Origin of the sequence: Herbaspirillum sp. (assembly GCF_017744395.1) — a bacterium.
Classification (GTDB): Bacteria; Pseudomonadota; Gammaproteobacteria; order Burkholderiales; family Burkholderiaceae_D; genus Herbaspirillum.
On sequence record NZ_JAGIBI010000005.1, the window covers coordinates 171,755 to 263,574 of the forward strand.

A 91,820-nucleotide genomic window follows, 5' to 3' on the forward strand; every position below is an offset into this window, starting at 1 on the left:
TTCCTTTCGGGTGACTCAAGGGAAGATCGGACGAAAATGGAAACGTTCAGTGGAGAGTGGCGGCCGGCATCCTGCTGAACGGTCAGCAGGCCCTAGCATAGCGCGGCGTGCTTACAGGGAGATGATGCGGTGGAAGAAAAGGGGGGGGAACGGGCGCACCTCAGGCCAGCGTGCCTTGCCAGAATTCCACCAGCTGGCGCGCCTGGACGCCCATCTCTTCCAGCGCCACCTCATGGCGGTGGTCGTAGATCATCATCGCGTACAGGTCGGCCAGGGCGTTCACCTCGGGCGACAGCGCGCATTCCTCGCCGGTGGCGGGACGCTGCTGGCGCCAGTAATTGATGGCTTGTTCGAGGTCGGTGAGCGTGAGCATGGCGTGTCTTGTCGATAGTGGCGGGCTGGGGCGCGTCGCCACATTCTAGCGCAGTTGCCCGGACTACTGTTTAAAAACACAGGTGATTCGTTGGGCGCGGGGGCTTCAGGCGGCCCCGGGCCGCGGCGTATCCAGCCGGGCGGCGATGGCCGCCTGCAGCGCCGCCGGGTCCAGCGGCTTGTGCAGTACCGGAAAGCCGCTGGCGTTCAACGCATTGATGCCTTGCGGCGAGGTATCGCCGGTGACGATGATGGCCGGCACCGCCGCCCCCATCGCCGCCGACACGGCGCGCACCACGTCGATGCCGGTGACGTCCGCGGCCAGCCGGAAGTCGGTCAGCACCAGTTCCGGCACGCCGCCTTCCAGCGCGGCCACCGCCTGCTCGCGCGAGCGCGCGGCCAGGACGGCATAGCCCCAACTGGCCAGCAGCATGGACATGCCGTCGAGCACCTGCTTGTCGTCGTCGACCACCAGCACCGTGCGCTGTCCGGCGCCAGGCCGGTGCGGCGCGACCGGCACGCTGGCCGGGTTGGCGGCAGCCGGTTCATGCCGGTATGGCAGGCTCACCGAAAAGCTGGAGCCTTTGCCGACCACCGAACGCAGCGCGATACGTGCGCCGATCAGGTCGGCGGTGCGCTGCACGATCGCCAGGCCCAGCCCCAGGCCCTGTTCGCGGTCGCGCGCGATGTTCTCGACCTGGTAGAACTCGCGGAAGATGCGGTCGAAATGGTCGGCGGCGATGCCGATGCCGGTGTCCGTCACGCAGATTTCCAGCATGCCGCGGCGGCGCCGGCAAGCCAGCAGGATGCGGCCCCGCTCGGTATAGCGCACCGCGTTGGAAAGGAGGTTGGACAGGATGTTCTGCAGCAGCACCGGATCGGTGTCGAGCCAGGCGCGGGTCGGGCGCACCTTCAGGCGCAGGCCCTTGGCGGCTGCGGCCTGGACGAACTGGTTTTCCAGCGCTTCGAAGCGCTCCTGCAGGCGGAAGCGGCGCGGCTCGGCCTGGATCACGCCGGCGTCGAGGCGCGAAATGTCCAGCAGCACATTGAGCAGCTGCGACATCCCCTGCAGCGCCGATTGCAGCCGCCCGGCCAGCGTCTCGATGGCGGCGCGCTCGATCTGCGGGGCTTGCGCCGCCATGCGCAAGGCGGCGATATACAGGCCCAGCGCATGGGTGGGCTGGCGCAGGTCGTGGCTGGCGGCGGCCAGGAACTGCGACTTGCTGCGATTGGCCAGTTCGGCGCGTTCCTTTTCCTCGGTCAACTGGCGGATCAGCGCGGTGTTTTCGAAACGCAGCGCGATGGCGTCGCGCACGGTGCGCTGGACCACCCGGCTGTACGCCAGGTTGACCCCCAGCAGGAACAGCGACAGCACCCCCAGCACCGAGAACAGCGGCGTGCCGTGGATGAACGAACGGAGCGCGAACGGCAGCACGGTGGGCAGCGCGTAGACGTAGTAGGCCGGCCAGAACGACGACAGCGAGGCGACCGAGCCGCCGGTCATGCCGGCCAGCACGATGCAGGTATAGACGGTGACGATAGTGTTGTCCGGCGCGAAGAAGAGCGGCCCCATCGCGCCCCACAGGCAACCCGAGACGCCGGCCCAGGCCACGTAGCGCCAGCAGCGCCGCGGCGTGGCCGAGGCCGGATGGGCGCCGCCGCGCAAGTCGCGCCAGACCATGGCGATGCGCAGCGCCGTCACCAGGTAGATCACCGTTGCCCAGCCCAGCAGCAGCGGGTGCGGCACCTGGTTCCACAGCAGGAAGACCGTCAGGCCCGCCACCGCGATGTTGCCCAGGAAGATCGGCGGCGACTGCCGGTACAGGGTGTTGACCAGTTCCAGGTAGACTGCGCGGTCCGAAGTCGGAAGCAGAGTTGTCATTATTCTTACGCCATGTTGGAAACAGCGATGCCGTGGCCATTTGCCAGCAGGCAAGCCATCCGGTTTATTGTAATATCGGCGCACAGAAGGGGATGGCAAGAACCTGTACGCATCGGGGATGGAACAAAAAATGAAAACTATCGTGCTGGCGGAAGACCACGCGATTATTCGTGACGGCTTGAAACTGCTGATTTCCACCCGGCCCGACCTGAAGGTGGTGGCCGATACCGGCCACGGCGACGAAGTCGAACACCTGGTGCGCGAACACCAAGCCGACCTGCTGCTGCTCGATCTCGACCTGCCGGGCTGCCACGGCGTGGAGCTGACCCGCAAGGTCAAGGCCGCGCACGGCAACACGCGGGTGCTGATCCTCACCGCCAGCCCCAGCGCGGCATCGGTCAAGGCCGCATTCGAGGCCGGCGCCGACGGCTACGTGCTCAAGCACGAAAATGCCGAGGAGCTGCTGTATGCGATCGCCCTGGTGCTGTCGGGCATCGTCTATCTCAGCAAGGGCCTGGCGCAACTGTCGGCGTTGCCGGCCAGCGCCGATGAAACGCCGATCACGGCGCGCGAGCAGCAGATCCTGGCGCTGATCGCGCGCGGCGATTCCAGCAGCGATATCGCCGATAAACTCAATCTCTCCGTGCTGACGGTGCGCAAGCATCGCCAGAATCTGATGGGGAAACTGTCCCTGCACAATGTCGCCGAAGTGACGGCCTACGTGTTGCGTTCCAGCGCGTTGCCCTGATAGTACGGTATCGGCAACGCGCGCAAAATACTGCATATGTAGTATTTACTGGCAGAAGACCCGCTCTTAGCATGGGCGCTTCCCAACATTCGCCGAAAGCCTGTTCGGCCTCGCGCCATGCCTGTACGACATCGAGTCCCTTTTCCATGCGCCATGCGCCGCCGGCCGCTTGCCTGCGCGGCCGGCATGCTCACATTGGTAGCCGGCGCCGTCGCACAGGCACAGTCGCTTGACGGAGTGTCGCGGCAAGATATGTACAGCCAGATCGAAGCGTTGCGGCAGCAGTTGGTCCAGGCACAACAGTTCGCTGCTGTTCCAGGACCAACGTCGTTGTCGCCATCGATGTCGCCGCTGTCGACACAGTTGATTCAGCCCATACAGTCGAATGCGCCCCAGCCTGGAACCGAACGCAGCGCTACGGAGTTGCAACAGGAATTGGCCCAGCAGCAGTTGGAGCTGGAGCAGCTGCTGAAACAGGATCCGGGAAAAACCAAACAGGAACTGCTGCAGAAGTTGTTGGAGCAGACCAAACAGCAGCAGCAAGCGCTGACCCAGAAGCAGCAGGAAGAAACCAAGCAGCAACTACAGACCCAGCAACAGCGGGAGTTGGAAAAAACCAAGCTGATAGAGCAAGAAATAGCCAAGAAAAAGCAAGAGTTGATGCAGCAGCTGTTGGAGAAAACCAAGAAGGAGCAGCAAGAGCAGGCTAAAGAGCAGCCGGAACAAGCCAAGCAGCAGCAACCAGAGTCGGTTCAGAAGCAGGCGGAAACAACCAAACAAGAACAGCAAGAGCCGATTCAAGAGCAGTCGAACCCAGGAACCCTGGCGACCTATTTCGGCGCCGGACGGGGCGATCAGCAGGCACAGGCGCAACTCACGGGCATGTCCGATCCGGGGGCGTCAATTGCCGCCGGTACGATAGCGATCACGGATATCGCCACGAATACCCCACCGCTGATTACTGCTGTGATGGCATCGATGCCGGCCAGCACATCTTCCAGTACCGGGGGCAACACCGGTAATCCGACTGCTTCCGTGCAAGACGCATTGCAGCAAACCTTGGCCGCAGCTACTGTGCAATCACAGCAGTTAAGTTATGGCTATGTCACGGCGGGCCTGGTGACGCCGATAGCCAGTTGGCCGACCAGCCTGGTGGCGACCTATACCGGCAACGTCGGCGGCACGCTCAACAACGGCGCGGCAGTCAGCGGAGTATTCCAGGCCACGGTCGATTTCTCCACGATACGCAACATGACGCCCAGCATTCCCGGCAGCATCACGTTCGCCGGTGGCCAGGGCAGCACCAGTTTCACCCTCTCGCAGTTGGGCGGCTACATTGGCGGTTCCATGTCCGGCACATATGGCGGGCAAGCCGTGACCGGCTATGTGATGAATGGCGTGTTTTACGGCCCGGCGGCTGAACAGATGGCGGGCCAGTGGAGCATGCAAAATGCCGGCGCCACGCTGACCGGCAACGGCAACTTCCAGGCGCAGCGATGAACGCGGCTGTCCGGCGCCGCGCTTTGCTTTAATTATCCTCCGCTCCCATCTTGTTTTCCCGGCAATACGGCTCTCTCAACACCCGCAAAATACTACATATGCAGTATTTACCAGGGCATGGCCGGCACTTAGCATGAAGGCACTTCAACATTGGCCGGCGCGTTGTCCGGCATTGCGCCATGCCTGCTCGACATCCTTTCCTTTTGCCGTTGCCCTGTGCCGCCGGCGCAATCGCATTGCTGGCCGGCGCCGCCGCGCAGGCGCAATCGCAACCGCAGTCCCAACCCATCAGCGAGGCATCGCTGCAAAGCACCTATGGCCAGCTCGAAGCCTTGCGCAAGGAACTGGCCCAGCAGAAGGAGTTGCTGCAAAAGCAACGGCAGGAGCAGGACAAACCTGGATCGGGGGAGCCGCAGCAAACCAATCTGAAAGAGCAGGAACAGCTGAAGAAGCAAGAGCAGACCAAGTTGCTGCAACAGGAATTGTTGAGGAAGCAACGGCAGAAGCAGGTCAAACCCGGTCTGGAGGAGCAGAAGCAAACCAAGCTGAAAGAGCAGGAACAACGGAAGAGGCAAGAGCAGACCAAGCTGTTGCAACAGGAACTGCTGCAGACGCAACGGCAAAAGCAGCTCCAGACCCCACAGCTGGAGCAGGTCAGGAAACAGGTTGAGCAGGAGGGCTTCCTGCTGCGGGATATGGCGCACAACTTGCGGGAACCGGAAGCGACCAGGAATGCCCCCCAGCCCTCTAGTCCAGCCGGAAATCCGAGCCTGGCTACCTATCTCGGTGCAGGGAGCGGCAATCCGCAGGCGCAGGCGCAACTTTCGGGCGCACCGGTCCCGGGAGGAGTGGGATCAATAGGGATTTCCCCAATGGATCTTAGCAGTGCCCTCCTCGCTCTCAATAGCGGCAGCACAGCAGTGATAACGCCAGGGACCATCTCAACGGGATCCCTCGCGCCGATCGTCAATGGTGTCCAGGCCATGATGAATTCCATGGCCAACATCAGCAGCTCTTCCAGCAATGGCAACGCCAGTACCAGCACCAACACCAGCAACCCATCTTCTGCCGTCCAGGACGCCTTGCAGCAAAGCCAGCAAACTTCGGCCGTCGCCGCTGTACAGCAATCGCAGCAGTCTCAACAACTGAGCTATGACTATGTCACGGCGGGCCTGGTAACGCCGGTGGCCAGTTGGCCGACCAGCCTGCTGGCGACTTATAACGGCAACATCAGCGGCGCGCTCGGTAGTGGCGCGGCAGTCAGCGGAACCATTCAGGCTACGGTCGATTTCGCCAGGATAAACGGCGCACAGCCCGCTATCTCCGGCAACATTGCCTTTGACGGCGGCCGGGGCGGCACCAATTTCACCATGACGAAAATGGGCACGGTGCTGGTTGGAACCATGACCGGTACGTATAGCGGGCAGTCGGTGACGGGGACGTTGAACAGTCAGTTCTACGGCCCCTCGGCCGAACAACTGGCGGGCCAGTGGTACTTCCAAAATACTTCCTTCTCGGTAAGCGGCATAGGTAATTTCCAGGCGCGGCGATGAATACGACCACCTTGCATCGCCGCCATCCGGCCAGTTTCCATTCCTCTTCAACTCCTATGCCTTCTTCTCGCCAGTCTCTTTTCGCCCGCGCGTTGTCCGTGCTTCCCGTTGCCACGCTGCTGGCGGCATGTCCGCAGGCGCAAGCCCAGGTTGCCGCGTCCTCCGCCGAGCTGGCGGACGTCGCCGCGGCAAGCGACCGCAATATCCACCAGCAGGCGCTGCTGGAAATCGCCTTCGCGCGAAAACTGCTGGCAGAACGACAGCCGGAGATGGCGTGTCGCCTGCTCAAGGGCAGCCTTCCGGACGCCAATACCGAGGCCGAGCGGGTGCGCCTGCTGGCGCGTTGCTCATCGGCCCTGCGCGAACGCGAGGCGGCAGAGGACTACTACCGCCGGGCCATCGCCCTGGCGCCGGACGACCCTTCGGTCAAGGTCGAGCTGGCCGGTCTGTACCTGGCCATGGGGCGCAGCCAGGACTCATCGGCCATGCTGAGCGCTGCGGCCGGGCAAAGCGCCGGTCCCGAGCGCGACCAGCTTGAAAGCGCCGCCGCGCAGCTGCGCGCCAACGACCCGGCGGCGCTGGCCGCCAATGCCGCCAACAAGGCCAAGCCCTGGGCGCTGCAGGTGTACATGGGGCTGACCTGGGACGACAACATCAACGCCGGGCCGGTCTCGCGCAGCGTGCCGGCGGTGATCGGCGGCATCCCGGTTACCTTCGACCTGGTCGCGGACGCCATGCCGCACAAGTCGGCCGGCGCGGCGATGGGCGTCAACGCCAGCTACGGCATCCCGCTGGACGGCCGCTTTTCCCTGCTGTTCCAGGGCGCCTGGTTCGGCACCGGCTATTTCGAGCGGCAGGACTACAACAACGACACCACCACGCTGGCGGCCGCCTTGGTCTACACCGACAAGGCATGGGCGGCCAGCATTCAGCCCAACGTGCGCTATACGCGGCTGGACGGCCATTTGCAAGAGAGTACGCCGGGTGTGACAGGACGCGTGGCGCGCAGCGTGACCGATGCCGTGTCGTTGACCGCGACCGGCGGCTATGCCCGGCGCACCGTGCACACCGACGCCAACCGTAACGCCGACGCCTGGCAAGGCGGGCTGGGCGCGCTGGCGCAGTTGACGCCGCAATTGCAAGTCGGCGGCGAATACCTGTGGCAGCGCGAGCAAGCCGAGGCCGCGGTCTATTCGCGCCGCCTGTCGGGGCCGAGCGCCTATCTGCAATACCGTATCCATCCGGACCTGCTGCTGGGGGCCAACCTCAGCTATACCGACGTGCGCTACGACCAGGCCATGGCGCTGTTCGCCGAGCCGCGTACCGACCGCCAGACGGTGGTTTCGCTGTCGGCGCTGTGGGACGTGAGCCGCTATGTCGGGCGCAACATGGTGGTGCGCGCCCAGTACACCAATATCGACAACCCTTCCAACATCGCCTACAGCGATTTCCGCCGCAACATGTTCAGCCTGGGCGTGCAGATGCAGTTCTGATGGCTTGGGTCGCAGACGTAACAGACGCAACATGAGAAATCCAAGCAAGCACATGCGGAATGCTTAGTTCTGTCCGGCGCCGCGCTTTGCTTTAATGATCCTCCGCCCCGGCTCGCCCATATCGAGGCAGCGCCGGGCATACCAGGAAGGATCATCGTTTCATGTCCGCCGTCATCGACGCCTCGCGCGCGCCAAGCGCGCACCGCATTTCGCCCCCATCCGCCCAGCGTATCGCCAGCGACGAGCATGCGCTGCAGGTGGCGCACGAACTGGCCGGGGAATTCGCCCCAGGCGCCGCCGGGCGCGACCGCGGACGCCGCCTGCCGTTCGAGGAAATCGAGCGTTTCTCGCGCAGCGGGCTGTGGGCGATCTCGGTGCCGCGCGCCTATGGCGGCATCGGCGCCTCGTGGAACACGGTGGCCGAGGTGTTCAAGATCATTTCCGCCGCCGATCCTTCCATCGGCCAGATTCCGCAGAACCACTTCGGCAACCTCAACGTGATCGCCAACGCCGGCAGCGAGGAGCAGAAACGCTTCTTCTTCGACCAGGCGCTGCAAGGCGCGCGCTTCGGCAACGCCGGCCCAGAGCGCAACAGCAAGAACGTGCTCGACGTGCGCACCCGCGCCACGCTGGACCTGCATTCCGGCGACGGCAGCTACTTCCTGACCGGCACCCGCTTCTATTCCACCGGAGCGCTGTACGCGCACTGGATCCCCAGCCGCGCGCTGGACGACAACGACCAGCCGCTGTTCGTCTACAACCGCCACGACGCGCCGGGTTTGCGCGTCATCGACGACTGGTCCAGCTTCGGCCAACGCACCACCGCCAGCGGCAGCGTGGTGTTCGAGCGCGTGCGCGTGCCAGCCGCGCAGGTGCTGCACGTGAAGGATTTCCTGAAACAGCCCAACAACATCGGGCCGGTATCGCAACTGATCCAGGCCGCCATCGACGCCGGCATCGCCCGCGCCGCCGTGGATGACGCCATCGGCTTCGTGAGCACGCGTTCCCGCCCCTATGCCGACAGCGGCCTCGAGCGCGCTTCGGATGACCCTTACATCATCCGCGACATCGGCAACCTCAAGCTGCGCCTGCATGCCGCCGACGCCTTGCTGGAACGCGCCGCCGGCGTGCTGGACGCCTTGCCCGGGAAGATCACGTTCGAACAGATGGCCGAGGCCTCGGTCGCCGTGGCCGAAGCCAAGGTGCTTTCCACCGAGCTGTCGCTGCTGGCTTCGGAAAAACTGTTTGAACTGGCCGGTTCGGCCGCCACGCTGGCTGTCCACAACCTCGACCGCCACTGGCGCAATGCGCGCGTGCACACACTGCACGACCCGGTGCGCTGGAAATACTACGCGGTCGGCAACTACGCCCTGAACGGCACGCCGCCGCCGCGCCATTCCTGGAGCTGAAGCGCTCCGTCTCCGTCCTACTGTACGAAAAACGCCATGACCCAAACCGCCGCCGCTACTTCTGCCACCACACTCGACTCCCTGCCGCCATCCTCGGCTGCCGCCACTTCGCGCATCGTCGCCCGCATCCGCGACGATGCCGAAGCGCTGGCCGTGGCGCGCAAGCTGGCCGAGGATTTCCGGCGCGAATCCGCCTTGCGCGACCGCGAGCGCAAGCTGCCCTGGGACGAGCTGGACCGTTACGTGCGCTCCGGCCTGTGGGGCATCACCGTGCCCAAGCAATACGGCGGCGCCGGCGTCTCCTACGGCACGCTGGCCGAGGTGATCGCCACCATCTCCTCGGGCGATGGCTCCATCGGCCAGATTCCGCAGAACCATTTCTATGCGGTCGAGCTGATTCGCGTCAACGGCAACGAATCGCAGAAACGCTTCTTCTTCGAACGCGTGCTGCAAGGCGACCGCTTCGGCAACGCGCTGGCCGAGTTGGGCACCAAAACCTCGCACGACCGCAAGACCAGCCTCACGCGCGACCCGAACGGCCCCGGCTACCGCATCAACGGCCGCAAGTTCTACGCCACCGGCGCGCTGTATGCCGACTGGGTGCCGACCTCGGTAATCGACGAAGCCGGCGTGCAGCAATTGGCCATCGTGCCGCGCCATGCGCCGGGCCTGACCATCATCGACGACTGGTCCGGCTTCGGCCAGCGCACCACCGGCAGCGGCAGCGCCGTGTTCGAGAACGTGCACGTGCCGGCCGACGCCGTGATCGGCTTTGCCAGCGCCTTCACGCGCCCGACCCAGATCGGCCCGATGGCGCAGATCCAGCATGCCGCCATCGACCTGGGCATCGCCCGCGCGGCCTACCGCGACCTGCTCGAATTCGTGCAGACGCGTTCGCGGCCCTGGGTCGACAGCGGCGTCGAACGCGCCGGCGACGACCCGCTCACCATTCGCGAAGTCGGCGACCTGACCATCCAGTTGCATGCCGCCGAGGCCCTGGTGCAACGCGCCGGCCGCAAGGTCGATGCGGCCGCCGCCGAACCCACCGAAGACAGCGTGGCCATCGCCTCGATCGCCGTTGCCGAAGCGCGCGTGCTGACCACCGAAGTCTCGCTGGCGGCCGGCAGCAAGCTGTTCGAGCTGGCCGGATCGCAATCGACGCTGGCCGAACACAACCTCGACCGCCACTGGCGCAACGCCCGCACCCACACGCTGCACGACCCGGTGCGCTGGAAGTACCACGCCATCGGCAACTTCTACCTCAACGGCAAGAAGCCGCCGCGCCACGGCGCGCTGTAAGGGAGCCGCCGATGAGCAAGAAACAGATCCGGCTCAACGCGTTCAACATGAACTGCGTGAACCACATCAACCACGGCCTGTGGACGCATCCGCGCGACCGTTCGCAGGATTACACCGACATCGCCTACTGGACGCACCTGGCCAAACTGCTGGAGCGCGGCAAGTTCGACGGCCTGTTTTTGGCCGACATCGTCGGCGTCTACGACGTCTACCAGCAGTCGGTCGACATCACGCTACGCGAGTCGATCCAGTTGCCGGTCAACGACCCGCTGTTGCTGGTGTCGGCGATGGCGGCAGTCACCGAACACCTCGGTTTCGGCATCACCGCCAACCTGACCTATGAGGCGCCGTTCCTGTTCGCGCGCCGCATGTCCACGCTCGACCACCTCACCAAGGGCCGCATCGGCTGGAACATCGTCACCGGCTATCTCGACAGCGCCGCCCGCGCCATGGGCCTGACCGAGCAGCTGGAGCACGACCAGCGCTACGACCGCGCCGACGAATTCATGGAAGTGGTCTACAAGCTGTGGGAAGGCAGCTGGGAAGACGGCGCCGTAGTGCGTGACCGCGCCAGCCGCGTCTACGCCGACCCGGCCAAGGTGCACAAGATCCGCCACAACGGCGACTATTACCGTGTCGAGGGCATCCACCTGTCGGAGCCGTCGCGCCAGCGCACGCCGGTGCTGTACCAGGCCGGCTCGTCCGGGCGCGGGCAGGCCTTCGGCGCCCGGCATGCCGAGTGCGTGTTCATCTCCAGCCAGACCCGCGACGCCGCCCGCAAGCTGGTGCAGGGCATCCGCGAAGGCGCAGTGCGCGCCGGACGCAACCCGGACGACATCAAGATCTTCATGGGCCTGACCGTGGTCACCGCCGCCACCGAACAGGCCGCGCGCGACAAGTACCGCGAATACGCCAGCTATGCCAGCCCGGAAGCGGGGCTGGCGCATTTCTCGGCCGGCACCGGCATCGACTTCTCGCAATACGACCTGGACGAACCGATCCGCGCGGCCAAGACCAACTCCATCGAGTCGCTGGCCAAGACCGTGACCAATCCCGAACTCAACTGGACCAAGCGCAAGCTGCTGCAACAGCTTGAACTGGGCGGGCGCTACGCCGCCGTGGTCGGCTCGCCGGTGCAGGTGGCGGAGGAACTGGAGTCATGGGTGGCCGACACCGGCATCGACGGCTTCAACCTCACCCGCACGGTCACGCCGGAGAGCTTCGAAGACTTCGTCGACCTGGTGATCCCGGTGTTGCAGGAGCGCGGCTCCTACAAGCGCGACTATGCCGGTGGTACGCTGCGCGAAAAGCTGTTCGGCGGCGCGCCGGTCTTGCCGCAGAACCATGCCGCCGCGGCGTTCCGTGTGGGCGAAGCGGTTTCGCACGCTTATTGAAGCAGAGACTTTCCCGCCGTGCGCAAATGCGGACGGCATATATTCAAGCCGGAAAAGATTCGTTCCTCCCTGACGGCGCCGTCGCTACATTGGTTGTTTTTCTTGTTAGGGACGAAGGATGAAATACGCTGTGGCGAAATGGATTGGGGCAGTGGCAGCATTGGCGCTCGGGCTGGTCGTGCAGATGCCGGCACAGGCACAAGATCGGGTGCTGAAGGTCGGCGTCACCAGCGGGCCGCATGCGCAGATCTTTGAGGCCGCCAGGCGCGTGTTCGAACGCGACAATCCGGGCTACAAGATCAGGATCGTCGAGTTCAACGACTACATCCAGCCCAATGCCGCGCTCGATGCCGGCGAGTTGGACGCCAACAGCTACCAGCACCGGCCCTTCCTCAATGCGCAGATCAAGGCACGCGGCTACAAGCTGTACGGCACCGGCAAGACCATGATCGGGCCGATGGCGATCTACTCGAAGAAGTATCGCAAGCTGGAGGATATCCCTGCCGGCGCCAAGATCGGCATCCCCAACGATCCGGCCAATGAAAGTCGTGTTCTCCTGCTGTTGCAAAAGCATGGCGCGATCAAGCTGCGCGCCGGCATCGACGCGCTGACCGGGGTCAACGCCACCCCCATCGATATCGTCGAGAATCCGAAGAAGTGGAAGTTCATCGAGATCGACGCGGCGCAGCTGCCGCGCACGCTGGATGATCTCGATGCCTCCGCAGTCAATGCCGACTACGCCGCCAAGGCCGGCTTGAACCCCGCCAAGGACAGCCTGGTGGTGGAGAATGGCGACAGTCCCTATGCCTGCCTGATCGCCGTGCGGGTGAAAGACAAGGAGCAGCCCTGGCTGCCCAGACTGATACAGGCCTATCAATCGGATGAAGTGAAGCGCTTTATCGAAACCGAATTCAAGGACGGTATCCTGGCGGCCTGGTAGCCTTGGTAATGTTTCCCGTTGCGCTGCCGTCGTCACGTGACGGTATGCCAGCGTAGCGGCAGGGGCATTCTCCGCCCCTATCCTTGCTTGTCCAATCCCCGGATACGCCCAGCCAGGACCTGGACGTTCGGCATTCCGGTCGCCGGTTCGTTTCAGATTAAAATGCAGCCTTGCCTGGGCGGCCCGCACTGTCGGCTTTGCCCCAGCGCCACCCCACCAGACAAGGAACCAATGAGCTATACCCCGAGCCGGGCCGTGGGCTACGGCTGCCTGATGCTGAGCATGTCCATGGTCGGCGCTTACGTCGCGCTGACCAAACCGCTGGCAGCGACGCTGCCGGTCTTCCTGCTGGCATGGTTGCGCTTCGGCATCGGCGCCGTCGCCATGTTGCGCTGGCTGAAGAAGCCCGCCACCGAAAAGCCGCTGTCGCCGCAGTCGCGCCGGCTGGTGTTCCTGGAATCCTTCCTCGGCAATTTCCTGTTCACGATCTGCATGATCACCGGCGTGTCGATGACCAGCGCGGTCTCGGCCGGCGTGATCATGTCGGCCATCCCGGCCGTGGTGGCGCTGATGAGCTGGATCTTCCTGAAAGAAAAAATCACCCTGCGCGTGTGGGGCGCGGTGGCTTGCGGCGCGTTGGGCATCGGCATGCTGTCGCTGGCCAAGAACACCCACGGCGCCGGCGAGGCGCACGGCCAATATGCCTGGCTGGGCAACCTGCTGGTGTTCGGCGCGGTGCTGTGCGAGGCTTCGTATGCCGTGATCGGCAAGAAGCTGACCGCCGTGCTCACCCCCAAGCGCATCAGTTCCATCATCAACCTGTGGGGCCTGGCATTGATGACGCCCATGGGTTTTTATACCGCATTGCATTTCGACTTCGGCGCCGTCCCGGCCAATATCTGGGTGCTGCTGGTGTTCTACGCGCTGGCCGCCAGCGTGTGGACCGTGTGGCTGTGGATGACCGGCCTGAAGGTGGTGCCGGCCGGCCGCGCCGGCGTATTCACCGTGATGCTGCCGGTCAGCGCCGCGCTGGTCGGCGTGGCCGCCCTGGGCGAAAGCCTGAGCGCATTGCAGGGCGCGGCCTTCGCCGTGGCGCTGGCCGGCATGCTGCTGGCGACCTTGCCCGGCGGCGCGACCAAGACTGAGGAACAGCCATGAACAAACCGACCCGCCCGCAGGGCAAACCGCAAGCCAAGCCGCAAGCGAAACCGAACGCCAAGGCGGCCGCCAAGCCGCAAGGCCCGGCCAAGGACAAGCCGAAAACCCACGTCGCCACCGACGCCTCGCGCCGCCGCCAGCATAACGCCCACGCCGCGTCGCAAGTGCTGGACGAGGGCGAAGAGCAGGTCTTGCAACTGGCCGCGCTGGCCGCCGCCGTGGCCGCCGGCGAACCGGATGCGGCCGGTCGCCGCGTCGGCCAGGACGAGTTGGAGCGCATGATCCGCAAGTGCCTGCGCCAGCGCGACGACGAAACCCTGTATGAAGCGCTGGAACACCTGCGCTTCGAAGACAGCCGCGGCCATGCCTTGCTGCGCGCGGTGGTGGAAGAGAGCGCCGATGTCGTGCTGATGCGCCGCGGCGACAAGGAAATGGAAATCAACGCCTTCCTGATCCCGTTCCTGGCGCGCACCCGGGGCGGTTTGCAGGCCGAACGCGTGTTCGCCGACGGCGACGCCTTCGACACCCTGCGCGCTAGCCTGCAGGAAGCCGGGCTGGAAAGCGCCAAGGCCCGCGTGGTGCTGGTGCACCACCTGTACCACCCGGACGAGATCGGCGCGCTGACCTACAGCGATGTCGAAGCCATGAACCGCGACGCCTTCGCTTCGCTGACCGACAAGAAGGTGATGAGCGTGCCGGCCATCGAGCGCAGCATGCGCGGCTGGCCGGCGAACGGTTTCGCGGCGGATGATGAAGTGCTGGAACTGCGCTTTTTGCTCGGCTTCGCCCTGAAGGACCTGGACGATCCCTTCTACGCGATCCCGCAGGACGAGGCCGCCGCCGACGCCTATTTCGAACAGCGCGCCGGCCGCTTCCGCGCCTGGGCCGAGCGGCATACGCCGCTGATGCAGCGGTGCCTGACCGGCCAGTCCGGCGAGGCGGCGCAGTGCGAGCTGCACTTCATGTACCAGGACCTGTTCCACGGCGGCAAGCAAACCGGAAATGCCGAATACGGCATGCTGCAGATGATGTCGGAACTGGAGCACGGCCTGGCGCAATCGGGCGCATCCACCGCCGATACTGCCGCGATCTTCGCGGTGGCCGATGAAGACGGCGAGACCGTCCTGCAGGTGCAGTTGCGCGCCGCCGGCAAGGCGCTGGCGCAATCGTCCCTGGTGCTGGACGGCGACCCGCATGCGCAACTGCTGGACGCCGCCGATGCGGTCGGCACGCTGGGCGTGGCGCAGTTCAGGCTGGCCGATGGTTTTGCCGCCGACGGCAGCGTATTGCGCGAGCGCGATTTCCCGGCCTGATTCCCCACCGGCCGGCAGTTCAGTCCAGCAGCGCCTGCAGGCTGAGGCCCTTGGGCTGGCAGCGGAAATACAGGTCGACTTGCATCGGCCGCCAGCCGCGCACCAGTTGGCGCAGGTCGGCATTCATCTGCTGCCTGCCGCAGAAGGCCTCGGCTTTTTCTTTGGCGGCGGCCGTCAGCGCCGGGATCGACATGGTGTAGCTCACCCCGGTGGCGGTGACCATGAACATGTCGCGTTCCTCGGGTTTGACTTCGCTGAAGCTGGCGCAGCCGGCCAGCGCGCCGGCGCCGATGCAGGCCGCCAGCAGATATCGTGATGGTGGATGTAGTGTGCGCATGAGTTCCCCCTCTTGCCGCGGCATTGTTGCCGCAGGGGTCTCAGCGTAAGCGTTGGGGGACGGCGGCAGGGGGCTTCTTACCTTGATTTACGCCGATGCCGTTGCTGTTAAAAAAATGCCGGGATTTGCAAGGACGGCGCGGCGTCGATAGCCATCTCGAAGCCTTGTCCCCAGGTTCAAGCCGAAGTCTGCGAACTCCCCGCCGGCCTGCCGCGACTGGCCAGCAAATGGGCGGCGCCGGCCTCGCTGACCTTCACCTCGGCAACGCCGCCGGGTGAATGGATACGCGTCAGATAACCCCGCGCGTTGGCTTCTTCCCAGACCGGCAGGCGAGGGCACGAGGTGCGCCAGGTTTCGATGACCTCGCTGTAAGGCCGTGCGCCGGGGCCGATCCATTCCAGAAGATCCAGGATCAGGGGTTCGACGGTATCGCGTACCTCCGTCTCTGCATGACCGAACCGGGCTTGGCCAAGCACCTCCGGATTGACGACGTGGATCGGGTGTCCGGCCGCAAAGGACACGATCTGCTCGAAGATGTCGGAGAACTGCAGGTCGAACTCGTCTTCTGTCACGTAGCCGATATGGGGCGTACACACCACGTTGGGCATGTGCAGCAGTGGATGCTGCGGATCCCGCAGCGGCTCCTTATCGTAGACATCCACGGCCGCCATGCCCGGCCGTCCGGCGTGCAATGCCCGCTCCAGCGCACCCGGCGCAATCAAGCCGGAACGACTGGTGTTCACGAGCAGGGCGCTGGGCTGCATCCCATCCAAGTCTTCCGCCGTCACGATGCCGCGGGTTGCCGGCACCAGGCGCATGTGCAGTGAAAGCACGTCGCAAGCCGCGAAGAAAGTCCTCTTGTCGGGCGCGATGTCCCAGCCATCCTGGCGGGCGCGCTGCAGCGAGACCTCGCTGGCCCAGATCAATACCTTCATGCCGAACGCCGCGCCGTAACGCGCCACCTCGGCGCCGATGCGGCCATATCCGTAAATACCCAGCGTTCGCCCGCGCAAGGTCTTGCCCACGCCGATTTGCCAGCGGCCGTCCTGCAGCGCCCGCATTTGTTGCGGAATCTGGCGCATGGCCGCGAGGATCAATCCCCAGGTCAACTCGGCAGCGGCATAGGACGGGGTATCGGCATGCTGGTTCGAGGAAACGATCACGCCCTGCGCGGTACAGGCATCGATATCGATATGCGGAAAGACGCTGCGCTGGCTGATCAACCGCAATTTCGGCAGCCGGGCGATAAGCGGCGCCCGGATCTGCGTACGCTCGCGGATCAGAACAAGCACCTCGGTATCGCGCAGGCGCTCGGCCAGCGCATCGACGTCCTGCACGTGATCGTTCCATATGGTCACGCTATGGCCATCCAGTTTGCGGAAACAAGGCAGGCCGCGCAGGGTGTCGAAATAATCGTCCAGAATGGTGATGTTCATGATCAGGCTCCCTCCTAGCTGGATGCATATCTTGAGCGCATCAGGACAGGCGGTAAAATGAAATTATTTCTGGGATTAATAAGTTTTTCTTATGAAAATCGACATCCTTGGCGTGCAGGCGTTCATCGCCATTGCCGATCACGGCAGCTTCCAGGGCGCCGCCGATGCTTTGCACGTGACTCAAACGGCGATTACGTTGCGCTTGCGCAAGCTTGAAGATTTTCTCGGCGTAACGCTGATCGAACGCACGACACGTTCGATTGCTCTCACGGAAATCGGGCGGGACTTCCTTCCCCAGGCGCGACGGCTGCTCGGCGAACTGGCCGACGCCCTGATCGAAATTCGCGAGACCGGCATCGCCCGGCGCGGCGACGTCTCGATTGCCTGCGTACCGACCGTGGGCGTGCAGTACCTGCCGCGCATCATGCAGGCATATTCCGCGCGTTACCCGCACAACCGCATCAAGATTCTCGATCACGCCTCATCCGCGGTCGCGGAAGCAGTGCTGCGCCGTGAAGCGGAATTCGGCATCAACATCGCCGGGGAACATCACCCGGAACTCGTCAGCCTGCCGTTGACCGAGGACCGGTACGTACTGATTTGCCATGAAGATCATCCCCTGGCCAAACGGCGGCGCATCGCCTGGAGGCAGTTGCAGCCCTATCCGCTGATTTTTGCCGGCGAGGTGAGCGGCAATCGGGCCTTGCTGGATCTTGCCCTGGAAGCCAATAGCCTCGCATTGCGCTCGTTCTACGAAGTGCAGCGTAGTTCGACGGCGGTGGGACTGGTGGCGCAAGGCGTGGGCGTCGCCGTCGTGCCGCGGCTGGCGATACAGAAGGGTGCTTATCCCACCGTGCGGATGGTCGAACTTGCCGATCCTGTCGTTTCCCGAACGCTAGTGCTTGTAACGCGCAAAACTGCCCACCTGTCTCCGGCGGCGCAGGCGCTTTACGACATGATTCGGGAACAGGCGACTGAGCATTGATGGATAAATGAGCGCAGGCTTGGCTGCGAGCAAATCAATAGCGCAACGGTGCGACAGTGCTATTTTTTCAGTCTACTATTGGCGTGATTCAAGAGGCGCACCTGTTTACCCATGTCGATGCCCAGACAATCTCTTTATCCAGTCATATGATGCCCAAAACCGGCCCCGAAGAACTGATTTCCCGCCTGGCACTTCAACCGCATCCGGAAGGAGGGCATTTCAGGGAAACCTATCGCAGCCAGGAACGTATCAAGCGCTCGCATGGCGATTCGACACGCTCGGCTGCCACTGCCATCTATTACCTGCTTCGCGGCAAGGAAAGGTCGACGTGGCACCGAATCAAATCGGACGAAATGTGGCACTTCTATGATGGTGCCCCCTTGCATGTGTACGTCCTCCTACCGGAGGGAAGGCTGACAGTCTTCCGCCTCGGCAATCCATTGGAACACGAGGGAGCGGATTTCCAGGCGCTGGTTCCTGCCGGCGCCTGGTTCGCGGCAGAGTGTACGGTCGCAGACGGCTACAGCCTGGTCGGATGCACCGTGGCACCAGGCTTCGAGTTTGATGAATTTGAGATCGCGCGAGCAGATCTTCTCCTGAAGGATTGGCCTCAGCATGGAGAACTGATTAAACGCTTGGCATGAAAATGCCAACGACCTCGCAAGAACTGGGATGCGAAGTATGTCTGCAACCGGCCAGAGCCGGACTTTCCCGCCGACACCCTAAGATACAATCACTTCATGACTATCCGCCCAGCCACAGCCGAAGACGCGTCAGCCATCAGTGCCTTGATTGGTTCGCTCGCGCATCACTTTCTGGTCCACGCCGATGGTTCACAGGCTGATGCCTTCCTGATGACGCTCACAGCCGAAAGCATTGAGCGGAAAATCGCATCTGCAGAGCTCGACTATTATGTTTCAGTCTTTGAGAGCCAAATGACAGGCGTTATCTCTGTCCGTGGTGGCACGCACCTGTTCCACCTGTTCGTCAGCGAAGACTTCCAGAGAAAGGGCATCGCCTACGCTCTTTGGACTCATGTTAAGAATATCTATGGATGGTCATCATCCGAGGTGCCGGTCACGGTCAATTCAACGCCCATTGGAGTGCCTTTCTACGAGTATGTGGGATTTCGGCAGGCAGGCCCACGGGCGGAGAAAAACGGCGTCGCCTACATTCCAATGCAGTTAGCCGTCATGGAACTGAATTCTCTGAAAGAGTAGCTTTCTGCCTTTGACTGTGGCGGGCCGCCCGCTTCCGGCCAGAAACAGACCAAAGTATCCGAATGATCGTTCCTACGGCCGATGCCTGCCACATCCGCACGAGGCGTGCAAAAGCGAATGAGGCCGCCCGCCGCCTCGTAAGTGAGTCACGGGACAATGAACTCAACTGTACGGCTAGTAAGGATCCGATGCGCTGCGTCGGCCAGTTCGAGCGTGAGTTGATGCTTTCCGCTGGATAAGCCTTGTACAACAATCGGCCCGTCATCGGCATGTACCCAATGCCATGAAGCGCTATCCAGCGTAACGTGCAAATGGCCCAGGCGCGGTACTACTTGAGCGGCCGCCTCTCCATAGAGGGGTGCAATTTTTACACTCTCGGATCTGAATGGAATCACTACGACGCCTTTTAAAAGCAATGGCGCAATCGGATCGCTTACCGACAGCGCCGCCGATGTCTGATCCCCGGTGCCATGTCCACTATGCTCAGCCCCTTGAGCTGCATTGATGCACCAAAGCGCAAATACGATGCCGAGGCAAAAACGTGCTGGATTCATTCGAATTTTCATATGCATCCTTGAAATAATTGGCAAATGTAATCACTGATTACATTCTGATTGTAGCAATTCTTCTTTAAAATGTAATCAGCATTTACATTTCCTGAAAATCCAAGAGTGGATCAATGGCCTCTACGCATAAAGAAAACACGCAAAAGTCTGCTGAAAAGAAAGCCGGTCGTCGTGCATACCATCATGGCGACTTGCGGAAGGCGTTGATAGAAGCCTGCGTGCATTTGATCGAAGACAAAGGACTGGAAGCTGTCAGCGTGCGAGAAGTGGCAAAGCTGGTCGGCGTGTCGCCTGCCGCGCCGTTCCGTCACTTTGCCACTCGCACTGCATTACTTACCGCGGTTGCTGAAGAGGCTCAGGACAGGCTTGGCGCTTCTATCGCAGACGCATTACGCGCAGCAGCTTTAGAAACTCCATTGATGCAATTTCGTGCTATCGGCGTCGGTTTTCTACGGTGGTCATTTACTAATCCGACACATTTCCAAGTTATATCTACGCGTTCTGTCATTGACTATGAAGGAGCGCAGCTAAGAAATCGCAATGATCTGATTCGCGTCAAAATGAATGAATTAATGCAGGATGCCGCGTCGCAGGGCTTGCTTCGCCCTGGCGATGTGACGCGATATCAAATTGCGGCGCGCGCCATGGTATACGGTCTGGCGCGTATGTATATTGACGGTCAGTTTCCGAGTTGGGGGTTACCGGAAAAAGGGGCGCTGGCTGAAAGTGTGCAAATCCTGGACGAATTTATCGGCAGCATTTCGATGGAAACATAAGCTGGCGACAATCGTGGCGCTGACGATCCAATACCGTTAAAAATGCCTGACTAGCCACGCAGGTCCACAAACGGCCAATTTCGGATGTTCGGTGGGCACATCCAGCTTGGAGTAATGCGTGCAAATTTTGAGGAAATGAGAGATTCACTAAGGGAAAAAGTGATTGCAGTTTGCGACGAAAAAATAGCTAAAAAGGGGGCCAAATGTCGGCCTGTCTTTTTATGCCTTTTTCGCTAACAAAAATGACAATCCTGAGTTGCTTATGGAAGCCGCTGAATGGTGGATTCGCGAGCATGAACTAGACCATTTTGAAAAAGCGGCAAAGATTAAAAAATTGGTTCAACAGACTAGACCGTAACCGGCCAGAATCGGCCCCTCAGACGCCGATATATTCCAAATGAATGATTGGGTAAGGTCGACCTTGCCCGTCAAGCGAAGAATAACCTGTGCGCTTAAAGCCCATCTTTTTGTAAAAGCCCAATGCTTGAGCGTTTTGCTCGTTGACGTCGGTTGTCATTTTTGGGTGAAGTGAAAGGCCGTGACGAACGAGTGCGGCGCCAATGCCCGTCCCGCGGTAAGCGGGGTCAACGAACAAGGCCTCCATATGCCCGTTGTCGATGAACATGAACGCCAATGGGTAATCATTGGCATCCACAGCGAACCAGAGTGGGACTTGGGGCAGAAAGTCGCAAACCATCTCATCGATAGCTTGGCGATCCTCCTGGGACAGAAAGTTATGAGTAGCATCAACCGCGCGGCGCCAAATTTCAACAGCACGTTCGCCCTCATAGGGATGAGTATTTCTAATACTAGTCACTTTTTGATTGTAAAACACTACAAGGCGCGGGGCTGAATCCGCAATAAAAAAAACACCTCAGGGTGGTCTTTTATTAGTGGCACGACTTGTCATTCCAAGGGCCGCTTCGGGGCATATCGGACTGACAGTGATAGGCTGCTTTCGGCAAAAATCGGACGCCGAAGACCTTAGGCGCACTTTACTTTAAACTCTTCTCAGTCAGGTCTAAGCTAAAATTCATGCGCATTTCAAGTGCTATTTGTGCTATCGCTTTTCTTTCACTCACACCAAATGCTCAAGCTGAAAGCATGCCCTCCAATGCGGAAAAAATACTAAGCGAAATATTTCCATCGATGCAAATACGCTCTACTACGATGGGTGACCTTGATGGAGATGGCATATCTGACATTGCCACAGTCTTAGCGGGTACATCTGCGGGAGAGCATGCGCAACAGATTGTCGTGTTGCAAGGTGTTCAACCTGGCCAATATCAATTGTGGAGTCGATCGAACCCGTTCGCTGAACTTCGTAAAGGAGGGCCTGATCTTGAGATCAGGAAAGGATCGATTTTTCTGTATTACCGAGACGTGACGTGCTGCGCAGCAGGGTATCGGCATCTGCAGTTCAAATTCAACGGACAACAGTTTCGCTTAATTGGCGTGCGCGTTGGGGAAACTTCCACAAGGGAAGAAGATGACTTCGAACGTGACGTAAGTTTTAACGTCATCACGGGCGACAAGGTTGAAACGAAACGAGTGGGAAAGCAGAAGAAGCAGATCAAAACGAAGATTCCAACCAAAGAATCGCAGGCACTTGACGAATTTGGTATGGACCTAGCTTCTTGGATAGAAGACGCAATTCAATTCGATATAAAAGATGACTTTGGCGCATGGGCTCCGCTTCCAAGAGAAAAGTAAATAGTTCAGAGATATCTCTGACATATGGTAAATGCCATTCGAGAGAGCATAGGTGATGATGTAGCATCTGCTTCTGCTCATTAGGAAGGAATGGAAATACGCTAGGCTGGAGACGCATTGGGTCACGCAACCGACGTCTGCAACCAGCCAGAAGTGGCCATCCTCATCGACACAAGCTGGCAACATGCGGCCAGAAGCGGACCAACTTCATCGGATGACATTGGACAGTCAGTCCGTGAAAACGGAATTGATCATGACATTTTCAATATATGCGTTGCTCGGTGAAGGAGCGCCATCGATTACAAATGAATCGTTGGCTTCCGACCTTACGTATTTTTTTCGCAACGAGGAAGGTTTCGTACTGCAGTTCGAGCAATTACCCTTCGCAAAGATCAAAACCCTGGCACTGCGCTGGGACGCTTGGTTGGTGCGAGTGAGCTATGAGCAAGGCGCTAATGTCGCTCAAGACTCTGCTGAGATTAGCAAGATCGTTGGCGACGCGGGGCTCTGCAATATTGCCGACATAGACAAGCGAATTCGGGTGGTGTTCAGTGATGATGATTCGCAAGAGCATACGAATCAGATCATCTATGTGATGGACTTCCTGCGTGAAATACCAGGAGTCGTTATCTTTGACCCACAACAGCAAGACTTGGTAACGTAAAAATATCGAAATCCAAGAAAGTACTTCCTGCGTTCTGCCCGTAAAAAGATTGCGCAGTTCGTCGGAAAAGTCCGCTACCGGCCAGAAGCAGACTGATTGACATCTATCTACCGAACGAAATTTACTACGAGCGCTATTAGCAGGCGTGCGACATCCAATCTCTAAGATGGAAATCATTCCTTACAAGTCTGTTGGCCCAATCGAGTTTAGTGCAGATGAAAAATATATTGTCTCGGTTCTGGGATCCCCTTTAAACCGAAAATAAATCAATTTGGAGAGAACGAGCTACGCTATCAAAATGCTGTTTATCGGTTAGCTGAGGGCAAGGGGCTTGTAGAGTGTTCGGTATGCTCGAGAGAAATTATTCTTGCTGGGGTAACTATGCCATCCAAATGGATTTCCTCGTTCATTAATAAAAACGACCCTGCGATGAAGACGACATTGGGATTTGTGATCAGCCCTCAATTTGGTATTAGCGTTGATCTAGAATCTAAATGGATTTCAGCGTTTGTGCCGGGTAGATGGGACAGATTTCTAGCGTGATTCTGGATGCTACTGAATGCAATTTGAATCAATGGCCGCTTGGAGGTATTCGTGAGTCTGCTATCGGCCAGAAGTGGACCAACCGGAAACTTAGAGAAAATGTGATGCAAAATTTTAGAGCACATCCTTTGGAATCCCAATTCACGTTCTCGCGCGGAACGGAAATCCGACGGATAGAGTACGTCCCTTCAACTGGTCTGAAGGTCTATGTCGCTGATGTGTATGGTCGATCAGGGTGCATGGTGTCATTCGATGACACCACCGGTTTCAGGGTATTGGATGAGCGCGACCTCATGGAATATTGGCCTGTTTGCTCGACGCCTAACGGGTGGCTTTTTGATATCAAGGAAGGCGGTTGGTTGGACCAAGAGCGACTTCGAATCGGAAACAACATGTTGTCCATATATCCCGATGTCAAAGAATATTTAATCACCGGAATCAACGAATGCGTTTCTGTGTTCAGCACCGTGAATCCCGAATTAACCCACTATCAACCTTGAGGCTTTCTTTTCACAGTTGACTGCGTAACGTAGCGGAGAAGTCAGCTATCGGCCAGAAATGGACTTCATCGATACTCATGACATCAATGTACCATCCTTGCCGCCTGGTCAATCAACTCTGCCACAGCATCCGGATGTGAAACTAATGACATATGGCTGGAGCGGATCTCCACCGTGTGAGCACCCGTCATCGCGGCAAGCTTGCGCTGAACCGGAGTGGGCAGCGCGTGGTCACCCTCTGTGATCAGATACCAGCTCGGCTTATCGTGCCATGCCGCACGGCCGATCTTCTCGCCGAACGCTGTGGCCGCGATTGGCTGCTGGACAGCGACTAGCCCCGGCAGTTCACCCGGATCGACATCGTTAGCCATCACCTTGGAAAACGCGCCAGGCTCATCAAGCCATACCAGGCTATTGGAGTCAGGCGCCATGCCTTGCATGGGCGCGTGCAAACGCTCCAGCAACTGCCCAACGCTCTCGCCGGAATCTGGCGCCAGTGCCGACACGTAGACCAGACCGCGTACTTTGGAATGATTTCCGGCTTCGGTAATCACCGCACCGCCCCAGGAATGGCCGACCAGCAGCACATCATGCGGTTGACGCTCGATCACCCTGGTGGTGGCCGTCACATCAGCCTCCAGCGACGTCAACGGATTTTGCACCGCTGTGACGCGATACCCCTTCTGATGCAACAGGGTGATCACCTTGGACCAACTTGAACCATCGGTAAAAGCGCCGTGGACAAGGACAATATCAATTGGCTTCTGCATCTCGGATTGCGCCTTTGCCAGGACAGGATTCAATGATGCGACCGCCAGCAGCGCCAGCAGTATCTTCCGTCCTGCCACCGAGATCATGTGATTTACTTTGCTCATATCGCTTCCTTAGTGGCCATAGAATCAAATGAACTTGGCGTCAGGCGCCCAGTGTGCCGGGAATTCGGCCGACGCCAATGCAGGCAAGCAGGCGTGGGCCTGGTAGCTGGCCACTTTATGAGCGATGAAGGCGTCTTGGCCCATCATCACATTCAAAGCCTCTCGGTTGGGGCAGGAAGCCAGGATCATGCCTCCTGTTTTCGATTCCAGCGGGCCGGCGAAAATTACGCTTCCTTCGCGGACGTTCGCCACCAACCAGGCCTTGTGGGGTTCCAGGTGCTGGTTCACTTCCTCAATGGGACGGGTATAGGTCAACAAGACTGCATAGATCATGATGCACCCTCTAAATCAATTGGTCAGTTGGGAAAAAGACCGGCGACGGTGGCCGGAATATGGGCGAGCGCCTCACGCATGGACTTGCTACGCAGTTCTGCGCCTTTGGTCAGAAGCTCTGCCCGCACAAAGCGTACGCGTTGGATACCGAGGAACCCGAAAAAGGCCTTCAGGTAGGACTCCTGGTGATCCATCACTTCCGCCGGTCCGCTGGAATACATGCCGCCGCGGGTAGAAGCCACGATCACTGCCTTGTCTCCGGAGAGACCGATGGGGCCGGTGTCGGTATAGCGGAAGGTGCGTCCAGGTTGAGCAACGCGGTCCAGCCAAGCCTTTAGCTGGCTGGGCACGGAAAAGTTGTACATCGGCACGCCTAGCACGATCACGTCGCTGTCCAGCAATTCGCTGACCAGGGTTTCTGAGAGAGCATGCTCGACACGCATTGCCGCATCATCGGAAACGACACCAGGCGAACGAAAACCGGCGGCGATGGCGCCATCCAAATGAGCGATAGGTGTTTGCGCCAGGTCGCGTACGCTAACCTGGGCACTGGGATGCAGAGTGCGCAACTCCTCGACCACCGCAGCGCTGAGCGTGCGCGAAGCCGAGGCTTCACCGAGGATGCTGGAATCGAGATGGAGGATCTTCATGGCAGGGGGCCTTTCAGGAAATCGGAAAAAATAGAGAACACGGGATCACGATATCCATTGGATCAAGCCGCCACTAGTCACCGCCAACGCACCAGATTGTTCCATTTGCAGGACAATTCAGCCTCTATAATCAAGTCTTCTCTTCAAGGCCCGCCCCTATGGAAGACCTCAATGACCTTGCCCTGTTTGCCGCCGTCGTAGTGCACGGTAGTTTCTCCGCGGCAGCACGGGCGCTCAACATACCCAAATCGCGCATCAGCCGCCGCGTGGCCGAGCTGGAACAGCGATTGGGTGTACGGCTGCTCCAGCGTTCCACTCGCGTGGTGCGCGTCACTGATGTGGGCTCGGCCTTCTTTACCCATTGCGAAGCCGTGACCAATGCCGCACGCGCGGCAGTGGAAGTAACGGAACATGCCGGGGCCAAGCCCGCCGGCCGCCTGCGGGTGAGTTCACCGATGGGTGTCGCGCACGTCTTCTTGGCCCCGCTATTGGCGCGGTTCCTAAAAGCGCATCCGGATGTCCGGCTGGAACTGGAGTTGAGCAACCGGCGAGTCGATGTGATCGGCGAGGGTTTCGATGTCGCCATGCGGGTCAGGAGCACACTGGAAGACTCCAACCTGGTCGTGCGCACCTTCGGCGCCAGCCAGCAGATTCTCACGGCCAGCCCGGCCTTCATCCGCACCCATGGCCGCCTTGATACCCCCGCTTCGCTCCAGGGCCTGCATGGACTCGGCCCTGGCGGCATGCCCGGTGAGCCTGCCTGCTGGCGATTGCAGGGGCCGGAAGGCGAAGTAGTCGAGATCGACTATGTCTGCGCGTTGCAAACAGATGACGTACATCTGATGATGGCAGCCGCCGTGGGCGGCGCCGGTTTGGCCCTACTGCCATTCAATGTCTGCCATGAGACAATTCGCCGGGGCGAACTGACGGTGCTGCTTCCTCGGCACCGGGCACCTGCGCACCAGTTGCATGCGGTATTTCCCTCCCGCCGGGGTCTGGTGCCGGCGGTACGCGCCTTCATCGAATTCTTGGCCGTGGAACTGACACAGACGATGCATCGGGAAAACCAGGCCTTGCAGGAATTGCTGGCTGGAATTTGCGCGAATCGCTAGGGAACATCTTCCCGCAAACGTCGCTGGCCGCCTGCCTGATCGGACGCTACTCGGCACGTATCCGCCGCCAACACATGGTGGCCGTTGCTCAAGCCGATAACGCAACCAAGCAGCTCCGTATGTGGATGTCGGCTTCCGGCCAGATGCTGGCTTTCGGTCTCGACCGACTTTATTCTCCCGCCGTCACCACAACTTATCTCACAGCGCCCGTACAGGAATGCAAATATCGCAGCTGAACTCACCCGTTTCAGGATCCCGCGCAGTAGCAGCGGCGAACATCTCGAAACACGGCCGATCGTCGCATTGCAGCCCGCTGGACGGCAGCCATTCGCGCGTCAGCCAGATCCAGGCCCCGGCGATCGTCTCCGGCTTGCCTTTGAAACGTGCCGCCGCATAACGTCCGCCTGGCAGGACCAGGCTATCGGTCTTCTCGCTGCCAGGAAAATCTGCCGCCACTTCAACACAAGCGTCGTATCGGCACTTTGAGGCCGGCGTAACCGATGGATCGTCATAGCCGATTCCGTAGCATGTCGCATCGCTCAGGCCATGCGACTGCATCCAGGGCGCCATCCTGTTGCGCCAGAACTCGCCGATGGCGGGGCCATAGGGGCCGATCAGGCGTTGGTAGGCGACGCGCACCGCGGGCAATTCGATAATGCGCACTTCCATGGTAGTCCCTTCCGTAGTGAGGTAAGAGACGTCATCTTCGGCGAATGCGATCTGGCGTGCCTGATCGAGATTGCCAAAGACCTGATCCGGATTGCTTTCCCGGCCGTTTTTCCGTTGCCCCATGGCGGCGGCTTGCTTCGCCATGCGCCGTGGAGTATCGGAACGCCATTCCGATGGCGTGCAGCCGAACCTGAGTTTGAAGGCGCGCGCGAACGCTTCTGCCGAACCGAATCCTGTGGCCAGGGCGGTTTCCAGGACCGTTTCATCGTTCCCGCACGACAAGCGGAAAGCCGCTTTCTCAAGCCGACGCCGCCGGGCGTAGCTGCCCAGTGTCTCGCCCATGATGGCGGCGAAGATCCGATGGAAATGAAAGCGGGAGAAATTGGCGACGTCGGCCAACTCTGCGCCATCCAGCGGTTGGTCCAGATGGGCATCGATATAGTTGAGCACGCGGTTCATGCGCCGCGTGTATTCGGCGCGAGAAGCCTGGGCGGAAGCTTTGCTGGTCATGTCGGCGGATTATAACCCTCGATCCGCCGCCGCCCGGCCTGCATCAACCGATATCGAATTTCACCCCTTGCGCCAGCGGCAACGCGCCGCTGTAGTTGATGGTATTGGTGGCGCGCCGCATATAGTTCTTCCACGCATCCGATCCCGATTCCCGGCCGCCGCCGGTTTCCTTCTCGCCGCCGAACGCGCCGCCGATCTCGGCGCCGCTGGTGCCGATGTTGACGTTGGCCAGCCCGCAATCGCTGCCTTGCGCCGACATGAATAGCTCCGTCTCGCGCACGTCGTTGCTGAAGATGGCCGAGGACAAGCCCTGCGGCACCGCATTGTTCAGGGCGATGGCTTGCCCGATATCGTCGTATTCGACCAGGTAGAGGATGGGCGCGAAGGTCTCGGCATGCATCACTTCGCTCTGGCGCGGCATGCGCACCAGCGCCGGTTTCACATACCAGCTGGAAGACGCCGCCTGCGCCACGCCAACCGGCACGCGCTCGCCGCCGGTGACCGTGCCGCCTTGCGCCTGCGCGTTGCGCAGCGCGGCTTGCATCGCCTCGTAGGCGCGGCCGTCGATCAGCGGGCCGACCAGGGTGCCTTCCTCGCGCGGGTCGCCGACGGCCAGGTCGGCATAGACCTGGGCCAGCCGTTCGTGCAGCCGGTCGGCGACGCTGCGGTGGACGATCAGCCGGCGCAGCGTGGTGCAGCGCTGGCCGGCGGTGCCCACCGCCGAGAAGACGATGGCCCGCAGCGCCAGCTCAAGATCGGCGCTGGGGGTGACGACCATGGCGTTGTTGCCGCCCAGCTCCAGCAGGCTGCGGCCCAGGCGCTGCGCCACGGCTGCCGCTACCTTGCGGCCCATGGCGACGCTGCCGGTGGCGCTCACCAGCGCCACTTGCGGCGATTGCGACAGCGCTTCGCCCAGCGGCGCGCCGCCCAGCAGCAGGCCGCACAAGCCCTGCGGCACCAGTCCGGGGTGGCCGCGCTCGAAGCGCGCCACCGCTTCATCGAAAGCGCGCATCACGGCCAGGGCCGTTAGCGGCGTCTTCTCCGACGGTTTCCAGACCACGCTGTCGCCGCATACCAATGCCAATGCGGCATTCCAGGCCCACACCGCGACCGGGAAGTTGAACGCGGTGATCACGCCGCATACGCCCAGCGGATGCCAGGTTTCCATCATGCGGTGGCCGGGACGCTCGCTGGCGATGGTCAGGCCGTGCAGTTGGCGCGACAGGCCGACGGCGAAGTCGCAGATGTCGATCATCTCCTGCACCTCGCCGATGCCTTCGGCGCGGATCTTGCCGGCTTCCAGCGTCACCAGCGCGCCCAGCGCGTCGCGCCGCTCGCGCAAGACCTCGCCCAGCAGGCGCACCAGTTCACCGCGCAGCGGCGCCGGCGTTTGCCGCCATTGCAAGAAGGCGGCATGGGCTTGCGCGATAGCGCGCTGCGCATCGTCGCGGTTGTGTTCGCGCAGCCGCGCCAGCAGGTTGCCGTCGCAGGGGGAGTGGACGGCGAGCGTGCCGTCGGCGTGGTCGAGCGCGGCGGCGTCGAGGCCGTAGGCGTTGAGACTACAGACGTTGAGGATGTCGGCGCTGGTCATGGTGGTTTCCCGGTCATCGTTACATGCCGCCGCTGGCGGTCATCTTGAAAATGCCCTGCGCATTGCCGCTGTCGAAGCTGAGGTCGAGGCGTTGCACGCCTTGCTCATCGACATAGCGGTCGCGCGAGATGAATTCGTAGAAGGAGCCGGGCACCGCCATTTCCACCACCGCGCCATGCTCGTCGAGCATCGGGCGCAGCACGGTGCAGGCGCGGTAGGCGGTCTGGCGCACGCGGCCGTTGCGCGAGACTTCGATCTTGTCCTTCATCGGCCGCCCCAGCGCGCGCTGCCGCTCGGCCACCGCTTCCACGTCCGGCACGCGGTCGGTGGCGTGGTTGAAGACATTGCCTTCGGTGGCGATCCAGGCCATCTCGGCCGACTCCGCGCGCAGCCTTTCGTACTCGGCCACGCTGGGCAGCTCGTGCTGGCGTTCGAAGCACGACAGCAGCACCGGCAACAATGCTTGCGCCGCCGCCAGCGGCAGCTCGCCATCGGCTTCCAGTTGCGCCAGCAGGGCTTTGGCGTCGTCGCTGAGCGGGTCGCGCGAGGTGCCGATCACGCGGCCCACAATCGCCTGGAACTCCGGAGAAAACCGGTCCGCATGCAATTCGCTGACGAAGAACTGGGCGATCTCTTCAGGCGCGTCGGCATGGCCGTAGGTGCGGCCGGTCATGCGGATGCGCTCCAGCGGATACAAGCCGTTCTGCACATAGCCCAGCGGGCGCAGGATGCGCGTGATGGCGGCTTCGCCCGGCGGCAGCAGGCCGGTGTTGGCGCCTTGCACCGTGCGCAGCGCGCCATGGTCGAAGTGCATGCGTTCGCCGGCCGCCATGGCGTCGGCCACGTAGGCGGCGGCGTCCGGCACTTCCTGCAGCAGTTTTTCAAACAGCAGCATGTTGAGCGCCTGCGCCAGTTCGAGCCGGCTCACCTTGTCGCGCGATAGCTGGACGGTACAGGCCGGCACATGCAGCGCGCGCAGCAGGAAATCGATCTGCTCTTGCGTGCGCTGCGTCCGCAAGAGCTTCGCCAGCTGCGAATCGGTGAAGGTAACGGCTGTGGTGGCGTCATGCGGCAAGCTGTTGGCGGCTGGGGCTGTCATGCGGTTCTCCCTGGGATGCGATAGGAGCAGTGTAACTCCGTCGCGCCGGATGTTCAGGCGCCGCCTCGCCGGCATAAGCGCGGCCGAAGCGGTTGGCCAGCAATTCCGGCAAGGCCGCCTGTTCCTGGCGGATGAAGCCGCGCTGCGGCAGCCGGCCGGCGGCGAACAGGTCGAGCACGGCGCACACGCCGGCGGCGGTGGTGATCTGGATCGCGCTCTCGTGCACGCCATCGGTTTCCTGCGCGAACACCTTGCGGCTGAAGACTCGCTGCAGGTATTGGCCGTCGCGATGGCCGCTGACGGTGACGAACACCAGCACCACATCCTGCATGGTGGCCGGCACGGCGTTGCGCAGGATGTCCTTGAGCAGCGCCGGCCGCTCCTTCAGGCGCAGCCCCTCCAGCAGGAAGCGCAGCAGGTCGCGGTGGCCGGGATAGCGCACCGACTTGTAGTCGAGGTTGGCAGCGCGCCCGGCCAGCGTCGCGCACAGCGTGCCCAGCCCGCCCGAGGTGTTGAAGGCTTCGTACTCGACGCCGTCCAGCGAGAAATGCTCCAGCCCTTCCAGCGGCTGCACCTCCTGCAGGCGGCCGTCGCGGATCGCCTCGCACGGATGGCAGTACTCGTTGACCAGCCCGTCCACGCTCCAGGTCAGGTTGTACTTGATCTCGTTGGTGGGGAACTCCGGCAGCGCGCCCACGCGCATCTTGATCTCGGCGATGTCGTCGAACTCCTGCGCCAGGTGGTGCGCGGCGATGCCGATGAAGCCGGGCGCCAGGCCGCATTGCGGCATGAAGGCGGTATTGGCGTCCTGCGCCAGCTGCATGATGCGGCGCGTGGCCTGCACATCCTCGGTCAGGTCGAAGTAATGCACGCCGGCCGCGCGCGCGGCTTCGGCCACGACGGTCGCCATGTGGTAGGGCAGGGCGTTGACGACGGCCTCGCCCTTCGCCAGCAGCGCCTGCAGGCGCGCGGCATCGTCGAAGTCGGCGCATGCGGTGGCGATGCCCAGTTGCGCCAGCGGCGCGAGCGCCGCCGCATCGCGGTCGACGGCCAGCACCTCATAGTCGCCGCAGCCGTGCAGGCGGCGCGCGATCGCCAAGCCGATATGGCCGGCGCCGAGCAGTACGATTTTTTTCATGGCGGCTCCCTGTTCCGATGTCCTTGAGGCTCATTCTAGGGAAGAGGAAGTACGATAAAAAGATGAAGATTGATGTTGAAACGTTTGTTTAATGACGTTTTGATTCATATAAGAATACAAAACGTCAGATATCCTCCACCATTCCATCCAAAGCCGCACCGTGGTTTTCGCCAGGACGGCGATGCAGCGGACGCAGGCTTTCCCTGTTTCCCACTGGCTGGGATGGCGGGAGCCGGCCGGCCCCGGAGCGGCGCGGCAACAACAAATTTCATCCGACGAATGCCCGCGCACCCGTCCTTGCCTGGGCTAAAATCGACAGCGTCGTCCGGCCATGCGCCGGATTGTTTTTGACCCGCCCAGTAGCCGCCGTCCGGCTGCGCTGACGCCATCCGCCAAACAGGGAGAACCCATGACCAACCGCCGCAGTTTCATCGCCAACGTCGCCGGCCTCGCCGCCGCGTCGTACCTGCCCAACGTCTTTGCGCAAGCCGCCGCGCCGGCTTCCACCGAAGCCACCTTCGCCCGCGTGCAGCGCACCAAGACCCTGCGCATCGGCGCAGTGCGCGGCGCCGCGCCGTACTACAACAAGGACCTGGCCACCGGCGAATGGGGCGGCTTCATGATCGACTTCGCCAAGAGCCTGGCGGCCAGCCTGAACGTCAAGCTGGACATCACCGAAACCACCTGGGGCAACTCCGTGCTGGACCTGCAGACCCGCAAGATCGACATCTTCTTCGGCATGAACCCGACCCCGGCGCGCCGCGAAGTGATCGGCTTCTCCGAACCGCTGTTCCTGAACGCCTTCACCGTCGTCTCCAAGAAGGAATTCAAGACCTGGGCCGACCTGAACAAGCCGGAAGTGAAGATCGCCGTCGACATCGGCTCCTCGCACGACCAGATGATCACCCGCGTATGCCCCAACGCCACCATCGTGCGCCTGGAAAAGGCCGACGACGCCACCCTGGCGCTGCAAACCGGCCGCGTCGACGCGCAGGTGCTGGTGTGGCTGCTGTCGCTGAACATCCTCAAGAAGAACCCGTCACTGGGCAAGATGTACGTGCCGATGCCGCTGGAAGCGACCTCCACCAACATCGGCGTGCCCAAGGAAGACGACAAGGCCTGGGTCGAAGCCATCAACAAGTGGATCGTGGCTGAGCGCCATGCGGGCAAGATCAAGCCGACCGTGCTGGGTAACCTGCAGAAGTTTTCCGGTGTGAAGCCGGAGGATGTGCCGCCGCAGATTCCGTTGTAAGAATCTGTTCGAGTTAGTTTGATCGCCGGCGGATGATTTCCGCCGGATACCTCTCTTTTAATAATCCCTTTTGTAGATCAAAAAAATCCGGCTATTTATTTTACTTGAGCCATATTCACTTAATTGAGTACCGGATAATTTATCGAATCCGAGTCGCAAGCTATCAACCCTGTTTATATCCCAATTGATAGCAGAACGTATGAAGTTGCTGGAATCATCCAGATTGCGAATCCATGTGATTTCGCCTTTTTGCCCTTCAAGTAAAGGTATGTCACCCATACGGATGAACACAGAGTTTTTTCGTAACCCCGGTGTGCTTAGCAAATTTTCCGCCAAATCAGGATTTCCCATTTCAGACGTCAAGGTATGGGTAATACCTGCATATTCTTGATTGGAAAATCCATTGTCGTTGCGCCAATATTCTGCGGCCAATGTGATTCCAGTATCGGTAGTGTATTGCCCACCGACGACAAGATCGTCAACCCAGCGCTTGGTATCGTTTATGGCGCCAGCTACGACCCCGTTGGCAGATAGTATGGGTGACTTACGGTCGCGTCCTTTCCGCATGGCCGCCTCGGCATAGATGGTGGTTTTTTCTCCCAATATCGTGGAAAGGTTCACACCCAGTGCCGGACGATCAGCGTAATAGGCGATCAATGAAACATCTGTGGCTAGTGCATGCCAATTGACGTTTAACCGTAGCATTGCTCTCATCCGTTGGTTATCTTTGAGTGGTGCTGCCAACAGCGATAGCAGACTATAGGATGATCCGAAATAGGACCATCCTGCCATGTCATCACCTTCCTTTTCGGCACGCCGATCTTGATCGGTCAATGTGCGATCCTCGGTTTTTCCTTGATTTAAAAAATCGGATGGATTCCGGCCAATGGCTACGCCATTGACAATTTTTTTCCTGCCAAGGAACGCAAACGAAACCGGCGAAAGCTGACGTTCCCAAAAAAGTTCATCCACATGGGCATTTGCCTCACTGACTCCGGAATTGACTTGCCAAGCCAGAAAAGGACGCAATTGAAGCGTTAGCAGATTGTTTTCGAGTTTCATCCGAGACTTGAGCAACCCGAGTCCCGATAACCGATCAGTACGATGGCCATTATTCCCGATGTTGCGTAACTGTCTCAGGCTGAGATAACCGGAGCTCTCAAGAAGAGGGGCTTCGGTGTTTACGTCCAAGTCAGCGGTAAAAGCAATATTTGCGTAAAAACAGAGTAAGGAAAATATCCAGCAAGGAATACATTTTTTAATTTGCTAGCCTCTCTAAATAGGACGGCTGGTAATACTCTGGCGGGGTATCCTGGATTTTGAAATTGGAATAAGTCAGTGTTGCCTTCACCGATGGATTGATGGCATCGGAAATTTTGAGAGTGGTAGGGCGTTGTTGGCCAAGTATGTTCTTATATCCCTCATAGTGGATAGTGCGGATCAGCTTTTGGGACAGCGAAAAGAAATCCGCTTTCAAGGGATGTAGATCTTTCTGCGTGATCCATAGCTGCACATACTGATAGGGGATGTTGCTTTGCCGGGCGCGTAGTTCAAGCTTGAATGCAGGTAGGTCATCTATGCGCTGCTTTTCAATGCGTTCCACACGATAGTCGAGACTGAAGACGACTCGGGCAACATCGGCATTCGATACCGCACCAGTGAGTTGCTGTTGCGGGGAGATGCGAACCGGGCGATTGGTGCCTGGAATGTAGATCCACATGTTAGGGCCGTCCAGCAGTAGCGCTCGGCCGCGCTGTTTAATCGGTTGTCGGTACAGAACTAGGCTTTTGGTGCGGTTGTGCACCAATACTTCGAATTCGCTTTCGTTTTTCAAGGTGGAAGTCTGGGAGTCCACCTTGACAGTGAAGACGAAATTCTCCGAAGGAGAACGGATGGCATCGACTTTTTCAAGAATGGATGTCGTATCAACCTCATCGATTTCTTGCGCAAGCACAGTCTGGGGTATTGCGGAAAATAGCGTCGTAGTGAAAAAGATAAATTTGATGATATTCATGTGTGGTGCAATGCTCGGATAATGTCGATGCGTGATGCCAGCCAGGCCGGATAGAACGATGACAATACGGATGCCAGCAGTGCCGTGAAAAAGGAATAAAGGAAGGCTGGAGGGCTTAGCTTGATGAGCGCGGTATAACCCGTGGACATCCCTGGTGGGGCAGGCACCGTGATACCGCCAGTCAGGTTGATGCCCCATGCCAGAAGAGTACCTGCCGATAAGCCCAGGGAACTGCCAATAAGGCCGATTAGTGTCCCTTCGTAAACAAACATTTTGATGATGCCTGCCCGTGTCTGGCCGATGGCACGTAGCGCGCCGATTTCATTGAAGCGCTCAAAGGCGGACATGCTCATGGTATTGGCGATGCTCAGAAAGATCACTATCCCCAATACGATGGAAGCCAGTTTAAAGATACTGGTATAGAGATTGACTACGCCACGATAAAATTCGGCCAATTCCAGCCAAGATTTGTATTCAAGAGACGGATCGCCAGCAATGCTCTGCGCTGCCAGTTTTTCAATGGATGGCATCTGATCGGTATCGTTGGCAAGCACTAGAATCTTCTCAACTTTGGTAGTGTCGAAAAGGCGCTGTAGCAGCGATAGAGGTACTTTGACGTACACATTGTCATAGTCTTTCGAGGCAGTTCTGACGATGCCAACCACATTACAATCCAGGGCATTGATCATCCCGTTCAGGGTGGTTCCGAGAATGGTCAAAGTGGTATTTTCGGTTGCGTTCAATCCTTTCGCCAATCCTGTTCCGATGACACAACCTTCAGGCGTGTCTTGATCTAAGTGTGTACCTGCGATGATTGTTTCGAATGCCGTGAAATCCTCTTCCCGCTCGGGAATGATGCCAACCAAACGAGCCGAGAGCGAGGTTTCGCCGGAGCTGATCAAACCAGAACCGGTCAAGCGCCAAGTGGTGGTGTTGACTAACGGTGATTGCCTGATATCGCGCTCAATACGGGCTGGATCGGCAATGAGAAAACTTTCGGACAGGCCGGCGCCTTGGTCGAAATATCCTTTCTTGGCGATTTGTAGGTGACCGAGCTGGGTGCGAATCGTGGTTTCTCTCAAACCTTCGAAGGAGAAGGCAATGAAACCGCCGAAAACAATGATCGCGGCGGAGGCCGCAACGATAGACATAAAGGTGATGGCGGTGCGTCGCTTATTGCGGAAAATATTTCTGAACGCAAGCCGACCAATATTCATTGGATTAGCATTCCATCTTCAAGACGAAGCTGCCGATGGGAAAAAGCAGAAACCTTGGGGTCGTGGGTAGAAAAAATAAACGTCGTATTCATCTCTTTATTCAGATCCGACATTAATGCCAGGAGATCAGCTGCGGTACGGCTATCAAGATTGGCTGTTGGCTCATCCGCAAAAACAAAGTCGGGTGCAGCAATGAGCGCGCGGGCAATGGCAACGCGTTGCTTTTGCCCGCCAGAGAGTTGATTCGGGCGTTTCTTCATTTGCTGTTGCAGTCCCACAGTTGCCAACATCCGTTCGGCGCGTTGCTTTCTTTCTTTGCCATTAACACCGCACAAGATCAAGGGATACTCTACGTTCTCGATGGCATTAAGTACCGGAATCAGATTGAATGCTTGGAAGATAAAACCTAAATGATTACGTCGTAAAGTTGCTTTTCCCGCGTCATCAAGCGTATCCAGGTTGTTTCCCATTACACTGACAGTACCTTCGCTTGGTTTGAGCAAACAGCCCATGATGCTCAGCAATGTCGACTTGCCGCTGCCGGATGGGCCGGTAATGGCGATAATTTCGCCTGGCTCCGCATTGAACTCCAGATGGCGTAGCGCATGGGTCACCTGATTACCAATGCGATAGCGATGAGAAACATCCATGAGTCTGATCATTTCATTGCCTTATCTGCTTGCTGGGCCCAATCCGATTGTGGTGATGCCTTTTTCGCTTGCGTATAGAAGGCATTCGCTTCGTCCTTCTGTTTTTTCTCATCAGCTATTTTTCCTAGCTTGTAATAGGCTTCAGCCAGTTTGTTGGGGGCGATCTGTACTCCTGATTCGGCTTCGCTGGTGAAAAAGAGAAAGTCGTTCTCAGCAGTGGTTTTGCGTGAAAACATAGCGGGCAGACTGTAGGAAACGCTGCCACGAATAAAGCGCACGGTTAAATTGCTTGGATCTTTTTTGACTGCTTTGTCTAGTGCAGCGAGTCCTTTATTCACATTGCTGACTTTATTAACGACAAAGCTGCTGTCGCGCCCCGCCATCGCATAGGAACTACCTAGATAGGCCAAGATTTCAGCATTATTCGGCTCTAGCTCCGAGGCTTTTTTCAGATAATTGACAGCATTGTCACTAGCTCCAGTGACTTTCATATTGGCAAGCTGGTGGCTTGCAATACCTGCAGTCTTTAACCACGTCACGTCATTTTCATGCGTCAGCAAATGTGTTTTGGCATCGCGCAAAACGGCGTCGAGTTTTTGTCTATCGATCACCCCATAGGGGATTTCTTGTGCTGCCATGCAGATGATGGTGGTAAATGCAGTAATCAAAATCGTCACCAGTTTGACGAAATATCTAGAAATGTTCATGTCGTTCAGTGATGGGAATTAAGTTAAAGGATCATCTGAATTTGCTGAAAACTGATGCGCCAAGGCCAGCGAGACGATGGTTTAAATAACTTCCATAAAGCGATGCGCTTGTACCAGCGTTCAGCAAGATATTTATTTATAAATTCAGAAAATTGATACTTATTCAGATAGGACTCGTTTCGATAAACGATAAGTTTCGAAAAGTTAAGGCAGACCGGATGGCAAATATGGTTTTCTGACATATAAGCATGGTGTTTCCTTGAGCGATCAAACAGTATTTCGAAACCTAATTTGAGATAAGTTGGCAGTCGAGAAGCGAAACTCTCAGCAACAACAAACGATATGTCTTTGCTGAGAGCCAGCTCAGCGAAGCATTTAAATAATCCGTTTAATACATCTGGCCGGTCTCGATAAATAGGATCAACAGCTAAACGTCCAACGTACAGTATTTTTCCAATACGGCGTAAGGGGTCAAAAGAGAGCTGCATATCTTTTTCCATTGAAAAAGAGGAGTTTCTCTTATCCACGATGCAGCGAATGCAGCCAATAATTTTCTCTTTATGCTCGGCGATGAATATATGAGAAACTTTTTCTAGTTGTCGTTCATGATTGGCGAGGTCGTCGACGATTTCTCCCTTTGTTTTCCCGCTCCCATCGTCAATGGAATGGTAGGTTTGTTGAGCATAAAAATGACAGAAGCGGTTGAAGTCAGTAGAGTGAGGAGTGATTTTGCGAAACGATAAATCACCTATTAAAAAATAGGGCTGCAGTTCGTTTCTTTTGCCGAACCAAACGAAATTAAAGAAAATCGTAAGAAAGCCGCAGCCAATACAAAGGAGATAGGGAACGATCAGAAAGGAGACGTGCGGTATTAACAATGCGCTCGTCATTAATGAGAAGGTGTAAACGACGAACCAGAGAGTGGAAATGGTGTAATGCAGTTGTTTTATTCCTCTGCCTTTGGAATAGAACGTTGTGAATGGCATTCCAAATAGTAGTAACAAACCACTAATCAGGCTCAGCCAAGCGAAAATAATAACCCCACCATATCCTTGATATTGTTCGGTGAAATAGTCGAGGATAATTATTCCAACATATAGTCCTAACATTGAGACCGAGATTGGGGATTTGATGTGAAAATGAAGTTCGGTAGCGATAAGGACTGCGTATAGCAGCGCACATAACATATAGGCGACGGAATGTTGGACAAACATTACGAGGCCTAAACACACAATCATGTTGGCGAAGGAAAAAAACACAAAAAGGACTGGAAACAATTTCTTCACATCGTCCCTGGGTGTCGGTTCGCCAGTATTGTTATCGGATTCCATTCTCACTTTGCCTTGATTCGAATTGATTAAGACAATAGTCAATAAAAGTAATTGGGCGATCGGATTCGATCAGTTTGGTTAGTGGAATGAGCGAAGCAAGATAGGCCTGTGTCAGGCGATCAATTAGCATCTGTGGTAGTTCCGCAGATGACGAAGACAAAAAATGACCGGCTAATAAACCAATAAGCAGATCGCCACAGCCAACATCGGTACGAATAGCTATAGGATTTGGCGACGGAAGTTCACGACATTCATTTCCGGCCATGATCGTGATGCCTTGTGAGCCACGTTTTATGATCAATACCTTGTCGTGGCCACCAAATGAGACTCCAGATTTTGCGGAGAGTGGCAGTGCTTTGTATTCGGTTTCAGTAATGGTGACGACATGCGCTTTTTGCAGACAAACGTTGAGTGATTTTTCTCGCATGCGTAGCCATTCAATATGCGCATCCATAAAAACTAAAGATGGCGTATATGAAGCCAGTAATGTTTCATACCAGTCAGGATCGCCATTGGCAAGAATGAGCGTATGCCCGGCCATGCTGTAATCCTCTGGAGGCATAGCGCGCCAAAGACTCGGATTATCGGATAGGGTGCCTTTTCCCATGGAGCCAAGTATTGCGGGGCCGTTCCAAGTGATCATCGGGCGCGGTAATTTTTTCCTAAGCGGAATATAGCCATCATCAACAGACGCGGCGATAGCGTTATCGGCATCGGTAAGATCTCTCCCGACGGCGGTTAGTAACGTGGTGTTGATGGCGGTGTAACGCACTCCAAGCGCTGCATATATAGCTGGTCCACCAATGATAGGTGCGGCATTTTCCACCTTCATTTTCATCGATAGGCCAGCAACTATCACATGTGATTCAGGAGTGGCTATTGGGGCGTGTAAAGCCAAGGGCATAATTTCCTTTTCCAGGTAGTCGATAATTCAAAATAGCCTTGGATGTCGCACTTATAAAGAGATGATGTAAGGCATAGGAAACAAGAGGGGAGGTGAACAACGTGGTATCGCTTGGGGTTTCTATGTGGAGCATTACGGCATCTATCCAATCTTCTGGAAAGGTATGCGCAGTGCCTTCATTTAAGTTGCCTGAAAGCGCCAGTTGCCAATCATTTTCCGAACTCGGAGTTCTGACTAACATTAGCCCAGAGGCACCGTCTATCAATGGACGTTGATCTCCCAATGCTGCTAGTGCATTGCATTGAACTTGGCAAATTTCTTCGGCGCCAATGATTAGAAAGTAATCAGAACGTCGATGTATGAATGACAAATGTGCATACTCAATTGCTGCGAAGATACCGAATGCTCCATCCTGAAAGGCGATGGCGGCAGCATGTGTGCCAAGGGCCGTTGAGACCTGAGTGCTAATAGAGCTGGGAATCGAACTGGGCAGCAATAGAGTATCGGTTTTGTCCCAGCCTTTACTCAGTCCAACGGTTTCGAATTCCCATGCTATTGAAGTAATGGCCGAGTTTGAAGCAACAGCTACGCCCACATGATTACCGTGATAGTTTTCTTTGTCGGAAATAGTCTTGAGTAATTGTTTACCCAGTAATGCTGCGAATATTGTTCCCTTAGCGGCAGAACGTGCGCGTGTAACGCCGCTGTTGTGCATGACCGATAATGGAATATCGGTGGGACAGATAGTCGTTGCAGTATCTTTAACTCGATAGTCGCTAGCGTCACTGAAGTCGATGGGGTTTTCTAGGCTAGCCCAATTGGAGTGCGAGGCGACACGTGCGGAGTGATCTTGCTTATCGATCCAGCCAATAGCGCGGACATAAGGCCCATTGTCAAAGATATGGATACTCATTGAAATCCCTTTGACGGCGATATTGTTATAGCAGCATTGATTCCTCCAAATCCAAGTGCCGTAACCAGTATGGGACCTGATGTAATGGGATGAGGGGTGTTCAGTGCCAGATGGAGATTGTCAAATTCCGAATCTTGGGTGCTAGCTATATGGGGCAAGATTTTCTGACGAATCGATTCACAGGCGGCTAGGACGTTGAAACCACCAGAGGCACCCATAGTGTGTCCGAGCGATCCTTTGGTAGAAGTGCTTAATGGAGACTTATTTCCAAAAACAATCTGCGCAGCAGAAGCTTCGGCCTTGTCATTCTGGCGAGTACCCGTTCCATGCCAGAAGATTCCATGAACATCGGAAGGTTGTAACTGTGCTTGTTCTAACGCGTTTTGTATGACAGTAGCGATGCCGTTCGAACTAGGTTCAACCATATGGGCGGCATCACAGAATACAGAGGTTCCGGTGACTAATCCGTATATGTCTTGTTCAGGAAGTAGATTTTCTTTGGACAGGAATATAGCGACCGCGCCTTCTCCCACAGTGGTGCCATCGCGGAACCTGTCATAAGGGCGGCAGCCTTGTTGTGACATGGCTCCGATATTATTGAATCCAACCGTTGCGACACGTGAGAGAGTGTCGATGGCAACGACCAGAACCGCATCGCAAAGATTGGCGTTTATGCGGTCGGAAGCATAAGAGATTGCTACCAGAGAAGAAGCACAAGCCGCGGACATGGTAATGCCAGGAAGTTCTCTTTTCAGACCCGCATTTATCTCTGTAATTAAGTTGTCCGTCACAATGCCTTTCCATGTAGATGAATCAATCATGGACATTTCACCGCCAGTGCAATGTGCGTCGGCTATTTCTGAGAGTGGACCTGGATTCCCATGTGAAGTGGCGATTAGCAATGTCAGTGTGGCAGTGGGGTGTGTGGTCAAAAAAAGATCAATAGTTGCGCGCATTTGTTGACCTACAATGCGAGCAAGAACGTCTGTCCTCTGACGGAAAGGTGGTTGCTTTTTCAATCCGGGGAAATTCAAAATAGCGGATAGTGGAGGACTAGCGGGCCAGCTAGGAATAATTTCAGAACCTTGTGAAAAAATTCGCCGACCAGCCAATAATGACTCCCAGCATTCAGTCCAGGTGTTACCTATATTGGCAATGGCACAACATTGCTTTGAAATGGCAATTGCTTGCGGATAATTTTTAGCCAAAGGAATCCCCGTTTAGGTAGAGATGGATGCGGCGGGTTTATTCACAACTGCTCCCATGCCGGAAACTCGGCACACGAGGCGATTGCCGGCGCGTACCACCCCTTCATAAATTGTTTTATCCGCAATTTGATCGCTGACGGTAACTTCGGCGGTGATGGTTTCCCCGATAAAGGCCGGTGAAATGAACTCTCCTTTACAACGTCCAAGAACCGCTGTGCTTTCTTGCTTGCTTTTTTCCGTAACACCAGTATTTAGTACGCTATGTAGCATGGTTGCTTGACCAACCAATTCGATATAAAGCACACCAGGCATAATTGACGGTCCATTAGCGAGATGTGCTGCCATCATAGGATCTGAACCTGATATCGATTTTTGGACAGTAATATTTCGGTTATCCCAAGCAATTACTCGGTCGAGCAATAACCATGGCGAGCGATACGGTACCAATCTGACGATTTGGTGATAATCCAACTGTTGTGGAAAGAGAGTTTCGATAGTCATGGGGAAATTTCCACTTAGTCTTTGGCCTTGAGCAATTCTTTTACAATGGCCGTGAGTTGGTCTCCTGTAGAAACATCGGGCATGCGTTCATCAGGAATTCTCACGTCGTAACGTTTCTGTATCTCGACGACTAAGGCAACGGCACCCAAGGAATCCATGCCATAAGTTTCATAAAAGTTGGCACTCATTGAGAATTCATCAATTTCACGGTCTAAAGCAATTTCCACTATTTCTTTTATTTCACTATTTTTAATTTCCATCGCATGGGTCTTTCTTCGTTGTCAAAGAGCGGTCATGCCGCCATCCACCTGAATAACTTGGCCCGTGATGTGCCGGCCATCTTCACCTAACAAAAAAGTCACCAATCCGGCCACATCGGTTGGTTGGCCAAATTGGCGCAAAGGGGTGTTCTTGAGCAGGCGCTCAATTGCTGGCATGGGTGTATCCCGAACCATGCGGCTTTCTATGGCCCCAGGAGAAACAACGTTGCATGTGATGCCAAATCTTCCGAGTTCGACAGCAATAACCCTGCACATGGACTCCATCCCTCCTTTAGCAGCCGCATAGCTGAGCTGACCGGGATTGCCCTTGGTGGCCGATACCGAACCAATGAACACGATGCGTCCATTACCAACCACCATTAGGGATCTGGCTACTGCTCTGACACAGTGGAAAGCGCCGGTTAGATTTGTTTGTATTACGGATTGCCAGGTTTCGTCGGAAATGAGCGGAATCGCGCCATCCTTGACGATGCCTGCGCAATACACTAGATCTGGGGGCGTACCAAAATCATGCTCAATGGTCTTAATAAGTTGAGTGACACCGTTGCTATCGCAGACATCGACGCCATACCAGCGAATGTTTTCACCATTGGGCGGGATGCGTTCGGAGCAGCTCGATTTCGCAGAATGCACGAGTGCAAGAGTTCGACCTTGAGCCGCTAGATGAAGAGCGATCTCTTCTCCGATATTCCCGCTGGCTCCAATAACTAGGCATGGTCGCTTCGTCATGCATTGCTCTTTGTTAAGTAATGGGAAAATGGAGCGTACTATTACTTTTATTCCCTTTTCTTAAGTGGGTAATAAATCCAAGTGGGATTTGATGTTGTACGGTCGTCACCTAGAATTATTGCGAGTTCAAAAAATAGGCAGAGAAGTCTCGTTATGCAGTGTGCATAACTCCTCATCTGGCGTTGGAATTATTAATATTGGGGATGAGAGAGCACGCTTGAGAATTAATATGAGATGTGGCTGACCAAAGCAGAAAAATACTTTGGTTGATTCTGGTCGCTGTTTTTGCACAGCTTGGATAACCTTTTCCTAAACAGCTAGCTACCCTTTGGTCGAACTCAGTGCATGGCACTGGTGGCGATCTTGCCGATAGTGATCACCGCCTGTTCCACTTCGTGCGTCCACTCGCTGCTGTAGTTGAGCCGGATGAAATTGGGGAAGCGGTTGGAAACGGAGAACATATAACCGGGACCGATCGTGATCCCATGCTCAAGAGCCTGCTGGTAGAGCAGCAGGCTGTCGATTTTCCTGGGGAGTTCCACCCAGAGCACATAGCCGCCCTCGGGATTGGCGACGCGGGTTCCTTCGGGGGAAGAAGCGGGTGACCGTATGGCGCATCAGCCTGGCATTCTGCCCGCAGGTCTTGCGCAGCCACCGGAGCTGGTGGTCGTATCCGTCGTGCTCCACATAGTCGGCGATGGCCAGTTGGGGGATGGCCGGTGTGGTCAGCGTCACGGTATTGGCGGTGTTCTTTCTCTACGTGCAGGATTGGGCGGAGCGTTGGCGCGGCGCGAAGGCGGTGGGCTGATTCAATGCCGCATCCCCAGCACCACCGCGCCGGCGGTAATCACCGCGCAGGACAGCACCCGCCGCAGCGTCAGTTTTTCTCCCAGGAAGATAGCCCCGATCAGCAGCGCGAACAGCACCGAGGTTTCGCGCAGCGCCGAGACCATCCCCATCGGCGCCAGCGTGACGGCCCAGATGACGATGCCGTAGGCCAGCAGCGACATGACGCCGCCGAACAGGCTGATCCAGGTGTCGCGTTCGCCCAGGGTGATCGGCGAACGGCGGTGCTTGTGCAGGTAGATCAGCGCCAGCGGGACGCTGTCGAGCACGAACAGCCAGCCGGCATAGGAAACCGCATCGCCGGCCAGGCGCGCGCCGATGCCGTCGGTGACGGTATAGGCCGCGATGAAGGCGCCGGTGGCGAAGGCGGCCGCCGGGGCGGACAGGTGCTCGCCCCGGCCGATGCCGCGCAGGTTGGCCAGGCTGACGATGCCGACCGATACCAGAGCGATGCCGGCCACGCTGTAGGAACTGAGTTGTTCGCCGACGAACGCGGCGGCGCCCAGCGCCACCAGCAGCGGCGAGGAGCCGCGCGCGATCGGGTAGGACTGGCCGAAGTCGCCGATCTTGTAGGCGCGGATCAGGAACAGGTTGTAGCCGGTATGCAGGATGCCGGACAGGACGATGTAGAACCAGCTGGCCGGTTCCGGCAGCGGGCGCCACAGCACCAGCGGGATGGCGCCCACGCCGGCGCCGATGGTCATGAGCGTGAGCGACCCCAGGCGGTCGGCGCTGCTTTTGAGCAAGGCATTCCAGGAGGCATGCAGCAGGGCGGCGGTCAGTACCAGTCCGATGACGGCGAGATTCATGGCAGATTTGCGCGGCAGCGCCAGAGAGAGTGGCCGGAAGCGAGGTACTTGCGCTCGAAAGGGGTGATGGGGGTGTCGGTGGCGTAAGGTTCGGCGATGCTTTGCAATCCGCTCAACTGGTTCAGCGCGGCGGAGAATTCCTCGACGTAGATGCGCCAGTTGCTGCGGCATTCGATCTGGCCGCCCAATTCAACGATGGCGGGGAAAACCGCATGGCCGTGCCAGCGCCGCGCGAGGTGGCCGATCTTGGGCCAGGGGTTGGGGTAGAGCAGGTAATGGCGCGCCGGACGCAGGCCGGCATCCAGCGCCAGGCGCCAGTAGTCGACCAGGTCGGCGCGCACGAAGCACAGGTTGGCCGGTTCCGGGCCGTCCCAGTGGGTGTTGCGCGCCAGGCGGTCGGCCGATTGGTCGATACCGATGACGAAATGGTCGGGGTATTGCGCGGCCAGGTTCAGCGTCGACAAGCCCACGCCGCAGCCGGTGTCGAGGATCAGCGGCGCTTCGCCGGCGGCGCGCCAGGCCGCCATGCTGTGTTCGAAGGCCTGGCGGTTGTAATCGGCCACGGGCTTGCGGAACGGATGCGCGACATGGCGCGCGACCAGGCCGGCAAGTTGTTCATGCACGCCGGTCTGGGCGCTGCTGATGGGTGAGGAATTCACGGGCTGCGGGGAAAAGAAGGCGAAAGCGCAATTTTAGGGCCAGTTCGCCAGGATTTCAGCAGAGGTAGGGCAGAAAGAAAAAACGCCGCGCTGGAAGGCGCGGCGTTTTCATTGGGTTAGCAGGGGACGGCGGAATTAATGCAGCGTCATCGGGTGGCGCATCATCACGTCGTAGCGGCTCAGGAAGGTGTCGATGTCTTCCATCGTCGGTTCGCTGGCGATCAGCTCCTTCACGTCCTTGCGGAACAGTTCCGCGGCGGGGCCGTCGATGTAGATTTCCCGCTGGCCCGACTTGTCCATGATTTCGTAGCCGCCAAAACGCAGGGCTTCATGGTCGGTGTCGGCACCGAATTCGACGACGCTGTACTGTTCACTGTTGTAGATGAGATTCATAGTGACTCCTTATGCTGGAATACTGCTTCGAAAAGGAAGTGGCGTCTTCACTGGGAATTTCAAGAGCAAGCCCGGCAGTCCGGGTGGTGATGCTGTGCGGAACCTTTTGCAGGGGCAGCGCTTGCACGCGCCCCTAAGTCCGGTTACGGCGTTTCTGCCTGAAACTTTGGCTTTTGGCCGTATTTCCCCTATACCCGTTGCCATGCGGCGATTACCGGGTAGATGAAGCCGTGCTACGGAAGTTCACCGCTGCGTTGCCCTGGCGCAAACAAATTGGCAGACCGGCCATCCCCGGCGACGAAGCGTTAGGTGGCAGGATGCGCCCTGCGGATAGAAATGGGAATCAGGAAAATTCTGAGCTGTGCAAAAACAAAACAGGACCGCCAAGCGGTCCTGTTGTCTTGTTTTTCCAAGCCTGGCGGCATGGCGCGCCGCGCCGCCAGATGGTTCTTTCAGTGGTTCTTCTTGGCCAGCTTGCCGGGTTCCACGCCCAGTTGCTTGAGCTTGCGGTAGAGGTGGGTGCGTTCCAGGCCGGTGCGTTCGGCCACGCGGGTCATGCTGCCGTTCTCGCGCACCAGGTGGTATTCGAAATAGGCGCGCTCGAAGGCGTCGCGCGCTTCGCGCAGCGGCAGGTCGAACGAGATGTTGGCGGCATTGTCGGCCACCTGGTTGTAGGGGGACGCGGCCGGGATGCCGTGGTGCAGCGGGTCGCCGCCAAGGGCGGGCGCGTAGCTGGCGATCGGGGCGATGTGGTCGGCCGCGTGCAGGCTTTCGCCGCCGCCGTTGGCGACGGCGGCCACCGGGGCTGGCCGGTAGCTGGCCGGGCGCGCCGGTTCGCGGCTGTGCGACAGGCCCTGCTGGACCGCCTTGAGCAGCTTTTGCAGCGCGATCGGTTTTTCCAGGAAGTTGAGGGCGCCGATGCGGGTGGCTTCGACCGCGGTGTCGATGGTGGCGTGGCCGGACATCATGATCACGGGCATCGTCAGCAGGCCGTCGCGTTGCCATTCCTTGAGCAGGGTGACGCCGTCGGTGTCGGGCATCCAGATATCCAGCAGCACGAGGTCGGGTACGCTGTTCTGGCGCAGTTCGCGCGCCTGCTGCGCGTTCTCGGCGGTTGCCACGACATGTCCCTCATCGCCCAGGATTTCTGAGAGCAATTCGCGGATACCCATTTCGTCATCGACGACCAGGATGTTAGCCATGTGCTGCTTTCCTCGTTGCTAGTTCATTGTTCAAGTGTCCGGTCCGGTTGCGGACGGGTTTCGGTGAACTGCCGATTCCCCGGCGACTGCATGCGCGCGAATCTTGAGTCTTAATTAATAGGTGCTAACTTTACCAGCAAAATTACTATTTTTGCGCCTCTGCCATCGGTGCGGTTCTGGATATCGATCCGGCCGCCGTGTTCCTCGACGATTTTCTTGACCATGGCCAGTCCCAGGCCGGTGCCTTTGGGCTTGGAGGTGACGTAGGGTTCGAAGGCGCGCGCCAGGATCTTGGGCGAGAAACCGGGGCCATTGTCCAGGATCGACAGGCGCACCGCCGGCTGGCGCGCGCCGTCGGGACCGGCGATCTCGATCTGTTCGGTGACCAGGTCGATACGCGGCGCCTGCTGCTCGTCGTCGCTTACCGCATCCTGCGCGTTTTGCAGCAGGTTATGGATGACCTGGCGCAACTGGGTGGCGTCGCCCATGACCTTGGCCATGTCCGGCGCCAGGCGCGCATGGATGGCGTCGCGGCCGTCGCCGGACAGGTAGAGGTTGAGGATTTCCTCGATCAGCGCGTTCAGGTCCAGCGCCGCCGGCTTGGCCGGGGGCGTCCTGGCGTAGTCGCGGAAGTCGTCGACCATGCGTTTCATGGCGGTGACCTGGTTGACGATGGTGGCGGTGCCTTTTTCCAGGATCGCCGCGTCGTTGGGCATCAGCTTGTCCGACAGGCGGTGCTGCAGCCGTTCGGCCGAGAGCTGGATCGGCGTCAGCGGGTTCTTGATCTCGTGCGCCAGGCGGCGCGCCACCTCGCCCCAGGCGATCGAGCGCTGGGCCGAGATCACGTTGCTGATGTCGTCGAACACCACCACATAGCCCACGCCGTTTTCCACCGGCAGGTGCGAGCCGCGCGCGAACAGGGTGATCTTGTCCTGGTCCGGCTTGCCGGCGTCGCCGTGGCCGTCGCCCTCATTGAGTACGGCGCCCGGCTGGCGCGGCAGTTCGATCTGGCGCTGCCAGTGCAGGCTGTCTTGCGGCGCCTCGGTGCTTTGCTGGGCGCGCTGTTCGGAGAAGGCGCGGATGATGGCCTGGGCGAACAGCGCCTGGCTTTCGATGGTCTGCAGCGGGGTGCCGATGTCGCCCGAGAAATCGTAGCCGAGGATGCGCGGCACCGAGTCGTTGCTGCTGACGATGTTGAACTGGCCGTCCAGCACGATCACGCCGGCCGACATGTTGGCCAGCACCGATTCCAGGTAGGCCTTGGCGTTCTCCAGTTCGGCGCGGTTTTTTTCCACCGAGGTGCGCGCTTCCAGCAGCTGGCGCGTCATGGTGTTGAACGACTGCGTGAGCGTGCCCAGTTCGTCGGAGGTGCTGACGATGGGGCGCGGCGAGAGGTTGCCCTCGGCCACCGCTTTGGTGCCTTCGGCCAGCAGCAGCAGCGGCTTGGCCAGGTCGCTGGCGATCAGGAAGGCGCTGGCGATGGCGGCGAAGATGGCCAGCAGCAGCGTGAGCGTCAGGGTCACCAGGTAGATCTTGCGCAGGCCGGAGCGCGACACCGAACGCTGCTGGTATTCGCTGTAGGCGATGCGTAGGGTCTCGGCGTTGGTCGCCAGGTAATCCGGCACCGGCTGCAGGATCTGCAGGTAGCGGGTGTCGTTCTGCAGCGAAAGGCCCTTGCTGGAGCCGGGGATCAGCACCACCACGTGCAGCCGCAGGTTGGCGTCGGAATCGGATTCGCCGCTGGGCGGGCGCGAGTCGTCGCTTTCCACCGCCGCGAAGCCGCGCGAGATGCGCGCCTGGCGCATCGCCTGGGCGCTGGGCAGCACCGGCGTGAGCGAGCCGATGGCGCCGCCGACGCTGCTGATGACCTGCCCGTTGCCGTTGACGATGGCGATCTCGCTGTTCTGGTCGCGCAGGCGGGCGAAATAGGTCACCTGTTCGGACTCGCTCATGTCCGACAGTTCCTGCGCCATGCTGCGCGCCCGCGAGGAGAGATCGGACAAGGACGAATCGAGCGCGTTGCGGCCCAGGTTCAGGCCGGACTCCAGCGCCGCTTCCATGCGCACGTCGAACCAGGATTCGATCGAGCGCGAGACGAACTGCACCGACATCAGGTAGATCACCGCGCCCGGCAGGATGCCGATGAGCGCGAACATCAGCACCAGCCGCGCCAGCAATTTGGAGCCGAACTTGCCGCGCCGGTAGCGCTTGTAGAGGCGGGTCAGCAGCAGCAGCACCAGGCCCAGCAGCGAGATCGCGGCCAGGCCGTTCAAAAACAGCAGCCACGGGTAGTGCTGCTCGAACAGGGCGGAGTTTTCGGAGGCCGATGCCAGCAGGAACAGCAGGATGCTGATGACGCCCCCGCCGACCACCAGCAGATAGCGTAAGGTGCGGCTCATTCGGGTTTGTAGGTGAATTCGATCCAGTCGGAGGACAGCCGCCAGTCGCTGTTGTTGAGCGCGTTGACCTGGAACGGCTTGGGCAACTGCGCCACGTCCAGCCGCATGCGCATGCCCACGGTATAGGCGTCGCCGGACTTGAGCGTGTTGTTGTCGGCGATGATCCAGCGCGGCGGCCGGCGGATCAGCGCCATGGCGTCTTCCAGGTTGGAGAAGCTTTGCTGCAGCTGGCCGCTGATGGCGGTGTGGTACTGGCGGGTCAGGACGTTGTACGAGATGCGCACGGTGCGCGTGGCCGAGACGCTGGTTTCGTCGAACCAGTACCAGCGGCGGCGCGTCATCTGCACTTCGGTCGTGAAATACAGCGGCACGCCGCGCGTCAGGGCGTCTTCCAGGCCGCGGTTCAGTTCGAAGGAATAGGTCGCCGACAGCCGGTAGCCTTCGTCGCTGGGTTCGATCGCGGCTTGCGCGATAGTGATCTCGGCCGCCCGGGCCGGCGCGCCGGCCGCCAGCAGCAACAGCGCCGCCAATGCGGCCAATGCCAAGCGCAGCCAGAGCCGGGGTGGGCGCTGGCTGCGTTGCGGGCTAAAGAGGGAAAGGGCCGATTGCGTCAAATTCATGCACCAGTTTTTTGGAACAGCGCGTAAAACAGGCCGTCATGGTCGGTTTCCGCGCTGGCAGTCGGCAACAGTTGACCTGGGGCTGGCAGTCGTATGGCGTCGTTTCTTTGCGCGAAGGCAAGTGCCTGCTGCTCCGATTCCTGAGGCCACAGCGAGCAAGTTACGAGCAGCAATTTACCACCCGGCAGGAGCATCTGCCAAAGATTGTCCAAAATTTGCGCGGAAAGTGTTGCAAGCTGCGCGGTATCGGTCTTGCGGCGCAGCCAGCGGATATCGGGGTGGCGCCGCACGATGCCCGAGGCGGTACAGGGCACGTCGGCCAGGATGCGGTCGAACGGCTGGCCGTCCCACCAGTCGCCTTCGCGGGCATCGCCGGCCGTGAGCCGGGCGCGCAGGCCCAGGCGCTGCAGGTTCTCGTCGATGCGGGCCAGGCGGCGCGCATCGTGGTCCAGCGCCTGCAGGTCGATGTCGGCCAGTTCCAGCAGGTGGCCGGTCTTGCCGCCGGGGGCGGCGCAGGCGTCCAGCACGCGCATGCCGTCGGCCACGTCCAGCAGCAGTGCGGCCAGCTGGGCGGCGGCATCCTGCACCGACGCCATGCCCTCGGCGAAACCGGGGATCTGCTGCACCGGCGCCGGCTTGTCCAGCCGCACCGCCGCCGGCCCGACCTGGCGGCCGGGCATGCCGGCCGCGGCCAGCGTGGCGAGATATTGTTCAACCGTGGCTTGACGGCGGTTCACGCGCAGCGTCAGCGGCGGCGCCTGGTTGCCGGCATGCAGGATGCGCTGCCAGTCCTCGGGATAGGCCGCCTTCAGGCGGTCGATCCACCAGGTCGGGTAGTTCCAGGTGCCGGGCGGGGTCTTGACGGCTTGTGGCATCAGGGTCGCGCGTTCGCGCAGGAAACGGCGCAGGATGGCGTTGACCACACCCTTGGCGAAACTCATGTCCGGGCTGATGGCGGCCGCCTCGACCGCCTGGTCGACCACGGTGAAGCTGTCGTAGCCGGCTTCTTCCTCATCCACCAGCAGCGCCAGCGCGCAATCGAGCAGGCCGCGCAAGGCCTCGGGCTGCGGCGGCTTGTTGGCCAGCAACGCCAGCAGGGCGTCGGTAATGCCGAGCCGGCGCATGGCGCGGTAGCTGATGTCCTGGATGGCGCCGCGCGCCGGCGGCGGGCTGCCGGCGCGGCTGAACACCTGGGCCAGCGCCTGCGGCAGCGCGCTGCCTGCGCGCACGCCGGCCACCGCCTGGGCGGCATAGGCCAGCTGGTAGGCCAGCGAATCGGCCTTGGCCGAAGGGGAAATAAGGGAAATCTGGATCACGTCAATTCTTGCTGAAAACGGCGCGCGGGCGGGCCGCCAGTTTACCATCCGGGGCCTCGCCGACAGGAATTTGCGGGTTCGGCTAAAGTGGCGGCCATCATTGGCAAGGAAAACAACACCATGCAAGCCACTCCCCCCGATACGACGCTACAACAGGACATCCCCCGCTGGATGGTGATATTGCTGGCCGCAGCCTGCGGCATCATCGTCGCCAACCTGTATTACGCCCAGCCGCTGATCGGCCCGATCAGCCGCGCCACCGGCATCTCGCCGGGCGCCGCCGGCCTGATCGTGACGCTCACGCAGGTCGGCTACGGCCTGGGGCTGCTGTTCATCGTACCCATGGGCGACCTGTTCGAGAACCGCAAGCTGGTGCTGATCGGATTGGCGGCGACCTGCCTTGGGCTGGCAGGCGCGGCCCTGGCGCAAAGCGCCGCGCAACTGCTGGTATCGGTGCTGGTGATCGGCCTGGCCTCGGTGGGCGCCCAGGTGCTGGTGCCTTACGCGGCCCACTTCTCGCTGCCGCATACGCGCGGGCGCGCGGTGGGCAGCGTCATGAGCGGCTTGCTGCTGGGTATCTTGCTGGCGCGTCCCTTGGCAAGCCTGGTGGCGGACCTGTTCGGGTGGCACGCCATCTTCGGCTTGTCGGCCCTGCTGGTGGCGGCGCTGGGCGTGGTGCTGTCGCGCCATTTGCCGCAGCGCCGTCCGCCTGCCGGCATGCACTATGGCGCCTTGATGGGGTCGATGTGGGTGCTGGTGAAGACCACGCCGGTCTTGCGCCGCCGCGCCTTCTACCACGCCATGCTGTTCGCCTCGTTCAGCATGTTCTGGACCGCTTCGCCGCTGTGGCTGGCCAGTCCCGCATTCGGCCTGTCGCAAAAGGGCATCGCCCTGTTCGCCTTCGCCGGGGTGATCGGCGTGGTCGCCGCGCCGGTGGCCGGACGCCTGGCCGACCGCGGCTGGAGCCGCCCGGCCACCGGGGTGGCCCTGCTGTGCGGCTCGCTGTCTTTCCTGCTGCCGCTGCTGGCGCCGGGCGGGGGCGATGTGGCGCTGGCCTTGTTGCTGCTGGCGGCGATCCTGCTGGACTTCGCGGTGTCGGCCAACCTGGTGCTGAGCCAGCGCGCGATCTACGCGCTCGGCGGCGAGATCCGCAGCCGCCTGAACGGCCTGTTCATGGCCACCTTCTTCGCCGGCGGCGCGGCCGGCTCCGGGCTGGGCGGCTGGATCTACGCGCAGGCCGGCTGGAGCGGCGTGGCCTGGTTGGGCTTCGCTTTCCCGTGCGCGGCGCTGCTGTACTACCTTACCGAACTGCGCGGCCGGAGATAGGCGCGGCGGGAACAGGGGGCGGGACTCGCGCTCCCGAATGCAAAGCGGCTGCCGCAACAGACGATTGCGACAGCCGCTTTTTTTGCGCCGGCGAAACCGCCGGCGCATCGTTCGGTTCAAGGCCCGAAGCTCAGACGCCCCACAGGATGTCGTAGTTGCCCTTCTTGGCTTCGCGCAGCATGTCCAGCAGCGGATAGGCGCGCGCCGAGAAGCTCACCGGCTCGATCTTTTCGTGGTTGTGGTCATCGGTATTGGCGTTGTGGTGGGCGTTGATGTCGCGCTCCAGCGCCTCGGCCGCTTCATGCGCCTTGCTGGCGGTGATCTGCTTTTCCAGCAGGGCGATGGCATCGCCCGACTCGGCCGCCGTGATCACGCCACGGGCGAGATCCTTGTGCAGCATGTCCAGGATGGGCTTGGCGTGCGACTCGTACATCACCACATCGGCGGCTGCCTTCGATTTGAATGTGATCAGCATATTTCCTCTGAAGTCCTTGATTTGAAACGATTTTTGTCGGTATGGCCAAGCGTGCTGCCGGGGATCGCCGGACCACTGGGAAATGCGCTGCGAACCATGCCGGCATTTCTTTTATGGCGTGTCCGGAACAAGTCCTAGAATACTACCCGCCTTGGGCTTTTGTCATCAGAGCCGCGCTTCATCCGACCCAGGAAATGGGCGGTCGCCACGGCTCGCCGGGCAGGATACCCGCTGTCCCGGTCATGTTGTCACGTTGGTTTGAAAGAGCCGAAGAAGGTTTCGATATTCTCATCGGTGACGGCCTTTGCGTCGCCCAGGATCAGCACCTGGTAGACGCGCCGGCCTTTTGCCGCCAGCCGCGCCACCAGCCGCAGCGGCCGGCCGCGCACGGTGCCTTGCGCATCCAGGTCCAGCGTACGCGAGAATTCCCCGGTCTTGCCCGGCAAGGCCGCCCCTTCGCGCGCCTTGCCGCCGATGTTGTTGAGCAGGGCGGCGGCCATCGCATCCAGCGCGCGCGCGGCGGCGGCATTGTCGGCCAGCTCGGCGGTGCCAACCGCGAACGTGGTGCCGTCGATTTCAGCCGCGGTCATGCTCATCTCGGCCTTGGGGCCGTCGAGGTCGACCGTGCGCGTCACGCGGGCCGGTTTGCCGGGCAGCAGCACCACGAAGTGGGCGCCGTCGTCGCTGCTTTCACGCCAGTTGTATTTGGGCGAGCAGGCGCCCAGCGCCAGCGCGGCGGCCAGGAGCGGCAGGAGAACGGTCATGCGTCGTTTGTTCATCAGCGGCATTCGTTGATGTAGCGGGTTTCCAACTGGCCGAGCTGGCCGTAGTCGGTGCCGCCGGGTTTGAGGAAGGTGCCGCGCGAAGTCGATGCGGTGACCGGGCCGGGAATGGAGGAGGGGGCGTAATTGGTGTCGCGCCGGCCGTCGCGCAGCGGACCTTCGGGATATACGTCGTATTGCGGCGGCGGGGTGCTGCGCGCGCGTTCGATCTTCAGGCGCAACTCGCGGCAGGCGGGGCTTTCGTTGCCGCCGTTGTCCAGGCCGGGGCGCGGGCTTTCACCCGGCAACGGGGCCAGGGCCTTTTTGACGTCGGCGGAATAAGGGTTGAGGATCTTGTCGGCACTGTTCTGCCCCAGGGCGGGCAGGGCCAGCAGTGAGACGGCAAGCAGCGCGCCGGCGTACTGTGCGATGTGGGATCTGCGCATGGTTGGACATGGATGATGGCCGTGGAGCCGGAACGCAGGATCATAGCAAAACTTCATCGTTTCCCGGCCCGGCGCCGGCGGAGATGGCATCGCCCTAAAAAATCGGATTTTGTCTGACGATAATTAGTCGATTCTTGCGGTATAAGAAACGATTGCACTTACTTAATAAGGGAGTTCGACATGCATCACGACAATGGGGCCGGCCTGCCCGAGCTGACTTTACGCGGCATGGTGCTGGGTGCGCTGATCACGGTGGTTTTCACGGCATCGAACGTCTATCTCGGGCTCAAGGTCGGCTTGACCTTTTCGTCGGCGATTCCCGCCGCGGTGATCTCGATGGCGGTGCTGCGCCTGTTCAGCGGCGCCAACATCCTCGAAAACAACATGGTGCAGACCCAGGCATCGGCCGCCGGCACGCTGTCGGCCATCATCTTCATCCTGCCCGGGCTGGTGATGATGGGGCACTGGCACGGCTTCCCGTTCTGGCAGACGCTGGGCATCTGCGCCGCCGGCGGCATGCTGGGCGTGATGTTCTCGATCCCGCTGCGCCGCGTGATGGTGGTGCAAAGCGACTTGCCCTATCCCGAAGGCGTGGCGGCGGCCGAGATCCTGCGCGTGGGCAGCGCCGACGCCGATGGCGGCGAGGAAAGCCGGCGCGGGCTGCGCGACATCCTGTTCGGCGGCGCGTTGTCGGCCGGCTTCAGCCTGGTGGCCGGCGGCTTCAAGGTGTTCGCCGAGAACATGAACCTGTGGTTTTCGGCCGGCGCCTCCGTGCTGCGCCTGCCGGTCGGCTTCTCGCTGGCGCTGGTCGGCGCCGGGTACATGATCGGCATCGTCTCCGGCATCGCCATCCTGATCGGGCTGGTGATCGCGTGGGGCATTGCCGTACCCTATCTCACCGCGGTCACGCCGCGCGATGCCGGCACGGCGATATCGGCTTTCGCCAGCGGCATCTGGAGCGGCCAGGTGCGCTTCATGGGCGCGGGCATGATCGGCGTGGCGGCGGTGTGGACGCTGGCCAGGCTGTTCAAGCCGATGGTGGACGGCGTCAAGGTGTCGCTGTCGACCCTGGCGCGAGGCCAGCAGGGCAGCGGCGAGCGCACCGACCGCACCGACCGCACCGACCGCACCGACCACGATATGCCGCCGGCCTGGATCATCGCCATTAGCCTGGCCATGATCGCCTTGCTGGCGACGGTGTTCGCTTCCTTCCTGTCGGATGCGCCGGTATCGCCCGCGCTGTTCATCGGGCTGATCGCCTATGCCGTGGCGTTCGCCTTCATCTTCGGTTTCCTGGTGGCGGCGGCCTGCGGCTACATGGCGGGCCTGATCGGATCGTCGTCCAGCCCGATCTCCGGCATCGGCATCGTCGCGGTGATCCTGGTGTCCTTGCTGCTGCTGGCGTCGGGCGCGGTCGATCCGCTGCTGGCCACGCCGCAGGGCGGCAAGCTGGCGATCGCCATCGCGCTGTTCGTCACCGCCGCCATCATCGCCGTGGCGGCCATCGCCAACGACAACCTGCAGGACCTGAAGACCGGCCAACTGGTCGGCGCCACGCCGTGGCGCCAGCAGGTGGCGCTGCTGGTCGGCTGCGCGGTCGGCGCGGCCATCATCCCGCCGGTGCTGAACCTGCTGTACAACGCCTACGGCTTCACCGGCGCGCTGCCGCGCGCCGGCATGGACGCGGCGCAGGCCCTGGCCGCGCCGCAGGCCACGCTGATGACGGCCATCGCCACCGGCATCTTCACCCGCGAACTGAACTGGACCATGCTGGTGATCGGCGTGGCGCTGGGCATCGTGCTGATCGTGGCGGACTGGCTGCTGGAACGCCGCGGCGGCACGGCGCGCCTGCCGGTACTGGCGGTCGGCATCGGCATCTACCTGCCGCCGACGGTGAGCATGGCGCTGTTCGTCGGCGCGGTGCTGGGATGGCTGATCGATGGCGGCTTGCGCCGCCGCGCCGCCGCGCTCGGCCAGGACTTCGACGACTACGCCGAGCGGCCGCGCCAGCGCGGCATCCTGGTGGCGTCGGGGCTGATCGTCGGCGAAAGCCTGGTGGGGGTGTTGCTGGCGGCGGTGATCGGCTTCACCGGCAAGGACGCGCCGCTGGCATTGGTGACGGGCGCTTTTGAAGGCATCGGGCAGTGGCTGGGGTTGCTGGCCTTCCTGCTGATCCTGTGGTCGGTGGCGCGGCGCGTGTTGTCGGCTCGTTGATGCATGCGCGCTCCGGGGTTGCCGGAGCGCGCGCCGAAAAGTAATGCCGTTCAATCAAGCATTGAACGGCATTTTTTTAGGAGCGTATAAAACCTCAGTTCAGACCGAGTAGCGGCGTAAGCCGCGCATGACAGGCGGCATCAAAGCACGATCTCAAGTCCTTTTCGATCAATCAGATTCAGCAGCTTCAAAGAGGGGCCGCTTGGCCGCTTGTCGCCCACTTCCCATTTACGCACTGTTGACGCGCTCGTATTGAGTGCAGCAGCTAAAACTGCTTGACTCAAATGAAATCGGGCGCGTAGAGCCCGAATTTTCTCAGCATCATATTCAGGCACAGGCTCAAGGCAAAGTGCTTCGTATTTTTGCATTTTGCGCTTGTCGATAAATCCAAGCCTATGCAAATCCACCGCCGTCTCATGCACTGCATCGAGAATCGGACTTTTGGCTTTAGTCTTGGCTGTCATTACAAATCTCCTGTAACGTACCCTCTGTTACTGCAAGATCAAGTTGTGCCCCTGTTTTAGATAACAAGTCTGCGGCAAGACTTTGCAACGCTTCAAGCTCACTGTCATTAATATTCGAGCGTACATTTTTCTCGAATCCGAATACAAAAAACCAACGATTTCCCTGATTGGTTGCTACCAGCGTCCTCGCACCGCCACTCTTGCCACGTCCCGAAAGAGCGACTCTTTTTTTCACTACTCCGCCACCAAGGTCGGCATCGATTAATCCGTCAGCCATCTCCTGGACAGCCTCGCATAAAGCCGCATCCACCATGCCTGACTTGCGCATCCAGCGGTGAAAGAAACGTGTTTTGAATACTCGCTTCATTTAAAGTATACCACTTAGTGGCATATTTTGAGATCCGAAAAATTGAATCCCGGCCTGTTTGATAATAAATAGGTCTTCCTCAAGAGAAGGCTCAGAGCATCCTACCGTCTTCATTGGATTGGCATGCGTCACCTGTCGTTGTTGCGGCTTCTTGTCGTAGTACTACTACGGCGCGTCGCCACGTCCAGGTAGACAACGCCTGATGACTGCTCGCACTCGCAAATGGAATGGCAACAGGCCCTTGCCTATTCCATCCTGAAATGATTTCGACCTGTTCACGGCGAGGCCATGAACAGGTTCTAAACGCGCAACGGAAGATGCTTGGGGAGGGGAGCTTCAGCGCATCTTGAAGCCGCCGACGATGGTGGCCAGCCGTGCCGCCTCGTCCTGCAGCGACTGCGCCGCTGCCGCGGCCTGCTCCACGAGCGCGGCATTCTGCTGGGTGCCTTCGTCGATGTGGGTGATGGCCAGGTTGACCTCGTCGATGCCGGCGCTTTGCTCGATGCTGGCGGTGGCGATTTCGCCGACGATGGTGTTGACGCTGCGGATGCTGCTGACGATCTCATCCATGGTCTGGCCGGCCTTGGCCACCAGCACGCCGCCCTCGGTCACGTTGGCCACCGAGGAGTCGATCAGGTCCTTGATCTCCTTGGCGGCTTGCGCGCTGCGCTGCGCCAGCGAACGCACTTCCGATGCCACCACCGCGAAGCCGCGTCCCTGTTCGCCGGCGCGCGCCGCTTCCACCGCCGCGTTCAACGCCAGGATGTTGGTCTGGAAGGCGATGCCGTCGATCACGCTGATGATGTCGGCGATCTTTTGCGAGGAAGCATTGATGGCATCCATCGTCGCCACCACGTTGCCTACCACTTCGCCACCCTGGGCGGCGATGTTGGAAGCGGCGGTGGCCAGTTCGTTGGCGCGCCGCGCATTGTCCGAGTTCTGCTTGACGGTGGAGGTCAGCTGCTCCATCGCCGAGGCGGTTTCTTCCAGCGAGCCGGCCTGCTGTTCGGTACGGGCCGACAGGTCCTGGTTGCCGGTGGCGATTTCGGAGGAGGAGACCTTCACGGTGTCGCTGCTGTTGCGGATGTCGAGCAGGATGGCGGTGATCTTGCCGACGAACTGGTTGAACGAATGCGAGATCTCGGTCACTTCGTCGGCACCGTCCTCCGGCAGGCGCATGGTCAGGTCGCCGCTGCCGGTGCTGATGTCGTTCATCGCATTGCGCACCTGCGACAGGCGCTTGAACACGGCGGAGGTGATCACGCTCATGATGGCCGCCGCCGCCAGCGCCACCAGCAGCAGCGCCACGATCGCCGAGCGCATGGCACTGCGCATGCCGGCGTTGGCGTCGGCTTCATCCATGGCCAGGATCAGGGTCCATTCGGTGCCCTTGATCGGCACCGGGCGCACCAGCTTGGTGGCGCCGCCGAGTTCCATCTTGACCGGCTTGTCGTCGCCCGCGATGGCGTTGAGCTTGTCGGCGGTCAGTTCCGGATTCCATTCCTTGGCCGGCTTGTTGACCCATTGCGCCTCGGGGTGCGCCAGCATCAGGCCGTCGCGGTCGACCAGGAAGGCGAAGCTGGCCGGGGTCGGATGGATCGAGCGCACCACCTCGCTCACGCCGTCCAGGAACACCGCCGCCGCGACCACGCCGACCATGGCGCCGTCTTTCTTCACCTGGGCGGTGAAGGACACCATCGGCTTCTTGGTGGCGACGTCGGTATAGGGTTTGGTCAGGACCGGCTTGCCGGCCTTCACAGATTGCAGGTACCAGGCGCGCTGGGTCGGGTCGTAGCCCGGCGGCAGGCCGTCGGCGCTGGAGGTGAAGGCGCTCTTGTCTTCCTTGCCGAAGGTGGTGACGTAGAAATCGCCGCTCTTTTGCAATTGCTTGATGACGAACACCGGATCGGCGTCGAGCACGCCGTCGGCCGCCGCCGCGGTCATCGCCGCCTTCGCTGCGACCCAGGTATTGATGGTCGATGCGAAGCCATCGGCGACGGTATGCGCATTGCGTTCGACGGTGCGGTCGTTGTCCTGCTTGATGATGAAGAACGACACCGCGCCCACCACCGCCAGGCTGGCGACCAGCAAGGCGATGCTGAAAAACATGATGCGCGTTTTGATTGACTTGAACATGGGCTTCCCTCTTTGGCGATTGGCTCCAGGGTTGGCGGAGAGGGGGATGCGCCTTTCCCATGGCGCATCCATCCCTTTGCTGGAGCCTGTTGTCCGAGGAGTATCGGCACTATCGCGGCGATTCTAAAGAAGGAATAAGGGCTGTTTTCGTTGAGCTTTCTGCCGGCAAGGCGGCGGCATAGTTGTCAAATGGCAATAATTGTCGCCGTGCCGCCGTTCTACGCGGCTTCCGAGCCCATCGAATTGGACGCCACGAGCCCGGTCTCCAGCGCATATTTGAACAGGTCGACATCGCGCTCGACCCCCAGCTTGCGCATGGCGCTGATCTTTTGCGTACTGACGGTCTGCTTGCTGCGGTGCAGCCGTTCGGCGATTTCGCTCACCAGCAGCCCGGAGACGAACAGGCGTATCACTTCCGCCTCGCGCCGCGTCAGGGAATGCCGGCCGCTGGGTTCGTTGCGCGACGACCTGGCCGCTTCCAGGATCTTCCGGATGGTCGGCGAATAATATGTGCCGCCGGCGAAAGCCGCATGCACGGCCGGAACCAGGTGGCTGGGATCGTCGGACTTGCTGAGGATGCAGTGGACCCGCTCGGCGACCAGCGCATTGAGGATCGCGGGATTGTCCATCATGGTCATCACCACCACGCGCAGGTCGGGGAAGCGGCGCGTGAGGAAGGCGATCATCGAAATGCCGTCGCCGTATTCGCCGGAGGGCATGGCATAGTCCGTCACCAGCACGTCGCAAGGGTGCCGGTTGAGGAGATCGACGATTTCGGTCGAGTTGCGGGCCGTGCCCACCAGCTTGAAGCTGTTGATGTCGCCGATGGCGTTTTGCATTCCGAACAGCACGGCGGGATGGTCATCCGCGAGCACAAGGCGAATCGAAAAAGTGTTCATATGGGTGGTCCTCCTGGAACCAATTCGTATTAGCTTGTCCGGTCGGACGGCACCTGCCTTTCCACCGGGTTGTTCGCTTGCTGCCACATCTGGATTTGCAAGCGTCTCTGTCGCGGCGAGGCGACGATGAACTGGTTCAATTGAGTGAGAAATAATTTTCTTTGGGCCTCAGGGAGACTCGCAAACCCGAACAGCAATTCTGTGACGAGCATAGAAACAGGGGACATCATTTGCACTCCGAAAAGGCCAGCAGGGCATTGCTGCCATGTTGCTGAATTGTATGAAGCGCGCTGTTTTCTAGTAATCGGACGAGAATGAAAATTTGCCGGTGGCTGGGATTCGTACGAAAATCCGGTTCGCAATCCCGCAATCATGGGCCGGAGATTTGCTACATTGCTCCGCTTTAATTTTCCAGGACCAGCGCGGCTGCCTCCATCCGACAGGGACGGCCCAACCCAATGAATATCTCGCCAAGTTCACCCGTGCCGATCGGCAAGGAAATAGGATTGTTCAGCCGCTTGCAGCGGGGATTGCTGTTCGGCGGCGCGGCGGTGATGTCGGCGGTCATCCTGGGCGTGGCCGCATTGGCGGTCTACGCCGACGTGTCCGGCTACATCGCCCACGCCAGGCTGGTTTTCACCGCCCACAAGTCGCAGCTGCTGCTGGAGGTCGAGACCAAGCAGGCCGCGCTGCGGCGCGGCGTGATCCATGCCGAGATGCTGTGGGAACTGGACCGCCGCCACGCCTCGGGGGATGTGCTCATCCGCGACTTCAGGCGCCAGGGCGGGCGCATCTACCTGCAAGCCAACCCCAAGGTACTGCCGCAACAGGCCCTGGGCGACGTGGTGAACCGGCCCGCCGAGGCGTACCGCGACTACCTGGTCTTCAGCGAGGAGATGGCCTATACCGTGAGCGCCAGTTCACGGCAGCGCGGACGCAGCCTGAGCGGCTACCACTACACGCCCGACGGCACCTACATCACCATCATCCCCCCGCCCAGGTCGGGGAACCCGTTTGCGGACGTGCGGGCGGGTAGCGTGCGGGATCTGGTGCGCCGGGTCGCGGTCGACCTCGGCGACCTGGGCAACCCGGCCGTCGGCCGCACGCTGCGCGAATCGCGCAAGGTGAAGTGGGTGGCGCCGCATATCGATCCCTTTACCGGCCAGAGCGTCTTCAAGCTGGCCCAGCCCGCATTCGACGGGGACAAGCCGTTCATGGTCTTCGTCAGCGACCTGCCGGTGCAGGTGCTGTCGGACCGCCTGGCGCAGTCGCCCTACGACGGCAGTTTCTTTCTGGTTTCCGGCGAAGGGAAGGTGCTGTTGCAGGGCGTCGGCGCGGCTTCCCAGTCCGACCTGGCCAAGCGGGTCATCGACGGCAAGGCCTGGCAGCGCGGCCTGGCGCGTTTCGACGACAGCTATGGCGATGGCCTGTTCACCCTGAGCGATCCGCTGTCCGAAACCGGCTGGACGCTGGTCTACGCATACTCGTGGCATACCATCCTCAACGCGCTCAAAGGCCCGCTGCTGGGGTATGCCGCGGCGACGATCGCGGTCCTGCTGGTGCTGTGGAGCGTGGTGCTGCTGTTCCACTACCGGGTGTTCCTGCCGGCCTACCGCGGGTCCTTGCGCGTCTACGAAAGCGAGCACCTGAACCGCGCGATCATCAAGACGGCGCCGGTCGGGCTGAGCCTGATCGACCAGGAGTCCGGCGCGGTGCTGCTGCAAAACGAAGCGGCCAGCGGCTATGCGGCCGATGGCCGGCCGTTGAACGAACGCCTGCTGCAGCTCTACGCGGACCATGAGGAAAACCGGGGCAAGCCGGTGACGCGGGATCTGAACGCCATGGATGCCCGCCGCAAGCCGGTCGAACTGCATGTCGACCTGGTCCCCGGCAAATACCAGGGCGAGGCGGTTTTGTTGTGCAGCATCCTGGACATCACCGTGCGCAAGGAGGCCGAGCGCGCCCTGCACGACGCGCGCGTGGCCGCGGACAATGCCAACCGCGCCAAATCCGCCTTCCTGGCGACCATGAGCCATGAAATCCGCACGCCGCTCAACGCCATCCTCGGCAACCTCGAACTGATGGGGAACGAACCGTTGCCCGGTCCCCAGGCCGACCGCCTGCAGACCGTGGCGGGCGCTTCGCGCACCTTGCTCTCCCTGATCGACGACATTCTCGATTTCTCCAAGGTCGAGTCGGGGCAGATGGGCATCGAATCGGTCCCGTTCGACCTGGCCGAAGAAGTCGAGTCGGTGATCCGCGTGTTCCTGCCGCGGGCCGAAGAAAAGGACGTGGCCTTGTATTACCGCATCGAGCCCGGCCTGTCACCATGCGTGGGGGATCCGTTCCGCTTGCGGCAGATCCTGGGCAACATCCTGAGCAACGCCATCAAATTCACCGATGCCGGCGAGGTGGCGATCGAAGTCGGGTCGGACCGCTCGGGCAGCGCGCCGATGCTGTGCCTGCGCGTCAGGGACAGCGGCATCGGCATGACGCCGGAGCAGCAGCAAGAGCTGTTCAAGCCGTTCGCGCAAGCCGATTCGAGCATTACCCGCCGCTTCGGCGGCACCGGGCTGGGCCTGGCCCTGTGCAAGAAGATCGCCGGCCTGATGGGCGGGACCATCCGGGTCGAAAGCCTGGCGGGGCAGGGCAGCACGTTCATCGTCGAACTGCCCGTCGCGCATACCGTGCAGGCCGCCATGGAAGGCGCGGCGCCCTTGGCCGGCAAGCGGGTTTCCCTGTTGTGCGCCGACCCGCTGTGGCAGGCCGCCATCGAACCGCACCTGCGCTACTGGGGCGGGCAGGTGACGCCTGCCGATGCGCCGGCGCGCCTGCCGGCGCAGGCCGATGTGCTGGTGCTGGCGGGCGGTCCGCGCCCCTGGCCGGTGGCCGACGAGGACGCGGCGGCCGCCGGCGCCGGGCAGGTGGTCGACCTCCTGGAGACGGGGCCCCAGGCGCCGGCCGAAGCCTCGGGACGGACCATCGTGTCGTGCTACTCGCTGGCCGGCCTGTTCCGCGCCGTCGCGCAAGGCGCGGCGGTGTCCGGCGCCGCCGCGGGCGCGCTCCCGGGGCTGCAGCAAAGCGGCGCCGCCCCGTTGCGCATCCTGGTGGCGGAAGACCATCCGGTCAACCGGCGCCTGCTGCACGACCAGCTGTCCTTGCTGGGGCAGCAGGTGGTCCTGGCAGAAAGCGGCGGACGGGCGCTGGAGCATTTCCACACGACGCCGTTCGACTTGGTCCTGACAGACCTGGACATGCCCGGCATGGATGGCCGCATGCTGGCCCGCGCCTTGCGGGCCCAGGGCGCTTCAATGCCGATCCTGGCGGTCACGGCGCATGCCGGCGAGCAGGAACGCATCGCCTGCCTGGAAGCCGGCATCGACGAGGTGCTGACCAAGCCGCTGTCGATCCAGACGCTGGGCCGGGTGCTGGCCGCCTATGCGCATCAGGCCGCGGTGCCGGCTGGCGCCGGTACCGGCGCGGCGTACCGGGCGTTCGAGAAGATGCTCGCGGGCGGCCCGCTGGGCGAGGATATCTGGGAGGCGTTGTCGGACTCGTTCCGCCACTACATGGCCACGCTCAGGGCCGGGCTGGAAGCCGGCGACGCGGCGGCGATACGCAAGGGCCTGCATGCCGTCAAGGGCAGCTTCGCGATGGTGTACGAGCATGGCCTGGCCGAACATGTCGACCGTATCGGGCAACTGGTCGATAGCGGCGCCGATGCCGGCGCCCTGGCCGCCGAGTTCGATGCATTCGAGCATGCCGCCATGGACATGCTCAGGCGCCGCGCGCCGGCGCCGCAGTGAGGCGTGCCGGACCAGGCGTCAATGCAGTTCGGTTAAGCCGCCAAACCGAAGCGCGTCGTCCCGGCGAAAGCCGGGATCCAGTGTCTTTCGTTGTGTTTTCGTTGTGTATCAACAGCCGGTCGACGACACCGGGTCCTGACCTTCGTCAGGACGACGGGGACAATTCCATGGCATCAGGGTTCGGGCGACGCCTGCGACGACGTCACCCAGCCGTGCTCCATCGCGTACCTGACCAGGTCGGTATCGCCCGAGAGCCCCAGCTTTTCGATGGCGCGGGTCTTCTGCGTGCTGATGGTCTGCTTGCTGCGGTTCAGGCGCTCGGCGATCTCGTTGACGCTCATGCCGGAGACGAACAGGCGCACCACTTCCGCTTCGCGCGGGCTCAGCGCGGCCGTCTTGTCGGCATTGGCGCGTTGCGCGGTGCGCAGCTTCAACACGGCATCGACCACCGGGGAATGGTACTTCCCGTCGGTGTAGGCGGCGTGGATCGCCGGAATCAGGTGGGACACGGCATCCGACTTGCTCACGATCGCGCGCACGCCGAGGTCGTCGAGCGAGCCCAGGATGGCGGGGTTGTCCAGCATGGTCAGCACCACCAGCTTGACCTGCGGGAAGCGCCGGCCGAGGAAGCGGAACAGCGTGATGCCGTCGCCGTACTCGCCCGCCGGCATCGAATAGTCGGAAACGACGACATCGCACGGCGTCTTCTCCAGCAAGGCCACCAGCTCGGTCGAATTGGCGGCGTTGCCTTGCAGCTTGATCGTGGGGCTCGATCCCAGCTCATGCGTCACGCCGGCGATCATCGCCGGGTGGTCGTCCACCAGCACAACATTGATGCTCCACATGCTTGTTTCCCCTCTCCTTTGAGCGTGCTTTGAGTGTGCTTACACGCTGCGCCGCGCCAGTGTCTCTTGCGCCAGCGTTGCCAGCCGTTCCAGCGCCGCCGGCAATTCTTCCAAGTCATCCCGTTTGACCTGCTGTTCCAGGTGCGCGCAGCTCTCCACCACCCCGGTCTCGCGGATCATCGCGAACATGCCGCGCAGCGCGTGCAAGTCGCGCAGCAGCGCCTCGGGCACGGGCGGTTCCGCCGCTGCCCGCAACGATGCCAGCAAACCGTGCGTGGAGTCAAACAGCGCCGCGCGCACCTTCTCGGGCAGGCGCCCGGCGCCGATGCCTTCGCCGGAGGCGGCGCGGGCCTTCGCCGGCGCCTCCGCGCGCAGCAGCCGGCGCAAGGTACGGTCCAGGGTGTCGAGCAGGACCGGCTTGACCAGCACCGCGTCGATGCCCGCTTCGGTGCAGCGCCGGTGTTCCTCGACTTCGGCGTGGGCGGTCATGGCGACGATCGGCACGCCAACGCCCTGTTCCCGCAGGCAGCGCGCCAGCGCGCAGCCATCCATGCCGGGCATGCTGAGGTCGGTCAGCAGGAGGTCGTAGCTTCCTTCGTTGAAATGTCGCAGCGCCTCGCTGCCGTTGCCGGCCAGGTCCACCTGGTAGCCGAGCGTTTCCAGCTGCATCCGGATCAGCTCGCGGTTAGGCGCCTGGTCGTCGACCGCCAGCACCTTGAGGCCCGGCGAGGCGGCCGTATTGGAAGTTGCGTCAGCGGCCGCATCGGCGGCGGGCAGCGGGGCGGCGCACGGCGCCAGCGGCAGCCTGACCGTGAACTGGCTGCCATCCCCCGGCGCGCTGCGCAATTCGATGCTGCCGCCCATCAAGGCCACCAGGCGCCGGCACAGCGCCAGTCCGAGCCCGCTGCCGCCGAAGCGGCGGGTGATGGTCGAATCGGCCTGCGCGAACGGTTCGAACAGGTGCGCCTGCTGTTCTTGGCTCATGCCGATGCCGCTGTCGCTGACGCCGATCACGATGCCGGGCTGCGCGGCCGCATCTTCCTTCGCATAGATCTCGATGAGCACATCGCCGGCGTCGGTGAACTTGACCGCATTGCTCAGCAGGTTGGCGGCGATCTGGCGGATGCGGGTCGGGTCGCCCAGATAGTGCGGGGCCAGGTGTTCGCGCTCGACGATGCAGTCGAACTGCAGCCCCTTCTCCTGCGCCACGGGCGCGAAGATCGCGGCCACCTCGGCGACCACGGCGGCCGGATCGAAGGGGATCGATTCGATCGCCATATGGCCCGCCTCGATCTTCGAAAAATCCAGCACGTCGCTGATGATCCCCAGCAGCGCGTTCGACGACGCGCCCACCACCTGCAGCCGTTCCTCGGCCTGCGGCGGCAGCGCCATGCGCCGGACCAGTTCCAGGTTGCCCAGGATCGCATTGAGCGGGGTGCGGATCTCATGGCTCATGGTGGCCAGGAAGGTCGACTTGGCGCGGTTGGCCTCATCGGCCGCGCGGCGCGCCGCGTCGGCCGCCTGCTTGGCCTCGCGCAGCGCCTGCTCGGTGCGCTTCTTGTCGGTGACGTCGGTGAATGCCGCCACCAGCACGTCGGCGTTCTGGTAGCGCGCCTGCGTCAGCCGCACGGCCAGGTCGACGTGGCCGCCGTCGCGGGTGGGCAGGGCGATGTCGCCATGCATGAGGCCGTCGCCGCCGCCGGAGGCGAAGCGGCGCACGATTTCGGCCGACAGCGACGGCGCTTCGGTCACCACGTTGCCGGCGACGTCGACCATGGCCGGGCTGCGCAGCATCGGCCGGCCGCTGTGGGCATCGATCACGCCCAGCCCGACCGGCGCGGTCTCGACCAGCAGCCGGTTCAGGTGCTCGATTTCGGCGGCGCGTTCCGAGCGTTCCAGCATCGGCGCGAACACGCGCTTGTTGTACCACCACAGCAGCGACCACAGCAGGGCGATCAGGCCCAGCGTCACCACCGGCGTCCAGCGGATCTGCGGCCACACGCCCGCCAGCACGTCGCCCCAGGTATAGGCATAGGAAAGCCGCCAGCCGGTCAGGCCGATCGGCGCGCTGACGACGTGCACGCCATTGGCGGCGCGCCGGAAGGTGATTCCCGGGCCTGACCCCGCGCCCGGTTCCTGCACGGCCGCCAGCACCTCGGGCCGGTCCGCGCCGCCTTTGCCGGCGGCCACCAGCACGCCGGCATGGTCGGTGATGGCGAAGGTGCCGCCGAAGTGGTCGATCGACAGCAGGCGGGTCGTCAGGGCCAGCGGCGCTTCGTAGACGAACACCGCGAACGGCTTGCCGCCGGCGTCCAGCGCGTAGGTCGACAGGCGCGTGGCCGGCAGGCCGGTCAGCGGATTGCGGTAGGGGCCGGTCCAGCGCGCCGCGCGCAAGCCGCTGGGATCGGTGATCGCGACCGGTTCTATCGGTCCGTCGGCGTTGCGGGTCAGCGCGTCGAACAGCGCGGCCCGGTCGGCCAGCGCCGCATCGAGCTGCGCTTCGTCGGGCCACTTGACCGGCACCAGCGCGGCCAGATCGCGCCGCGGGGTATAGACATAGGCGCTGAAGGCGAATCCCTGCGCCGTCACCGTGGCCGCGGTGGTGTCGGCCGCATAGTTGGCCAGCGCGATGAAACGCTCCAGGTCGGACCGGGCGATATCGGCGGCAGGGCGTCCGACGATCAGGGCGGAGGTGCCGGACGCAGGCTGCTGCACCAGGCGCCCGCCGCTTTCATGGAAGCGGGCGACGGCATCGGCGGCCGCCGGCGGGGTCTGGTTCCACACCATTTCGGCCAGATGGACCGAGCTGCGCACCGCTATTTCGGCCTTGACGAACTCGCTGATGATCTTGCGGCCTTCGATCTCCAGCTCGCGCCGCTCGTTGTCCACATAGGCGCGCACGATGGAGACGACGGCGAAGCCGAACGTGGCCAGCACCATCACGGTCAGGAAAATGCCGCCGCCAAACAAAGCGCGCCGCTGGTAGCGGCGCATGGTGGAAATTACGCTGGGAGAGGAGGTGGCAGGCATGGGGCCGAGGTTTTCGTTCATCGGATGACGGCCAATGCGCCGAACCGTGTCACTTTACACAAGAAATCGATTCATTCCACGAGAAAAGCCTTGAATTTCGTACCGGTCCCATGCGTATCGGGGGTGCTTTCGTTCTCGTCAGATATGAGGGGAAGCGGCCGATCCCTACACTGGCATCACTGTAAAGCAAAAGTGTTTTGCAGCAGTTGAAGCGGCCCGGCATTGAGCGATTGCAAAAGCGGGTAGCGAACTCACTTATCAATCCAGAGGAAATCTAACATGAAGAAAACCATCATCGCAACCGCGATCATCGCCACCGCCGCCCTGGGCCAAGCCGCCTACGCCGCCGACGGCACCATCAACTTCGCTGGCAGGCTGCAAGCCCAGACCTGCGAGATCGACGTCAACGGCACCGCCACCCCGGCCATCGCCACTGTGACCCTGCCGACCGTGTCGACCGGTAAGCTGGCAGCCGCCGGCGACGTCACCGGCCAGACCGGCTTCATCGTCGGCCTGAAGAACTGCTCCGGCCCGGCCACCAGCGCGGCCGTGTTCTTCGAAAGCGGCGCGACCGTGGACCTGGCTTCGGGCAACCTGAAGACCGCCACCGGCACCGGCACTGCTGGCAACGTGCAACTGCAACTGGTTGACGCTTCCAACGGTTCCGTCATCAAGGCTGGTAACGTGAGCCAGAACACCAGCACCACCAAGGTGTCACTGGACACCTCCGGCAACGCCAGCCTGCCGTACGCAGTGCAGTACTACGCGACTGGCGCCTCCAGCGCCGGTACCGTGAACAGCTCGGTGACCTACTCGATCAACTACCAGTAATCGCTGATCGATCATGGCGGCCGCCCCCGGCTGTCGCCATGGAGCTGCAACGAGTAGCAAGTTTGACATCCCCCGCGCGCCCACATGAGTTTGTTCAAGGTGGGCGTTGTGGGTTCTTGCGTACGTGCATGGTGCGCCCGATCCGGATAGCGGCTTACAGCATCACTCCAGCTCCTCCCACCCCGAAGTCGACCAAGGACATCTGGTTCATGCGTATCAGCGCCTGGGCTGGTCAGGGCATTTCCGGAAAACATTTTTCGTACTCGTCCTACGTGGACGGCGGGTGCTTTCGTTCTTGTCGGATATGGCTGGAGAGGGGCAATTCGTACACTGAAATCACTGGATAACACAGCGGTTTCACAGCAGTTAAGGCGTCCGCAAGCGAACGATCGCAAGGGCGTGCAGCAAACCGGTTCTCCCATCCAAACCAGAGGAAACTCGTCATGAAGAAGATCATCATCGCCAGCGCCATCATCGCCACCGCTGCCCTGGGCTCGGCCGCGCATGCCGCCGACGGCACCATCTTCTTCACTGGCAGCCTGCAATCCCAGACCTGCACCATCGATGTGAACGGCACCGTCACCCCGGCCATCGCCACCGTGACCTTGCCGACCGTGTCGACTGGCAAGTTGGCTGCTGCAGGCCAGACCACAGGCCGGACTGGCTTCATCATCGGCCTGAGGAACTGCACAGGTCCGGCTACCAGCGCAGCGGCGTTCTTCGAGAGCGGTAGCACCGTGGACCTGACGTCGGGCAACCTGAATACCACCACCGGCACAGGTACTGCACGCAACGTGCAACTGCAGTTGGTTGATGCTTCCAACGGCGCCGTCATCCGCGCCGGTAACGTGAGCCAGAACACCGGCACCACCAAGGTGGCGCTGGATGCATCGGGCAACGCCAGCCTGCCGTATGCGGTGCAGTACTACGCCACAGGCGTCACCACTGCCGGCACCGTGAACAGCTCGGTGACCTATTCGATCAACTATCTGTAACGGTAAAGCCGACAGCAGCCGATACGCCGGTTTAGGACTTGTACTACGCGAATCGAGCGCCCTTTCGTTCTGGTCAGATGTGATGGATGAGAGGTAATTCGTACACTGAAGTCACTGGATAACACAGCGGTTTCACAGAAGTCCAGGCGGCTCGGCACCGAATAGTCGCCAAGGTAAGCACCAGGCTGATTCACTCACTAACGCCAGAGGAGATTCATCATGAAAAAGACCATCATCGCCACCGCGATCATCGCAACCGCCGCCTTGGGCCAAGCTGCTTACGCTGCCGACGGTACTATCAACTTCGCTGGCAAGCTGGAAGCCCAGACCTGCACCATTGATGTGAACGGCACTACAACCCCGGCCGTCGCCACCGTTACTCTGCCGACCGTGTCGACCGGCAAGCTGGCAGCCGCCGGCGACACTACCGGCCAGACCGGCTTCATCGTCGGCCTGAAGAACTGCTCCGGCCCGGCCAAGAGCGCAGCCGCGTTCTTCGAAAGCGGCGCGACCGTAGACCTGGCTTCGGGCAACCTGAAGACCGCCACCGGCACCGGCACTGCTGGCAACGTGCAACTGCAACTGGTTGATGCTTCCAACGGTTCCGTCATCAAGGCTGGTAACGTGAGCCAGAACACCAGCACCACCAAGGTGGCACTGGACACCTCCGGCAACGCCAGCCTGCCGTATGCAGTGCAGTACTACGCAACCGGTGCCTCCAGCGCCGGTACCGTGAACAGTTCGGTGACCTACTCGATCAACTACATGTAACAGTCGATCGATCACGGTAGGGGCCAGACCAGCGGCCCGGAGAATTGCGCCGGCACAATGACCGCTGGTAGAGTCAACAGTAGAATGACATGCCGGATTGACTGCCAGCCGCAGCTGGTCGATTTTTCAGAATGGCGGCGCCGGCCATGCCTTGCCGCCGCACCGTGACAACAACAGAGGGGAACCCGCATGAACATCACTTTCCTGAAACGCCTGTCGCTTGCCTGCGCCGCCGCGCTGGCAATGGGAACGGCCCATGCCAGCGTCATTATCACGGGAACGCGGGTGATCTATCCGGCCGATGCCAAGGAAGTCACGGTCAAGCTCAATAACGACGGCACCGTGCCGGCGCTGGTCCAGGCCTGGATCGATGACGGCGACGCCCGTATCCAGGCGCAGACGCGCGCCATGCCGTTCACGCTGCTGCCGCCGATGTTCCGCATCGACCCGGCTAAGGGGCAGACGCTGCGCATGACGTATTCGCAGGATCCGCTGCCCACCGACCGCGAATCGGTGTACTACCTCAACGTGCTGGAGATCCCTCCGCGCCCCAAGGCCGACGATGACCGCAACCTGCTGCAGATGGCCTTCCGCTCGCGCATCAAGATCTTCTTCCGTCCGGTGGGGCTGGCGGGCGATGCCAACGAAGCGCCCGCCAAAATGACCTGGAGCGTGGTGCCGGGCGAGGAAGGCAAGGGCTATGCCTTGCAGGCCGATAATCCCACCCCGTTCCATGTGAACGTCACCAAGGCCAGTATCAGCGTAGGCGGCAAGCTCTATGAAAGCGCCCCCGGCATGGTGGCGCCGTTCGGCAAGCGCGCCTTTGCGCTGGAAGGCCTGACGGCGCAGCCGCCCGCGCCGCTGCGCATGCAATACGAAACCGTGAACGACTACGGCGCCATGGTGCCGGCCGTGTTCCCGCCCGAGAACAAATAACGCCCAAGCCGGTATGCAGATTGCCGGCTCTCCCGGCTTTTCTTCAATCGCTTTGCCCACCGGCCGGTTTACCGTGCCGGCCGGGGTTTGCCGTGCCTGAAGTGCCTGAAATCCTATGAAAAACGCCAACTTGAACCGCCGTTCCGCCGATCTCCTGCACACGCCGCTTACGCGCGCGTGCGCAGCCGTGCTGCTGGCGCTGGGCGGCATGACGCAGGCGATGGGGGCGGATCCCGTACCGGCAACCCCCGCAGGTGCAGCGCAACAACCCGCCGCGTCGCCTGCGACCGCGGAAGCGCTGGACTTCAACTCGGATTTCCTCACGCCGCAGCCCGGCACGCTCCAGATGGACCTCTCGCGCTACGCGCGCGGCAACCCTGTGCTGCCCGGCGAATACCGCGTCGACCTGTACCTGAATGGACAGCCGATGGGCCCGCGCGACGTGCTGGTCAAGGCCGGCGACGACCCGCAACGCGGCCGCATCTGCATGACGCAGGCGCTGCTGGATCAGGTTGGGCTGGATTGGGCCAAGCTGAGCCCGGAGCAGGTACAGGCCTTTAGCGATCCGCAAGGCTGCGCAGTGCTGGAAGAGCATGTGGAGAATGCCCACGCCGTCCTCGACACCGGTGAACTGCGGCTCGACGTCACGCTGGCGCAGGTGCTGTTGCGCCGTTCGCCGCGCGGCTACGTCAATCCCAAGTTGTGGAACTCGGGCGTTACCGCCGGCATGCTCGGCTACAGCTTCAATGCCTACCACAACCGATCGGGCGGCAGCGCCGACAATTCCGCTTATCTGGGCGTCAATGCCGGCCTGAACCTGGGCGGCTGGTACTTCCGCCACAACGCTTCCATGAATTGGCATCAGAATGCGCCCAGCCACTACGACGTTCTCAATACCTACGTCACCCGCGACCTGCCGTCCCTGACCAGCCGCCTGACGCTGGGCGAAGCCAATACCTCGGGCGAACTGTTCGATACGCTGCCGTTTACCGGTATCCAGGTCGGCACTGACGAGCGCATGCTGCCGGACTCCCAGCGCGGCTATGCGCCGCTGGTGCGCGGCGTGGCCGAAACCAACGCGCGCGTGACCATCCGCCAGAACGGCGTGGTGATCCACGACGCGCCGGTGCCACCTGGCCCGTTCGAGATCGACGACCTCTACCCGACCGGCTACGGCGGCAACCTGGAGGTGACGGTGACCGAAGCCGACGGCCGCAAGCGCAGCTTCCTGGTGCCTTACGCCTCGGTGGCGCAATTGCTGCGCCCCGGCACGCAGCGCTACAGCCTGACGGCCGGCACCTTGCGCAATCGCGCCTTGCTGCATACGCCCAAGCTGCTGCAGGGGACGTACCAGCGCGGCCTGACCAACAGCCTGACCGCCTATGGCGGCGTGCAGGCCAGCGAGAACTATGGCGCCCTGCTGGGCGGCATGGCGCTCGGCACTTCGCTGGGCGCATTCTCGCTGGACCTCACGCGCGCCCAGACCCGTACGGTGCAAGAGACCCTGACCGGCTCCAGCGTGCGGGTCGGTTACAGCAAGTTCTTCGAGGAAACCAGCAGCAACGTGTCGGTGGCGGCCTATCGCTTCTCGACCCGCGGCTTCCTGGACTTTACCAACGCCGCGCAGGCGATCGACGCCGTCAATCAGGGCCAGTCCATCGAGTCCATCCTGCGTCCGCGCAACCGGGTGTCGCTCACGCTCAACCAGGCCCTGGGCGAGGGGCGCGGGCAGTTGTTCGTCACCGGTTTTGCCCAGAACTATTGGGGCCCGCAGCAGAAGGACGTGCAATTCCAAGCCGGCTATACGAATACCTACCGTTCGATGTCTTACACGGTGTCTGTCAATCGCGTGCGCATCAGCACGGGGGGGATGGATAACCGGGTGATGGTGAACCTGACCATCCCGCTGGGCAAGACGCAGCAGGCGCCGCAATTCGGCTTCACCATGACCAGCCAGCCGAGCTCGGGCACCAGCACGCAAGCCACGCTGGCCGGCACCGCGGGCGAAGAGCGCGAATGGGGTTATGGCGTCACCGCTACGCACGGCCCCGGCGACGCCGGCACCACCGGCTCGCTCAACGGCCAGTACCGCAGCCGCGTCGCTGCGCTGCAAGCCGGGTATGCCCAAGGCGCCGGCTACAGCAGCACGTCGGCAGGGATTTCGGGCACGGTGGTGGCGCACCCGGGGGGCGTGACGTTGTCTCCCTACACGGGCGATACCATTGCGATCGTCGCCGCCCCCGAAGCCGCGGGCGCTCGCGTTACCGGCTACCAGGGACTGACGCTGGATGGCCGCGGTTATGGCGTCGTGCCTTACCTGACGCCTTACCGTATGAACGAAGTGGCGATCGACCCGAAGGGCTTGTCCACCGATGTGGAACTCAAGACCACCAGCCAGCAGGTGGCGCCGCGCGCCGGCGCCGTGGTGATGCTCAGTTATGCCACGGCCACCGGCCGCGCGGCCCTGATCGACGCTACGTTGCCTGACGGCAGCGGGGTGCCGTTTGGCGCCGACGTCACGGACGGCAGCGGCAACAACGTGGGTACGGTGGCCCAGGGCGGACGCATCTTCGTGCGCCTGGCGCAGGACAGCGCGGAGTTGACGGTGCGCTGGGGCGAGGCGCCCGGCCAGCAGTGCAAGGCCAGCGTCACGCTGCCGCCACGGGCAGCCAATGCCAAGGGCAGCACAATAGATCGCTTGACGGCAGCATGCTTGCCGCCGCAGTAACGGTAGGAGCAGGAATCATGTGGAATTGGAATGAAAGCATAGCGCGCATTGCGGCCAGGTTGGGTCTGATGCTGTTGATCTGGATGTCGGCCGAAGTAGTCAACGCGCAGACGGTTTGCCGATACCAAGACAACAATCCGTACGGGCCGGCGATGTTCGATGCTGCTGCCCCGTTGACTATAACGGCCTTGACGATTGGCCCTGATGTTCCGTATGGCACTGTCTTGTATAACCAGACATTGCATGCGCGAGGAAGCTATGTCCTTTACTGCCCTGCTGCAGTGACTTCTTTGGTGAATAATTTGACTCTGCCTGTGAGGCCCAGGGTATTGTCCAGTTGGAACACTGGTAGGTTTGCCGGAAAGGTTTATGAAACAGGTGTGGCAGGCATTGGCGTAGCGATCTGGCGGGGAGGGAGTGTATTTCCAGACTCGTTTACGAGCAATAACCCAGGCAATTACACATGGTATATCCCAGATGCCTTCGATATCTCCCTTGTCAAGATTGGGCCAATATCTCCGGGCATCATTGTTGGATCAAACCTTCCTACGGCTCAGTTCGATATAAACGGTATAGGTTTGGCGCGTACGCGCTTCACCGGCAATATCCGGATCGTTTCGCAGACATGCACCACGCCGGACGTCATCGTGCCGCTCGGCGACTACAAGGTTTCTGATTTTCCGACGGTGGGAAACGCTACGCCGTGGAAGGATTTCAGCATCCGGTTACAAAATTGTCCGGCGTTCTATGGCGGGTCGGCTACCCTGCACAATACCGATAGCGCTACAGGCTGGGTGGAGTCGAATAAAACGGTGAACCCGAACGTTTTGCAGTTCTCGCTGGAAGCAACGAATGGTACGACCGCCCTTTTCCCTGGCACTGTGCGCCTCAGCCCGGCGGCTTCCGGCCCGGCATCGGCGACGGGCATAGGCGTGCAAATCGTGGATCAGAGCTTGACCCCTGTGAAATTTTTGACGCTGATGCCGACCAACATCACGCCAACAGATGTATCGGGCGCCAGCTATACGATCCCATTGCAGGCGCGCTACATCCGGATTGCGGGAGCGCTGGCGCCGGGGCCGGCGAATACGGCGGTGACGTTCACCATCAACTACCAATAAACAATCCGACGCCGCAGGCGGCTAACATCGAGGGCAGTACAATGGACTAGTTGACGGAGGCAGGATTCATGTGGAATCGAAATGAAAGCATTGCGCGCATTGCGGCCAGGTTGGGCCTGATGCTGTTGATCTGGATGTCGGCCGGGGCAGCAAATGCGCAAACAGTATGCCGATACAATGACGACAATCCCTATGGGGCAGCGATGTTCAATGCAGTTGCTCCGCTGAATATTACGGCCTTGACGATTGGCCGCGATGTCCCAGATGGGACGGAATTGTATAGACAAACGATTTATGGGCGAGGACAGTATCGCCTCTACTGTCCTGCTGCAGTGACTTCCCTGGTGAACCAGCTGACTCTGCCTGTGAAGCCCAAGGTGTTGTCCAGTTGGAACACTGGCACGTATGCGGGAAAGACTTATGAAACAGGTGTGGCCGGCATTGGCGTAGCGATCTGGCGGGGGTCGGTTGTATTTGAAGATACGTTTTCGAGCGCTAATAACGGCAATACCGTGTGGGGTATTTCGAGTGCCTTCGATATTTCCCTTATCAAGATCGGACCGGTGTCTCCTGGCGTCATTACTGGCGCGAACCTTCCTACAGCTCAGTTCGGTATAAACGGTATAGTTTTGGCGCGCACGCGCTTCACCGGCAATATCCAGATCGTATCGCAGACATGCACCACGCCGGACGTCACCGTGCCGCTCGGCGAGTACAAGGTTTCTGATTTTCCGACGGTGGGAAGCGCCACGCCGTGGAAGGACTTCAGCATCCGGTTGCAAAATTGTCCGGCGTTCTATGGCAGGTCGGCTTCCTTACGTAATACCGACAGCGCTGCAGGCTGGGTGGAGTCGAATAAAACGTTGAATCCAAACGTTTTGCAGTTCTCGCTGGAACCAACGAATGGTACGGCCGCCATCTACCCGGGTACGGTGCGCCTCAGCCCGGCGGCTTCCGGCCCGGCGTCGGCGACGGGCATCGGCGTGCAAATCGTGGATCCGAGCTTGACCCCTGTGAAATTTTTGACGCAGATGCCGACCAACATCACGCCAACGGCGGTGTCGGGCGCCAGCTACACGATTCCTCTCCAGGCGCGCTATATCCGGATTACGGGAACGCTGGCGCCGGGGCCGGCGAATGCGGCGGTGATGTTCACCATCAACTACCAGTAAACAACCGGTGCCGGTTTTTAATCCTTGTTCAACGCGCGCCGGTATTGGATGGCTTCCGCCACATGCGCTTTTTCGACCTGCGGCGCCCCGGCCAGGTCGGCGATGGTGCGCGCCACCTTGAGCACGCGGTGGTAGGCGCGCGCCGACCAGTTCAGGCGCGCCATGGCGGCGTGCAGCAGCGCGTCGCCGGCCTGGTCCGGGCGGCAATGCAGGTCGATTTCCGGGGGCGTGAGGCGGCTGTTGGACTTGCCCTGGCGTTGTTGCTGGCGTTGCAGCGCCATTGCGGTACGCGCGGCGATGGCGCTGGAGGTTTCGCCGGGTGCCGCCGTCGCCAGTTCGTGCGCGGGCAGGGCGCCGACCAGGATCTGCAGGTCGATGCGGTCGAGCAAGGGGCCGGACAGGCGGTTCTGGTAGCGCGCGATGAGGTCGGGCGAACAGCGGCATTGGCCGCTGTCGTGGCCGGCATAGCCGCAGGGGCAGGGATTCATCGCCGCCAGCAACTGGAAGCGCGCCGGAAACTCGGCCTGGCGCGCCGCCCGCGAGATCGTGATCGATCCCGACTCCAGCGGTTCGCGCAAGACTTCCAGCACATGCCGGCTGTATTCGACCAGTTCATCCAGGAACAAGACCCCGTGGTGCGCCAGCGAAATCTCGCCCGGACGCGGCGGGCTGCCGCCGCCGACCAGCGCCACGGCCGACGCGGTGTGGTGCGGCGCCCGGTAGGGGCGCAGCTTCCAGCGCGCGGCGTCGAAGCCGGCGCCCAGCGATTGCACGGCGGCCGCTTCCAGCGCCTGTTCGTCGGTCATCGGCGGGAGGATGCCGGGAAAGCGCGCCGCCAGCATCGACTTGCCGGTGCCGGGCGGGCCCACCAGCAGCAGCGAATGGCTGCCGGCGGCGGCGATCTCCAGCGCGCGCTTGGCTTGCGACTGGCCTTTGACGTCGCTGAAGTCGGGCCAAACGCCCGGTGTGGGATGGTGGGCGGCGTGGTGCCGCGCCAGCCGCTGCTGTTCGTCGCGGGAAGAGAAATGCGCGCACACCTCCAGCAGCGAATGCGCCGGGAGGATGGTGGCGTCGGTCACCAGCGCGGCTTCGTCGGCATTGGCGGCGGGCAGGATGAAGGCGCGCCGGCCTGGCGCGTCGCCGCCGGCGTGGTGCATGGCATAGGTCATGGCCAGCGCGCCGCGGATCGGCCGCAGTTCGCCCGAGAGCGACAGTTCGCCGGCGAATTCGTATTGGTCGAAGCTGTCGCCCGGCACCTGCCCGGAGGCGGCCAGGATGCCGAGTGCGATGGGCAAGTCGAAGCGGCCGGATTCCTTGGGCAGGTCGGCGGGCGCCAGGTTGACGGTGATGCGCCGGGCCGGGAATTCGAAGCGGGCGTTTTGCAGCGCGGCGCGCACCCGGTCCTTGGCCTCCTTCACTTCAGCTTCGGGCAGGCCGACGATGGCGAAGGAGGGCAGGCCGTTGGCCAGGTGCACCTCGACCGTGACCGGCGAGGCGCGCATGCCGGCCAGGGCGCGGCTGCGGAGGACGGCCAGGCTCATCGCGGCGAGCCTGGGCAGTCCCTGGAAATGGCGGTAGGAGAGAGAAAGGGAGGAAAGGCGGTCGTCAGGATCATGGGGTTTGTTTTTGCTGGGCTTCCAGCTCGGCAACACGCGCTTCCAGCGCCTCCAGGCGGGCGCGGGTCTTGGCCAGCACCTGGGCCTGGACGTCGAATTCCTCGCGCGTGACCAGGTCCAGCTTGGCAAAGCCCTGGTTCAGCATGGCCTTGACGTTCTTCTCGATGTCCTTGGCCGGGGAGTTTTCGATCGCCTTGTTGAGCTTGGCTTGCAGGTCTTCAAAGAATTGGGGCTTGTCCATGTCGGATCTCCTTGGCAGGTTGTTGTAGCGTCAAGTTTAGCCGTTTCCCGGCCAGGCATAAACCTTCGCTGAACGCTGAAAACATCCGGAGGGGAGGTGTCCGGCCCGGCGGCCCCAATGGCTTGCCGGCCATCGCGCACCAAAAAAGTGTTTGCCGGGTTGAAAGAGCTTGGTCAAAAGGCGACCAATATCGCACCAACTTCGTGCTTTTCTTCTGTGTGCGCACTATTTTGGCTTGTATCTAGAAAAAAATCGGGAGGAAAGCCCTCTTTCCTTGCAAAAGCCGGGTTTGCCGGGATACGCGGACTTGGCACGGCTCCTGCTACATGGTTCTGGCGATACAAAAAATAATTTCTACCGTTCAACAGAAAACAGAGGGAAGCCATGAAGAAACTGATTCTTGCAGCAGCCATCGCAGCATCGTTTGTGTCTACCGCAGCCCGTGCGGAAGATGCCAAGCCGGACAATGAATTCAGCTTCAACGCCGCAGTGGTCAGCGATTACCGCTACCGCGGCCTGACCCAGACGCGCTTCGACCCGGCCCTGCAAGTCGGCGCCGACTATACGCACAACCCGACCGGCCTGTACGCCGGCACCTGGCTGACCAACATCAAGTGGATCAAGGATGCGGGCACGCTCTCCGGCACCGACACCAAGGGTGATATCGAGTGGGATATCTACGGCGGCAAGCGCGGCGATATCGGCGGCGGTTTCACCTATGACGTCGGCGGCCTGTACTACTACTACCCGGGCAACACGCTGGCCAACAGCGGCGTCAAGAACGCCAATACCTTCGAGTTGTACGGCCAGGTCGGTTACGGCCCTGCCTACTTCAAGTATTCGCAGTCGCTGACCAACCTGTTCGGTGCGGTCAACAGCAAGTACAGCCAGTACTACGACCTGGGCGCCAACATCGAAACCTTCTACGGCATCATGCTGGGCCTGCACGTCGGCCACCAGAATGTGCGCGGCAACCCGAGCCAGGTCAGCTACACCGACTGGAAGATCGGCCTGTCCAAGACCTTCGACGACCTGGCCGGCATCACCCTGGGCGTGGCTTATGTCGGTACCGATCTGAAGGATGGCGTATCGACTACCCCGGCTTCGGATGGCGCCAAAAACGTCGGCAAGAACGGCGTCGTCTTTTCCCTCAGCAAAACTTTCTAACAAGAGGTTCCTATGAAACTGATCACAGCGATCATCAAACCCTTCAAGCTGGATGAAGTGCGCGAAGCGCTCTCCGCGATCGGGGTACAGGGCATCACCGTGACTGAAGTCAAGGGCTTCGGGCGCCAGAAGGGCCATACCGAGCTGTACCGCGGCGCCGAGTATGTGGTCGATTTCCTGCCCAAGACCAAGATCGAGGCTGCAGTCGACGAGGCTCTCGTCGACCGTGCGCTGGAGGCTATCGAGACGGCCGCCCGCACCGGCAAGATCGGCGACGGCAAGATCTTCGTGCAGGAGTTGCTGGACGTGATCCGCATCCGTACCGGCGAAACCGGCAAAGACGCTCTGTAAATCCAAGGGGAATTCGAATGAGAATGAAAAAAATGTTTTCCGGCGCGCTGGCAATCGGCGCCTTGCTGCTGGCGGTAGGATTTACAGCCCCGGCCCAGGCGCAGGATGCGCCCAAGCCTGAGGCTGCGGCCGCAGTAACCGCCGCAGCTCCCGCCGCCGCTCCGGCCGCGGCCGAAGCACCCAAGGCTGCTGCCGCAGCTCCCGCCGCCGCCGCTCCTGCAGCGCCGGCCGCCGCCGCGCCAGCGCCGGTCCCCAACAAGGGAGACACCGCCTGGATGCTGGTCTGCACCGCGTTCGTGATCCTGATGACCTTGCCCGGCCTGGGCCTGTTCTACGGCGGCCTGGTGCGCAGCAAGAACATGCTGTCGGTGCTGATGCAGTGCTTCATGATCTTCTCGCTGATCTACATCCTGTGGTTCGCCTACGGCTACAGCATCGCGTTCACCGAAGGCAATGCGTTCTTCGGCGGCTTCGATCGCCTGTTCCTGCATGGCCTGACGCCTGATTCGACCACCGGCACCTTCAGCAAGGGCGTGGTGCTGCCGGAGCTGGTGTTCGTGGCCTTCCAGGGCGCGTTCGCGGCCATCACCGTGGCGCTGATCATCGGTTCCTTCGCCGAGCGCGTGAAGTTCTCCGCGGTGATCCTGTTCTCGATCCTGTGGTTCACCTTCTCGTACCTGCCGATGGCGCACATGGTCTGGTTCTGGCCGGGTCCGGACGCCTTCACCGACGCCGCCGCCGCTGAAAAGGCGACCGCGATCTCGGGTTGGCTGTTCCAGAAGGGCGCGCTGGACTTCGCCGGCGGCACCGTGGTGCACATCAACGCCGCTATCGCCGGCCTGGTCGGTTCCTATGTGATCGGCAAGCGCGTCGGTTTCGGCAAGGAAGCGTTCAAGCCGCATAGCCTGACTCTGACCATGGTCGGCGCCTCGCTGCTGTGGTTCGGCTGGTTCGGCTTCAACGCCGGCTCGGGCCTGGAAGCCAACGGCGGCGCCGCCCTGGCCTTCGTCAACACCGTCCTGGCGACTGCCGCGGCCGTGCTGTCGTGGAGCTTCGGCGAGTGGATCGGCAAGGGCAAGCCCTCGATGCTGGGCGGCGCTTCCGGCGCGGTCGCCGGCCTGGTGGCGATCACCCCGGCAGCCGGTTTCGTCGGCGTCGGCGGCGCGGTCGTGATGGGCCTGCTGGCCGGCCTGCTGTGCCTGTGGGGCGTTACCGGCCTCAAGAAGATCCTGGGCGCCGACGATGCGCTGGACGTGTTCGGCGTGCACGGCGTGGGCGGTATCCTGGGCGCGCTCCTGACCGGTGTGTTCGCTGCACCGAGCCTGGGCGGCACCGGCATCTACGATTACGTGACCAATGCCGTGGCGCCGGATTACTCGATCGGCGGCCAGGTCTGGATCCAGTTCCAGGGCGTGCTGACCACCTTGATCCTGTCGGGCGTGGTGTCGTTCATCGCCTACAAGATCGTCGACGTGGTGATCGGCCTGCGCGTGACCGAAGAGGAAGAGCGCGAAGGCCTGGACATCTCCAGCCACGGCGAATCGGCCTACCACTAAGACTTCATTCAGGTTTTATTTCCTTCGGGGCCGGCAACGGCCTCTTTCAAAGGCGCCCTTCGGGGCGCCTTTTTTATTGCCTTGCGGGAAATGAATAATTCCCGACTATTTGAGTCGGGCTCTTTAAAATGGCGCGGAGGCCGCCATCTGAATAACCCAGGCTCCGGTCAGGCAGCGAAACGGAGCGGGTGAGTGCGGATAAACGATTTACCGAAATGGCAACACAGCAGTCTTGCGCGTTGCAACACGATTTCAGGAATCCGCTAAAATCAATATTTGCTGCCGGCATTTATATATCTAAGGTCTTTATGGTCCCGCATCTTGTCACCGCTCTGAATGGCCCTTTGTTGGAGCTGGAGAAGAAAATCCTGGGCGCCACGCCGGCCATCGAACGCTGGTTCCGCATGGAGTGGCAAGAGCACACGCCGCCTTTCTATTGTTCGGTCGACCTGCGCAACGCCGGCTTCAAGCTGGCGCCGGTGGATACCAACCTGTTCCCGGGCGGCTTCAACAACCTGTCGCCGGAGATGCTGCCGCTGGCGGTGCAGGCGGCGATGGCGGCGATCGAGAAATACTGCCCGGATGCGCGCAACCTGCTGCTGATCCCGGAAAGCCACACCAGCAACACCTTCTACCTGCAAAACATCGCCCGGCTGATGCAGATCTTCCGCCAGACCGGGCTCAATGTGCGCCTCGGCACGCTGGCGCCGGATGTCTCCAAGCCCAAGGAAATCGCCTTGCCGGACGGCACCAGCATCATGCTGGAGCCGCTGGAGCGCTCGGCCAACGGCCGCCGCCTGGGACTGAAGAACTTCGACCCCTGTACGGTGCTGCTCAACAACGACCTGTCCATCGGCATCCCTTCGGTGCTGGAAGGCCTGCACGAGCAAAGCGTGCTGCCGCCGCTGCATGCCGGCTGGGCGGTGCGCCGCAAGAGCAACCACTTCGCCGCTTATGACGAGGTGGTCAAGAAGTTCGCCAAGATGGTCGAGGTCGACCCGTGGATGCTCAATCCGCTGTTCGCCAAGGTCGGCGACATCAATTTCCAGGAAAACACCGGCACCGATGCGCTGGCCGACAGCGTGTCGAGCCTGCTGGCGAAGATCCGCAAGAAGTACAAGGAATACGGCATCAAGGAACAGCCCTTCGTGTTCATCAAGGCCAATGCCGGCACCTATGGCATGGGCATCATCGCGGTCAAGGACGCCAGCGAGGTCAAGGACCTCAACCGCCAGCAGCGCACCAAGATGGTGGTCGGCAAGGAAGGGCTGGAAGTGTCCGAAGTCCTGATCCAGGAAGGCGTACACTCGTTCGAGCGCATCAATGAGGCGGTGGCCGAGCCGGTGGTCTACATGATCGACCGCTATGTGGTGGGCGGCTTCTACCGCGTGCACGCCGACCGCGACGTCAACGAGAACCTCAACGCCCCCGGCGCGCATTTCGTGCCGCTGGCCTTCGCCCAGCAGCATGCCTTGCCGGACATGCACGCCAAGCCCGGCACCGCCGCGCCCAACCGTTTCTACATGTACGGCGTGGTGGCGCGGCTGGCGCTCTTGGCGGCCTCGCTGGAGATGGAAAAGACCGACCCCAACCCGGAAGTTTATTAACTGAATTCAGGCTTGCCATCCCATGAAAATCGCTTTTCTCGCCGATCCGCTCGATACGTTCAAGACGTACAAGGATTCCACCTTCGCCATGATGCGCGAGGCCGCACGCCGCGGCCATGCCATCTATGCGTTCGAGCAGGCCGACCTGGTGCTGGAAAGCGGTCTGGTGACGGCCGGCGCGTCGAAGATCACGCTGACCGGCGAGGCCGATGACTGGTATCGCGCCGACAAGCCGGCCTCGGTGTTCCTGTCCGAATTCGACGCGGTGATCGTGCGCAAGGATCCGCCGTTCGACATGGAGTACATCTACACCACCTACCTGCTCGAATTGGCGGAAAAGCAGGGCGCGCGCGTGTTCAACAAGCCGGAGGCGATCCGCAGCCATAACGAGAAACTGGCGATCGCCCAGTTCCCGCAATACACCGCGCCCACGCTGGTCACGCGCGACGCCAGGCGCCTGCGCGACTTCCATGCCGAGCACCAGGATGTGATCCTGAAGCCGCTGGACGGCATGGGCGGCATGGGCATCTTCCGCGTCAAGGCCGACGGCATGAACCTGGGTTCCATCATCGAGACGCTGACCGACAACGGTCAACGCACGATCATGGCGCAACGTTTCATTCCTCAGATCAGCGCGGGCGACAAACGCATTCTGCTGATCGGAGGCAAGGTCGTGCCCAACGTGCTGGCGCGCATCCCGCAAGGCGGCGAAGTGCGCGGCAACCTGGCCGCGGGCGGCCTGGGGGTGGCGCAGCCGGCATCGGCGCGCGACCTGGAAATCGGCGAAGCGCTGGCGCCGATCCTGTATCGGCGCGGGCTGTTGCTGGTAGGATTGGATGCTATCGGCGACTATTTGACGGAAATCAACGTGACCAGTCCGACCTGCTTCCAGGAAATTACCCAGCAGACCGGCTTCGATGTGGCCGCGATGTTTGTCGACGCGCTGGAAACGGCGGTGGCGGCAGGAGGTTAAGGCAAAATGGGTACGATGGAGCATGGCGGGCTGCTCGGGGAAAAGCGCGTCGCATTCGATGGCAAAGATTCCATGGTTGGTATTCTTCTTGTGACGCACGCCCCCCTGGGGCAAGCCTTTCTGGACGCCGCGGCCCACGTGTTCCGCGGCAAGCCCGAGCGGATCGAGGCGATCGACGTGATCGCCGACCAGAACCCGGCCGAAGTGCAAAAGCTGGCGATCGACGCGGTCAAGCGCCTCGACGACGGCAGCGGCGTATTGGTGATCACCGATGTGATGGGCGGCACGCCGTCCAACTGTACGGGCTTTCTGTGCGGGCTGGAAAACGTCTCGGTGATCGCGGGCATCAGCTTGCCCATGCTGCTGCGGGCGTTGACTTATCGCAACGATACGCTCGATGTGGTGGTCGAAATGGCGCTGGCCGGCGGGCAGAACGGCGCGGTGCGGGTGGACAACCGCATCCGCGTGGCGGCCTCGGGCTGAGAATCGCCCTCGATTGCACGATTCCATGACGCGTTGCGTGCCATGTGCGCCGCGCGTGCGATGCGTGTTTGTCGCGCAGCCGCAGAACCATAAAAATGAAAGCTGAACAATGATTCAAAAAGAACTGGAAATCGTCAACAAGCTGGGCCTGCATGCGCGCGCCTCCGCCAAGTTCACCCAGCTTGCCAGCAAGTACAAGAGCGAAGTGTGGATGACCTTCAACAAGCGCCGCGTCAATGCCAAGTCCATCATGGGCGTCATGATGCTGGCCGCCGGCAAGGGCAGCGTAATCGCGCTGGAAACCAACGGCGAAGACGAGCAGGAATGCTTCGCCGCGCTGGAGGCGCTGATCGCCGATAAATTCGGCGAAGGCCAGTAACAGCAGCAACACTTTTCGCCGCAGCGGCGCCCCGCGATATGGGCGTGCCGCTGCGTTGCAGCATCGGCGGCCGTCCTGCCGATGCGTCCCGGCAAGCTTGCCGGTTTTCTTGCTCCTCCGCTTGATATCGCGCATTCCCGGCCATTGCCGCGATTGCCAAACCGTGGTTTGTTCGGTAACGTTGACCACGCTACCGCGAACGAAAACAAGGCGGAATATAAAAACGAAGCAGGAGAAACGCGATGGCATCATTCAGCTTACACGGAATCGCGGTGTCGCAAGGCATCGCCATCGGGCGCGCGCATCTGCTGGCGCCGGCCGCGCTGGACGTCAAACATTACCTGATCGCCGACGAGCAGGTCGAGGCCGAAGTCGAGCGCTTGAAAAGCGCGATCAAGACGGTGCGCCATGAATTGAACACCATCCGCAGCGAGCTGCCCAAGGATGCGCCGGCCGAACTGGGCGCGTTCATCGACGTGCACGCGCTGATCCTGTCGGACCCGATGCTGCAGGAAGTGCCGCAGAACATCATCCGCAACCGCTACTACAACGCCGAATGGGCGCTGGTCACGCAGATCGACGAGCTCTCGGCGCAATTCGACGAGATCGAGGACCCTTACCTGCGCGAGCGCAAGGCCGATATCCAGCAGGTCGGCGAGCGTATCCTCAAGGTGCTCACCGGCAGCGCCATCCACCTGCCGCCCGCCGACGGCGACGCCGCGCCCAACATCATCGTGGTGGCGCACGACATCTCGCCGGCCGACATGCTGCAGTTCCGCGACGGCGCGTTCGCCGGTTTCGTGACCGACCTCGGCGGCCCTAACTCGCACACCGCCATCGTCGCCCGCAGCCTGGACATCCCGGCTGCGGTCGGCATGCACAACGCCTCGGTGCTGGTCAAACACGACGACGTGCTGATCATCGATGGCGATGCCGGGGTGGTGATCGTCGACCCGTCGCCGCTGGTGCTGGCGCAATACCGCGCGCGCCAGGAGCGCATGTTGCGTGAGCGCAAGAAGCTCATGCGCCTGAAGAAGACGCCGGCCATCACCCAGGACGGCGAGCCGATCACGCTGCTGGCCAACATCGAGCTGCCGGCCGACGCCGCCTCGGCATGGGAAGCCGGCGCCATGGGCATCGGCCTGTTCCGTTCCGAGTTCCTGTTCATGGGGCGCGCCGGCCATCTGGAAAAATTCCCGTCCGAGGAAGAGCAGTTCGAGTCGTACAAGCAGGCGGTGGTCGCCATGAAGGGGCGGCCGGTGACGATCCGCACGCTCGACGTGGGCGCCGACAAGCCGCTGGACGAGGACGAGCAGACCGCGCTCAACCCGGCGCTGGGTTTGCGCGCGATCCGCTATTGCCTGTCCGAGCCGCAGATGTTCCTCACGCAGCTGCGCGCGATCCTGCGGGCTTCGGCGTTCGGCCCGGTCAAGCTGCTGATCCCGATGATGGCCCACGCCTTCGAGATCGACCAGACGCTGGGCATGATCGAGCAGGCCAAGCAGCAGTTGCGCGAGCGCCAGCAGAAGTTCGACGAGGAGATCCCGGTCGGCGCCATGATCGAGATCCCGGCCGCCGCGCTGGCCTTGCCGATGTTCATCAAGCGCCTCGATTTCCTGTCGATCGGCACCAACGACCTGATCCAGTACACGCTGGCCATCGACCGGGTCGACTCCGAGGTGGCGCATCTCTACGACCCGCTGCATCCGGCGGTGCTGTTCCTGCTGTCGACGGTGATCGCGCAGGGGCGCAAGGCCGGCATCCCGGTCTCGGTGTGCGGCGAAATGGCGGGCGACATCAAGTGGACGCGCCTGCTGCTGGGCATGGGGCTGCTGGAGTTTTCCATGCATCCGGCGCAGTTGCTGTCGGTGAAGAACGCCATCCTCAACAGCGACCTGCGCCTGCTGGAGCCGCAGGTCAAGAAGGTCATGCGCGCCACCGAACCGGCCGCGATCGCGTCGGCCATGGCGCAGTTGCAGGCATTGGCCGCCGAACCGGAAATCCGGGAAGCCAGGGTCGCGCGCCGCCGTTGAGGGGCATCCGGTCCGTTCCGGCAAGGCCGCCTGCGGGCGGCCTTGCGCATTCCAGGCGCGCGCCGTGCCGGTTTGACGCGCCCGGCGGTCTTGGGTATTCTTACGCCACTGCGCCGATTTGAACGGTTTCACCAACCTCAGCTTGCGGGCGCCGGGAGATTGCTCCCATCTAAATGCGGCTAAAGCGAGCTTGGATCAGCAGTTCTCCCAAGACGAGCCCGCAAGCGATGCTTCCGGGCTTTTTTGTTGCCCGTTCGCAGCCGGTGGAAACCCTTCGCTGAGGCGAAGCGATCGTCCTATGCCGATACGCCGGTGCGTATCCGGCGGGACGCCTTGCCACCCACGCCGAGTCATCATGTCGATTGGAATCGTATCGCCCCGGGTCATGCATTTCGCCGAGCCGCTCCCGCTGCAAGGGGGCGCGTCGCTGGCGGACTATTCGCTGACCTATGAAACCTACGGCACGCTCAATGCCGACAAATCCAATGCCGTGCTGGTGTGCCATGCCTTGAACGCATCGCACCACGTCGCCGGCGTCTACGCCGACGATCCCGACAATGTCGGCTGGTGGGACAACATGGTCGGCCCCGGCAAGTCGCTCGATACCGACAAGTTCTTCGTCATCGGCGTCAACAACCTGGGCTCCTGTTTCGGCTCGACCGGGCCGATGCACACTAATCCCGCCACCGGCAAGCCGTACGGCGCCGATTTCCCGGTGGTCACGGTGGAAGACTGGGTCAACGCCCAGGCGCGCCTGGCCGATGCGCTGGGCATTGCGCAGTTCGCCGCGGTCATGGGCGGCTCGCTGGGCGGCATGCAGGCGCTGGCCTGGAGCATGATGTATCCGGACCGCCTGCGCCACTGCCTGGTGATCGCCTCCACGCCCAAGCTGTCGGCTCAGAACATCGCTTTCAACGACGTCGCGCGCCAGGCCATCCTGACCGATCCGCAATTCCACGGCGGCGATTTCTATGCGCATGGCGTGGTGCCCAAGAACGGCCTGCGCGTGGCGCGCATGGTGGGGCATATCACTTACCTGTCGGACGACGACATGGCCGAGAAATTCGGCCGCGACCTGCGCTCGGGCGATTACCAGTTCGGGTATGGCATCGATTTCGAGATCGAGTCCTACCTGCGTTACCAGGGCGACAAGTTTTCCACCTATTTCGACGCCAACACCTATCTGCTGATCACCAAGGCGCTCGACTACTTCGACCCCGCGCGCGAATTCGGCGGCGACCTGGCCAAGGCCTTCAGCCGCACCCAGGCCAAGTTCCTGCTGGTGTCGTTCACCACCGACTGGCGCTTCTCGCCGGAACGCAGCCGCGAGATGGTGCAGGCGCTGGTGGCCAACAAGCGCCGCGTGTCGTATGCGGAAATCGACGCGCCGCACGGGCACGACGCTTTCCTGCTGGACGATGCGCGCTATATGAAGGTGGTGCGCGAGTACTACCAAAGCATCTGGAACGAACTGGCGCAGGAGGGCCGCGCATGACTTTCAATGAACTGAGCGCGCTGCGCCCGGACCTGGCGTTCATCGCCCACTGGGTGCGCGAACAATCCAATGTGCTGGACCTGGGCTGCGGCGACGGCGTGATGCTGGACTACCTGCAGAGCGACAAGCGGTGCGTGGGCTACGGCGTGGAGATCGACGACGAGCAGATCCCCAAGTGCGTGGCGCGCAACGTGTCGGTGATCCAGCAGGACTTGAACGGCGGGCTGGCGATGTTCGAGGACAATGCCTTCGACACCGTGCTGTGCCTGTCGGCATTGCAGATGGTCAAGGATGTGGAGGGCACGCTGCGCGAGATCGCGCGGGTGGGGCGCGAAGCCACCGTCTCCTTCCCCAACTTCGCCTACTGGCCGCACCGGGTGGCGCTCTTGCGCGGGCGCATGCCGGTGTCCAAGACGCTGCCCTACCAGTGGTACGATACGCCGAACCTGCGCTGCGCCACGATCAGGGATTTCGAGGCGCTGGCCAATGAGGTCGGGCTGGAAGTGCTGGAGTGCGTGGCGCTCAAGGATGGCAAGCCGGTGCGCTACCTGCCCAATTGGCGCGGCAGCGTGGCGGTGTTCAGGCTGCGCAAGAAATGATCCATCCTCGTCGCCCTGACGAAGGTCAGGGCCCAGCGTCGTTCGACGGCCCATGAGGCGCACCGAAAGACGCTGGATCCCGGCCTTCGCCGGGACGACGATTTCCGGATTGAGGCCTTGACCGAATGGCATTGCACCGGCGCCGGCGTTTTTCTTTTGTCTTTCTGATTCGGTCCTGCCTATGACTGCTCCTGCCGCTTCCTGGCACCAATACCTGAACCGGCGCATGCTGATCTGCGTCTTCCTCGGCTTCACCTCCGGCCTGCCGCTGTTCATCCTGCTCAGCCTGCTGCAGGCCTGGCTGGCCAAGTCCGGCCTGAACGTCAAGACGCTGGGCTTGTTCGCGCTGGTGATGTTCCCGTACACCTGGAAATTCGTCTGGTCGCCGCTGATGGACCGCTTCCACTTCGGCCGCGTGGGGCGCCGGCGCGGCTGGATGATCTTCACCCAGCTGCTGCTGTTCCTGGGAATCGGCGGCATGGGCATGCTCGATCCGCTGACCCAGGTGCCGGCCATCGCCTTCATGGCCTCGGTGGTGGCCTTCCTGTCGGCCAGCCAGGACATCGCCATCGACGCCTTCCGGCGCGAGATCCTGCCCGACGGCGAGCTCGGCCTGGGCAGCGCCATCCACGTCAACGCCTACAAACTGTCGGGCATGGTGCCGGGCGCGCTGTCGCTGGTGCTGGCCGACCGCATGCCCTGGGCCAGCGTGTTCTGGATCACCGCCGCCTTCATGCTGCCGGGGCTGCTGTGCTCGCTGCTGGTCAAGGAGCCCAAGGTGTACGGCGCGCCGCCCAAGAGCCTGACCGAGGCGGTGGTGCTGCCGTTCCGCGAATTCATCGCGCGCGGCGGCTGGGGCAATGCCTTGTGGGTGCTGGGCTTCATCTTCCTCTACAAGCTGGGCGACAGCATGGCCACCGCTCTGGCCACCAAGTTCTATATCGACCTCGGCTTTTCGATGACCGAGATCGGCGTGGTGTCCAAGACCACCAGCCTGTGGGCCAGCGTGGCCGGCGGCATCCTGGGCGGCGTCTGGATGGTGAAACTGGGCATCAACCGCGGCCTGTGGGTGTTCGGCGTGCTGCAGGCGCTGCCCATCCTCGGCTTCGCCTGGCTGGCGCACGTCGGCGCGAGCCTGCCGACGCTGGCCGTGGTGATCGGCCTGGAAGCCTTCGGCGTGGGGCTGGGCACCACCGCCTTTGTCGCCTACATCATGCGCGAGACCGATCCGCGCTACACGGCCACGCAGTTCGCGCTGTTCACCAGCCTGATGGCGGTGCCCCGTACTTTCGTCAATTCCTCGGTCGGCTATGTGGTGGCGGAGACAGGCTGGTTAACTTTTTTTGTGATTTGTTTCGTTCTTGCCTTGCCTGGAATGCTGATGTTGCCTAGAATTGCGCCCTGGAATGAAAAGCCGGTTGAGTCGCAGACAAGAAAAGCCTGAAGATTCGAAAAAACGTCGCGATTCGTTCCTGAGAGCAACTCTCTGGAATCATCAAAAATATTTGCATCAGCTCTTCTTTTTGGTTGACAACATTAAGTTGTTACTCTATAGTTTTGAGTTCCCTGCGCGGAGAGGTGGCCGAGTGGTTAATGGCAGCAGACTGTAAATCTGCCCTCTTACGAGTACGCTGGTTCGAATCCAGCCCTCTCCACCATTTAGCAGGAAAGTCGAATGAAGATTCGGCGGCAGTGAAGTGAAAGTTGTTTCCTCGCGGGTGTAGCTCAATGGTAGAGCTGAAGCCTTCCAAGCTTAAGACGAGGGTTCGATTCCCTTCACCCGCTCCAAGTTTTGGTCCGGTTGCATGTTTGGTTGTTGTGCAATCGGCAAAAATGCCCTTGTAGCTCAGTGGTAGAGCACTCCCTTGGTAAGGGAGAGGCCACGTGTTCAATCCACGTCAAGGGCACCAGTTTTCTTGAGTCGTTTCGCTGACATTCAGCAATCGTCGGGCGTGTTGCCTGGACATTCTCATCAAATAGTTAGGAGTCTAAAATGGCAAAAGGCAAGTTTGAGCGGACCAAGCCGCACGTGAACGTCGGCACGATTGGCCACGTTGACCACGGCAAGACCACGCTGACGGCAGCGATTGCAACCGTTCTGTCGAAGAAGTTCGGCGGCGAAGCGAAGGCATACGACCAGATCGACGCAGCGCCTGAAGAAAAGGCACGCGGCATCACCATCAACACCGCGCACGTCGAATACGAAACCGCAAACCGCCACTACGCTCACGTTGACTGCCCCGGCCACGCCGACTACGTCAAGAACAT

85 protein-coding genes, 3 tRNA genes and 2 pseudogenes are annotated in these 91,820 nt (G+C 61.1%); 45 read left to right on the forward strand and 45 right to left on the reverse strand.

Annotation, left to right across the window (positions count from 1 at the left end):
- Window positions 1-160: 160 nt before the first annotated feature.
- Both J7548_RS14465 and J7548_RS14470 read right to left on the reverse strand, forming a co-directional pair.
- Window positions 161-373, reverse strand: a complete 213-nt coding sequence (locus tag J7548_RS14465) for a DUF3717 domain-containing protein (protein ID WP_290975420.1) — start codon at window positions 371-373, stop codon at window positions 161-163.
- A gap of 105 nt (window positions 374-478) precedes the next feature.
- Window positions 479-2,254, reverse strand: a complete 1,776-nt coding sequence (locus J7548_RS14470; RefSeq protein WP_290975422.1) for an ATP-binding protein — start codon at window positions 2,252-2,254, stop codon at window positions 479-481.
- A 130-nt stretch (window positions 2,255-2,384) separates the two neighbouring features.
- Here J7548_RS14470 and J7548_RS14475 point away from each other — a divergent pair, with 130 nt between their 5' ends.
- The 10 genes from J7548_RS14475 to J7548_RS14520 all read left to right on the forward strand — a co-directional run bounded on the left by J7548_RS14475 (window position 2,385) and on the right by J7548_RS14520 (window position 15,061).
- On the forward strand, window positions 2,385-3,002 hold the full coding sequence (locus J7548_RS14475) for a response regulator transcription factor (RefSeq protein ID WP_290975424.1): 618 nt from the start codon (window positions 2,385-2,387) through the stop codon (window positions 3,000-3,002).
- 252 nt (window positions 3,003-3,254) lie between these two features.
- Window positions 3,255-4,502 (forward strand): hypothetical protein, encoded by a 1,248-nt coding sequence (locus J7548_RS14480; RefSeq protein ID WP_290975426.1) that lies wholly within the window; start codon window positions 3,255-3,257, stop codon window positions 4,500-4,502.
- Window positions 4,503-4,681: 179 nt separating this feature from the next.
- Window positions 4,682-6,055, forward strand: a complete 1,374-nt coding sequence (locus tag J7548_RS14485; RefSeq protein ID WP_290975428.1) for a hypothetical protein — start codon at window positions 4,682-4,684, stop codon at window positions 6,053-6,055.
- Between the two features lie 98 nt (window positions 6,056-6,153).
- Window positions 6,154-7,548 (forward strand): porin family protein, encoded by a 1,395-nt coding sequence (locus J7548_RS14490; protein WP_290975430.1) that lies wholly within the window; start codon window positions 6,154-6,156, stop codon window positions 7,546-7,548.
- A 161-nt stretch (window positions 7,549-7,709) separates the two neighbouring features.
- Window positions 7,710-8,957 (forward strand): SfnB family sulfur acquisition oxidoreductase, encoded by a 1,248-nt coding sequence (locus J7548_RS14495; RefSeq protein ID WP_290975432.1) that lies wholly within the window; start codon window positions 7,710-7,712, stop codon window positions 8,955-8,957.
- A gap of 36 nt (window positions 8,958-8,993) precedes the next feature.
- A complete protein-coding gene (locus J7548_RS14500) occupies window positions 8,994-10,256 on the forward strand; it encodes an SfnB family sulfur acquisition oxidoreductase (protein WP_290975434.1) in 1,263 nt (420 codons plus the stop codon).
- An 11-nt stretch (window positions 10,257-10,267) separates the two neighbouring features.
- The gene (locus tag J7548_RS14505; protein ID WP_290975436.1) at window positions 10,268-11,650 is read left to right on the forward strand and encodes an LLM class flavin-dependent oxidoreductase; all 1,383 of its coding nucleotides are present in this window, start codon (window positions 10,268-10,270) and stop codon (window positions 11,648-11,650) included.
- A gap of 118 nt (window positions 11,651-11,768) precedes the next feature.
- A complete protein-coding gene (locus tag J7548_RS14510) occupies window positions 11,769-12,590 on the forward strand; it encodes a MetQ/NlpA family ABC transporter substrate-binding protein (RefSeq protein ID WP_290975438.1) in 822 nt (273 codons plus the stop codon).
- Between the two features lie 231 nt (window positions 12,591-12,821).
- On the forward strand, window positions 12,822-13,748 hold the full coding sequence (locus J7548_RS14515) for a DMT family transporter (RefSeq protein ID WP_290975440.1): 927 nt from the start codon (window positions 12,822-12,824) through the stop codon (window positions 13,746-13,748).
- Complete coding sequence (locus J7548_RS14520; RefSeq protein ID WP_290975443.1) at window positions 13,745-15,061, forward strand: DUF2863 family protein; 1,317 nt, start codon at window positions 13,745-13,747, stop codon at window positions 15,059-15,061. Before J7548_RS14515 ends, J7548_RS14520 begins: the two co-directional genes overlap by 4 nt.
- 19 nt (window positions 15,062-15,080) lie before the next feature.
- Here the strand turns inward: J7548_RS14520 and J7548_RS14525 are convergent, their stop codons facing one another.
- Window positions 15,081-15,398, reverse strand: coding sequence for a hypothetical protein (locus J7548_RS14525; RefSeq protein WP_290975445.1), 318 nt, complete (start codon window positions 15,396-15,398; stop codon window positions 15,081-15,083).
- Between the two features lie 470 nt (window positions 15,399-15,868).
- Window positions 15,869-16,834, reverse strand: a pseudogene (locus J7548_RS14530) (D-2-hydroxyacid dehydrogenase family protein); the annotation flags it as partial.
- Window positions 16,835-16,925: 91 nt separating this feature from the next.
- Here J7548_RS14530 and J7548_RS14535 point away from each other — a divergent pair.
- The 3 genes from J7548_RS14535 (at window position 16,926) to J7548_RS14545 (ending at window position 19,039) form a co-directional block, all read left to right on the forward strand.
- Window positions 16,926-17,819 carry a LysR family transcriptional regulator gene (locus tag J7548_RS14535; RefSeq protein ID WP_290975447.1) on the forward strand — a complete coding sequence of 298 codons (894 nt, stop codon included), beginning with the start codon at window positions 16,926-16,928 and terminating at the stop codon, window positions 17,817-17,819.
- A gap of 149 nt (window positions 17,820-17,968) precedes the next feature.
- A complete protein-coding gene (locus tag J7548_RS14540) occupies window positions 17,969-18,463 on the forward strand; it encodes a cupin domain-containing protein (RefSeq protein ID WP_290975592.1) in 495 nt (164 codons plus the stop codon).
- A gap of 96 nt (window positions 18,464-18,559) precedes the next feature.
- A complete protein-coding gene (locus J7548_RS14545; RefSeq protein WP_290975449.1) occupies window positions 18,560-19,039 on the forward strand; it encodes a GNAT family N-acetyltransferase in 480 nt (159 codons plus the stop codon).
- A 146-nt stretch (window positions 19,040-19,185) separates the two neighbouring features.
- On the opposite strand, the gene J7548_RS14550 is transcribed toward J7548_RS14545, so the two are convergent.
- Window positions 19,186-19,593, reverse strand: coding sequence for a DUF6130 family protein (locus J7548_RS14550; RefSeq protein ID WP_290975451.1), 408 nt, complete (start codon window positions 19,591-19,593; stop codon window positions 19,186-19,188).
- 125 nt (window positions 19,594-19,718) lie between these two features.
- Between J7548_RS14550 and J7548_RS14555 the strand changes: the two genes are divergently transcribed.
- Entirely contained in the window at window positions 19,719-20,381 is a 663-nt protein-coding gene (locus J7548_RS14555; RefSeq protein ID WP_290975453.1) for a TetR/AcrR family transcriptional regulator, read from the forward strand.
- 211 nt (window positions 20,382-20,592) lie between these two features.
- Window positions 20,593-20,739: a DUF6500 family protein gene (locus J7548_RS14560; protein WP_290975595.1), complete on the forward strand. Its 147-nt coding sequence runs from the start codon at window positions 20,593-20,595 to the stop codon at window positions 20,737-20,739.
- An 18-nt stretch (window positions 20,740-20,757) separates the two neighbouring features.
- Here J7548_RS14560 and J7548_RS14565 read toward each other — a convergent pair whose 3' ends face one another.
- A complete protein-coding gene (locus tag J7548_RS14565) occupies window positions 20,758-21,198 on the reverse strand; it encodes an acetyltransferase (protein WP_290975598.1) in 441 nt (146 codons plus the stop codon).
- Window positions 21,199-21,416: 218 nt separating this feature from the next.
- Here J7548_RS14565 and J7548_RS14570 point away from each other — a divergent pair, with 218 nt between their 5' ends.
- The 3 genes from J7548_RS14570 to J7548_RS14580 all read left to right on the forward strand — a co-directional run bounded on the left by J7548_RS14570 (window position 21,417) and on the right by J7548_RS14580 (window position 23,801).
- Window positions 21,417-22,094, forward strand: a complete 678-nt coding sequence (locus tag J7548_RS14570; RefSeq protein WP_290975455.1) for a hypothetical protein — start codon at window positions 21,417-21,419, stop codon at window positions 22,092-22,094.
- 253 nt (window positions 22,095-22,347) lie between these two features.
- On the forward strand, window positions 22,348-22,758 hold the full coding sequence (locus J7548_RS14575; RefSeq protein ID WP_290975457.1) for a hypothetical protein: 411 nt from the start codon (window positions 22,348-22,350) through the stop codon (window positions 22,756-22,758).
- Window positions 22,759-23,279: 521 nt separating this feature from the next.
- Entirely contained in the window at window positions 23,280-23,801 is a 522-nt protein-coding gene (locus tag J7548_RS14580; RefSeq protein ID WP_290975459.1) for a hypothetical protein, read from the forward strand.
- Window positions 23,802-23,884: 83 nt separating this feature from the next.
- Here J7548_RS14580 and J7548_RS14585 read toward each other — a convergent pair whose 3' ends face one another.
- Genes J7548_RS14585 through J7548_RS14595 form a run of 3 tightly spaced genes read right to left on the reverse strand, consistent with a single transcriptional unit; the run spans window position 23,885 to window position 25,659 of the window.
- Complete coding sequence (locus tag J7548_RS14585; protein ID WP_290975461.1) at window positions 23,885-24,676, reverse strand: alpha/beta hydrolase; 792 nt, start codon at window positions 24,674-24,676, stop codon at window positions 23,885-23,887.
- Between the two features lie 24 nt (window positions 24,677-24,700).
- A complete protein-coding gene (locus J7548_RS14590) occupies window positions 24,701-25,009 on the reverse strand; it encodes a hypothetical protein (RefSeq protein WP_290975463.1) in 309 nt (102 codons plus the stop codon).
- Window positions 25,010-25,032: 23 nt separating this feature from the next.
- On the reverse strand, window positions 25,033-25,659 hold the full coding sequence (locus tag J7548_RS14595; protein ID WP_290975465.1) for an FMN-dependent NADH-azoreductase: 627 nt from the start codon (window positions 25,657-25,659) through the stop codon (window positions 25,033-25,035).
- A gap of 158 nt (window positions 25,660-25,817) precedes the next feature.
- Here J7548_RS14595 and J7548_RS14600 point away from each other — a divergent pair, with 158 nt between their 5' ends.
- Complete coding sequence (locus J7548_RS14600) at window positions 25,818-26,771, forward strand: LysR substrate-binding domain-containing protein (protein WP_290975467.1); 954 nt, start codon at window positions 25,818-25,820, stop codon at window positions 26,769-26,771.
- Window positions 26,772-26,969: 198 nt separating this feature from the next.
- Here J7548_RS14600 and J7548_RS14605 read toward each other — a convergent pair whose 3' ends face one another.
- Genes J7548_RS14605 through J7548_RS14620 form a run of 4 tightly spaced genes read right to left on the reverse strand, consistent with a single transcriptional unit; the run spans window position 26,970 to window position 31,778 of the window.
- Window positions 26,970-27,950, reverse strand: coding sequence for a GyrI-like domain-containing protein (locus J7548_RS14605; RefSeq protein ID WP_290975469.1), 981 nt, complete (start codon window positions 27,948-27,950; stop codon window positions 26,970-26,972).
- A 43-nt stretch (window positions 27,951-27,993) separates the two neighbouring features.
- Window positions 27,994-29,541, reverse strand: a complete 1,548-nt coding sequence (locus J7548_RS14610; RefSeq protein WP_290975471.1) for an aldehyde dehydrogenase family protein — start codon at window positions 29,539-29,541, stop codon at window positions 27,994-27,996.
- A gap of 19 nt (window positions 29,542-29,560) precedes the next feature.
- Window positions 29,561-30,640, reverse strand: a complete 1,080-nt coding sequence (locus J7548_RS14615; RefSeq protein ID WP_290975473.1) for a DUF1338 domain-containing protein — start codon at window positions 30,638-30,640, stop codon at window positions 29,561-29,563.
- The gene (locus J7548_RS14620; RefSeq protein ID WP_290975475.1) at window positions 30,606-31,778 is read right to left on the reverse strand and encodes a saccharopine dehydrogenase C-terminal domain-containing protein; all 1,173 of its coding nucleotides are present in this window, start codon (window positions 31,776-31,778) and stop codon (window positions 30,606-30,608) included. Before J7548_RS14620 ends, J7548_RS14615 begins: the two co-directional genes overlap by 35 nt.
- Window positions 31,779-32,187: 409 nt before the next feature.
- Between J7548_RS14620 and J7548_RS14625 the strand changes: the two genes are divergently transcribed.
- Window positions 32,188-33,030, forward strand: a complete 843-nt coding sequence (locus J7548_RS14625; RefSeq protein WP_290975477.1) for a transporter substrate-binding domain-containing protein — start codon at window positions 32,188-32,190, stop codon at window positions 33,028-33,030.
- A gap of 57 nt (window positions 33,031-33,087) precedes the next feature.
- Here the strand turns inward: J7548_RS14625 and J7548_RS14630 are convergent, their stop codons facing one another.
- The 20 genes and pseudogenes from J7548_RS14630 to rsmB all read right to left on the reverse strand — a co-directional run bounded on the left by J7548_RS14630 (window position 33,088) and on the right by rsmB (window position 51,729).
- Window positions 33,088-34,092 carry a hypothetical protein gene (locus tag J7548_RS14630; RefSeq protein ID WP_290975479.1) on the reverse strand — a complete coding sequence of 335 codons (1,005 nt, stop codon included), beginning with the start codon at window positions 34,090-34,092 and terminating at the stop codon, window positions 33,088-33,090.
- Between the two features lie 196 nt (window positions 34,093-34,288).
- Window positions 34,289-35,044, reverse strand: coding sequence for an outer membrane lipoprotein-sorting protein (locus tag J7548_RS14635; RefSeq protein WP_290975481.1), 756 nt, complete (start codon window positions 35,042-35,044; stop codon window positions 34,289-34,291).
- Window positions 35,041-36,261 carry an FtsX-like permease family protein gene (locus J7548_RS14640; protein WP_290975483.1) on the reverse strand — a complete coding sequence of 407 codons (1,221 nt, stop codon included), beginning with the start codon at window positions 36,259-36,261 and terminating at the stop codon, window positions 35,041-35,043. The genes J7548_RS14635 and J7548_RS14640 overlap by 4 nt, the downstream gene beginning before the upstream one ends.
- Complete coding sequence (locus tag J7548_RS14645) at window positions 36,258-36,923, reverse strand: ABC transporter ATP-binding protein (protein WP_290975485.1); 666 nt, start codon at window positions 36,921-36,923, stop codon at window positions 36,258-36,260. The genes J7548_RS14640 and J7548_RS14645 overlap by 4 nt, the downstream gene beginning before the upstream one ends.
- Window positions 36,920-37,618 carry a hypothetical protein gene (locus J7548_RS14650; protein WP_290975487.1) on the reverse strand — a complete coding sequence of 233 codons (699 nt, stop codon included), beginning with the start codon at window positions 37,616-37,618 and terminating at the stop codon, window positions 36,920-36,922. The genes J7548_RS14645 and J7548_RS14650 overlap by 4 nt, the downstream gene beginning before the upstream one ends.
- A gap of 23 nt (window positions 37,619-37,641) precedes the next feature.
- On the reverse strand, window positions 37,642-38,949 hold the full coding sequence (locus J7548_RS14655; RefSeq protein ID WP_290975489.1) for a GNAT family N-acyltransferase: 1,308 nt from the start codon (window positions 38,947-38,949) through the stop codon (window positions 37,642-37,644).
- Complete coding sequence (locus tag J7548_RS14660; protein WP_290975491.1) at window positions 38,936-39,847, reverse strand: hypothetical protein; 912 nt, start codon at window positions 39,845-39,847, stop codon at window positions 38,936-38,938. Before J7548_RS14660 ends, J7548_RS14655 begins: the two co-directional genes overlap by 14 nt.
- A complete protein-coding gene (locus tag J7548_RS14665; RefSeq protein WP_290975493.1) occupies window positions 39,816-40,766 on the reverse strand; it encodes a hypothetical protein in 951 nt (316 codons plus the stop codon). The genes J7548_RS14660 and J7548_RS14665 overlap by 32 nt, the downstream gene beginning before the upstream one ends.
- Complete coding sequence (locus J7548_RS14670; RefSeq protein ID WP_290975495.1) at window positions 40,763-41,974, reverse strand: beta-ketoacyl synthase N-terminal-like domain-containing protein; 1,212 nt, start codon at window positions 41,972-41,974, stop codon at window positions 40,763-40,765. The genes J7548_RS14665 and J7548_RS14670 overlap by 4 nt, the downstream gene beginning before the upstream one ends.
- 12 nt (window positions 41,975-41,986) lie before the next feature.
- On the reverse strand, window positions 41,987-42,475 hold the full coding sequence (locus tag J7548_RS14675; RefSeq protein ID WP_290975497.1) for a hypothetical protein: 489 nt from the start codon (window positions 42,473-42,475) through the stop codon (window positions 41,987-41,989).
- A 14-nt stretch (window positions 42,476-42,489) separates the two neighbouring features.
- Window positions 42,490-42,735 carry an acyl carrier protein gene (locus tag J7548_RS14680; RefSeq protein WP_290975499.1) on the reverse strand — a complete coding sequence of 82 codons (246 nt, stop codon included), beginning with the start codon at window positions 42,733-42,735 and terminating at the stop codon, window positions 42,490-42,492.
- 21 nt (window positions 42,736-42,756) lie between these two features.
- Window positions 42,757-43,485: an SDR family oxidoreductase gene (locus tag J7548_RS14685; protein WP_290975501.1), complete on the reverse strand. Its 729-nt coding sequence runs from the start codon at window positions 43,483-43,485 to the stop codon at window positions 42,757-42,759.
- Window positions 43,486-43,823: 338 nt separating this feature from the next.
- Window positions 43,824-44,217 (reverse strand): annotated as a pseudogene (locus J7548_RS14690) (aminotransferase class I/II-fold pyridoxal phosphate-dependent enzyme); the annotation flags it as partial.
- 77 nt (window positions 44,218-44,294) lie between these two features.
- Window positions 44,295-45,140, reverse strand: a complete 846-nt coding sequence (locus J7548_RS14695) for a DMT family transporter (RefSeq protein ID WP_290975503.1) — start codon at window positions 45,138-45,140, stop codon at window positions 44,295-44,297.
- Window positions 45,137-45,799, reverse strand: coding sequence for a methyltransferase domain-containing protein (locus J7548_RS14700; protein WP_290975505.1), 663 nt, complete (start codon window positions 45,797-45,799; stop codon window positions 45,137-45,139). The genes J7548_RS14695 and J7548_RS14700 overlap by 4 nt, the downstream gene beginning before the upstream one ends.
- Before the next feature lie 135 nt (window positions 45,800-45,934).
- Complete coding sequence (locus tag J7548_RS14705) at window positions 45,935-46,192, reverse strand: DUF3567 domain-containing protein (RefSeq protein ID WP_290975507.1); 258 nt, start codon at window positions 46,190-46,192, stop codon at window positions 45,935-45,937.
- 452 nt (window positions 46,193-46,644) lie between these two features.
- Window positions 46,645-47,394, reverse strand: a complete 750-nt coding sequence (locus tag J7548_RS14710; RefSeq protein WP_290975509.1) for a response regulator — start codon at window positions 47,392-47,394, stop codon at window positions 46,645-46,647.
- Between the two features lie 110 nt (window positions 47,395-47,504).
- Window positions 47,505-49,793, reverse strand: coding sequence for an ATP-binding protein (locus tag J7548_RS14715; RefSeq protein WP_290975511.1), 2,289 nt, complete (start codon window positions 49,791-49,793; stop codon window positions 47,505-47,507).
- The gene (locus J7548_RS14720) at window positions 49,790-50,413 is read right to left on the reverse strand and encodes a DUF4390 domain-containing protein (RefSeq protein ID WP_290975513.1); all 624 of its coding nucleotides are present in this window, start codon (window positions 50,411-50,413) and stop codon (window positions 49,790-49,792) included. The genes J7548_RS14715 and J7548_RS14720 overlap by 4 nt, the downstream gene beginning before the upstream one ends.
- Window positions 50,410-51,729: a 16S rRNA (cytosine(967)-C(5))-methyltransferase RsmB gene (gene rsmB, locus J7548_RS14725; RefSeq protein WP_290975515.1), complete on the reverse strand. Its 1,320-nt coding sequence runs from the start codon at window positions 51,727-51,729 to the stop codon at window positions 50,410-50,412. The genes J7548_RS14720 and rsmB overlap by 4 nt, the downstream gene beginning before the upstream one ends.
- Before the next feature lie 120 nt (window positions 51,730-51,849).
- Between rsmB and J7548_RS14730 the strand changes: the two genes are divergently transcribed.
- Window positions 51,850-53,055, forward strand: a complete 1,206-nt coding sequence (locus J7548_RS14730) for an MFS transporter (protein ID WP_290975517.1) — start codon at window positions 51,850-51,852, stop codon at window positions 53,053-53,055.
- Between the two features lie 130 nt (window positions 53,056-53,185).
- Here J7548_RS14730 and J7548_RS14735 read toward each other — a convergent pair whose 3' ends face one another.
- The 3 genes from J7548_RS14735 to J7548_RS14745 all read right to left on the reverse strand — a co-directional run bounded on the left by J7548_RS14735 (window position 53,186) and on the right by J7548_RS14745 (window position 54,737).
- On the reverse strand, window positions 53,186-53,530 hold the full coding sequence (locus J7548_RS14735) for a DUF1840 domain-containing protein (protein WP_290975519.1): 345 nt from the start codon (window positions 53,528-53,530) through the stop codon (window positions 53,186-53,188).
- A gap of 248 nt (window positions 53,531-53,778) precedes the next feature.
- Window positions 53,779-54,309 (reverse strand): hypothetical protein, encoded by a 531-nt coding sequence (locus tag J7548_RS14740; RefSeq protein ID WP_290975521.1) that lies wholly within the window; start codon window positions 54,307-54,309, stop codon window positions 53,779-53,781.
- The gene (locus J7548_RS14745; RefSeq protein ID WP_290975523.1) at window positions 54,309-54,737 is read right to left on the reverse strand and encodes a hypothetical protein; all 429 of its coding nucleotides are present in this window, start codon (window positions 54,735-54,737) and stop codon (window positions 54,309-54,311) included. Before J7548_RS14745 ends, J7548_RS14740 begins: the two co-directional genes overlap by 1 nt.
- Before the next feature lie 180 nt (window positions 54,738-54,917).
- Between J7548_RS14745 and J7548_RS14750 the strand changes: the two genes are divergently transcribed.
- Window positions 54,918-56,951, forward strand: a complete 2,034-nt coding sequence (locus J7548_RS14750) for an oligopeptide transporter, OPT family (RefSeq protein ID WP_290975525.1) — start codon at window positions 54,918-54,920, stop codon at window positions 56,949-56,951.
- Window positions 56,952-57,091: 140 nt separating this feature from the next.
- Here the strand turns inward: J7548_RS14750 and J7548_RS14755 are convergent, their stop codons facing one another.
- The 4 genes from J7548_RS14755 to J7548_RS14770 form a co-directional block, all read right to left on the reverse strand.
- Window positions 57,092-57,415 (reverse strand): DNA-binding transcriptional regulator, encoded by a 324-nt coding sequence (locus tag J7548_RS14755; RefSeq protein ID WP_290975527.1) that lies wholly within the window; start codon window positions 57,413-57,415, stop codon window positions 57,092-57,094.
- Window positions 57,399-57,782, reverse strand: a complete 384-nt coding sequence (locus J7548_RS14760; RefSeq protein ID WP_290975529.1) for a type II toxin-antitoxin system RelE/ParE family toxin — start codon at window positions 57,780-57,782, stop codon at window positions 57,399-57,401. Before J7548_RS14760 ends, J7548_RS14755 begins: the two co-directional genes overlap by 17 nt.
- 336 nt (window positions 57,783-58,118) lie before the next feature.
- Window positions 58,119-59,918 (reverse strand): methyl-accepting chemotaxis protein, encoded by a 1,800-nt coding sequence (locus J7548_RS14765; protein ID WP_290975532.1) that lies wholly within the window; start codon window positions 59,916-59,918, stop codon window positions 58,119-58,121.
- A gap of 218 nt (window positions 59,919-60,136) precedes the next feature.
- On the reverse strand, window positions 60,137-60,817 hold the full coding sequence (locus tag J7548_RS14770; RefSeq protein WP_290975534.1) for a response regulator: 681 nt from the start codon (window positions 60,815-60,817) through the stop codon (window positions 60,137-60,139).
- Between the two features lie 458 nt (window positions 60,818-61,275).
- Between J7548_RS14770 and J7548_RS14775 the strand changes: the two genes are divergently transcribed.
- On the forward strand, window positions 61,276-64,623 hold the full coding sequence (locus J7548_RS14775) for an ATP-binding protein (protein ID WP_290975536.1): 3,348 nt from the start codon (window positions 61,276-61,278) through the stop codon (window positions 64,621-64,623).
- A 173-nt stretch (window positions 64,624-64,796) separates the two neighbouring features.
- Here the strand turns inward: J7548_RS14775 and J7548_RS14780 are convergent, their stop codons facing one another.
- Both J7548_RS14780 and J7548_RS14785 read right to left on the reverse strand, forming a co-directional pair.
- Window positions 64,797-65,468, reverse strand: a complete 672-nt coding sequence (locus J7548_RS14780) for a response regulator transcription factor (RefSeq protein ID WP_290975538.1) — start codon at window positions 65,466-65,468, stop codon at window positions 64,797-64,799.
- A gap of 39 nt (window positions 65,469-65,507) precedes the next feature.
- Window positions 65,508-68,498: a hybrid sensor histidine kinase/response regulator gene (locus tag J7548_RS14785; RefSeq protein ID WP_290975540.1), complete on the reverse strand. Its 2,991-nt coding sequence runs from the start codon at window positions 68,496-68,498 to the stop codon at window positions 65,508-65,510.
- Between the two features lie 279 nt (window positions 68,499-68,777).
- On the opposite strand from J7548_RS14785, the gene J7548_RS14790 reads away from it, so the two are divergent.
- The 7 genes from J7548_RS14790 (at window position 68,778) to J7548_RS14820 (ending at window position 77,052) form a co-directional block, all read left to right on the forward strand.
- Complete coding sequence (locus tag J7548_RS14790; RefSeq protein ID WP_290975542.1) at window positions 68,778-69,329, forward strand: fimbrial protein; 552 nt, start codon at window positions 68,778-68,780, stop codon at window positions 69,327-69,329.
- Window positions 69,330-69,772: 443 nt separating this feature from the next.
- Window positions 69,773-70,324, forward strand: coding sequence for a fimbrial protein (locus J7548_RS14795; protein ID WP_290975544.1), 552 nt, complete (start codon window positions 69,773-69,775; stop codon window positions 70,322-70,324).
- Window positions 70,325-70,543: 219 nt separating this feature from the next.
- Window positions 70,544-71,095, forward strand: a complete 552-nt coding sequence (locus J7548_RS14800; RefSeq protein WP_290975546.1) for a fimbrial protein — start codon at window positions 70,544-70,546, stop codon at window positions 71,093-71,095.
- Between the two features lie 189 nt (window positions 71,096-71,284).
- Window positions 71,285-72,031, forward strand: a complete 747-nt coding sequence (locus tag J7548_RS14805) for a fimbria/pilus periplasmic chaperone (protein ID WP_290975548.1) — start codon at window positions 71,285-71,287, stop codon at window positions 72,029-72,031.
- 115 nt (window positions 72,032-72,146) lie between these two features.
- Window positions 72,147-74,759, forward strand: a complete 2,613-nt coding sequence (locus tag J7548_RS14810; protein ID WP_290975550.1) for a fimbria/pilus outer membrane usher protein — start codon at window positions 72,147-72,149, stop codon at window positions 74,757-74,759.
- Window positions 74,760-74,776: 17 nt separating this feature from the next.
- Window positions 74,777-75,880, forward strand: a complete 1,104-nt coding sequence (locus tag J7548_RS14815; RefSeq protein ID WP_290975552.1) for a fimbrial protein — start codon at window positions 74,777-74,779, stop codon at window positions 75,878-75,880.
- A gap of 68 nt (window positions 75,881-75,948) precedes the next feature.
- Window positions 75,949-77,052, forward strand: coding sequence for a fimbrial protein (locus J7548_RS14820; protein WP_290975554.1), 1,104 nt, complete (start codon window positions 75,949-75,951; stop codon window positions 77,050-77,052).
- 17 nt (window positions 77,053-77,069) lie between these two features.
- Here the strand turns inward: J7548_RS14820 and J7548_RS14825 are convergent, their stop codons facing one another.
- The 3 genes from J7548_RS14825 to J7548_RS14835 form a co-directional block, all read right to left on the reverse strand.
- Window positions 77,070-78,593, reverse strand: coding sequence for a YifB family Mg chelatase-like AAA ATPase (locus tag J7548_RS14825; protein ID WP_290975556.1), 1,524 nt, complete (start codon window positions 78,591-78,593; stop codon window positions 77,070-77,072).
- Window positions 78,594-78,663: 70 nt separating this feature from the next.
- Complete coding sequence (locus J7548_RS14830) at window positions 78,664-78,909, reverse strand: accessory factor UbiK family protein (RefSeq protein WP_290975559.1); 246 nt, start codon at window positions 78,907-78,909, stop codon at window positions 78,664-78,666.
- Between the two features lie 173 nt (window positions 78,910-79,082).
- A complete protein-coding gene (locus tag J7548_RS14835; RefSeq protein WP_290975600.1) occupies window positions 79,083-79,322 on the reverse strand; it encodes a hypothetical protein in 240 nt (79 codons plus the stop codon).
- On the opposite strand from J7548_RS14835, the gene J7548_RS14840 reads away from it, so the two are divergent.
- The 15 genes from J7548_RS14840 to J7548_RS14910 all read left to right on the forward strand — a co-directional run.
- Window positions 79,294-80,076: a TorF family putative porin gene (locus J7548_RS14840; RefSeq protein WP_290975561.1), complete on the forward strand. Its 783-nt coding sequence runs from the start codon at window positions 79,294-79,296 to the stop codon at window positions 80,074-80,076. The genes J7548_RS14835 and J7548_RS14840 overlap by 29 nt on opposite strands.
- Window positions 80,077-80,088: 12 nt before the next feature.
- Window positions 80,089-80,427: a P-II family nitrogen regulator gene (locus J7548_RS14845; RefSeq protein ID WP_290975563.1), complete on the forward strand. Its 339-nt coding sequence runs from the start codon at window positions 80,089-80,091 to the stop codon at window positions 80,425-80,427.
- A gap of 17 nt (window positions 80,428-80,444) precedes the next feature.
- Window positions 80,445-81,983 (forward strand): ammonium transporter, encoded by a 1,539-nt coding sequence (gene amt / locus J7548_RS14850; protein ID WP_290975565.1) that lies wholly within the window; start codon window positions 80,445-80,447, stop codon window positions 81,981-81,983.
- A gap of 308 nt (window positions 81,984-82,291) precedes the next feature.
- Window positions 82,292-83,590, forward strand: a complete 1,299-nt coding sequence (gshA, locus tag J7548_RS14855) for a glutamate--cysteine ligase (protein WP_290975567.1) — start codon at window positions 82,292-82,294, stop codon at window positions 83,588-83,590.
- 22 nt (window positions 83,591-83,612) lie between these two features.
- Entirely contained in the window at window positions 83,613-84,563 is a 951-nt protein-coding gene (gene gshB / locus J7548_RS14860; protein ID WP_290975569.1) for a glutathione synthase, read from the forward strand.
- A 72-nt stretch (window positions 84,564-84,635) separates the two neighbouring features.
- Window positions 84,636-85,046, forward strand: a complete 411-nt coding sequence (locus J7548_RS14865; RefSeq protein ID WP_290975571.1) for a PTS fructose transporter subunit IIA — start codon at window positions 84,636-84,638, stop codon at window positions 85,044-85,046.
- A 109-nt stretch (window positions 85,047-85,155) separates the two neighbouring features.
- Complete coding sequence (locus J7548_RS14870) at window positions 85,156-85,425, forward strand: HPr family phosphocarrier protein (protein WP_290975573.1); 270 nt, start codon at window positions 85,156-85,158, stop codon at window positions 85,423-85,425.
- 242 nt (window positions 85,426-85,667) lie between these two features.
- Window positions 85,668-87,458, forward strand: coding sequence for a phosphoenolpyruvate--protein phosphotransferase (gene ptsP, locus J7548_RS14875; RefSeq protein ID WP_290975575.1), 1,791 nt, complete (start codon window positions 85,668-85,670; stop codon window positions 87,456-87,458).
- A 355-nt stretch (window positions 87,459-87,813) separates the two neighbouring features.
- Window positions 87,814-88,953, forward strand: a complete 1,140-nt coding sequence (locus tag J7548_RS14880; RefSeq protein ID WP_290975576.1) for a homoserine O-acetyltransferase — start codon at window positions 87,814-87,816, stop codon at window positions 88,951-88,953.
- Window positions 88,950-89,552, forward strand: coding sequence for a methionine biosynthesis protein MetW (gene metW / locus J7548_RS14885; RefSeq protein WP_290975578.1), 603 nt, complete (start codon window positions 88,950-88,952; stop codon window positions 89,550-89,552). Before J7548_RS14880 ends, metW begins: the two co-directional genes overlap by 4 nt.
- 181 nt (window positions 89,553-89,733) lie before the next feature.
- A complete protein-coding gene (locus J7548_RS14890) occupies window positions 89,734-90,996 on the forward strand; it encodes an AmpG family muropeptide MFS transporter (RefSeq protein ID WP_290975580.1) in 1,263 nt (420 codons plus the stop codon).
- 128 nt (window positions 90,997-91,124) lie between these two features.
- A tRNA-Tyr gene (locus J7548_RS14895) sits at window positions 91,125-91,210 on the forward strand.
- Window positions 91,211-91,266: 56 nt separating this feature from the next.
- Window positions 91,267-91,340, forward strand: a tRNA-Gly gene (locus J7548_RS14900).
- A gap of 47 nt (window positions 91,341-91,387) precedes the next feature.
- A tRNA-Thr gene (locus tag J7548_RS14905) sits at window positions 91,388-91,462 on the forward strand.
- A gap of 83 nt (window positions 91,463-91,545) precedes the next feature.
- Window positions 91,546-91,820, forward strand: a 275-nt coding sequence (locus J7548_RS14910; protein WP_290975583.1) for a GTP-binding protein, incomplete at its 3' end; no start/stop codon positions are given.

Coding starts and splice junctions, on each gene's coding strand:
- J7548_RS14730 (WP_290975517.1), top strand. CDS start 51,850: ATGCAAGCCACTCCCCCCGATACGACGCTACAACAGGACATCCCCCGC.
- J7548_RS14845 (WP_290975563.1), top strand. CDS start 80,089: ATGAAACTGATCACAGCGATCATCAAACCCTTCAAGCTGGATGAAGTG.
- J7548_RS14715 (WP_290975511.1), bottom strand. CDS start 49,793: ATGAGCCGCACCTTACGCTATCTGCTGGTGGTCGGCGGGGGCGTCATC.
- gshA (WP_290975567.1), top strand. CDS start 82,292: ATGGTCCCGCATCTTGTCACCGCTCTGAATGGCCCTTTGTTGGAGCTG.
- ptsP (WP_290975575.1), top strand. CDS start 85,668: ATGGCATCATTCAGCTTACACGGAATCGCGGTGTCGCAAGGCATCGCC.
- J7548_RS14840 (WP_290975561.1), top strand. CDS start 79,294: ATGAAGAAACTGATTCTTGCAGCAGCCATCGCAGCATCGTTTGTGTCT.
- J7548_RS14765 (WP_290975532.1), bottom strand. CDS start 59,918: ATGTTCAAGTCAATCAAAACGCGCATCATGTTTTTCAGCATCGCCTTG.
- J7548_RS14790 (WP_290975542.1), top strand. CDS start 68,778: ATGAAGAAAACCATCATCGCAACCGCGATCATCGCCACCGCCGCCCTG.
- gshB (WP_290975569.1), top strand. CDS start 83,613: ATGAAAATCGCTTTTCTCGCCGATCCGCTCGATACGTTCAAGACGTAC.
- J7548_RS14630 (WP_290975479.1), bottom strand. CDS start 34,092: ATGAAACTCGAAAACAATCTGCTAACGCTTCAATTGCGTCCTTTTCTG.
- J7548_RS14760 (WP_290975529.1), bottom strand. CDS start 57,782: ATGAAGCGAGTATTCAAAACACGTTTCTTTCACCGCTGGATGCGCAAG.
- J7548_RS14780 (WP_290975538.1), bottom strand. CDS start 65,468: ATGTGGAGCATCAATGTTGTGCTGGTGGACGACCACCCGGCGATGATC.
- J7548_RS14625 (WP_290975477.1), top strand. CDS start 32,188: ATGACCAACCGCCGCAGTTTCATCGCCAACGTCGCCGGCCTCGCCGCC.
- J7548_RS14635 (WP_290975481.1), bottom strand. CDS start 35,044: ATGAATATCATCAAATTTATCTTTTTCACTACGACGCTATTTTCCGCA.
- J7548_RS14880 (WP_290975576.1), top strand. CDS start 87,814: ATGTCGATTGGAATCGTATCGCCCCGGGTCATGCATTTCGCCGAGCCG.
- J7548_RS14475 (WP_290975424.1), top strand. CDS start 2,385: ATGAAAACTATCGTGCTGGCGGAAGACCACGCGATTATTCGTGACGGC.
- J7548_RS14680 (WP_290975499.1), bottom strand. CDS start 42,735: ATGGAAATTAAAAATAGTGAAATAAAAGAAATAGTGGAAATTGCTTTA.
- J7548_RS14620 (WP_290975475.1), bottom strand. CDS start 31,778: ATGAAAAAAATCGTACTGCTCGGCGCCGGCCATATCGGCTTGGCGATC.
- J7548_RS14500 (WP_290975434.1), top strand. CDS start 8,994: ATGACCCAAACCGCCGCCGCTACTTCTGCCACCACACTCGACTCCCTG.
- J7548_RS14640 (WP_290975483.1), bottom strand. CDS start 36,261: ATGAATATTGGTCGGCTTGCGTTCAGAAATATTTTCCGCAATAAGCGA.
- J7548_RS14570 (WP_290975455.1), top strand. CDS start 21,417: ATGCGCATTTCAAGTGCTATTTGTGCTATCGCTTTTCTTTCACTCACA.
- J7548_RS14535 (WP_290975447.1), top strand. CDS start 16,926: ATGAAAATCGACATCCTTGGCGTGCAGGCGTTCATCGCCATTGCCGAT.
- J7548_RS14720 (WP_290975513.1), bottom strand. CDS start 50,413: ATGAATTTGACGCAATCGGCCCTTTCCCTCTTTAGCCCGCAACGCAGC.
- J7548_RS14525 (WP_290975445.1), bottom strand. CDS start 15,398: ATGCGCACACTACATCCACCATCACGATATCTGCTGGCGGCCTGCATC.
- J7548_RS14480 (WP_290975426.1), top strand. CDS start 3,255: ATGTACAGCCAGATCGAAGCGTTGCGGCAGCAGTTGGTCCAGGCACAA.
- J7548_RS14695 (WP_290975503.1), bottom strand. CDS start 45,140: ATGAATCTCGCCGTCATCGGACTGGTACTGACCGCCGCCCTGCTGCAT.
- J7548_RS14580 (WP_290975459.1), top strand. CDS start 23,280: ATGGGACAGATTTCTAGCGTGATTCTGGATGCTACTGAATGCAATTTG.
- J7548_RS14575 (WP_290975457.1), top strand. CDS start 22,348: ATGACATTTTCAATATATGCGTTGCTCGGTGAAGGAGCGCCATCGATT.
- J7548_RS14755 (WP_290975527.1), bottom strand. CDS start 57,415: ATGACAGCCAAGACTAAAGCCAAAAGTCCGATTCTCGATGCAGTGCAT.
- J7548_RS14655 (WP_290975489.1), bottom strand. CDS start 38,949: ATGGAATCCGATAACAATACTGGCGAACCGACACCCAGGGACGATGTG.
- J7548_RS14770 (WP_290975534.1), bottom strand. CDS start 60,817: ATGAACACTTTTTCGATTCGCCTTGTGCTCGCGGATGACCATCCCGCC.
- amt (WP_290975565.1), top strand. CDS start 80,445: ATGAGAATGAAAAAAATGTTTTCCGGCGCGCTGGCAATCGGCGCCTTG.
- J7548_RS14710 (WP_290975509.1), bottom strand. CDS start 47,394: ATGGCTAACATCCTGGTCGTCGATGACGAAATGGGTATCCGCGAATTG.
- J7548_RS14870 (WP_290975573.1), top strand. CDS start 85,156: ATGATTCAAAAAGAACTGGAAATCGTCAACAAGCTGGGCCTGCATGCG.
- J7548_RS14545 (WP_290975449.1), top strand. CDS start 18,560: ATGACTATCCGCCCAGCCACAGCCGAAGACGCGTCAGCCATCAGTGCC.
- J7548_RS14615 (WP_290975473.1), bottom strand. CDS start 30,640: ATGACAGCCCCAGCCGCCAACAGCTTGCCGCATGACGCCACCACAGCC.
- J7548_RS14650 (WP_290975487.1), bottom strand. CDS start 37,618: ATGAACATTTCTAGATATTTCGTCAAACTGGTGACGATTTTGATTACT.
- J7548_RS14495 (WP_290975432.1), top strand. CDS start 7,710: ATGTCCGCCGTCATCGACGCCTCGCGCGCGCCAAGCGCGCACCGCATT.
- J7548_RS14645 (WP_290975485.1), bottom strand. CDS start 36,923: ATGATCAGACTCATGGATGTTTCTCATCGCTATCGCATTGGTAATCAG.
- J7548_RS14685 (WP_290975501.1), bottom strand. CDS start 43,485: ATGACGAAGCGACCATGCCTAGTTATTGGAGCCAGCGGGAATATCGGA.
- J7548_RS14865 (WP_290975571.1), top strand. CDS start 84,636: ATGGTTGGTATTCTTCTTGTGACGCACGCCCCCCTGGGGCAAGCCTTT.
- J7548_RS14800 (WP_290975546.1), top strand. CDS start 70,544: ATGAAAAAGACCATCATCGCCACCGCGATCATCGCAACCGCCGCCTTG.
- J7548_RS14825 (WP_290975556.1), bottom strand. CDS start 78,593: ATGAGCCTGGCCGTCCTCCGCAGCCGCGCCCTGGCCGGCATGCGCGCC.
- J7548_RS14555 (WP_290975453.1), top strand. CDS start 19,719: ATGGCCTCTACGCATAAAGAAAACACGCAAAAGTCTGCTGAAAAGAAA.
- J7548_RS14520 (WP_290975443.1), top strand. CDS start 13,745: ATGAACAAACCGACCCGCCCGCAGGGCAAACCGCAAGCCAAGCCGCAA.
- J7548_RS14605 (WP_290975469.1), bottom strand. CDS start 27,950: ATGACCAGCAAAGCTTCCGCCCAGGCTTCTCGCGCCGAATACACGCGG.
- J7548_RS14785 (WP_290975540.1), bottom strand. CDS start 68,498: ATGCCTGCCACCTCCTCTCCCAGCGTAATTTCCACCATGCGCCGCTAC.
- J7548_RS14810 (WP_290975550.1), top strand. CDS start 72,147: ATGAAAAACGCCAACTTGAACCGCCGTTCCGCCGATCTCCTGCACACG.
- J7548_RS14595 (WP_290975465.1), bottom strand. CDS start 25,659: ATGAAGATCCTCCATCTCGATTCCAGCATCCTCGGTGAAGCCTCGGCT.
- J7548_RS14600 (WP_290975467.1), top strand. CDS start 25,818: ATGGAAGACCTCAATGACCTTGCCCTGTTTGCCGCCGTCGTAGTGCAC.
- J7548_RS14815 (WP_290975552.1), top strand. CDS start 74,777: ATGTGGAATTGGAATGAAAGCATAGCGCGCATTGCGGCCAGGTTGGGT.
- J7548_RS14835 (WP_290975600.1), bottom strand. CDS start 79,322: ATGGCTGCTGCAAGAATCAGTTTCTTCATGGCTTCCCTCTGTTTTCTG.
- J7548_RS14610 (WP_290975471.1), bottom strand. CDS start 29,541: ATGACCAGCGCCGACATCCTCAACGTCTGTAGTCTCAACGCCTACGGC.
- J7548_RS14820 (WP_290975554.1), top strand. CDS start 75,949: ATGTGGAATCGAAATGAAAGCATTGCGCGCATTGCGGCCAGGTTGGGC.
- J7548_RS14775 (WP_290975536.1), top strand. CDS start 61,276: ATGAATATCTCGCCAAGTTCACCCGTGCCGATCGGCAAGGAAATAGGA.
- J7548_RS14505 (WP_290975436.1), top strand. CDS start 10,268: ATGAGCAAGAAACAGATCCGGCTCAACGCGTTCAACATGAACTGCGTG.
- J7548_RS14830 (WP_290975559.1), bottom strand. CDS start 78,909: ATGGACAAGCCCCAATTCTTTGAAGACCTGCAAGCCAAGCTCAACAAG.
- J7548_RS14550 (WP_290975451.1), bottom strand. CDS start 19,593: ATGAATCCAGCACGTTTTTGCCTCGGCATCGTATTTGCGCTTTGGTGC.
- J7548_RS14675 (WP_290975497.1), bottom strand. CDS start 42,475: ATGACTATCGAAACTCTCTTTCCACAACAGTTGGATTATCACCAAATC.
- J7548_RS14890 (WP_290975580.1), top strand. CDS start 89,734: ATGACTGCTCCTGCCGCTTCCTGGCACCAATACCTGAACCGGCGCATG.
- J7548_RS14540 (WP_290975592.1), top strand. CDS start 17,969: ATGCCCAAAACCGGCCCCGAAGAACTGATTTCCCGCCTGGCACTTCAA.
- J7548_RS14705 (WP_290975507.1), bottom strand. CDS start 46,192: ATGAATCTCATCTACAACAGTGAACAGTACAGCGTCGTCGAATTCGGT.
- J7548_RS14485 (WP_290975428.1), top strand. CDS start 4,682: ATGCCTGCTCGACATCCTTTCCTTTTGCCGTTGCCCTGTGCCGCCGGC.
- J7548_RS14585 (WP_290975461.1), bottom strand. CDS start 24,676: ATGAGCAAAGTAAATCACATGATCTCGGTGGCAGGACGGAAGATACTG.
- J7548_RS14750 (WP_290975525.1), top strand. CDS start 54,918: ATGCATCACGACAATGGGGCCGGCCTGCCCGAGCTGACTTTACGCGGC.
- J7548_RS14665 (WP_290975493.1), bottom strand. CDS start 40,766: ATGAGTATCCATATCTTTGACAATGGGCCTTATGTCCGCGCTATTGGC.
- J7548_RS14740 (WP_290975521.1), bottom strand. CDS start 54,309: ATGAACAAACGACGCATGACCGTTCTCCTGCCGCTCCTGGCCGCCGCG.
- J7548_RS14805 (WP_290975548.1), top strand. CDS start 71,285: ATGAACATCACTTTCCTGAAACGCCTGTCGCTTGCCTGCGCCGCCGCG.
- J7548_RS14735 (WP_290975519.1), bottom strand. CDS start 53,530: ATGCTGATCACATTCAAATCGAAGGCAGCCGCCGATGTGGTGATGTAC.
- J7548_RS14470 (WP_290975422.1), bottom strand. CDS start 2,254: ATGACAACTCTGCTTCCGACTTCGGACCGCGCAGTCTACCTGGAACTG.
- J7548_RS14590 (WP_290975463.1), bottom strand. CDS start 25,009: ATGATCTATGCAGTCTTGTTGACCTATACCCGTCCCATTGAGGAAGTG.
- J7548_RS14465 (WP_290975420.1), bottom strand. CDS start 373: ATGCTCACGCTCACCGACCTCGAACAAGCCATCAATTACTGGCGCCAG.
- J7548_RS14745 (WP_290975523.1), bottom strand. CDS start 54,737: ATGCGCAGATCCCACATCGCACAGTACGCCGGCGCGCTGCTTGCCGTC.
- J7548_RS14510 (WP_290975438.1), top strand. CDS start 11,769: ATGAAATACGCTGTGGCGAAATGGATTGGGGCAGTGGCAGCATTGGCG.
- metW (WP_290975578.1), top strand. CDS start 88,950: ATGACTTTCAATGAACTGAGCGCGCTGCGCCCGGACCTGGCGTTCATC.
- J7548_RS14795 (WP_290975544.1), top strand. CDS start 69,773: ATGAAGAAGATCATCATCGCCAGCGCCATCATCGCCACCGCTGCCCTG.
- J7548_RS14515 (WP_290975440.1), top strand. CDS start 12,822: ATGAGCTATACCCCGAGCCGGGCCGTGGGCTACGGCTGCCTGATGCTG.